Below are 115,343 nucleotides of genomic sequence, written 5' to 3' on the forward strand. Positions count from 1 at the left end.
TATCATATTGAAAATCAGATAAAACGCATTTATTTTAGTTTAAAGTTTTATAAAGTTGTATTTCATCGATAAAATACTTATTATTGCTTTAATAAACATAATCACCGTGGATAAACCCTTACTAAAATGTGCCATCGTAGATGACTCTACATTACAACGTTTGTCAATCGTTAAATTGATTGAAAACCACCCCGCTCTTAACCTCGTTGCAGAATACAATAACGCAATCGAAGCTAAGATGGGTCTTGCCACTACTGAGATTGATTTAATTTTCTTAGATATTGAAATGCCAATTTTGTCTGGTTTTGACTTACTTGACGATTTAACGAGCAAGCCACAAATTATTTTTGTGACAGGGAAAACAAAATATGCTTTTAAAGCTTTTGACTATGACGCCGTAGATTATCTTCGGAAACCAATTTCAAAAGAGCGTTTTTTGAATGCTGTCCATAAAGCGATTACCAATTACAAACTAAAAAATGACGACGGTTTTGATGAAGAAGATTTCATATTTGTAAAAAGTAATCTTAAAAAGCGAAAAGTCTTCCTTAATGAACTTCGCTATATTGAGGCACTTGGGGATTATGTAAAGTTAGTGACCGAACACGATGCGCTAGTGGTACTATCAACCATGAAAGCTTTTGAGGCATTATTACCATCAAATAGGTTTTTGAGAATTCACAAATCGTATATCGTAAACCTTGAAAAAGTAGAACGTTACAACAGTAAGGTAATAGAACTAGATAAAGAAGAACTACCATTGAGTAGAAACAGAAAGGCAGAACTCGTTGAAGCCCTCGCCTCTTCGAATAGATAACATATTATTTTCTTCGGAAATTTTAAAAACCAACACATTATAGTGTTGGTTTTTTTATTTTTCTAATATGCCGAGCGTTTGTAAAAAACGAATTGAGAGATTATTAATTTGCCCTGAGAGCTTTTAAAAATTGAGTTTCACTAATAGTTATCCACGTCAATAATGACACGAACTGAAGAAAACTCTTTTATTGCATTAAAACTTCGTTGCACTTTATTGATATACTCTTTTGTTTTTGCCAATGATTGCTCCTTCGGGATTTTGACGAGTACATTGGTAATATACTGATTTCTAATTCTCGAAACGGGAGGTGCCTCTGGACCCAAAACATTTTCTTTTAGCTGCTGTTCAAGAGCCAAATCATACCAAAGAGCAGCTTTGTTTACTTTTTGAAGATTTCGGTCTTTAAAGGTCAGTTTAATCGTACGATAAAATGGCGGATACTTATAATTATGACGCTCATCTGTTTGCATTTTATACATCGTTTTGTAATCATTGATGCTCACTTGCTGCAAAATAGTGTGATACGGATTGTAAGTCTGAATCAGCACTTTCCCTCTTTTTTTGGTGCGCCCTGCCCTACCGCTCACTTGTTGCAATAATTGAAAACTGCGCTCGTGTGCCCTAAAATCTGGAAAGTTCAATAAATTATCAGCATTCATTACTCCCACTAATCCTATATTTCTAAAATCTAAGCCTTTTGCCAGCATTTGAGTCCCCACAAGAATATCAATTTCTTGATTTTCCAATTGGTCGATTAATTTTGCGTAGGCGTGTTTTCCTTTTGTTGTGTCTTGATCCATCCTGGCAATATTGTGCTTTGGGAATAAACTTTTCAATTCGGTTTCTATTTGTTCGGTACCAAAACCTTTGCTATCCAAAGACTCACTACCGCAAGCCATGCAACTAACTAGCATTGCCGTATGATAGCCGCAATAATGACAACGAAGCTCTTTTTTATATTGATGGTATGTCAAACTCACATCGCAATTGGGGCATTGTGGCGAAGTTCCGCAGGTATTACATTCTACTATTGGTGAGAAACCTCTTCTGTTTTGGAAGAGGATAATTTGCTCATTGTTATTCAACGTTTCTTGCATTTCTTCTAACAATTGGTCGCTAAAATGACCTTTCATTAGTTTCTTTTTATGCTTTTCTTTTATGTCGACTAATTCAATATCTGGCATCAGCACATTTCCGAAGCGGGTATTCAACGTTACCAATCCGTATTTATCCGTTGCGCAATTATGGTACGTTTCCAAAGAAGGTGTCGCGCTCCCCATCAACGTTTTTGCATCGTGATAATTTGCGAGCACCACCGCACTATCCCTCGCATGGTAGCGTGGCGCAGGGTTATATTGTTTAAAGGATGGCTCGTGCTCTTCGTCGACAATAATTAGCCCAAGGTTGCTGAAAGGCAAAAACAACGACGACCGTGCTCCAATGACTATTTGTGCTTTGGGTTTAGAATTCAAAACGTTATTCCAAACCTCAACACGCTCGTTCAAAGTATATTTAGAATGATACACCGAAACTTTATCGCCAAAATAATACTGTAGCCTAGTTATCAATTGTGTTGTGAGGGCAATTTCAGGGAGCATGTACAAGATTTGTTGCCCCGTTTTTAGCATTTGCTCAATGAGCTGCACATAAATTTCGGTTTTACCGCTAGATGTTACTCCGTGCAGTAAAACGATATCTTTTTCTTTGAAAGACTTTTTAATTTCTTTTAAAGCCACTTGCTGTGGCTCGTTCAATTGTTTTACATCTTCGCCAGCTTCACCTTCATAATTGACACGGTCTTTTTTGATATAAAATTCTTCTAAGATCTGCTTATCCACGAGTGATTTTACAGTCGCACTACTCGCTTTGCTAGCTTTTAGTAACTTATCAACCCCAATGGGCTTTTTGTCTTTGGACTGCAACATAAAAAGTTGCATCAACACTTCGCGCTGTTTTGGAGCTCTCGTTAAAGAATCAAGAAGTTCGCGGAGATTTTCTTCGGAAATATAACGCGGTGCTAATTTGATGTATCGTTTTAACTTGGGGGAATACTGTTCATAAACCTCTTCAAATACCGAAATAACTCGTTGCTCAATAAGTCCCTGCAACACTTTTACAACATTGCTTTTGTCTAGAATGGACCGAACGTCATTAATATGAATGGGCGAACGGTGTTCAAGCGCTTCTAAAACCAAAAACTCTTCGTCACTCAAATTAGTTTCGTCAATTACTGCATCTTTATTCAAAGAAACCATCGTTTCACTCTCCAATAAAAAAGCACTCGGTAATGCTGCTTTAACAACTTCGCCCAGGGTACACATGTAATAATCTGCAATCCATTCCCAATGCTTAATTTGGGTGGAAGTTACAATTGGGGTTTCATCGAGAATTTGATCAATGGATTTTGTTTCATAACCCTGTGGCGCTTGGTCGTGCACTTGATACACAATTGCAGTATAGACTTTAGATTTCCCAAAAGGCACCGCAACTCTAAATCCTTGTTTTAAGAATGCGGCCTCATCTTTATTCACCGAATATGTGAATGTTTGTTTGAGGGGAATGGGCAGTATGACGTCTATGAAATACAAGTTATGAGTTATGAAAATTTATTACTTATAATTTTTAGGATTAGTATTTATCCCTATCATTTATCACAATTTCAGATAATTCCAAAAGATAATTACGGATTTTTACAAAATGTTTACTTGGAGAATTGGTAGTATGCGCTTTATAATTGTGCTCATCTTTCCTTTCAAAAGTCCATGTTGCTCCATCGGTTGTAGGTACAACATGCTGATTGTCCAAATCATAAAAGTGCATTTTTTTAAACAATCTTAAAAACTTCTTCCATTCTCTTTTAGAAAGTTCTTTCTTTCCAGAATTCATTAATCCCTCTGGGGTGTAACCCGCGGCTCCTTTGCCAACTTTCCAATAAACAAATTTATCTATGCCTTCTCTTTCAATCCTAATACTTATAGGGTTATGGAAACTTCGAAGCCAAGTAAATCTATATTTTTCTTCATTAGAATTAAGGAATATATCATAAATACAATCTTCTTTTAACCCAATTAATTGCTCTTCTATGAATCCTGAATACATATTGGATAGCTCAATTTCTGATAAATAATTTATAGTAAAATCACATTCCCAGTTACTTTTTAAATCAGCAAAATACCAAGAGGGAAAATAGCAATTATTAAAGTCATCTACTGCATTAACTGGAATTTGGGATGAAACTTTCTTATCTAAATAACATTCTAATTGTTTTATGGGAAAATAAATCAAATCCCGTTTAGAAATATCCACTTTCCATAGTTTATTAAAATAAACAAGTGCGCTATCTCCAGGAGATTTTAGAAAAGATTTAGTTATTATTGGAACTGCTTTAGGTTTAACTGGATTGTTATTTTCATCATAAAGTATTAAATCTAATTCTTCAAAATCAATTTTTTGTGATTTATAAAATGGGATTAGAAAATCTCTATAATATTCTTTGGCGATCAAGTAAAGAGTTTCTCTAGAATTAGGTTCAACTCGCAATGCAGTTTTAAACAACTCAACCTTTGCTTGAGTAAAATTTAGATTATCGTTGCCATAATTTAAATAATATTGATATTGAGCCTTTAATAAATAAGGTTCTTTCTTATTTGGAAAATCTTCGGCTAATTCATTTAAAAATATAGAAACTGAGTCGATTCTAGATTCAAAATAATATGTAAGAATGTAGTCAATTGCTCTCTCATTAAAAATATCGATTCTTTGCAATTTTCTAGCAGTATCAATTTTTTCATCAAATGAACCACTTTTTGACCATGAAATATCATATTCCATTTCCTCTATTGATTGTCCATAAATGACATTCAAAGAAAACAATAGAATTGTAAAAAATAATAATTTTATCATCAATTGATAGATTGTTTTCAAAACTAAAAAAGGCTGCTCAATAAATGAACAGCCTTTTTAATTAGTTATACACAAAGAACTACTCTACTCTATACCAGTATTGTGTTCTTCCTAATGCTGCAAAGCCAATATAGCCCCTTACTTTGAGTTTATCATTTTCTTCAAGCATGATATAGCATTTATATTCTTTTCCATTTTCTGGATCCATAATGGTACCATCATTATATTCATCACCGTCTTTTTCAAGATTTTTGATAATAACAAGACCCTCAATAGGAGTATTTTTTAACTCACCAGGGCAATCTTTACAAACATCATTCTTGTGTTCTTTGTTTAAGATTTCCAGCACTTTTCCGAAGACCTTTCCATCTTTTTTATAGATTTCAACTATAGACTTTACTTCGCCCGTATTATCATCAACCGTTTTCCATTTTCCGAAAACATCCTGTGCAAGTGCAGCATTCATTGCAAACACAATTACGAAAATTGATAAAATTATTTTTTTAAATTTCATAGTACTTTTTTTAAATTTTAAAAAACCGTTGCCGCATTGAGGTCTATTCTCAACCAGACAATGGTTCTATATTCTATTTTTTGGCTCTATCAATACATATTATTTACCGAGCATTCCTTTTTTAAGTTTGCTATCTGCCGGGTCGTTTCCTAACCAGATTCCGAAAAGCGCTTTTTTGAAAGTCATCCCTTTTACGGTTCCTACTTCTTTTCCGTTTTTGTAGCACACGCTTCCTTTCCCTTTTTGGTATGTGATATCAAAGGTATCTCCTTCGACGATTTCGTCGCTGAAAAAGCTTTTGAATTTTTTAATTTCCGAAGCAATACCACTCGTATTACCATTAGTTGCAGCTTCAAAACCTTCTTCCACTGCCTCGCTCATTGCTTCACTTGAAACAAATCCTGATGTAATCACTAATCTGATAGCTTGATTTGCATCAGCTCCAATGATGGCTTTTGCATCGCTACTTTTTGCTGGCAAGTACAATCCGCCAGAGTATAATTTTAGCACCATTGCTTTTTTACGAATTCCTGCGCCATTTAAAGCCAAAGATTCTCCATTAAATTCTAATGAGTTAGGTAATGTTACTTCGCCCACTTGAGTTTGAGCGGTTGCCATGTTGAGTGTAAAAACTGCGATGGCAAGGAGGATAAAATTTTTCATTTTGTTTATTTTAAATTAATTGGTTTAAATTATTTGCCCTTCAATCGTTGAATTGTGATATTGAGCTCAAAGCCTAAAAGTAATAAGTTACTGTTAATCCAAATATATAACAACATTATTAATAGTGCTCCTAATGAGCCATATAACTCGTTATAGGTGGAGAAATTATTAATATAAACCCCAAACAAATAAGTAGTTAGTAAAAATAATAACGTTGTAATAATTGCACCCAGAGAAAAGAATCTTGAAATCCTACCCTCCCTTGTACCAAAATAGTACAAACTTGCAATTGTGATATACAATAATACTACAAAGACCGTAAGCTGCAATGCCGATACCCAAAATACACTATCACTTAAATAAGCCCTTCCTTGAAGGTCGCTGATCATGTATTCTCCATAAAGGATTACTACAACAGTAATAACCAATAACAATGCCAAACACAACGAGACCGCTATGGCAACAGCATACTGGCGAAAAAAACCTCTATTCATCTTAACGTGAATTGAATATTCAAACGCACTAAAAATTGCGTTTACACCATTAGCGGCAAGGAAAATAGAAAGTATAAAAACAAAAGACAGTAAACCACCTCGAGGGTTTATGGCAATATCAGCGATGACTGGATAGAACAAATCTGCTGTTTGCGGTGGTAAATGTTGCTCTATAAATATAAGAAATCGTGTTTGAAAACCTTCTACAGGTACGTATGGAATAAGATTCAAAATAAATAATAAAAAAGGAAATATCGCTACAAAAAAACTATATGCAATGGAGGTCGCGCGTGGTGAAAAAGTACCTTCAACGAGACCTGCAAAATAAATTTTATTAAACTCATGCAGCGTCAATCCATCAAACCCAGGAAGCACAATTTGTTTTGCCATCCTGTTTAATTGTTTGAGCACGGGAATGTTTATCTCGCGTTTTTTGATTGAGTTTTCAGTTTCATCTATTTCATTTTCCTCTTTCATTAAACGGCTTTCAGGCTTAAATCCATATTATACACCGAATGCGTCAAAGCCCCACTCGAAATATAATCAACACCACACTCAGCATATTCTCTAATAGTATCAAGCGTAATTCCACCGCTAGACTCAGTCAGGCAAGTATCTCCAATTAACTCGACAGCCTTGCGGGTGTCTTCGTAGTTAAAGTTATCAATCAAAATTCTATAGACCACTTTTGTTTTTAAAATTTCTTTTATTTCATCAAGATTTCTGGCTTCTACAATAATCTTAATATCAAGTTGGTTTTCCTCTAAATATTCATTGGTCGTTTCAATAGCTTTCGTTACGCCACCGCAAAAATCAATATGGTTATCCTTCAGCATTATCATATCGTACAAAGCAAATCTGTGATTTTCTCCACCTCCTATTTTTACCGCCCATTTTTCCAACGCTCTAATTCCCGGTGTAGTTTTACGAGTGTCTAGAATTTTTGTTCCTGTTCCTTCCAGCAATTTTACAAAAGCATTTGTTTTTGTAGCAATCGCACTCATTCGTTGCATGGCATTCAAAACAAGTCTTTCGGCTTTTAAAATGGATTGTGAGCTCCCCGAGACATAAAAACAAACATCACCATATTTTACGGGTGTTCCATCCTTTATTTTTACGTCCACCTCTAATCCAGGATCAACATAATCAAAAACTTGTTTCGCAAATTCAACACCTGCTATAATTCCCTCATCTTTAACTAACAACTTAGCCGTACCCGTTGCGTCGTAAGGGATACAAGCCAATGAGCTGTGATCGCCATCACCCACATCTTCTCTAATTGCATTGGCAATAATGATCGCTATTTCTTTATTGAATTGTTTTTTTGAAATCATAACCCGTAATTTTCTGCTAATTTATGAAAAGTGGTGCAGTAACACTCGTGCAATAGTTTCTTTTTTAGCCGAAATGTGGAACAATCACCATTAATTGAGCTTCATTAAAATATAGTATTTTTACTTCGGAAATTTTAAATTATTGAAATTTCCGAAGCATTAAATATTTATCCGAAAATCATTTCTATGAAAATTACCCTGCTCGCTATTGGTAAAACCGACAATAAGCAACTCATCTCCTTGACCGAAACATACATCAAAAGGCTGAATCATTATGTTAATTTTTCGTTTGAGATTATCCCCGATATAAAAAAAGCAAAAAACCTCACCGAAGCGCAACAAAAAACTGCGGAAGGTGAAGAAATTTTAAAACGTCTCAACACCAGCGATACCTTAATTATCCTTGATGAAAAGGGTAAAACATATACAAGTGAAAAGTTTGCAGATTTCCTACAAAAACAAATGAACAGCGGACTAAAAAATCTAGTTTTTGTCATTGGTGGCCCCTACGGTTTTAGTGAGGAAATTTATGCGAGGGCGAATGGGAAGATTTCGTTGTCGCCGATGACATTTTCACACCAAATGGTGCGCTTGTTTTTTGTAGAGCAATTGTATCGTGGATTTACGATATTAAAGAATGAACCGTATCATCATAGATAAAGCACATCCCAACCTCCTCGGAGGGAAAGGAATAGGCTATTGACAATAAAATAATATCATGAAAATAACAGTATTAACAGGAGCGGGAGTAAGTGCCGAAAGCGGACTTAAAACCTTTAGAGACAGCAACGGATTGTGGGAAGGGCACGATATGATGGAAGTTGCCTCTCCGCAAGGTTTTGCTGCAAATCCAGAGTTGGTTTTAGATTTTTACAATCAACGAAGAAAACAGTTAATGGAAGTTTCACCTAATGCTGCCCACTTAGCATTGGCAGCTTTAGAAAAAGAACACGACGTAACCATCATCACTCAAAATGTGGATGATTTACACGAACGAGCTGGAAGCACAAAAGTAATTCACTTACACGGCGAACTTTTAAAAGCCAGAAGTACATATAAAGAAGACTCCATTATTGATTGCACTAAAGATATCCTCTTGGGCGATGTGTGCAAAAATGGGTATCAAATGCGACCGCATATTGTTTGGTTTGGCGAGGCGGTGCCGCTTATTGAAACTGCTGTTGACATCATTGAACAGACAGACGTGGTTTTAATAGTAGGAACTTCGATGCAAGTGTATCCTGCGGCGGGATTGATGCAATATGCACCCGCAAATGCGCCCGTGTTTTTTGTAGACCCCAATCCGTCGATTGACGAAAGCAAACGTGTTACAGTCATTGCTGAAAATGCTTCCACTGGCGTTGCAAAAGCCATTGAAGCTATTCAGAAACTTGGATACTAAGAACAACTCATGACTTCGGAAACGTTACTATATAAATTACAGTACACTAAGGCATATAGAGAAACAAGGCTCGAAGTGGCGCATTGGGTTTTAGACCGTCCCGAAATTTTCCCGGAGCTTTTAGATTTCTGCTTTCAAGTTGATGATGAAATTTCATATCGCGCAGCTTGGATATTGGAGTTTGTTTGTTTGGAAGACATTACATTGTTGTATCCACATTTTGAAAAGTTCTTCGGAAATTTATCAAAAATAAAATTTGAGCAAGCATTACGACCTTTTTCAAAAATTTGTTGGCTACTTACCGAACGGTTTTATAAAAATAAAGACACCTCTTTGTTGTCACTTTTCCGAAGTGAATATAGAGAAACACTCGTGGAAAGTGCTTTTGATTGGTTGATTACAGATAAAAAAGTAGCCACGCAGGCATTTGCCATAAAGAGTTTGTTTTTATTGGGAACGGAATACGACTGGATTCATCCGGAGCTGAAAACAATCTTGGAGCGCAACATGCCAACGGGAAGCGCGGGATATAAATCGATAGGTACAAAAAAGGTGGCATCAATCAACAAACGCAAGGGGTAAAAGAGATAAAATTTCTTCTAAATTCTCACAGCGCTCTTCCATCTTAAAAAGCTATATTTGTACGCTTAAAATGTTAATCTATGTCACGTCAAGCATTACAAGCAATTTCTCCAATCGATGGTAGATACGCCTCGAAAACTTCATCACTAGTTCCGTTTTTTTCTGAAGAAGCGCTCATAAAATACCGAGTGCAAGTGGAAGTGGAATATTTTATTTCACTCGTTGAATTGCCTTTGCCACAACTCAAAGATTTTGATGTAACGTTATTCTCAAAATTAAGAGATTTATATCTTGAATTTTCAACCGAAGATGCTCAAAAAATAAAGGATACAGAAAAAGTAACCAACCACGATGTAAAAGCAGTGGAATACTTTATCAAAGAACAATTTGATGCTTTGGGATTGGATACATACAAAGAGTTTATTCACTTTGGGTTGACGTCGCAGGATATTAACAATACTGCAATTCCGTTGTCTTTAAAGGACGCGATGAATGCGAGTTATGTTCCATTATTTTTAGAACTAAAAGATAAACTAGAGGCATTAGCAACCGAATGGGCAGACATCCCAATGCTAGCAAGAACACATGGTCAACCAGCGTCTCCAACACGTTTAGGAAAAGAAATTGAAGTATTTGTTGTGCGATTGAAAGAGCAATTTGATTTGCTAAATGATATAAAGAGTGCGGCGAAATTTGGTGGCGCTACCGGTAACTTTAACGCACACCACGTTGCATATCCTCAAATTGATTGGAGGTCATTTGGTCAAAATTTTGTTCAAGATAAATTAGGCTTACACCACTCCTTCCCTACTACACAGATTGAGCACTATGACCACATGGCGGCATTGTTTGATTGCTTAAAACGAATCAATAATATTATCATCGATCTTAATAGAGATATTTGGACGTATGTGTCCATGGATTATTTTAAGCAGAAAATTAAAAAAGGTGAAATTGGTTCAAGCGCAATGCCACACAAAGTGAACCCAATCGACTTTGAAAACAGTGAAGGTAATTTAGGGATTGCCAATGCTGTATTTGAACATCTTTCTTCAAAATTACCCATAAGTAGATTGCAACGCGATTTAACCGATAGTACCGTATTGAGAAACATAGGCGTTCCTATTGGGCATACGCTTATAGCATTTCAATCCACTTTAAAAGGATTGAATAAATTGCTGTTAAATGAATATAAGTTTGCTGAAGATTTAGAAAAAAACTGGGCCGTTGTTGCTGAAGCGCTACAAACAATTCTAAGAAGAGAGGCCTACCCCAATCCATACGAAGCTTTAAAGGGATTAACGCGAACTAACGAGGCAATCAATAAAAAATCAATAGCAGACTTTATAGAAACCCTAGAAATTTCAGAAGATATCAAAGCAGAAATGCGTGTGATTACACCATCAAATTACACTGGGATTTAATTAAAACGTAAGAAGCCCCAAGAACGAGTGTCTTGGAGCTGCTAGGTTTGTTACCTATCCCTTTAAAAGGGGTCTCTGGCTTCATTGCAAAGATAGGCTTCGTTTGACTAGGCCTATCATAAATTACTGTTAATTAATAATTTACATCTCTTGTTTTCGATGAAATACGAAAATAAAATGCTCTAGGAATTAATTTTTAAAAATATCTTCGACCCCTGTCATTCCGGATAAATCAAAATCTCCTTTTTGTAAAGCCATTGCCAGCCTTCCTAAATCTTCAGGTTTCATGTTATCCCCTAATAATCTAAAAACTGCCAATCCTTTGTCGTCATCTCTGCCGTAAATAATTACTTCGTCAATTGCATCATCATCCCCTAAATACTTTAAGGTAACTAATTGACCGTTTGATTTAAATTCAGTGAGCAATTGATATTTTTCTTGATTTAGAATCAAGTCTAGTTTTGCTTTTTCGGCTTGATATTCTGCTTCCGTTCCTTTTTCTTTTGGGTATGCTACAACGTTTACTTTTTTGATTGTTTTTAGAATTTCCTTATTTTTTTCATCAAGAACTTCTGTATTTTCAATCAAACTCGTAGCTAGATCCACTTTCATAAATCTATCATCTTCTTGTTTATCTACAATATATACTTGTAAAGATTTATCAGAATCACAGCTTATAAAGCTCAAGGCAATTAATGACAATCCCAATAATATTTTAACAATGCTCATGGTTTTTGGTTTTAGAGGTTAGCATTTTAAAAAAGAAAGTAGCGTCCAAAATTATTCACACACTACTCTCATTATTCGATTAGCTTTTCTTTTTTACATTTTTCAATTGGTCACTTCCTGGTACTTTTAAATCTGCGGTAAGTTTTCCAATTTGCTTCAAATCAATATTACCTGTAATCAACATAATTACAGTCATAGGCTTACCATCAACAATACCGTCCATGTGCATCATAAGTTCGCTCACAAAATTCTCGCTTTTGCCTTCTTTTGAGTAAAACTTAATGTTTTGTCCATCGTCCTTAACGCGCATCAACTCACTTAAACTTGCATTGTTCTTAAGATACTTTTCTACTGTTGCAGTCATCTTTGCAGCAACAGTTGCATTGTCTGTGGTAAAGATTTTAATATCATTCAAATTATCAACCATAGAAAGATACTCCTTTGCTTCAGGGTCGTTTGAATCTAGGTCCATTTTACTCAATAACTTGAACATATTTTTTGTTACTACTACTGAGCTCACATCCTTTTCATTCTCAAAGGCATCAAATACAGTTTGTGCATTCATTGCGAATGATGTGATACATAACACGATTACTATTGCTAACTTTTTCATTTTTTATAGATTTAATTTATTCTTACTTATTTAATTATTTTGTTTTTTGTTGTTTCAAATTTGTGCGCCAAACTCAACGTCTCGGTCCCTTTATTCAAGTTTTGAGATAAAAGCATCATCGCTGCTTTACTTTCGTTTAATGCTGCCAATGCTTGTTGCTCCTCTTGCGTTAAACTATTATTAGAATACATAAATCCTGCCACTCCCAGTACTATTGTAACCATCGCAGCGATACCGAGCCACAGTTGCCTGTTCCCTGAATTTATGGGTAGCACAATCATTCCCGTTGAAACTTCCTGAGCAGCTTGGCTCATTCCATTGAACATTGGTGCATATTGTGATAACGATGTATCAACAGAGTCGCTCTTAAAATAATCTCTGAGCAATTGCTCTTCGGCTAATGTTGTAGTGCCTTCAAAATAGGCATCTAACAATTTTTTAATGCTATTGTATTCCATAATTGTATTGTTTGACCATTTGGTCCCTTACGTTTTTACGTGCTCTAGAAAGTGTCACTCTCACGGCAGTTTCATTACTATCAGTCATTTTTGCGATTTCAGCAAACTCAAATTGCTCTACATCTCTTAATTGTAAAATCAATTTTTGTTGTTCTGGCAACGTATCCATGATTTTAAAAACCAATGCAACACCATCATTTGCTTCAATCCGTGCTTCTAGATTATCGTGGTTTTGATAATTAGAATGTACAATCTTCAAATTTGAAGCTTGCTTGGATTTCAACCTATCCAGACAATAGTTTTTCGTCATTACAATGGCAAAAGCTTCGGCACTGCGGTATTTTTTGAGTGATTTTTTACCTTTCCATAATTTCAAAAAAATCTCTTGCACTGCGTCGTTGGCCTCATCACTTGAAACAAGATATCGCTTGGCAATCCTATAGAGCCTATCTTTAAAAGGCAAAATTGTATGTACAAACTCGGCTTGTTTCATATTCATTCCCCGCATGGGCGGGAATCTTTTTTTGACTTGGTTAGTGTCTTTTAAAAAGAGCTTTTATACCCTTTCTTATCATTGTGACGAATGAGGCTAAATTTTGTTACACCGAAATGTTACAAAAATTATTATTTGCGTTTATCCCTTTAAACTTAAAGAATAATCAAAATTGAACACAAAACACCAAATCGCCCCTTACGCAATTTAATTAATCACAATAAATTTAAATCTTTAAAATTTCGGAAGAGCTCTCAATTCAATCCTTTTTAGATTTTAAACAGTTTTCTACTTCTTAAAATTTCGGAAACCGCAATAATGTAAGTAATTTTAAGGTTTTGATACTAAAGTGATTTAAATACATTGTTAACCTGTTTAAAAGATTCCCGCATTTGCGGGCAGTAGCATGAAAAAAATATATTACATCCCTATTCTCGCCGCATTTTTATTAGTTGGTAGTTGTTTTGAAGATTTGGACGACAATCTCAATCCCGCTTCAACGACCACTATAAACGATTTTATTTACCGCGGACTCAATTTTTTCTATCTCTATAAGGCAGACACGCCGCAACTTGCCAACGATGCTTTTGCAGATGAGACTGCAAAAAATGCATTTATAAGTAGTTTTGACAGTCCAGAATCTATTTTCGATTTTCTGAAATCTGACCAAGACCGTTTTAGTATTCTTGTTGATAATTATGTAGAATTAGAAAATTCGCTAAGTGGTATTTCGTTGAATAATGGAATGGAATACGGTTTGGTTTTATACCCCGATAATAGCGGAAATGTATTTGGCTATGTACGTTATGTGCTCCCTGATACAGATGCCGAGGCAAAGGGAATTCAGAGAGGCGATATTTTTAATACGATTGACGGGCAACAGATTACTGAAAATAATTTTAGAAGTTTATTGGACCCCAACAGCTACGAAATAGGACTTGCAACCTACGACGGCGAAACCATTACACCCACGGGAGAAACCGTACAACTCACTAAGACCGAATATACCGAAAACCCTATTTATGTGCAGCGTACCTATACCATTGAGGGCGTAAAGGTGGGATATATTATGTACAATCAATTTAACCGCGATTTTGACCCTGAATTGAATGCTGTCTTCGGAAATTTTAATGCCGAAGGAGTTGCCGAGCTCATTTTAGACTTGCGTTATAACGGAGGAGGCTCCGTAGAAACTGCTACCGATTTAGCATCTATGATTACAGGACAATTTAACGGCGAAGTTTTTTACACCGAAGAATGGAACGAAGACCGTCAAGAACAATATGCAGAGCCGGGACTTTTTAATAATGAAATTAGCAATGGTGAAGCTATTAACAGTCTAAATTTAACCAAAGTGTATATCATTACTTCTTCGCGTTCAGCTTCGGCCAGCGAACTTGTGATCAACGGGCTCGCTCCTTATATTGATGTGGTGCAAGTGGGCGATACCACTACGGGTAAGTTTCAAGCTTCTTTTTTATTGTACGATGCTCCTGCGCCAAACTTTAGCCGCTCCCAAGCAAACCCAAACCACACCTATGCTATGTTACCTTTAGTATTTAAAACGGCAAATGCAGCAGGCAACACAGATTATGTGGACGGTTTAGATCCAGATATTACCATTAGAGAAAATTATGCAAATCTTGGCACATTAGGAGACATGACTGAACCTCTCCTCGCCGAAGCTTTAAATGATGCCTTAACGATATTACGCCCCATTGTTCCTTTCAATGTTCTCGAGGAAGTAGGCGATAGTAATATGGGAAATCCACTTGAAGGAGTTATGGTTGTTGATCAATTGTAAAGCACTTTATTTACAAAAAAACCCTGTTATTGTGCATGGATTTATAGCGATAACAGGTTTATTTTTCTGTATATAATGCATAAATTAGATTTTATTAATTGTTGTGTGTAATTACGAAAAACCAATTCTTCAATGAAATTGAACTTAATCTATTTGACTTTTATTATCGGAATTCTAAATATTTCAATAATACATTCTCAATCTGACTTAAAACTTGTAAAGAAAAAAAACGGAAATACTGTTCATTTTACAATGGTCGATAAAACACCATTCGAAAGTGATTGCGACGGAATTTTGGACGAGAAGGAAAGAACGCAATGTTTGGAAAAATGTCTTCGTGACCAAATCTTGAATCTGATTGACAAGGATTATGAGTATTCTGGAGAAATGTATGTTTGGTTTACTGTTGACAAAAAAGGGAACGTATTAGATATTGCAACAAAAGGATATCCGAGCGTACCTGAATTTGAAAATGACATAAAAAAAGCAGTTATAGAATTAAATCTGACTAAATCCACCTACAGAAATCGGAAAGTTGATATCAGATGTTATACTCGTGTTCTGCCAAAAATTATTGAACCGAAAAAATAACTACAAACAACACCGTGTAAAAAACATTGCTTATTTTAGTTCAATCGTTTGGGCAACGTTCCTTACACATAAACGTTAGCAAACATTGTGACCCGTCCTGAATAAAGAAATATGATGAAATATCGAAGAAAACTAATTTTAATACTTAACGTAAAACGAAAAATTTAATGTCTATAAAAAAAAATTTATTCACCACAATGTTCTTAGTGTTCACATTTTTTATCATAAGCTGTGGCGCAAATGATGATGATGATATCGTAAACGACCCTTGTTTGAGATTCATTACTCCTCCTGAAATTACAATTACAAATCCGTCAATAGAAGTTGTTAATAATGACACCCTAACTGGTTATGTATTAAGAGCTCTAATTACAAACAATACATCTGAGATTATAGAAGGTGAAGCCACTATTTATACAACTTTAAATGGGATAAGCGCTGGATTTGGGAGTCTTATTTCTTGCAATAGAATAGAACCAAACGAGACTTGCGAATTTATTTCTTCTGGTAGAAGACCCGAAAATGAATTAGATTTCGGAGGAACAATTAGATGTACTTATTATAAAATATATTAGTCAATTAAAAATTAATAAAGCCCTTATAGAATTCAATATGAAAAAATTATTTTTACTAACTACAATACTTATAGTCAATATTTCATATTCGCAGAGTGATATTTCATTTGGGATAAATGGAGGAGCAACATTTTCAAGTATTCGTGGGAATGAAGCTGCTGATGAAAGTAAATCATCCTTAGATGTTTTAATCGGAATTGCAGTGGTTTATCCAACTAGTGATAAATTATCAATTAAAACAAATCTGAATTATGAAAGAAAATCTGTAAATGTAGAAAGCTTTTCAGTTGAAAATGTAACCATTAGAAGTACTTATAGCTATGTATCTCTACCAGTTATGGTTAAATATAATTTTAGCGACTCAAATAGTTTTTATATAAATGGTGGTCCATTTGTTGCGTTTTTAATAAATGCAAATTCAAAAGCTGATGAAGGACCTGACTTTGAATTTACTGATTTGAATAAGAATATCGATGCAGGAATTTCTTTTGGAATAGGAAAAAGAATTGAGTTATCAAATAATTACTTAGATATCGAAATTAGAAATAATCTTGGTCTTGTGAATATTAGTGCCGTAGAAGTGATTAATGACGATACTATTAAAACAAATTCGCTGAATTTAATATTGACTTACTATCTTTCCCTATAAGAGCAACGTTTGCTAACACCTGATATAACTCACAAAATCCTAAAACGTTTCCTACAAAAAATTTATTCAAAATAATCAATTTAACGCCTGTTATATTTCCGCATAAAATAAATATCATCTACTTTATTAACTCGTAGTTTCAATATTTAACTACTTTAAAAAATAATTCTCAAAGCAATCACGCTTGCAATAAATAAAAAGCAGGATTATTTTTGCCGCTATTTATACTATTCTTCACTGCATTCTTAGCAGCAAATAATCATTTGGGTAATTTAACTAAACTTTAACCCGCATAAAACGAGATTCATTTCCCTATCCAATAATTTTATAAGAATATTGAAATTCTTGGCTTTTTAAAAATTCCATTCTAGAATACTATCTTCTTTGTTGATTTGCAGTAGTATCCCAATTCAATTTATTAAATCTAAAAAAAAAAATTGACTATGAAAGATATTGACAATCCGCAAGGACTTGAGCAGTGCCCATTTAGAGGAACACGTATTGGTGGCGCATTAGGCACAGCTCCACAAATTGACGACTGGTGGCCCAACCGCCTTCAAGTGGAACTTTTACACCAAGAGCAAGCTGTAGCAAACCCATTAAGCGATGAAAGCTACAAAGAGGCTTTCAATAAAATTAATTTTGACCAACTGAAAAAAGATATAAAGGAATTACTCGTTACCTCGCAAGACTGGTGGCCGGCAGATTATGGCAATTATGGACCACAGATGATTCGTATGGCATGGCATTCTGCTGGTACATACCGTATAGCTGACGGTCGTGGAGGTGCAGCACAAGCGATGCAACGTTTTGCACCTATAAGTTCATGGTGGGATAATGGAAATATTGATAAATCAAGACGCCTCATTTGGCCTATCAAGAAAAAATATGGCGCGGCATTATCTTGGGCAGACCTTATTGTATTGACCGGAAATTGCGCGTTAGAAATCATGGGCTTCCCTACATTTGGCTATGGTGGTGGCCGTCGAGATTCTTGGGAACCGGACCGTAGTACGTATTGGGGACCTGAATTTTGGGACGGAAAACGAATTGACGAAGTTCCAAAAAGCACAAATCATTTGGGACATCCAGGCGAAATGGTAAATGAAAAATTACGCTGGGTTGGCGGACCTAAAGAAGAGTATCATGATTTAGAAAATCCGTTGGCAGCTACACATTCTAATTTAATCTATGTAAATCCTGAAGGCCCCGGCGGAAATATGGACCCAATGGATTCTGCCAGAAATATTAGAGAATCCTTCAAACGCATGGCAATGAATGACGAAGAAACCGTTGCACTGGTTGCCGGTGGTCACGCTTTTGGTAAAAGTCACGGTGCTGTTCCTGCTGAAAAAATTGGTGCAGCTCCCGAAGCGGCTCCCATGCATCTCCAAGGTTTTGGGTGGCACAATCCCGTGGGCTCTGGTAATGCGGAAAACACTTCTACCAATGGAATTGAAGGTTCTTGGACACCCAACCCTACACAATGGGATAACGACTATCTCATCAATCTTTTCAAATTTGAATGGGAACAAAAGAAAAGTCCGGCGGGTGCTGGACAATGGACTCCTATAGACAAAGGAGCTCCTAAGACACCAGATGCGCACATTGAAGGAAAAGATGAACCTTTGATGATGATGACATCAGACATCGCATTAAAGACGGATCCAGAATACAGAAAGGTTTGCGAAAAATTCATAAATGATTTTGATTACTTTACAGAAGCTTTTTCAAAAGCGTGGTATAAATTAACACACCGCGACATGGGTCCTAAAGACAGATATCTTGGCCCCGAAGTACCTAGCGAAGATTTAATTTGGCAAGATCCAGTTCCTTCGGTTAATTACGAATTGATTGACGCTAATGATATCACAAATTTAAAACAAACTATTTTAGATAAGGGTTTAAGCATTTCTGCTTTGGTAAATGCCGCTTGGTCTTCAGCTGCCATATATCGCCATAGTGACAAACGCGGAGGGGCAAATGGGGCGCGTATTGCCTTAGAACCACAAAACAATTGGGACCTTAACCGTCCTGATGAACTCAATAATGTGTTGAACCAGTTGAGAGAAATTAAGGATAATTTCAAAAATTCGCAAAGCGGAAATAAACAGGTTTCACTTGCAGACCTTGTAGTACTTGGTGGATGTACCGCAGTTGAAAAAGCGGCTAAAGATGCTGGTTTTAACATACAGGTGCCTTTTACAGCGGGTAGGAATGATGCAACTCCTGAACAAACTGATGTTGAAAGTTTTGATTGGTTGAAGCCAGTCTCAGACGGTTTTAAAAATTACCATAATGACAAAGTGGGTTATAAAGTACAGGCCGAGCGTATATTTTTAGACCGCGCCAACTTGTTAAGCCTATCAGCTCCAGAATGGACAGTTCTTGTTGGTGGGTTGCGCGTACTCGAACAAAATTATGACCATTCAAAGCATGGTGTGTTTACAGAACGTCCAGGTCAACTTACAAATGATTTCTTTCAAATACTAACAAGTATGGATTACGAATGGAAACCACAAAATCATGAAGAGACTCTGTTTAATATTAATGAGCGCAAAACCGGAATGACCAAATATACTGCAACCCGTTGCGATTTAATTTTTGGTTCAAATCCTCAATTGCGCAACCTCGCTGAAGTTTATGCCGCAGACGATGCACAAGAGCGCTTTGTGAATGATTTTGTTGCTGCTTGGAATAAAGTAATGATGTTAGACCGCTATGATGTGAAGGATTCTTAAGAGCTTTTTATTAATACATTTAAATTTCCCGAGATTTTTATCGGGAGTAGAAAGTTTGATCAAATATTAAAAAAGAAAAAACCATCCCGAAAATTCGGGATGGTTTTTTGATTTATTAATTTTCAGAAATTACTTACCAAGTTCATGCGCTACTAAGTAGTAAAACGCTGGACGGCTTTTCATGTGGATTCCTTTCATTTTTTCTGCCACTGCGTTCACAGCTTTCATTCCCTTGTCTTTATCCTCTACGCCCAATTTTTTTACTACAAAATTTTTACGCACCGTTTCTAATTCTGCTGGATCACCACCAGATACCAATAACGCATCCTTATTTCCTAGCATTGTTTTAAGACGGTCACAATATTCATCTAATTTACCGTGATCAATTTTTGAAACCCCGCAGTCCTTCAATTGTCCTGCTGCTGTTTCTTTTAGTTTTGCTAATTTTTCTTGTGTGTCGCTCATTGGTTTTTAAATTAAATTAATACTTATTGTAAATCCTAAAGTTAACAATTAATTCAGAAAATGAGAGTAAATCAATATTAAAATTATATTAAGAACACGGCTCACTTCGGAAACGGTACAACATCAACGCTTTTTTAACAACAATAATACGATTATAAATCAATCAAAAATTTTTTGGTGTTTTCTATTTTCCGAAGTATTAAAATTTCAAATTAAACCCAACTCGAACGTTTCGACCTAAAGTTTGAAAACGATAAATTTCCTCGTATTCCTCATTTAAAATATTGCTCACATTGATAAATACTTTCATGTTGGGAAGCAACTGTTTTGAAGCGGTAAGATTTAAAGTGCCAAAACTTTGCAAAGTCACTTCCTCCGTTTCAAACGTTTCATTATTGAAAAATGAATCTGTACGTTCACCTGTAAATTGATAGTTTACTGTAATAAAATTTTTGTCGGCTACATTATAAGAAATAGATGCATTTGCTTTGTGCTCAGGAATTCGCAACGCGAATTTCTCATCAGCCTGCGTATTTGTATAATTTCCTGTGAACATAAAACGCTTTGCAATAGGCGCAGCAACCTCTACTTCTACTCCACTTGCCGTAAATTGTTCGTCAATATTTTGATACTGAGAAATAAAATTATCTGGGTCAATGGTTACAAAATCAACAAAGTTTTTCTCATCGCGTGTAAAATAGAGTGCACTCAAACGTATGTTGCTTTCTGTGGTAAATTCAAGACCACCTTCAATGGTGGTGTTCTCTTCCGGTTGCAACTCTAAGTTCCCATACAATGGGTCGTTCAATTGAAACAATGAAGGCGTAATATACGCAGTGCTGTAAGATGCAAGCACTTTGAGGTTATTTTTTCCGAAGCCAAAATTATAACTCGGATTTACATTATACACCAAATGACTGCCGTATTCACTATGAATATTCAAACGAGCTCCCGCAGTTGCCTGGAACCCTTTTTCTGAAATATACGTCAAGTTTACATAAGGATCAAACATGGTAAACTCCGCAACACTATCCTCGAGGTCCTTCACAAATGCTGTCTCTCCAAAAGGAACCGAAAATGACGTAAAGCTACTGTTATTGTGACCTAAACCTAATAGCGCTGTAAAGCTATCTGTAAATTCATACGTCAAATAATTATCTAAATGGTAGGATTTTGTATCGTATTTCACAGGAAAGTCAGACTCAATTTCTCGCTCGATCCAAGTAAAGTTGTCATTAAAAACGTATACCCCTTTTTTATATTTCCAAATAAACTGTCCACCTGTGCGCAGTTGGTCTGTAATATTTCGGTTAGCAGCGTCTGTGTAATTGAAGTTGTCAAAATCGGATTTCAACTTTCCGAAGCTAAAAAACTGGCTCATTTTTACATTCTCGGAGAAATTATAACCCAAATTGACCCGACCTTCAAATTGATTGAAAGCATCAGCCTCAAAAGCCTCTACCACTTCTCCGTTTTCATCTTTCGGAGCAGCTACAGCAGACAATCCATCAACATACCGATTGCTAAAGTTGGCATTGTAAAACCACTTTCCTAGCGTTCCACTTACTGCAATTGCATTGTTAAATTCCTCCAAGCGATAATCAGTACCAAGGTCATCATCTTCCGCAGAACGATTTGTCCCAACAGACGATGTAATAACTGCACTAATTTTTTCTTTACTTGCTGGCAACGTAGTAATACTAATAACAGCTGTCCCTGCATTGGCGCCATAAAGTACACTTGAGGCACCTTTCATTATCTCAATACGTTCAATCGTTTCGGTAGGAACGAGTCGTAAATCGTAGTCATTTGAAATTTGTGAAGGGTCATTCACAGGTACTCCATCAATAACAATAAGCACTTGTCTATTGCGACCACCGCGCACATAATAACCAAGATTTTGCCCGTCATTACTACGGCTACCATTAATTTCGATTCCCGAAACTTCATTGATCAATTGCGCAACAGACTTTCCTTGATTTCTCAAAATTGTTTCCTCATCAATTGTTGTGACCACCTTTCCACTATTTTTTCGAGGAATATTCACTTTTGTGTCAATCATGATAGAGTCTAATTGCTCTACTTTTTGTTGTGCATTTGCAGTCAAAGCTGCAGCGGCAAAAACTGCCGATAAAAACATTTTTTTCATAAGTGTACGTTTTCCGTGCTACGGAACTATTAAATTAATACTACACCTGGAAATAAAAAAGAAGCATATAAGCGCAAAGCGCCATACAGTTCCAATCCTTTATCCCGAAGGTTTGCAATCATAAATTAAGGCAGGTCTCCTGGCTTGTCTTTGAGCGACCTTCCCATCACGCGCCAGCGGGACAGTGGTTTTGAAGTTTCGCTATTCAGTTTTTTTGATATCTGAACGACTTACAGTTGCGGGAACAGCTTTTGCTTTTAACAAAATTCCCTTTTAATGACACAAATGTGCCAACCAAAATTCGGTGCGAAAGTAATTATTTATTCTGAATTAGTCAGTAGCTTTTAGACGGAAGTATGCAGAAAAAATGGAATAACCTGATATCGTGCAACAAATCAAATCTTTAAAATGAAATGAGTAGTAATTAGAAAATTTGTAATGCATTTGTTTAGTTTTGCTGAAATAAAAAATAAGGATTCAGATTTTTTTTTCCTAATTAATTAAAGTGGAAGGTTTTTTTATTTAGTTAAGTTTTTGATTATAATCTATTTTTTATTTTTCCCCACCCGAAATTGTAAAATGACAATTTCGACCTCCCAAAAAGGGAGGTATTATATTTACATTTAATTGAACCCTATGGAATTGCGAATTATCTATTTATTAATTTCACTCAGTATTTTCGGTTGTAAGAATAATAATGAAACTAGTACTATTTCCGAAGTTGAAAACGCAGCTATTACTGGAAATGAAATTAAATATGCCAAAGGATTTGAAATTTCAGAAACTGAAATCTACAAAATAATTACCATTACAAATCCTTGGCCGGGAGCCGATAAATCGTACACGTATATTTTAAGTGATAATGAAATTTCAACATCAGAGTTACCAAATCACGACGCTTTTATAAAAACGCCAATCAAAACAATTGTGGTGACTTCAACAACGCATATTCCTTCTTTAGAAATGCTCGAAGCTGAAAATTCCATCGTTGGGTTTCCTAATCTGAATTACATTTCTTCTCAAAAAACACGAAAGCTCATTTCCGAAGAAAAAATTAAAGAAGTGGGTAAAAACGAAGATTTAAATACTGAAGTTTTAATAGATTTAAATCCCGATGCTGTGGTAAGTTTTGCTATTGATGGAAATAATACAACACTTGCAACGCTAGAAAAAACAGGCATTCCCACACTTATTAACGCAGATTGGACCGAAAAACACCCGTTGGGAAAAGCCGAGTGGATTAAATTTTTTGGAGCACTTTATAATAAGAGCAAAGAAGCAGACAGCATCTTTAAAATCATTGAAACTGAATATATTTCAGCAAAAAAAACAGCAGCTTCAGCCCAAAAAAAACCAACGGTTTTAAGTGGTGCGATGTACAAAGATATTTGGTACATGCCACAGGGCGATAGTTGGGCAGCGCAGTTTATCAAGGATGCAAATGGTGATTATTTGTGGAAAGATAGTGAAGGCACGGGAAGTATTTCACTCAATATTGAGAGCGTTTTAGAAAAAGGACAAAATGCCGACTTTTGGATTGGTCCGGGGCAATATACTTCCATTCAACAATTGGTAGATGCGAATAATGCCTATTCACAATTTGCTCCCATTAAGACAGACAAGGTGTTTAGTTTTACGAATAAGAAAGGTGAAACCGGCGGAGTACTTTATTACGAATTAGCACCCAACCGCCCAGATATTGTTTTAAAAGATATTATTAAAATCTTACACCCATCACTTTTACCCAATCACGAATTATTCTTTTTTGAACAATTAAAATGATACTCCAAAAAAGATATTCGGGTATTTTCATTGCACTACTCTTAGTGCTTTTCGTTTGCTTTTTAGTGAACATTAGTTTAGGAAGTGTCTCAATCCCATTGGGCGATGTGGTTGCGAGTATTTTTGGTGGTGATGTTGAAAAATCATCATGGAATTTTATTATTCAAGATTACAGAATCCCAAAGGCATTAACCGCAATTATGGCAGGCGGCGGCTTGGCCGTTTCAGGATTATTGATGCAAACATTATTTCGAAATCCGCTGGCAGGGCCTTTTGTACTTGGATTGAGCAGCGGTGCAAGCTTAGGTGTGGCTATTCTAATTTTAGGCGCAGGAGCCTTTGGAGGATTTATGGGAAGCGTGCTTTTGAGCAATTGGAGTTTGATAATCGCGAGTGCTTTTGGTAGTTTTTTAGTCTTGCTTGCAGTACTCGCTGTAACATTTAGAATTAAAGACACGATGGCAATTTTAATCATCGGGCTTATGTTTGGTAGCGTTACCGGTGCCGTGGTCGCTGTCCTCTCCTATTTTAGTGCAGCCCAGCAATTACAGCAATTTGTCTTTTGGTCTTTTGGGAGTTTGGGCAATCAATCGCGGGAAGGCATCTTGATTTTAGCACTCTGTTTTTTCATTGGTATTCTATTGAGTCTTGCCAGCGCAAAGGCTTTAAACGCCTTATTATTAGGAGAAAACTATGCAAAAAGCATGGGATTAAAAATAAAACGAAATACGTTTATCATCATTCTCGCAACAAGTATTCTCGCAGGAAGTATCACTGCCTTTGCAGGACCCATCGCATTTGTGGGACTCGCAGTACCGCACTTAACACGCCAATTTATAAAAACCTCAAACCATCTTATTTTAATCCCAGCAGTATTAATTTGCGGTGCGATTTTAATGCTACTTTGTGACACCATCGCACAACTGCCGTTTACAGAATATACACTCCCAATCAACGCAATCACATCGTTAGTAGGTGCTCCGGTTGTGATTTGGTTATTGGTAAAAAAACGTAAATTGTTATTCTAGATGGCTTCGGAAATTTCAAACACCGTATTAACTGCTGAAAATTTAAGCATTGGATATCCTTCAAAAAAAGGAGATACCGTCATTGCCGAAGGATTAAACTTTGCATTAAGAAAAGGAGAATTAATTGGTTTAGTAGGTAGCAATGGAATTGGGAAATCCACGCTACTAAGAACTTTATCCGCCACGCAACCCGCTTTAAAAGGTGATATTATTTTAAATGGAAGTACTATTTCAGAAACTACATCGCTACAACGCGCCACACAATTAAGCTTAGTTTTAACCGAAGCTCCAGCTTCAAAAAACTTGACTGTTTTAGAATTGATTTCGCTGGGAAGACAACCCCATACAAGTTGGATGGGGAGATTAACCTCATTGGATATTGCTAAAATCAACGAAGCAATTGAAGCGACAGATGTGGCTAAACTAAAACATAAAAATTGTTATGAACTGAGCGATGGGCAATTGCAACGTGTATATATTGCACGGGCGCTCGCGCAAGATACCCCTGTTATAATTCTTGACGAACCTACAACGCATTTAGACTTATACCATCGCGCGTATATTTTAAAATTGCTTAAAAAATTGGCTGTTGAAAAGCAAAAAACCATACTATTTTCTACGCACGAAATTGACATTGCCATCCAATTGGCAGATACGATGATGGTAATGACTAAAAAAAGTGTAGCGATTGACGAACCTTGCAAACTCATTGAACAAGGAAAATTTGACGCACTCTTCCCGCCAGAAACAATTCATTTTGATAAGAATACTGGGCGGTTCTCGGTTAAAAATTAGTTTATATAAGGCATAGTTTATGGTTTTCCTCTTTTGCTTCAAAGCAATAGTTACTATATTTACTATTAAAACATTTTTTTAATGACAGATAAAATACAATGCCCCAATTGTGCACATCAATTTGATGTTGAAGAAGCACTTGCGGGAAAGTTAGAAGCACAGTTTAAAGCTGCATACGAAAAAAAAGTTGCGGAGCAAGCACAGGTATTTAATGCTGAAAAGTTAAAGCTCGCAAAATTAATCGATGAAGAAAAGTTGAAACTTGCCAAAGAAGTAGAAGACTTTGAAGCAAAGAAAGAGCGAGAAAATGAATTATTTAAAGAAAAGTTACAGCAACGCCTCTTAAAAGAGTCTGAAAAAATTGAAAAGCAAACAAAAGAATCTTTTGAACAGCAACTTAGCGCATTACAGGCCGAGAACGAAAAGAAAAAAGAAGAAAACAGAGCCTTGAGGTCTGCGGAAATTGAACTTTTAAAAAGAGAAAACGAATTAATAGAAAAAACTGAAGAATTACAGTTAAACGTTCAGAAAGAACTATTGGAAAAGCAAAAAGAAATTGAAGACAAAGCGAGATTAAAAGAGCGCGAGTCTATGGTTTTAAAGGAACGGGAATATCAAAAACAACTGGACGACCAAAAAAAGTTGATTGATGAAATGAAGCGAAAAGCTGAGCAAGGTTCCATGCAAATGCAAGGAGAAGTACAAGAACTAGCCCTTGAAGAACTCTTAGCCTTAAGCTATCCTTTTGATGTTATAAGTGAAGTTGGAAAAGGTATTCGAGGTGCAGATTGTATGCAAACGGTTATCAATAGTTTGCAACAAGAGTGCGGTTCAATAGTTTATGAAAGTAAGCGAACTAAAAACTTTTCTAATGATTGGATTGAAAAACTAAAACAAGACCAAATAAAATGTAAAGCAGACATAGCAGTGATTGTTACTGAAACTTTTCCGAGCGATATGAATCGTTTTGGAGAAAAAGATGGCGTTTGGATTTGTGGTTTTCATGAAGTTAAAAGTGTTTCCTTAGTATTGCGTGAAATTCTTTTGAAAACACATTCTGTTAAAACTTCAGATGAAAATAAAGGGGAGAAAATGGAACTTTTATATCGATATTTAACGAGTAATGAATTTGTTAGAAATATAGAAAGAATAGGCGAAAACTATTCTGGAATGATCAACCAACTCAATAGTGAAAAAAAGGCAATGCATAAAATTTGGGCCTCAAGAGAGAAGCAAATATGGGTTGTTCAGGAAAACATTTCTGCTTTATTTGGTTCTATAAAAGGCATTGCTGGAAATGAGTTAGAAACCTTTTCAATACTTGAGCTGCCAGATACTTCTATTGAAGAATAAAAACCGACATTGCATTGAACGAAACATTAATTACAATCATTACCGCGCTCATCTGTCTGGGCATAGGTGCTTATATAGGAAATTTATTGGCAAAGCTTAAAAACAAAGGCGAGAATGCTATTTGGCAAGGAAGATTGGAACAAGCACAATTACAAGAAGAAAAATTGAATGTCCAATTTAATAGCACACTAATGGAAAGAGAGGAAATTAGAAAAGAAAAAGATTTTCTCAATCTAGAATTAACACGCCGCAATGCAGAGTTCGATAACCTCGAAGCTAAATTACGAGACCAAAGTGGCGAACTTGAAAAGCTGAACGAGAAATTCACCAAAGAGTTTGAGAATTTAGCAAACAAAATTTTAGACAGCAAGAGTGAAAAATTTACCAAACAAAACAAAGAAAATATCGATATCATTTTAAAGCCGCTTCAAGATAAAATTGAAAAATTTGAACAAAAAGTAGATTTTACCAATAAAGAAAGTATTGACCGCCACGCTATGTTGAGACAACAAATCATTGGTCTAAAAGAGTTGAACGAGCAAATGAGCAAAGAGGCTACTAATTTGACAAAGGCATTAAAAGGCGATAATAAAATTCAAGGAAATTGGGGGGAATTAGTTCTTGAAAGAGTTCTAGAAAAAAGCGGACTCGAAAAAGATAGGGAATATTTTGTGCAAAATAGCTTTACAAACGACGAAGGAAAACGTGTGCTGCCCGATGTTGTCATTCATCTTCCAGACAATAATAAAATGATTATTGACTCAAAGGTATCTTTGATTGCTTATGAGCGGTTTGTCAACGAAGAAGATGAATTGTTAAAACCCCGTTTTTTAACCGAGCATGTAAACTCTCTAAAAAAGCATATTGAGCAATTGAGTGCAAAAAATTATAACGACCTATATAAAATAGAAAGTCCAGATTTTGTTTTACTTTTTGTTCCCATTGAACCTGCCTTCGCAGTTGCTGTAAATACAGACGAAAACTTATACGCTTGGGCATTTGAGAAAAATATTGTAATCGTAACCCCTTCCACGCTATTAGCAACGCTTCGCACAATCGACACGATGTGGAACAATGAAAAACAACAACAAAATGCGCTGGAAATTGCAACCCAAGCTGGCAGATTGTACGATCAATTTGTAAATCTTACCGAAGATTTAATCAAAGTAGGAAACCAACTCAACACCGTAAAAGGAAGTTACGATGGCACGATGAAAAAACTTACAGGTCAAGGAAATCTAATTAAAAAGGTAGAAAAAATTAAAAAATTGGGGATTAAGCAGCGTAAACATTTAAATGAAAAATTGCTGAAGAAAGCAACGAGTGATGATAATGAATAATGAAACTATTAGTTAACTATTATTGTAAAGTACTTACCTTTATAAAAATAAGGGATACGAAATTTTAATATTTCAGAATAAACAGTAATTAATAAAATACCCACCTCCGTGGCAATACACATGAAAAAAATACTATTCATCATACTGGGAAGCTTGTTAGCAATCTATTTAATCTATGTTGCTTTTGTCTATTTTGTACCGTACAGCGAAGGTACTCGAGCTGGCGAATTAATAAAATTTAGCCGAAAAGGTGTATTGGTCAAAACTTATGAAGGCGAAATAAGCCAAGGAATTAGTGGCGCACAGATTTTTCCTTTTTCGGTACTTGATGAAAAGAAAGAAGTAATCAAAAAGCTAGAAGAATATCAAGGTAAATACGTAAAGTTAACCTATGTTGAAAGATTTGGCACCTTCTTTTGGTGGGGCGACACCAAGTATTTTATCAATGATGTCACATTAGAAAATTCGCCACATTTCAATAGAAATTAAAAATAACGCATAAAAAAGCCATTTCCAAAAATTGAAAATGGCTTTTTTTATTTTCTGAAATTTTAGATGAATTATTTAAAATTCATTTAAATATCAATTCCAGCCTCCACCCAGTGCTTGATACAGTTTAACATTTGCTAGCAATTGATCTCTTTTGGTCTCAATAATTTCTATTTGAGAATCTAAAGCTTCACGCTGTGTTAACAACACTTCTGTATATTCTGCTCTCGCAGATTTGAACAAACGAATTGATAGTTCGGTTGACGCATTGAGAGCTTTAACCTGCTCTTGTTTTAAAAGATAACTTTCGTTAAGGTTTTTAGCATCCGATAACTGGTTCGCTACTTCGATGTAAGCATTCAAAATAGCTTTTTCATATTCAAAAACGGCTTCTAGTTGCATGTTATTTGCTGTTGTATAAGCCGATTTGATTGCATTTCTGTTTATTAAAGGACTTACGACATCACCTACCAAAGAATATAAAAGAGACTCTGGGGTGCTGGTCAAAAACTTGGGATTAAAAGCTTCAAGACCTACACCAGCATTAACACCAATAGAAGGGTAAAAATTTGCTTTTGCTATGTTAACATTTAATTTTGCGGCAGCGAGTTCATATTCTGCTCTTCGAATATCTGGACGGTTTTCTAGTAATTGCGACGGAACACCCGTTTGTAATATTGAAACAGGTATATCAATAAAATTTGAAGAACTTCGCAAAACAGGCTGCGGAAATCTACCGATCAAAAAATTGATTGTATTTTCGGTCTCAACAATTTGTTGCTCTATCAAACACTTATTACTCTTATTTTTAAAAACTTCGGCTTCAAAACGTTTAACGGCTAATTCTGTAACTCGGGCAGCTTCTTTTTGAAGTTTTATCATTGAAAGTGCCTGTTGCTGAATTTCCAGATTTTGTTCTATGATCAACAATTGATTGTCCAGTGCCATGAGTTCGTAATACGCACTTGCTATTTCTGAAATCAACTGGGTTTTCATAAAATTCTTTCCTTCAATCGAAGCCAAATATTCAAGGACACTTGCCTTTTTTCCATTCCGAAGTTTTTTCCAAATATCCAATTCCCAAGATGCAGAAATACCAACTTGAAAGTTTGTCAATGGTTCTGGAAACTCTTCTTCCTCTCGTATGGGAAGATTTTTTTCAACAGCACCATTTCTTGTAAATTCGCCTACTTTTTCAACTTCGGCTCCCGCAAATAAACCTACAAATGGAAGGTACTCCCCTGTTCTCGTTTTAACTTCATTCTGCGCCACGTTGATTTTTTGCAACATGATATTAAGCTCTTGATTATTTACAAGAGCAGTATCAATTAAGGCAACTAGATTTTGGTCAACAAAAAACTCCTTCCATTGCAAAGTGGAAGTATTGGTAGTATCTACCTTTTGATTTTGATACTGCTCCGGAACTGTTTTGTTTTCATTTCTCACAGCTTTTGTAGGCACGCAAGAACTTATAGTGAGCAAACTTAAAAAGCCAATTAAAAAAGCTTTAAATGTTTGATTCTTAGATTTTAAATTATTCATCTCTATTTTTTTTTCGAAGTTTTTTCAACAATTTTTTAAGTTTACTTATACTATCAGAATTTAATCTTGTTTGGTTTTCAGCTTCGCTATTTCTTATAAATTCTTCTGAAAGTGGTTCGTTGGATTCGTCTTTAATCAAACTTTTTCCTTCAGCCATTTTAGCAAAAACATAATACAATCCAGGAATCAATAGTACTCCAAACAGCGTTCCTATAAGCATACCTCCCAAGGAAGAACCTCCAATAGTTCTATTACCAATGGCACCTGCTCCTGTTGCAACCACCAATGGAATCAGTCCAGCGATAAATGCAAAAGAGGTCATTAAAATAGGTCTAAAACGTGCTTTACTACCCTCAATCGCTGCTTCCAATACGGTGGCTCCTTGCCTTTGTTCCTGTACGGCGAACTCAACAATCAATACCGCATTTTTACCTAATAAACCAACAAGCATGATGATACCAATTTGTGCGTACACATCATTTGCTAATCCCATAGATTTCAACAGAATAAAGGATCCAAACACCCCAACCGGAAGTGATAATATTACTGCAAATGGAAGTAAAAAGCTTTCATACTGTGCGGCAAGTACGAAGTAAACAAACACCAATACTACAATAAACACATAGAGTGATTCATTACCTCTATTGGCTTCATCAAAAGACAATCCCTCCCAAGCAATATCATATCCTCGTGGCAGTTCTTTTGCGGCAATTTCTTTGATTGCGTTAATAGCGTCGCCACTGGTAAAGCCTTTTGCTGGTAATCCTCTAATCGAAGCCGAATTGTAAAGGTTATAACGTGTTATTTCGTTCGGCCCCAATTTCTTTTCAATAGTCATGAAAGCAGAATAAGGCACCATTTCACCAGACTCATTTTTTACATAAAGTTTTTCAAGGTCAGATGGTAATCTTCTATATTCTGGCGCAGCTTGCGTATATACTTTGAAAAATCTACCAAAGCGAACAAATCCCTGTTCATAAGTACTACCAATCAAAATATTAAGATTTTCCATTGCATTACCAATGGTCACCCCTTTTTGCATGGCAATTTTATTATTTATTTTTAATTCGTATTGAGGGTAGTTAGCTGAATAGAATGTAAATAATCCAGAGAGTTCTTCTCGCTCAGATAAAGCCTCCATAAAATCATTATTAATTTTTTCAAATTGATGATAATCTGTTGAGTTCGTTTTATCTAAAAGGCGCATTGCAAAACCTCCAGAAGAACCAAAACCAGGTACTGCTGGTGGCTCAAAATATTCTATAACTGCTCCCAAATCTTTGGTTTCCTCTTCTAATTCTTCCATTATTTCATGTACCGAATGATGACGATCAGACCAAGGTTTTAAGTTGATGAGGCAGGTACCTGCGTTCGACCCACGCCCTTCGGTCATAATTTCATAACCTGCCAAAGAAGAAACAGAAGCTACGCCTTCGGTTTCCTCACAAATTTTTTGAAGTTTTTTTGCTACTTCATTTGTTCGCTCTAAAGTGGCTCCCGGTGGTGTTTGAATAATTGCATAAATCATCCCTTGGTCTTCATTAGGGATAAATCCTGCGGGTAAAACTTCGCTTGTAAAATAAATTCCAGCACAGAAGGCGATTAAAATTCCGAAGGTCAAAACCCGTCTTGCCACTATTCTATTAAGTATTGAAACGTATTTTCCGGTCAATCTTTCAAACCCTCGGTTAAACCAACTTATAAATTTGTCAATGGGTGATTTTTTCTTTTTTCCATGGTTATTTTTTAGAAGCATAGCACATAAAACAGGTGTTAAAGTCAATGCTACAATAGCCGAAATTATTATTGATCCAGCCATCGTTATTGAAAATTGGCGATAGAAAACTCCTACGGGTCCCGTCATAAACGAAATAGGGATAAACACCGAAACCATAACCAACGTTATAGCCACAATCGCTCCTCCAATTTCGCCCAAAACTTCGTAAGAAGCTTTATAAGGTGTAAGATGCTCCTCCTCCATTTTAACGTGCACTGCCTCGACAACTACAATGGCGTTATCCACAACGATACCAATGGCAAGTACTAATGCAAAAAGTGTAATTAAGTTTATAGAAAGACCAAAGAGCTGCATGACAAAAAAAGCACCAATCAATGAAACCGGAACAGCAATAATGGGTATTAAAGTAGAACGCCAATCTCCTAAAAATAAGAATACAACAATGGCAACAAGAATAAAAGCATCTCGCAAGGTATGTAACACCTGCTCGATAGATGCATCCAAAAAGTTCGAAACGTCATAACTTATTTGAAAATCAACATTAGGAGGTAGTTCAACTTCCAATTCTTTTAATTTTTCCTTTACGGCTTTGATTACGTCACTACCGTTACTTCCAAAGGTTTGTTTTAATACGATTGATGCAGAGGGCTTACCATCTAAATTTGAATAAATATCAAAAAACTCGCTTCCTAATTTCACATCTGCGATGTCTTCTAATTTGATAATTTCCCCCTCCTCATTGGCCCTTATAATAATTTCTTTGTATTGATCAGGTTCATTGTATCTGTTTTGATAGGTCAATACGTATTCCAATGATTGGGATGTCATCCCAGAACTTCTTCCCAAACGTCCAGGTCTAGCCAAGATACTTTGATCTTCCATTGCTTCTAATACTTCTTCTGCTGAAATATTATATGCACGCATACGGTCTGGTTTTAACCAAACTCTCATCGCATATTTTCTACTACCTAAAATTTGAGCACTTGCAATCCCTTTGATACGTTGTATTTCAGGAATAACCTTTGTATAAGCATAGTTGTATAGAAACTTTTCGTCATTGTTTTTATCTGTACTTGAAAGGTTGACATACATCAACATACTGGGTTGTACAGGTGTAATGATAACGCCTTCACGTTGTACAAGTTCTGGCAATAATGGCATTACTTGGTCCACACGTGTTTTTACTCTTACTACAGCTTCGTTTGGGTCTGTACCTGGTTCAAAAATGACTCTTACGGTTGCTTCACCAGCACTTGTAGCATCAGATGCTATATACCGCATGTCTTGAACTCCGTTAATGGCTGTTTCTAAAGGTATCAATGTAGAATTCACTAACACTTCGGCACTTGATCCTGGATAGGCTATAAAAATATTTACGGTCGTTGGTGCAATCTGTGGAAACTGAGAAATAGGTAATTGCTTTATGGCAAGTCCACCTATAAATACAATCATTACCGAAATAACAATTGCCAATACAGGTCTTTTTATAAATTGTTTAAACATGTCTTTTTAGATTAAATTTGAAAATTATTCAGCGTATAGATTTAACTCAGACAATACTTTGTTGGGTTCTAAGAACTTGGTGTGGATTTCTTCATCATTTTTAACCATTCTAATTCCTTCTAACAAAATGGTATCATTTTCAGAAAGCCCTTCGCTTATAATATATAAATGAGGTAATTCTCCACCAATAGAAATTTCTCTTTGCTTTACTACATTATCTTTTGTCACAACAAAAACATAGGTTTTATCTAAAATTTCAAATGTGGCCTTTTGGGGGATGATAATGACATCTTTAAAAGGAACCGACATCAACACACTTCCTGTTTCGCCATGCCTTAAAATTCCATCTGGATTCGGGAATGTGGCTCTAAAAGCAATGTTTCCTGTTTCACTATTAAAATCTCCTTCTATGGTTTCTACAATACCTTTTTGATTGAATTGCATATTGTTAGCCATTAATAGTTCTACTTCCTTTTTAGCATCTTTATCAGCACTCATGATATAGTCTAGATATTCGGCTTCTGGCACGTTGAAGTACACCCACATTTTGCTGTTGTCTGATAATGTGGTCAATAATTCGCCTTCATCTAAAAGGCTTCCCTCTCTCGCTTCAAGATGGTCCATAATTCCATCAAATGGAGCCTTGATTTTTGTGAAACCAAGATGTGTTTCGGCAAGTAAAACCTCGGCGTTTGCTTTATCATATATGGCATTGGCCAATGCGAGTTCGTTGGGTGAGACTACATTTCCATCAGCCAATAACTTTGTGTTCTTAAGTTCTATTTCCGCAGCTTTAGATTCTGCTTTGGCTTTTTGTAATTCTGCTTGATAAATATTTGGCATAATCTGGAACATGGACTGCCCCTTTTTTACGTACTCACCTTCATCAACAGATATTTGCTTTAAATATCCTTTTTCTAGGGCACGGATTTCAATGTGCCTGAAAGCATGGATCTGGCTCACATAATCTTTTGTGATTATGGTATCTTTTTTAATAGGGTTTGTAACTAGAAATTGGGTAATTTCCTTTTTTTCTTCTTTTTTTGTTTCGCAACTTGTATGAAATAATAACACGCACAAGCCCATGAAAATCAGGGTTTTTTTCATCATTTTGAAATTAAATAAATTGAAATAATAATGTAGTTAAGGCTCGCCATTGTTTGTAAACAAAGGGAACTCTAGGTTTTTAGAAAATAATTAGAGTAGATAAGGACAAAAATATATCCTTCGGAAATGTATCAGATTATAAAAACCTGAAATTTAATTTGACGACTTACAGAAGTGTCACAAAAAGAATATCTGAAAAACCTGAATTTATCTTCTTGTAAATTTTGAAATAGCGCACTAAATACAGTAACATTCAAAAATTGAAACAAAGAATTTATGGAAACTAATTGTTGCTGTGAAAAAAGTTCATTTTCCTCTATGTCTACTGTTTCAACAATATCAAAATAATATTTTTCTTTATCATTTTCATTTTGTGAAGAACACAATGCTAATGAAGTAGTATCGCTCGATACATCTTGAGGATGTATCTGTTCAAATTGCTGAAAATCAACGGATAATTCATGATTTTCCAATGAAAATGAAAAAGCAAATACACTAAATAGCCCTGTAAAAAAAAGGCTTAATAGTAATGGCATGTATTTTTTTAGAGGTGCTTTCATTTGCGGTGCAAAATTATATCAATTCATTTAATGCGACAAGATTTAAATATTTAAATTTTAAGTAAAAAAGAAGGGATAAAATTGAGCTCAATTTTATCCCCTATAAATATTTTGAATTAGTGTAAAATTTCAGAATTAATTTTTAATTACCTTAAAAGTAGTTTTGAAATCTCCGGAAATTGCAGTAACCAAGTAGAGCCCACTATTCAAGTTACTCATATCTATTTGAGCAAAGTTTCCATCTGCTTCTTTTTGCATAATTTTTTTACCCAAAACAGAATATACTTCATAGCTGTCAAGCTCGTAAAGTGACGTTATTGTCATTTTATCATTCACCGGATTAGGAAAGTAATTCAAGTTAGTTGCAAATTTATCTTGTGTTGACAATGCATCAATTACAGTTATAGTTCCAAACATATTTCCTGAATGAGGTGTACAAATGTAGTCTATTACAGCTTCTTCTGTAAAAGTATATTCGTAAACGAAACCTTGCTGACTGATTATTCCTGTGCCAAAATCGGCAGGTGCATCTGGATCACTGCTAAAAATATCATGCCCTGCGGTATTCCCCCACGTCCATCTCACCGTGTCACCTGTTTCTATAGTCTTTGTTGCTTCCCCACTTGTGCCGGCACCGTTGGTCCAAACAATATCATGGGTAGTTTGCGCTCCCAAGATACCAATTGTAAAAAGCATCATCAATAATGTAATTTTCTTCATAATATGGTTTTAAGTTATGCTAAAGATACGTTAGTTTCCCAAGCACAGTTTTAAAAAAACACAATTACTTACTTAAATACATTTTCCTTCTAGAATACAAATCGTAAAATTGATCATCTTTTAAACTATCGATAAACAAAATACTTTCACCAGTACTTTTCATTTCTGGTCCTAGTTGTTTGTTTACATTCGGAAATTTGTTAAAACTGAAAACGGGTTGTTTGATGGCATATCCGTCAAGATGTGGTTTGAAATCGAAATCGGTCACCTTACTATGCCCTAACATTACTTTAGTTGCATAATTTACATACGGCTCGCCATACGCTTTTGCAATAAATGGCACCGTACGTGATGCTCTTGGGTTCGCTTCAATGATATATACCTTATCATCTTTAATCGCAAATTGAATATTGATCAATCCTACCGTGTTCAATGCAAGTGCAATTTTCTTAGTGTGATCTTTAATTTGTTGCATTACAAATTCGCCTAGATTGAAAGGTGGCAATGTAGCATTTGAGTCTCCAGAGTGAATTCCGCAGGGTTCAATGTGTTCCATTATTCCTATGATGTACACATCTTCTCCATCACAAATAGCATCAGCCTCTGCTTCGATGGCTCCGTCAAGATAATGGTCTAACAAGAGTTTGTTGTTGGGTATTTTCCGAAGCAAATCAACTACGTGTTCTTCCAATTCTTGCTTGTTGATTACGATTTTCATTCCTTGTCCACCCAATACATAACTAGGTCTAATCAATAGAGGAAAATCTAACTGATCTGCTAATTCTAGAGCTTGATCTGTCGTTTCGGCAACACCAAATTCTGGATACGGTATGTCGAGTTCTTTTAATATGGTTGAGAAACTTCCACGGTCTTCAGCTAAATCCAGGGCTTGGAAACTTGTTCCTAAAATTTTTACACCGTAGCGCTCTAATTTTTCTGCTAATTTTAAAGCTGTTTGCCCACCCAATTGGACAATAACACCTTCCGGTTTTTCGTGACGGATAATGTCATAAATATGTTCCCAAAAAACAGGTTCGAAATATAATTTATCCGCAACATCAAAATCCGTCGAGACTGTTTCGGGGTTACAATTTATCATGATGGTTTCGTAACCCACTTCGGCAGCTGCTAAAACACCATGTACACAGCAGTAATCAAATTCAATGCCCTGCCCAATTCGGTTGGGTCCCGAACCTAAAACAATAATTTTCTTCTTGTCTGTAACAACACTATCATTTTCTGAATATGGCTCTTTTCCGTCGAGCTGCATTTCATTTTCAAACGTACTATAATAATAAGGTGTTTGTGCTTTAAATTCGGCAGCACACGTGTCTACCAATTTATACACTCGCTGGATATTTAACTCCTCACGCTTTTTATACACTTGACTTTCAAGACATTTTAGCATGTGTGCTATCTGTCTATCGCCATATCCTTTTTGTTTAGCTTCAAGCAATAACTCCCTTGGCAACGTCTCTAGAGTGAAGGTGGAAATCTCTTTTTCTAGTAGATATAACTCCTCATATTGACGTAAGAACCACATGTCAATCTTTGTGATTTCGTGAATACGACTCAATGGAATTCCCATTTGGATAGCATCATAAATCACAAATACACGGTCCCAACTCGCGTGTTTAAGCTTGTCTAGAATTTGCTCGTAATTTGTGTAGCTTTTTCCGTCTGCACCAAGTCCGTTGCGTTTAATCTCTAAGGATTGCGTTGCTTTGTGCAATGCTTCTTGGAAACTACGCCCAATTCCCATGACTTCTCCGACTGATTTCATTTGTAACCCCAATGTTCTGTCACTTCCTTCAAATTTGTCAAAATTCCAACGCGGAATCTTTACAATTACATAATCAAGAGTAGGCTCAAATAATGCTGAAGTAGATTTTGTAATTTGATTATCAAGTTCGTCTAAGTTATACCCAATTGCCAATTTACTGGCAATTTTTGCAATAGGATACCCCGTTGCTTTTGAAGCTAACGCCGAAGAACGTGAAACTCGAGGATTGATTTCAATAGCGATAATATCCTCATTTTCATCTGGACTTACTGCAAATTGCACATTACATCCCCCGGCAAAATCGCCTATGCTTCTCATCATATGGATTGCCATATCACGCATACGTTGATACGTGCGGTCACTCAAGGTCATTGCGGGTGCAACTGTAATAGAATCTCCCGTATGGATTCCCATTGGGTCCATATTTTCTATGGCACAGATAATAACTACATTGTCATTTTTATCTCTTAGCAATTCAAGCTCATATTCTTTCCAGCCCATCATGGCTTTGTCAATCATGACTTCATGGATAGGCGAAATTTCAAGTCCATGCCTGAGCAATTCGTCAAAATCTTCTTCCTTATAAACAATAGAAGCTCCTGCCCCACCTAATGTATAAGACGCTCTAATGACGAGCGGAAAACCAAACTCTTGTGCAATTTCTTTCCCTTCTAAATAGGAAGTAGCTGTTTCTTGTGGAGCCATCGCGACACCAATTTTGCCCATAAGAACTCTAAATTGTTCACGGTCTTCCGTTACGTTGATGGCATCAATATCAACACCAATCATCTCTACTCCAAAATCTTTCCAAATCCCTTTTTCATCGGCTTCAATTGCCAAGTTTAATGCGGTTTGTCCTCCCATGGTAGGGAGCACGGCATCAATTTGAGGATGTTCTTTTAAAATTTGAACTAAGGATTTAGTAGTTAGGGGCAACAAATAAATATGATCTGCCATTGAAGGGTCAGTCATAATAGTTGCTGGGTTTGAGTTGACTAAAACTGTTTCAATTCCTTCTTCGCGAAGCGAACGCAAAGCTTGAGACCCAGAGTAGTCAAATTCGCAAGCTTGTCCAATGATTATTGGCCCAGAGCCTATGATTAAAATTGATTTTATCTCGGAGTTCTTTGGCATAATATGTTGTTTTTTTTTCGGATTGTAAAATTACGAGACGATAGGGTATAAAAAAAAGGTGTTGCTTATAAAAACAACACCTTTTATTTATGACTTATCAACATTTATTTTTTGTGACGAGTTTCAGAAGAGACAGAAATTTTCTTTCTACCTTTTGCTCTACGAGCAGCAAGTACTTTTCTACCGTTTACAGATGCCATACGCTCTCTAAAACCGTGCTTGTTTCTTCTCTTTCTTTTTGATGGCTGAAATGTTCTTTTGCTCATGGTAAACTATATTATCTTCTAAAAATTCTTTTTTAACTATACTAAAGTTGGTATTTGCTACAAATTGAAACACTTAATGGGTATCATCGCGTAGGCGGGTGCAAATATACAATCTTTTTTTACACGTCCAATATCAAAAATAAAATATTTTTGATTGTTTTCACTACCTTTGCCAATCGTAAAAAAACAGTCATGAATATTAGAATTTTATTTGTTAGTGTACTACTCCTTTTAGTTAGCATTGACACTTCTGCTCAGGAGCATTTGCGTTATAACCTTGCAGCTGGTGAAATTTACTTAATTGAACAAATTGCAAACCAGGAAATAACAATGGAGTTAGATGAAAGCGAGCATATTGTAAACAATATAATATCTGGAACTTATGAATTTGAAATACTAAAAAATACTAATGATACCATTGTGCTAACATCTACATTTAGAACACTAAGATTTAAAACTGAATCTAATCTAGCAGGTGTTTTATTAGACGTTGATACTGAAAAAGAAATTGACGAAGAAGATATAATGGCTAAGGTATTTCAAGGAATGATTAACGTTCCTGTCACTGTTTATATGTTGCCTACTGGAAAAATTGCAAAAATTATGGGAACAGATACATTGATTGACAATACAGTCGAAAAACTCGACATTGAAGACTCTTTTTCTAAACAATTGATTAAAAAATCTATGGAAAAAGAATTTGGTGACGAAAGTCTTGCAAGCAGTATTGAACAAATGACCTATCTTTTTCCTTCTGAAAAAGTAAACATAAACGACACTTGGAATAACACTTATATAGGTGACCTTGAAGCTCAAAATACATGGCGACTTATGGCATATGAAAATGAAACCTACATTGTTAAAGGCACGTCAGATATAAAAATGAATGTTTCTGATGAATCAATTTTAATGGATTTAATCGGCACCCAACAAACCGAAGCAGTCATAGAAACAAACACGGGCTTTTTTAATGAAATAAATATATCACAAAAAGGAAAGGGTATGAGTACTCTTAAAACAGTGAACGATATTGAAGTCCCTACTTCTTTGAAAGCGACAATGACCTATACAAGAAACTAAAAATAGAATATTCATGTTCAACAAAAATTTAAAAATAATCATAGCAGCACTTTTGGTAGGTGTCGCAATTTGGCAATTTACTGAAACAAACATAGGTAATGGGATAATGCTTATTCTATTGGCCCTTATTTTCGTTTTTCTCTATTTTAAAAATGAAATTATACTACTTGCATTTTTACGCCTGCGAAAACAAGATTTTCCAGGAGCAAAAAAATGGCTCGACAGAATTAGCAATCCTGAAGCATCCCTTGTAAAAAAACAACAGGGATATTATAATTACCTAAACGGGCTCATGGTTTCTCAGACAAACATGAATGAAGCCGAAAAGTACTTCAAAAAAGCTGTTTCTTTGGGCTTGAGTATGGATACAGATATGGCCATGGCAAAATTAAACCTTGCTGGTATTGCGATGACCAAAAACAGAAAACGCGAAGCCGAAATACTCCTCAGCGAAGCAGGAAAACTCGATAAACATAATATGTTGGGCGACCAAATAAAAACCATGAAACAAAACATGAAACGCGCTGGCCAACCCAAACAACAATATGGTAGCGGAAGAAGCGGTCGTGCAATGAAAGGCGGAAGACGCTAAACTCTAGTTAATTCATAGGTTTTTAGTAAGTAAAATCTTACGCGATTCGGTTATTCAACGAATATAGTAAACCATTTGTCTAAAAATTAAGGCTTTACACAATAATGTTATCTACTTTTGCAGTAACAAATTAGTACTGTATGAGTAGAAAACTACTTCTTCTATTTATTGTTATTTCATTTTCCGCACAAGCACAGCTTGAGCCTTCAGATTTATTCTCTCAGGCGATTGGAAAAAATATCAAAAAATTTCGTACGCAATCTAAAGACGCTTACGCGGCTGAAGATTTTGAACGGGCAGAATTTTTGTTTGATTCTCTTATAAAAAATGTAATCAATGGCAGTACGCTCGATAATTTTAAAGTGCGTAAACTTTCTGGACGCAAAATTGACTTATACAAATTTGAAAAACCAGTCTTTTTAATGACGTATGCATCTTGGTGCACACCTGGTATTGGAGAAATACCGGCACTTAACGAAATAGCAAAAGAGCATTACAAGGATATCGACTTTGTTGTACTTTTTTGGGACACCAAACAACAGGTGCGCAAAATAGCATCAGAATATGATAGCAAAATTAATGTGGTGTATGTCAATGAGCTTGAAAACACAAATTGCGAAACCATTAAAACGATGAAACATAGTTTAGGCTTTCCTACGTCGTTCTTTATTGATTCAGATAAAAAAATCCTTGATGTAAGACGCGGTGTATTGCATCCTTACAATGAAAAATACGAAATATCTTACGAGTTCAACTACGACTCATTTTTAAATGGCATTTCACTACTAAAAATAATCAAGGAAACAAACGATGGTGTTGCCACTGAAACACACTAACCCATTTTTCAACAATAATCCCCACTAACCAAAAGAAAATCCTTTCCGTTTAACTGGAAAGGATTTTTTGTAAAGCTTTATTTTAACTTCAGAAATAAAGTATAATCATACTAATTGTCATCAGTAAAACCAATGCCAATTAATTACTTAATTCATTAAAATTTCCGAAGAAAGAATCTTAAAAACTTTTAGATATCTATTTTGAGAAGAACATTTTAACCGCTGCTATCACTAAAATAATTGCAAAACTTTTCTTTAAAATGTTTTGAGGAATTGAAACGGCAAACTTAGAACCGATAAATCCACCAACGACAAAGAAACCAGCAATTACAAGCGCATATTTCCAATTGATGGGGCTCCCTGCGTTATGATACGTGTAAGCAGCTAACAATGTTACTGGAACCGCAAGTACCGCAAGGCTCATTCCTTGAGCTTGATGCTGATTATATCCTAACAATAAAATCATAAGTGGCACCATTACTACTCCTCCTCCTACTCCCATAAACCCACTTAAAATTCCAGCGAGTAATCCTATTGCAATTAATGATAAAATAAGCGTCATATTCATTTTTCTAGTACTAGTTTGATTCGTAATATCCCGGCAAAGGTATCTTAATTTTATATTGTTTCCCAGAAGCATTATTTAAATATGTGTCACGTAACCATGGATTATGGATTTTTAATATTTTATAGTTGATGCCATTGTCCTTTGCAAAGGCAGCAAAATCCTTCACTGGAGTCTCAATGATTAATGTTTTTGTAGCAATAGGCTGATACAAATCTTCTTTATCCAAATAGAATCCATATTTTTCTGGATTACTTAAAATTTCTTTAAAAGCAAGAATCCTAAAAACATATCTACTCGTTTCTGAATTCAGCAACAAATCATAATACCCAGTTACATCTTGACGTTCCAGTTGTTTATTGATACCAGCATTTCCAGCGTTATATGCTCCAGCCGCCGTAGTCCAACTACCAAAACGCTCTTTTGACTTTTTAAGGTATTCTGCCGCTACTTTAGTCGCCAATTCAAGATTATATCGCTCATCAACATAGTCGTTTATTTCTAACCCGTATTCTTTTCCTGTGCTACTTAAAAACTGCCAAAATCCGGCAGCACCTGCGGGAGAACGTACGTCATCGAGTCCACTTTCAGCAACGGCGAGATATTTGAAATCGTCTGGCAAGCCGTATTTTTCAAGTAATGGTTCAATTTCTGGGAAAAATCGGTTCGCCTTTTTAATCATCAAAAGCATGTTTGACTGCCAGTATGTATTTACGTGAAGTTCTCTATCCAGTCTTTCACGCACATCTGTATCATTTAATGGCACTTTTTCGCCAGCAAATTCCATGGACTTTGGAATTGGTAGCGCTCTAACTTTCATCATTTCAGATGAAGGAGATGCAACGCTAGTATTCTGTGGAGCATCGTAAGGCTTGGTCACATCCTTTCCTTGATTTTGAACCGCGCTCAATGTGAGCCAAGAAACTCCCACCAAAATTGTTGCTAGCCCTATTTTTGATAATACATTCATAACTTAAAATTTTTAGTGAATATAGCGAATATTATACCGTATTTCAAAAGAACAAAAACTAATTATCTCCAATAATTTCGATAATCTTATCTGTTACTTGCTTGCCTTTTCGGAGGAGCATAATGTGTGTTCCCCCTTCGATAATATGATTTGTTTTTAGATTTTTAATTGGGAAAACGATGTCCTCATTTCCGTGGATATGATGCACATCTTCTTGACATTCCTCTCTATCCCAACACACCATATTTTTGATTGCCCAATTGAGATAAAGTTCATCACGAACGTGCAAATACTCGTCATAAATTTTTAAACGCTTTTTAGAACGGGGACCCACCGCTAATTTTGTTAAATCGTCCGACTTTACTACGAGACGCGTGGGGACCAAACGATACGCACCTAATTTTCTTACTATTTTTAAGCGTAAAGGCAACTCGTGTTTTGACTTGACACTCGAAATAATAATCAACTTTTTTAAATCTAAAAAAGCGCTCATCTCCTGCGCCATAACACCCCCAAATGAAACACCAATCAAAACAGCATTTTCCTCATTTACATTTGCCGCCATCCGTTTTGCATAATCTGAAATACGTTCCTTTTTTTCTGGAATCAACCACTCAATAATATGAGTTTCAAATCGGTCATCGGGTAAAATTATATTTCTGAAAATTTCCTTTCCGGCAGCTAGACCGGGAACAAAATAAACGTGTATTTTAGATTTTGACATTGCTTTTAGCGTAGTATAATCAATATATAACGAAGATATTTCGTAAATTTACATAATACGAATAATTCCCAATAAATATTTCAGCTTAATTATCATATTTTAAAATGAAAACAGTACTTCACCCCAATTCCACCAGAGGTAAAGCAAACTTTGGGTGGCTAAATGCAAGGTATTCTTTTAGTTTCGCAAATTTTTATGACCCAAACAGGTTACAATTTGGTGCGCTTCGTGTTTTGAATGATGATATTGTTTCGCCAGCAATGGGATTTAGTAAACACCCCCATGATAATATGGAAATTATCACCATCCCACAGAGTGGCTCATTAAAGCATAAAGATTCTATGGGCAACGAGGGTATTGTTGAGTCTGGTGACATACAAGTAATGAGTGCTGGAAGCGGTGTTGAGCATAGTGAAGTCAATGCGAATGCAAATGAAGAACTATCCTTGTTCCAGATTTGGATTTTTAGCAATGAGCGCAACGTAACGCCACGTTATGACCAAAAGAAAATCAAACCGCTACTCACTAAAAACATGTTGACCGCCGTAGTAAAACCAAAGGACAAAGCCACTGAAGATGAAATATGGATTCATCAAGATGCATATATTTACCTCGGAAATTTCAATCAAAAAACAAATACTACCGTTTCATTAAAGAGTAAAGCACACGGAGCTTATGTTTTTGTGATAAACGGAAGTGTTGAAATCAATGACCAAAAATTGGATAAAAGAGATGCAATGGGAATTTGGGACGTTGAATCGTTTGAAATTTCAATAAACAAAGATACCGACCTAATGATAATTGAAGTACCTTTTAACTAATAGTATTGAGTTACCTAATTTAAAAACAAACCCATTATGATTGAAGATGTTGAAATTACAGATAACGAATTTTTGAGACAATTTGAACTTGAGATAGGTGATAACATGGCGCGCATTGAATATGCTTTACAAGAGCGCAAAATCTTCTTAACTAAATACGAAATGCCAGAAGACCTCGAAGAACAAGGATTTAGAGATATTTTTATAAAAGCAGTTTTTGATGAAGTACGCAAGCGCGGTATTAGCGTAATGCCCACAAGTCCTGAAATTGTTGGTTTTTTAAGAAAAAATAGACGTACCTACAGAGACTTATTACCTGTGGGAATTAATATCTAAACTTCATTCAAAACATTAATAAAATCGAAACGGACCAACCCGTCCTCATCGATTTTAGTCAAAGTTACATCATGTAACGTATTTACAAGCTCCGGATTCCACGGGGCTTTTACTTTTACATAATTTTCTGTAAATCCATGAATATAGCCTTCTTTATTTTCACCTTCAAAAAGTACCGTTAACGTATTCCCTAATTGGCTCTCATAAAAAGCACGTCTTTTCTTTGCCGAAAGTCCACGTAACATTTTACTACGTTTAGCTCTTACTCTTTTGGGCACAACACCTTCCATCTCTGCCGCAGCCGTATTTTCTCTTTCTGAATAAGTAAAAACATGCAGATAAGAAATATCCAACTCATTCAAAAAGTGATATGTCTCTAAAAATAATTCTTCAGTTTCGCCTGGAAAACCAACTATAACATCGACACCAATGCAGGCGTTTGGCATTACTTCTTTGATTTTTGAAACTCTATCCACATAAAGTTTACTCATGTAACGGCGCTTCATCAATTTGAGCAACGCATCACTCCCACTCTGCAACGGAATGTGAAAATGCGGTACAAATATTTTGGATTTTGAAACAAAATCAATCGTTTCGTTTTTCAAGAGATTTGGTTCAATCGATGAAATCCTTAAACGTTCAATACCTTTAACATTATCTAGCGCTTGGCATAATTCAAAAAAAGTGTGTTCATGTTTTTTATTTCCGAATTCACCTTTCCCATAATCCCCAATATTAACACCGGTCAAAACAATTTCTTTAATTCCTTTTGCTGAAATTTCTGCTGCATTATCCAGCACATTTTGTAAAGTATCACTCCTAGAAATACCTCTCGCAAGCGGAATTGTACAATAAGTACATTTATAATCACACCCATCTTGTACCTTCAAAAATGCTCGTGTTCTATCCCCAATAGAATAAGAACCTACGTAAAAATCTGCAGCTTCAATTTCGCAACTATGGATTTCAGCACCTTCTCGCGTTCTGTCAGGATTTGCTAGTAAATCATTGATATAACTTGTAAGATTAAACTTTTCTGTCGCTCCAAGGACTAAGTCTACACCATCCACATCTGCTAGTTCTTCAGGTTTTAATTGCGCGTAACAGCCCACTGCCGCTACAAAAGCTTCCGGATTTGTTTTTTGCGATTTCTTGACAATATTCTTAAAGCGCTTATCTGCATTTTCGGTAACACTACAGGTGTTGATTACATACAGATCTGCCTTTTCACTAAAATCTACACGGTCAAATCCTTCTTGAGAAAAACCTCTCGCAATGGTAGATGTTTCGCTAAAGTTTAGCTTGCAACCCAATGTGTAAAACGCGACTTTTTTTGGTGTAGGCATTGTTGTACTTTTGACAAATAAGTGGGCAAAAATACGAACTAAAATCGGTTATCAAAAGTACATGGCATACCCTTTAAAAAACACATTTTATACGATTGGAACGGTTTGTTTGATTATGCTATTCATTGGATGTTCAAATCACACCAAAAATAAAAATGACCACCAAGTTTTTAGGTATAACGAACATAGTAACATTGCTTCGCTTGATCCTGCATTTGCGAGAACTCCACAAACCATTTGGCCTACAAACCAACTCTTTAACGGGCTTGTTCAATTAGACGATTCGCTCAACATCAAGCCAGATATCGCTAAAAATTGGGTAATAAATGACAGCACGTTTACATACACATTTACATTGCGTGATGATGTTTTTTTTCACAAAAATGATGTCTTCGGAAATGCTAAAACCCGAAAAGTGGTTGCCAACGATTTTACATATAGTTTTGACAGACTTACTTCGCAGGAGCTTGCCTCACCAGGAAGTTGGGTACTGAAAGCCGTCGAAAGTTACCGCGCCGAAAATGATTCAACATTTGTCATCCAACTCAAAAAACCATTTCCAGCATTTTTAGGTCTATTGTCTATGCGATATTGTTCGGTAGTTCCCAAAGAGGCCATTGAATTTTACGGAAACGATTTCCGAAGTAATCCTATAGGAACTGGGCCTTTCCAATTTAAATTTTGGGAAGAAAATGTAAAACTGGTTTTGAGAAAAAACCCTATTTATTTTGAAAAAGATGAAAACGGAAAACAACTCCCCTATTTGGAAGCTGTTGCTGTTACATTTCTGCCCGACAAGCAAAGTGAGTTTCTACAATTTGCACAAGGAAAAATAGATTTTATGTCGGGATTGGATAATTCTTATAAAGATGAAATCATCACCACTACGGGAAAATTGCAACCAAAATATGAAGCAACAACAAACCTAATCTCTGCGCCCTATTTAAATACGGAATATTTGGGATTTTTCATGGGAACAAATTCCACCGAAGTACAATCTCCTCTATTGCGAAAAGCAGTCAATTATGGTTTTGACAGAGAAAAAATGGTCACTTATTTAAGAAATGGAATGGGAATTCCCGCAGTGAATGGATTTATCCCGAAAGGATTACCGGGATTCGATGAAATAAAAGGGTACGATTACAATCCAAAAAAAGCTCGAGAACTTATTGAACAATATAAAGCAGAAAGTGGAAATCAAAATCCAAAAGTAAGCATTGGCACTAACAGTCAATATTTAGATGTTTGCGAATATATTCAAAGAGAGTTAGAAAAACTCGGTGTAGAAATCGACATTAATGTGATGCCCCCCTCAACCTTACGCCAAATGAAAAGTAGCGGAGAATTGGATATTTTTAGAGCAAGTTGGGTGGCCGATTATCCTGATGCTGAAAATTATCTTTCTTTATTTTATAGCCCAAATTTTACTCCCAACGGTCCAAATTACACACATTATAAAAATGTAACATTTGATAGTCTATATGTGAAAGCGCAACAAATTTCAGAAATAGACGAACGTAAATTACTTTATACTCAAATGGACAGTATTGTGATGGCAGATGCTCCAATTGTTCCTTTATATTATGACATGGCCGTACGATTTGTGAGTAAAAAAATAAGTGGATTGGGTATCAATCCGCAAAACTTTTTAGTACTGAAACGTGTTAAAAAAAGTAAATAATCTGTATTTACCAAATATTGACATCTTCGATTTATAGGCTATTTTTTATCAAAAACGTTACTTTTTGTAACAAATAATGCAATATATGCGTATAAATAACAAATAGACACATGAAATACACCACCCACGGAACCACAGGAAATCACAAAATTCTCATTAGAAATAGAGAAACGATTTTTGATACTTCAACACAGTCTAAAAGTACGTTTGGTTCTTTCGAAAACCATACTGAAATGAAAACGTGGGAATTTGCTGCATTTCAAAAAGAGCAGTTTGCAAAGAAGAAAAAAGAACGTAAACGCTTTTGGTTGCTACTTTTAGTTTCGACTATTGCTGCTTTAATTGCTTTTTTTCTTGCGCCATTAATTATGGATAGTTTGATGAAAGCTGGAGGTGTAAAATTTCCAAAGTTTTAATCCCTCCTCCACTGTTTTGACTCTTCAAAAACGTGTTCTAAAATTGCCGCTTCCTGCGCGTCAAATTCAATTCCACGTCTTGCCATTACAATTTTTGCAACCTCAAAAGCTTTATCTGTTTTGTAGGTAACCATTCCAGCAGAACCTCCCCAAGAAAAACTGGGGACAAAATTACGTGGGAATCCAGTGCCAAAAATATTTGCACTAACACCAACCACCGTTCCAGTATTAAACATAGTATTGATACTACACTTACTATGGTCACCCATCATTAATCCACAAAACTGAAGTCCGGTTTTTGCAAATCGCTTGGTTTCGTAATCGTAAAGTTTTACTTCTGCATAGTTATTTTTAAGATTTGAAGTGTTTGTGTCTGCACCTAAATTGCACCATTCACCTAAAACAGAATTCCCTAAATACCCATCGTGCCCTTTATTTGAAAATCCAAAAATAACTGAATTTCCAACTTCTCCGCCCACTTTACTATGAGGCCCTACGGTGGTTCCACCATAAATTTTTGCTCCCATTTTAATAGTGGCTTCCTCACAAAGTGCAAAAGGTCCGCGAATCATTGCACCTTCCATAATTTCGGCATTTTTACCTATGTAGATAGGACCATCTGTAGCGTTCAATGAGCATAACGGTAACTTTGCACCTTCTTCGATAAAGATGTTTTCTTTATTAAATGCTACGGTCGTTTCAGGGATGGGCTCAGAGTCCCTTCCTTTTGTCAAGAAATCGAAATCTCTTTTTATTGCTGCTTCATTTTTTGCAAAAATATCCCACGTATGTTCAATTCGTAAAACGTCGTCGTAAGAATATTGGATGATTTCAAAGGTATCAAAATCTACTTCTTGCTCTTCGGAAGTAAAAAATGCTAGTGGCTCATCTTCAAAAAAAAGGGCTTGATTTTCTTGTAACCCTTTTATTAATTGAACTAAATTTTCCGAAGGACAAAAACTTGCGTTAATCAAAATATTGCTCTCCAATTCTACCATGGGCCATTTTTCGGCCAAGTAGTCCTCAGTTACGGTTGTCGTTGTAAAACCGAGCATTTGTTCCCATTTTTCTCTAATGGTTAAAATACCCACTCTAATTTCGGCAACGGGACGTGTAAAAGTAAATGGCAATAATTGATTACGGACGTTCCCGTCAAAAAGGATGTAGTTCATTTTATTTTGTAATTGATTGGTTATTGAGCCGTTTAATTTGTTGTTATCAAAAATATTAAACAAAACACAAAAAGCCCTCGATTTCTCGAAGGCTTTTGATATAATTTAAAACCGTGACTACTCTTTATCCTCTGCAGACTCAGCAGCTGGTTTTTTGAATTTTGCATATTTGTTTTTGAACTTGTCAATACGTCCTGCTGTATCGATAAGTTTAGACTTACCAGTATAGAATGGATGTGACGTTCTTGAAATCTCCATTTTTACAACTGGATACTCAACACCATCAACTTCAATCGTTTCTTTGGCATTCGCTGTAGATTTTGTTATAAAAACATCTTCGTTTGACATGTCTTTAAATGCAACTAATCTATAATTTTCTGGATGGATTCCTTTTTTCATCTTAAATTTTCTTTTTAATACTACACTTTCGACCGTTTCGTAAAGCGTGTGCAAAAATAATAATATTTAACAATACAACAATACTTTATTGCCTTTTTTCTGAAAGAAATTAAACATTGTAAAAATACAACATATCCAAAAATATGTTCTTCATTATATATGTAACATTTTACTACATTTGTTTACTAACAACGCGAACCAAAAAATCATCGTTATTATGGAAGCAAACAATGTTTCAGTAAAACAAACATCCACGCAATATGGTCTTGTCTTAGGAGGAATTCTATCTCTTATAACCATTACAATGTATGCTCTCAACCCAGAGTTATTTGTTAAGTGGTGGGTGGGAATTATCACTATCATTCTTGTTGTAGCTGTAGGAATAGTTTCAACCGCAAAATCAAAGTCAAACTTAGGTGGCTTTATGACTTTTAAAGAGGCTTTCTCAGCATACTTTATCACAGTAGCGATAGGCTTATTCATTGCAACAGTTGTAGGGATTTTAATTTTTAATGTAATTGATCCTGAAATGGCTACTTATATTAATGAAAGAGCTGTTGAAGTAACACGCGAGTTTATGGAAAAATTCAATACTCCTGAGGCAGATATGAATGCGGCAATAGCCGAAATGCAAAAAACCGATAACTTTTCAATTGCAAATCAAGCTAAATCTTACGTTTTTGGACTTGTATTTCAAGCCGTACTCGGTTTATTAATTGGATTAATTTTCAAAAGAAAAGACCCAAACGCGATAGACTAATTTATGAATATTTCCGTCGTAATTCCGCTTCTCAACGAAGCCGAATCTTTAAAAGAATTACACCATTGGATTGCAACAGTCATGCAATCCAATGGTTTTTTATACGAAATCATCTTTATCGACGACGGCAGTACAGATGGTTCTTGGGAGCTCATTTCGGCATTAAAGGAAACGCATCCAGAAGTAAAAGGAATTAAGTTTTTAAATAACTTCGGAAAATCGCAGGCCTTACACGCCGGGTTTGAAATGGCACAAGGAGATGTCATTATCACAATGGACGCAGATCTTCAAGACAACCCCGAAGAAATTCCCGAACTCTATAACATGATAACTGCCGAAAACTACGATTTGGTTTCTGGCTGGAAAAAAGTACGGTACGATTCAAAAATTGCAAAAAATCTTCCTTCAAAATTATTTAACTACGCCGCCAGAAGAACTTCCGGTGTACAGTTGAACGATTTTAATTGCGGCCTAAAAGCATATAAAAAACAGGTAATAAAAACCATCGAGGTAACTGGTGAAATGCACCGTTACATTCCCGTACTTGCAAAAAATGCAGGTTTTACTAAAATTGGCGAAAAAGTTGTGCAGCATCAAGCACGCAAATACGGTACGACCAAGTTTGGAGCAGAGCGTTTTGTCCGCGGATTTTTAGATTTGATTACCATCTGGTTTCTATCAAGTTTTGCGAAACGGCCTATGCATTTATTTGGTGCTTGGGGTGCAATTATGTTGTTTGTTGGTTTCGGCTTTGCCCTATATTTAGGGATAGATAAACTTTTTATCAATCCAACCGGGAGATTAATTACAGAGCGTCCACAATTTTACATTTCGCTGACGGCAATGATTTTAGGGACCCAATTATTTCTCGCTGGCTTTCTTGGTGAACTTATTTTACGTAGTAAAAAGGCCCGTAAAGATTACATCGTTGAACGTATTATTGACTAGTTGCGTTATTGGATGAGCCTTTTTCTAAAACTCCATAAACTATCAACGTGTAAATTGCTACTTTTGCACTATTAAAATTAATACAATGTATATTGATCCAAAGATATTAGAGCGTATAAACGTTTGGCTCACACCAACTTTTGACGCAGAGACCCAGCATACAGTTAAAGAAATGATTGCTAATGACACTGAAGTTCTCGAAGATAGCTTTTATAAAAGTCTAGCTTTTGGAACGGGCGGAATGCGAGGAATAATGGGCGTTGGGGATAATCGTATCAATAAATATACGTTAGGTAAAAATACCCAGGGATTGAGTAATTACATGAAGCGTTCTTTCTCTTCGGAAAATTTAAAGGTTACGATAGCGTACGACTGCAGACACAACAGTAAAACATTAGCAAAAACTGTTGCCGATGTATTTTCGGCAAATGGAATCGAGGTATTTCTTTTTAGCGACCTCCGCCCTACTCCAGAATTGTCTTTTGCTGTAAAACACCTTAATTGTCATTGTGGTATTGTACTCACAGCTTCACATAACCCACCTGAATATAACGGTTACAAAGTATATTGGCAAGATGGTGGACAGTTGGTTCCACCGCAAGATAATGATGTAATAGCCGAAATAAACAGTCTTCAATATAGTGACATCAATTTCAATGCAGATGAAAGCCTTATTAAATTCGTAGACACCGAAGTTGATAACGCATTCGTCGAAGCATCAGTTAAAAACGGAAGTTTCAATACTTCAAAAGAAGCTAAAGAAAATTTAAAAGTAGTCTTCACTTCGTTACACGGGACATCGATTACTATGATTCCCAAAGTGCTAGAAATGGCGGGATATACCAATACACAAATAGTTGCGGAACAAGCCGAGCCCAATGGCGATTTTCCTACTGTAATCTCCCCGAACCCGGAAGAACCCGAAGCCTTAAAAATGGCAATTGAGATGGCTGAAAACACAAACGCAGACATCGTGATTGGGACAGACCCAGACTGTGACCGACTCGGTATTGCCGTTAGAAAAAATGAAGGCAAGATGACTATTTTAAGTGGTAATCAAGCCATGGCAATCAAGACACATTTCCTATTAAAAAATTGGAAAGCTCAAAATAAACTCAATGGAAAACAATTTGTAGCATCCACGATTGTTTCTACGCCTATGATTGCAAAAATCGCGGAACAATTTGGAGTAGAATATAAAGAAGGTTTGACTGGATTTAAGTGGATTGCAAAAATGGTAAAAGACTTCCCAGAGTTAGATTTTATTGGTGGTGGTGAGGAAAGTTTTGGTTTTATGGTAGGCGATTTTGTACGTGATAAGGATGCAGTTACTGCTACGTTGTTGGCTTGCGAAATTGCAGCCCAGCAAAAGGCTAAAGGCAATACATTATACGATTACCTCACCGAGATTTACAACGAAGTTGGTTATTTTAAAGAACACCTCATTTCGGTTACAAAAAAAGGCAAAAAAGGTGCTGAAGAAATTTCAAAAATGATGACATCGCTTCGGGAAAATACGCTAGCAACTATTGCTGGCAGAAAGGTGGTTCGCGTAGAAGATTATGATTCGAGCAAAGCAAAAAATATTGTAAAAGGTACTTCGGAAATATTAGACATTCCAAAAAGCAACGTGCTCATTTATTATACTGAAGACGGTAGTAAAATTGCAGCTCGCCCAAGTGGTACCGAACCAAAAATAAAATTTTACATCAGCGTAAAAACTTCAGAAAAAGAAGGCGCTATGGAACTGCTTCAGCAAAAAATTGAAGCGATAATAAAAGACTTAAAATTGGGGTAATCCCACGTGAATGACACCATTTAGAAAAATACTTCGCTACGCAATACCTTATAAAACGTATGCGTGGCTAAACGTTTTATCAAATATTTTTTATGCACTATTTGGAACCCTTGCAATGGTTTCATTATTTCCAATGCTCTCAGTCCTTTTTGGCGACACCGAAAAAATACATATTGAGCCTACTTGGACTGGAATCGCAGATGCAAAAGAATATGCAGAAAACTATCTCAACTTTTTTGTAACCCAAAAAGAAGCACAGGGAGTTGAAGATGTTCTAATCTTCATGGTCGGTCTTGTGATAGTGATGTTTTTATTGAAAAACCTTTTTGGATATTTTGCGATGTATTTTATTTCGTTTTTACGTAATGGAGTCATAAAAGATTTGCGCAACGATTTATACGACAAAACCGTTGATCTTCCAGTATCTTTTTATTCTGAAAAGAGAAAAGGAGATACAATTGCAAGAATAACGAATGATGTTCTCGAAATTCAAAACTCATTTTTATCAATCCTCGAGCTTATTGTAAGAGAACCTCTTATGATTTTATTCGCGATCGGGGCTATGCTACTTATAAGTGCAAAGTTGACTTTGTTTGTTTTTATTTTTATTCCTATTTCGGGAGTAGTTATTTCAATAATTAGCAAAAGTTTAAAGAAGCATAGTGATAAAGTACAGCAGGAACAAGGTGTTTTCCTTTCAATTTTGGAAGAAACATTAGGAGGTTTGAAAATCATAAAAGGTTTCAACGCAGAACGAATTTTCAGTTCAAAATTTAGAGATTCTACAACAAGGTTATTTAGATCTTCAAATACATTATTAAACAGACAAAATTTAGCATCTCCTACGAGTGAGTTTTTAGGGATTGTAACAATAGCCATTTTATTATGGTATGGTGGACAAATGGTTTTGGTTGAAAACACATTAGAACCTGAAGCGTTTCTTGTTTATATGGCCCTCGCATACCAAATTTTAACACCTGCCAAGGCGATTAGCAAAGCAAATTCAAGCATTAAGAGAGGGAATGCCGCGGCCGAAAGAGTGTTAGAGATTTTAGAAACCGAAAGTTCAATTAAAGACAAGCCAAACGCAATTGCAAAAGAAGGATTTAATAACGATGTACATATTGATAATATATCTTTCAAATATGAAGATGAATGGGTGTTGCGAAATTTCAGTCTAAAAGTGCCTAAAGGTCACACGGTAGCACTCGTAGGACAAAGTGGTAGTGGGAAAAGTACCATTGCAAATTTGGTAACGCGTTTTTACGACGTCAACAAAGGGCAAATTTTAATTGATGGACATGACATCAAAGATATAACACAAAATTCTCTGCGGGGTTTATTAGGATTAGTGACGCAGGATTCTATTTTATTTAATGATACAATTGCTCAAAACCTTCGCATAGGAAAAGAAAATGCCACCAAAGAAGAAATCATCGAAGCCTTAAAAATCGCAAATGCTTGGGAGTTTGTAAAAGATCTACCATTGGGTATTGAAACAAATATTGGTGATAGTGGAAATAAATTAAGTGGTGGCCAAAAGCAACGTTTGAGCATTGCGAGAGCTGTTTTAAAAAATCCGCCCATTATGATTCTTGACGAAGCCACATCGGCTCTGGATACGGAGAGCGAGCGTCTTGTTCAAGTTGCCTTAGAAAATATGATGAAAAACAGAACGTCTATTGTCATCGCACACCGCCTTTCCACTATACAAAGTGCTGATGCTATTGTCGTTTTAAATAAAGGTGAAATTGTAGAGCAAGGAAAGCATCATGAATTGCTCAAAAAGCAAGGGACGTATTATAATCTCGTTGAAATGCAGTCGTTGGGGTAGATATTAGGCTTAAATTTTAAAAACATAATCATCTAATATTTCAGTAAATAACATAAAAAAAGAGCGATTTGGGGCTTCGCTCTTAGTTTATAGTAACTCACATTTAGGGCTCGCAAGTTACTTGGTTTCATAAGTATACTGTAAATATATATTTTAACTATTTAACTCGCAAGAAAAAATGCATTTAATCTTAAAAAAATGCATTTAATCGTATAAAGAGTAATTTTATCACATAGAAATAATTTTATTTCTACAATAATTCTTACAAAAACAAAAACGGGATAGCCCCCGCTTAATCCCGTTTTTAGTACGATTCTATTACATTTGAGGCATATAATAAAAAAGTACAAATCTTACTTCCACAAATATATAAAGAATTTTCCTACAAAAAAGAAATTTATGCAATTAATCGTATTTATTTTTACTTAATCGATATAACCGCCTGTTTTGCAACATTTCTGAAATAAGAATTAAACTATTTTAAATAATAATCGTCATAGTAAAAACATAACTTTGAAAGAGGAAAAAGCATTTATTAAAAAATTAATTGCTCCCGCAACAAGAAATATCGCCTTTAATGAGTTGGTTACACTTTACAAGGAGCGCATGTACTGGCACATTAGAAAAATTGTGCTTAGTCATGACGATGCAGATGATGTACTACAAAACACTTTTATCAAAGTCTACAAAAATATTGATTCATTTAAAGGTGACAGTAAATTATACACATGGATGTACCGCATTGCAACAAACGAGTCTCTCACATTTATTAAAAAGAAAGCAAAGCGAATGCATATTTCGCCAGGAGAAATACAGGAACGTGCAATTGAAAATTTAAAAACAGATGTTTATTTTGAAGGAGATACCATTCAATTATTATTGCAACAAGCAATAGCCACACTACCACAAAAGCAACAGTTAGTTTTCAATATGAAATATTTTGAATCACACACATTTGAAGAATTATCAGAAATTTTAGAAACCTCGGTGGGTGGATTAAAAAGCAGTTATCATATAGCCACAAAGAAGGTGACAGAATATCTCAAAGCCAATGAAACTTTTTAAACAAAATTGAGTCATAGAAACAATGAAAGACAATACCCAACATACACACGGTTTTAAAATGCCCGAAGGCTATCTTGAGGATTTTCAAAAGAATCTTCAAATAAAGATGGAACTTAATGATGCATCTTCAAATACGGGCTTTAAAGTTCCGAAAAACTATTTTGAATCTATAAATGGTACTGATTTTACTTCGGAAATTTCAAAAACTGAAACTAAAGTTATTAATTTAAAGAGATTCGCTTTTGTTGGAATTTCAATAGCCGCCTGCCTTGCCATCATATTTACTTTGACAAAAAATCAATCTCCCACATCACTTGACACCATCGCGATGACGAGCATTGAGGAATATATAATTTCAGATAACATTTCAATTTCACTCGACGATATTACTGCAGAAATATCTGACGATGAAATGGAAGCTCTTGAAACCGAAGACGTTCTGTTTCAAGAAACAACGCTAGAGGATTATCTTCTAGAAACCATTGACACTTACACAATTTTAAACGAATAGAAATTTCCGAAGTGGAAAAACTAAAAACAATAAATATGAAAAAAATAATGATTGTTCTATTTCTATGCACCATAGCGATGAACGCACAAGAAAAAAGATTTGAAAAAATTAAAGCATACAAAACAGCACATATTACTGAAGCATTATCGTTAACAGCTTCAGAAGCTGAAAAATTCTGGCCCATTTATAATGCTCACGAAGAGCAAATGATGCAACTACGTAAAAAAGAACGCGAAGAAGTTTTTAATAAACTGAAAGATGGTGGAGTAGATAATTTAACAGATGCCGAAGCAAATTCACTCATTGAAAAACATCAAAGCATTAAAGCCGAAGGGTTAAAAAATGAAGCGAATTTGCATAAAGCATTACGAGGTGTCATCTCACCCCAAAAAATAATCAAACTTCAAAAAGCCGAAGAAGATTTTAAGAGAAATCTATTGCGCCGTTTTAACAAAAGAGGAAACAGGGGAGAAAAAGATGATAGAAGAGAATTCCCACGAAGATAATCGTCAGAGCTGAATCTTAATAAGCTCGGTAAAATTTCTAAATCTATTTGAATTTTATCGAGTTTTCCTATTCAAAAACTAATCTCGAGATTTTATTATTTCCACTTGCGAAAGCAATAGAGTCATTTACAAACTCGATGGCATAAAATCCTTCACTTGATAACTCAACCCAATCTTCACCTTTATTATCGCTATATGAGATTCCCGGAGAACCTACTGCCACGAGCCATTGACCATTAGTGTTGGGCACAAATTTTACCGAGGAGCGATAGCCGGGACCTTTTCCATTACTCAATAATTGCCACGTTTTACCTCCATCCTTTGTGATAGCTTTATTTCCCTCATTAAAATCTTGTTGCTCCCAATCTCCACCAAAAATTACGCCTGTAGTTTCATCAAAAAAATCAATGCTGTAAATTCCTGTCATTATTTTTCCCTGCACAATAGGCGTGTTGAACACTTCCCACGTTTTGCCTTTATCGGCCGAGTGAAAAACCCTTGCACGCTTCCCTCCTGTTGCAATCCAAGCGTGGTCATCAACAATCGCAATGTTTGAATTACTCGCAGCAAATGCCGCCTCTCCCTCAATAATGGGTGGTAAAACATCGCAAGATAATTTATTCCAAGTGTTCCCGCCATCTCTTGTAATTAGAATAGAAAGACATCCATTAATAGGATCTCCCATTGCAATACCTTCCTTTTCGTTCCAGAAATTCATAGCGTCATAAAATACTCCTTCTCCATTTTCAACATATACTTCGGTCATATTTTGTGCTTCATTATTAGCAACATCCATTTTATAAAGAACTGCTGGATTTTCAATGCTCAAAACAAAAAACGCTTTTTCTGTTTTTGCAATGGCTCTAAAATTTAAAACCTTTTCTTCATATTTTACAGTGGCAATTTTTGGGATTTTCCCATCCAATAATCCAACAACTCCCCTATTTGCAGCAAACCAAACACTATTTGCATCTTGAGGCGCAAGGGCTCGCACGCTTAGACTGTCTGATAAAATTTCAGTAATAGTAACACTGATAAATGGTTGTCTCGTTTCCGAAGTACAAGAAATAAAGAGTATGATAGAAAGTAAGAAAAAAATGAAACGCATTTTAATAAATTTTAAGTAAAAGTAACCAAAACTATTCATTGTCATTATTATACCTTTGCACAAAATTATGCCTGCAGAAATGTGGTGCATTTGACTAGAATTTATGAGATTACACCGCACATTAGTATTCGCCACTATCGACTCGTTAACCCAAATTTTTAACGATGAAAAAATGGCATCCAAAGTACTTAAAGATACTTTAAAAAAAGATAAACGTTGGGGAGCAAGAGACCGCGCATTTATTGCTGAAACCACGTACGACATTGTGAGATGGAAACGTTTATATGCCGAAATTTCTGAAGTTAAAGAGCCTTTTAAAAGAGAAGATTTATTTAGAATGTTTGCTGTTTGGGCAACCATGAAAGGTATTAAATTACCAGATTGGCCACAGTTTGAAGGTACTCCAACACGCCGAATTAAAGGAAGATTTGATGAACTTTCAAAAACTCGAAAAATTAGAGAATCTGTTCCCGATTGGTTGGATGAACTCGGCGAAAAAGAACTCGGTAAAAAATGGGATAAAGAAATCGCAGCTTTAAATCAACTTGCTGATGTTGTATTACGCGTAAATCCATTAAAAGCAACAATGGAGCAAGTAGAAAACGAACTCAATGATGCCGAGATTAGAACCGACCGCATTAAGGGATATCCTCACGCATTAAAATTAGTGGAGAGAGCCAATGTATTTGTGACTGATGCCTTTAAGAATGGTTGGTTTGAAGTACAGGATGCATCTTCTCAAAAAGTAGCTGCACTGTTAGACCCAAAACCCGGCCAACGTATTATAGATGCTTGCGCTGGAGCTGGAGGGAAAAGTTTACATATTGCTGCGCTGATGGAAAATAGCGGGCAAGTTTTGTCGCTGGACATTTACCAGAACAAATTAAACGAGTTGAAGCGAAGAGCTCGACGTAACGGGATTCATAATATTGAAACTCGATTAATCGATTCGACAAAAGTGATTAAAAAATTAATTGGAAAAGCAGATAAAGTTTTATTGGACTCCCCTTGTACCGGCCTTGGCGTGTTGAAGAGAAATCCGGACACAAAATGGAAAATGAATCCAGATTTTATTTCTGAAATTACCAAAACCCAAGCAGAAATACTTGATTCATATTCGCGAATGGTAAAGCCTGGTGGCGAATTAGTTTATGCCACGTGTTCTATTTTACCAAGCGAAAACGAAAAACAAGTAAAAGCATTTTTAAAAAGAGATTCGGGTAAAGATTTTGAATTTGTAAAAGAAGAGAAAATTCTCCCCTCTAAATCAGGATTCGATGGTTTTTACATGGCTCTATTAAAGAAAAAAACACAAGACTAAATTTCTCATGAAAAAGACAACACTCTTATTTGCACTATTTTTTACAGGGATTGCAATTGCACAACAACCTTATTATAACGACGTTGATTTAACCTTAACAGGGCAAGCACTTTACCAAGAATTACAACAAAAAATTGACATAAACAACAATACGTTTACATACGGAGACATTAGAGATAGCGTAAAATTTACAGATGAAGACCCACAAAATGCAAGTAATGTTCTATTGATTTATGGTTATGATGACTCTAACTGTACCAACCAACGAAGTAGGGATAAAGATGATTTTGGAGGTACGACTTGCGAATATAACAGAGAACATACATTTGCACGTTCAAACGCAAATCCTTCGATGGGAACTGTAAATAACGCAACTACAGGAATAGGTGCAGATCCACATAACTTGCGCCCAAGCGATCAACAAATGAACAACAATAGAGGGAGTAAAAAATTTGCTGCAGGCTCAGGGAATGCAGGCAATGTTGGAAGTGGAAACTGGTATCCAGGGGATGAGTGGAAAGGTGATGTAGCACGTATAATGATGTATATGTACACACGTTTTGGAGATAGATGTTTGCCTTCCTTAAACGGTGTAGGAGCAACGCAAAGCGGAAATGATATGTTACAAATCTATTTACAGTGGAACATTGAAGATCCCGTTAGCGATTTGGAAGACCAAAGAAATCCGTATACAGAAACGAATTACGGCAACCGAAATCCATTTATTGACAATCCATATTTAGCGACACTTATTTGGGGAGGTGATGCCGCAGAAGACCGCTGGAATTTATTTTCTGTGAATGATAATTTGTTATCTCAAATATCTATTGCGCCTAACCCTGCAACAGAAAAAGTTTCTATCTACAATATAAATATCAATGAACCTGTGACCGCCATTATTTATTCAGTAAATGGTACTAAGGTAACAGAACTTGAAATCAACGATAAAAAGACTATAGACATAAGTTCACTATCAAACGGTCTATATTTATTGAAGGTATCAAGTGGAAATGCTTCAATCACTAAAAAACTAATTGTTAATTAATGCGAAATATTTTTAAGTGATAAATTAATGAAAATTAAAAAGGGCGTTCACATTTTATGAACGCCCTTTTTATTATTATGCATATTATTATCTAACTAAAATCTTCTTACTCATCGATGTATTCGCATTATCTATTTTCACTATATAAACACCTTTAGCATTAGCAGCCATGTTTACTTGAGTTTTATAACCTCCAATCGATTGAGTTAAATCTCCAGAGTTAATCTTTTTCCCTGTTATATCAAAAATGTCATACGAAACATTTCCATAATCTGAATTTGTAGCCAGATTAATTTCATATATACCGTCATTTAAAGGATAAATCAACAAATCTCTAGTTGCGAAAGAGTTTTCATTTACTCCAAGAATTTCTTCTTGTAAATAATTGTATACAAATTCATCATTCTCATTGTAAGTATCGGATGCTAATAACGTTTTCGCAGAGACCAAATATTCCGAGTCATCTTCTAACAAATTAAGAGTCACACTAAATTCGTGTGTTCCAACTTCGCCAGGATTTAAGGTTCCATCATACGTATCTGTGGCCATCAAAACACCATCTAATCGTAACTCAATCTCAAAATTAGATTGTGGATTTGTTCCAAAGTTAGCCACTCTTGCTGTAAAAACTTCAGCATCTGTAAAAGGGCCTTCATAAAGAGGGTTTAAAAAACCATAAACAGCTACATCATCTGCTTCACGATCTCCTAAAGTAAATGAAGTAATTCTAGTTTTCCAAAAGTTGTTGGAATCACCCATATATTCTCCAGTAAACCAAAATGTCCTATTATCTATATCCATAGTCATTTGAGAATAATCACCAAATCTGTTGAAAGTACCAACACCACCTTCACCTTCTATGATAGTTGTTTCAGCTATAGTCATTAATCCCATGGGATCATCTGCCATTCTTCCAGTAAATCTTAGACCTGGAAAAACAGAACTAGAAGAAACATTATATGCAAGTCCAAAGTTTCCATCTTTATCAATGCTCATACTTCCCATAAATCTATTAAGGTCATCACCAAGAGCGTATGTTCCCTCTTGAAACACAGAAAAAGGACCATTATCAACATTACGAAGTTCAATCCATCGAATTCCACCTAACTGTGAACCTATATCTGAATTGAAATTCACTAACAGAGAGTTATATCCATCAAAACTTCTAAAATTAGCCATGTAAGAAATCACACCACCTATACCATCAATTCGTTGATTTGTTCCTGGCTGAGAAAAATCTCCAGAACCAAAAGGACTAAAAAAACTATCAAACGGTTGAACTGGAATTTCGACAGGTGCTGAAATCGAACTTGTTCCGTCAAAATCAATATCTAATGTCCAAATTTTTAAATGATCATTATTTACTCCGGTCCATGCATCATCTTGTAAATAAACAATATACCCAGGAGCGTCTGTTGGAGAAACTCTTCCCAGTAAATTTGCAGGCTCAGGACTAAAAACCGTGTTTGGGTTTCTAACAACACCAGGTAATGAAAAACCAACCAATGCTGGGTCTTCACCTCCAGATAACATAATTTCTCTATCAAAAGCGTATGTTGTTTGACCACCTTTATTTGCCGTTAAAAAATAAGCATTTGGCCATACTGCATAATGTGGGTAATCAGGAAAAGTGCTTAGAGGGTATTGATACACATAATAAGACCCTGTAGGGTCTGCAGTAGTTGAAACTGCAATTAAAAGAGCATTGTTTGCTGTTCTAAATTGGCTTACAAAAAAACGATCCGCAAGTTGGTCATACATTACTATAGGATCTCCATTTCCACCAATACCAAAAACCGTATTTAAGTTAATAGGCCCAGCTAAAGAAGTACCTGCTTTATCAAAAATCCTCAACCTCAAGTTTACAGCGGTAACATAGTGATCAGGACCTACCGCTCCAGATGGATCCGGAGGAATTGAACCTCCTGCTTGAGCAATATTAATTCCATCAAAATTTTCTTCAAGATCTAAAGGACCATATAATGGAGCCTCAGTTTGAACTAGAGGATCAAAACCATCTGCCGAGCCTTCTGTAGTCATTCCTCCAGTATAAGTAAATCTTTGGTCAATTCTAAATTGGTCTGTAATATTCCCTTCAAATACAGGCGCTGTTTCAGCATCTCGCAATGGTAAAGATTCTCCAAGAAATACCCCTTTGGCCATAATAACAGGTGGGTAATTTTCCTGAGCAAAAAGTGAGCCCACTCCACATATTAAAGCAAGCCCGAGAAATATCTTTTTCATAGTATAAATTTTTAATTGGTTATAAATAATTATTTTTCTTTAAGTTTCAAAAACTTTATTGTGATCAATCAAACTTGTAATAAACAATAAAACTAAGCAAATATTAACTTTGAATTATCACAACTAAATTAACGTGTATAAAGATACGGCATATTGTTGACAACTGATTAATAAAAGCACCTAAGTGATACTTTTATTAGAAAAATATACACTGAAAAATAGCTACCTTTGCGCTGTTCTTAAAACTATCATACAATGATTCACTTTTTTGGAGATGTAAAACACAGCATTTTCGCAGTGCAGACTTCCGCAGAAATTTCGGCCAAAGATGCCAAAAAACTAGTATGGCTTTTTGGCAACCAATCTAAAATTGACAAGTCCGTTTTGACGGATTTTTTTATTGGGCCACGTGCAGCAATGATTACTCCATGGAGTACAAATGCCGTTGAGATTACCCAAAATATGGGTATCGAAGGGATTATTCGCATTGAGCAATTTTTTAATGCTGAAACGAGCCAAGAATTTGACCCTATGCTGTCCCAAAAATATCCTGAACTCAATCAAGATATTTTTAAGATTGACATTACGCCCGAACCTATTTTAGAAATAGACGATATTGGTGCCTATAATAAAGAAGAAGGTTTAGCTCTCAACGCCGAAGAAGTTATCTATTTAGAAAACCTTTCAAAAAAATTAAATAGAAAATTAACAGACTCTGAAGTTTTCGGTTTTAGCCAAGCAAATAGTGAACACTGCCGTCATAAAATTTTCAACGGCACATTCATCATCGACGGTGAAGAAATGCCTTCTTCATTATTTAAAATGATACGTAAAACTTCCGCAGAAAACCCTAACGGAATTGTTTCTGCTTACAAGGACAACGTTGCATTTGTTAAAGGGCCAAAAGCAGTACAGTTTGCACCTAACACACCGGACAAACCAGATTACTACACAAATAAAGATTTTGATAGTGTAATTTCACTCAAAGCCGAAACGCACAACTTTCCTACAACAGTAGAGCCATTTAATGGTGCTGCAACCGGCAGTGGTGGCGAAATTAGGGATCGTCTCGCAGGCGGAAAAGGTTCGTTGCCATTGGCGGGAACTGCCGTTTATATGACAAGTTATTCAAGGTTAAACGAGAATAGACCCTGGGAAAAAGCAATGGATGCGCGTGAGTGGCTGTACCAAACACCACTGGATATTTTGATAAAAGCCAGTAATGGAGCATCCGATTTTGGAAACAAGTTTGGACAACCTTTGATAACAGGTTCTGTATTAACTTTTGAACATACCGAAGCAAATGACGCCAGAAAACTTGGTTTCGACAAAGTAATAATGATGGCGGGTGGAATAGGCTACGGAAAAGCAAACCAAGCATTAAAAGACACGCCACAAAAAGGAGATAAAGTAGTAATTCTCGGTGGTGAAAATTATAGAATAGGAATGGGCGGCGCAGCAGTTTCAAGTGCTGACACAGGCGAATTCTCTAGCGGAATTGAACTAAATGCAATCCAGCGTTCCAATCCCGAAATGCAAAAAAGAGCTGCAAACGCTGTACGCGGAATGGTGGAAAGCGACCAAAACCCTATTGTTTCCATTCACGATCATGGCGCTGGTGGACACCTCAATTGTTTGAGCGAATTAGTGGAGGATACTGGTGGAAAAATTAACCTTGATGCCCTGCCTGTTGGAGACCCTACACTTTCTGCAAAAGAAATTATTGGGAATGAATCGCAAGAACGAATGGGTCTTGTCATCGCTCAAAAAGACGTAGAAACTTTAAAAAGAGTTGCAGATAGAGAACGCTCTCCCATGTACACAGTGGGCGATGTTACTGGCGACCATAAATTTGTTTTTGAAAGCAAAACCACAGGTAAAAAACCAATGGATTTCAATTTGGTTGATATGTTTGGAAGCTCTCCAAAAACAATCATGAATGACAAAACAGTTGTTCGCGATTATCACAATGCGAGCTACGACATAAAGGACTTAAAAACATATATTGAACAAGTATTGAAAATAGAGGCTGTTGCGTGTAAAGACTGGTTGACTAACAAAGTGGACCGTTGTGTAACAGGTAAAGTAGCAAAACAACAATGTGCAGGTCTATTACAATTGCCATTGAACAATTGTGGTGTAATGGCGCTTGATTATAATGGAAAAGAAGGTGTAGCTACGAGTCTTGGACACTCCCCTATTTCTGGTTTGATCGACCCGGTCGCAGGATCTAGAAATTCAATTACGGAGTCCCTTACAAATATTATTTGGGCACCACTTGAAGAGGGTTTAAAGAGTGTTTCACTCTCAGCAAACTGGATGTGGCCTTGTAATAACGAAGGCGAAGACGCACGTTTGTATAAGGCAGTTGAGGCTGTTAGCGATTTCTCCATCGAGCTCGGGATAAATGTTCCCACTGGTAAAGATTCGCTTTCTATGAAGCAGAAATACAAAAACGAAGAAGTAATTTCTCCGGGAACTGTCATCATTTCTGCTGCTGGTCATTGTAACGATATTAAAAAAGTTATCGAGCCAGTTTTACAGAAAAATAAAGGGAGTATTTATTACATCAACATCTCTCAAGACGACTTTAAACTTGGGGGCTCTTCTTTTGGACAAATCCGCAATAGCATTGGTAACGAAGCGCCTACGGTAAAAAATGCCAAATATGTAAAAACTGTTTTCAATACGATACAAGAATTGATTTCCCTCGGAAATATTAGCGCGGGACACGACGTTGCTTCAGGAGGATTAGTGACTACTTTATTAGAAATGTGCTTCGCCGATGTAAATCTTGGTGCGAATTATGACCTAACGGAAATTTCAGAAACAGATACCATTAAATTGTTATTTGCTGAAAACTGCGGAATCGTTTTACAACCTACCGAAGATTCGGTTTTAGAATCGGCACTTTCAAACGCTGGAATTACATTTCATAAAATAGGAAACGTTACAAAAAGTGATACTGTTGAAATTATAAACGGTGCTGAAAAATTTAGTTTCTCTGTTTCAGAAATGAGAGATACTTGGTACAATACTTCGTACCTTTTTGATAAAAAACAAAGTGGTAAAAATGCCGAAGCTCGTTTCAGCAATTATAAAAAACAACCGCTCGATTTTAAATTTCCAGCACATTTCAGCGGAAAAATGCCCGCGATTGATGCTAGCAAACCTAGAATTAAAGCTGCAATTATTAGAGAAAAAGGAAGTAACAGTGAGCGCGAAATGGCAAATGCAATGTACCTCGCTGGATTTGATGTAAAAGACGTACACATGACCGATTTGATTTCCGGTCGCGAGACGCTTGAAGATATAAAATTTATTGCCGCTGTGGGAGGATTTTCCAACAGTGACGTACTCGGGAGTGCGAAAGGATGGGCGGGAGCTTTTTTGTATAATGAAAAAGCGAACAGGGCTTTGAAAAACTTTTTTGCGAAAGAGGATACGCTTTCTTTGGGAGTTTGCAACGGTTGCCAACTTTTTGTCGAATTGGGCCTTTTGACTCCAAAAGATGAAGAAAGACCAAAAATGCTCCACAACGATAGCGGGAAGTTTGAATGTTCATTTACATCGGTGAAAATTGAGGAGAATAATTCGGTGATGCTCTCTAGTCTTGCCGGAAGTACGTTGGGAATTTGGGCAGCACACGGTGAGGGTAAATTCTCATTTCCGAAGGCGGAAAATCAATATGATATTGTAGCTAAATATGGATATGAAGGATTTCCAGCAAACCCAAATGGCAGTGATTTTAACACCGCAATGTTTACGGATGCTACGGGAAGACATTTAGTGATGATGCCGCATTTAGAACGCTCAACATTTCCTTGGAATTGGGGACATTACCCTAGCAATCGCAATGATGAAGTTTCGCCATGGCTCGAAGGCTTTATCAATGCTAGAAAATGGTTAGAAGCTAAATTATAGTCTCATATTCATATCATATTATAGTCCTCAACGTGTAAGGTTTCCTTAACTTTGAGGACTACTTATTTTTTTATTAATTACACCTATTTTTTATGAAGAATTTTCTCCTTATCGCCTTTTTGTTTGTCAGTTTTGTTGGGTTTTCTCAACAGGAACGAGAAAAATTCCAACGAGCGAAAATCTCTTATTCTCAAATTGAAGATTTATCACGTTTAGAATCTATAGGGCTTCCCGTTGATCATGGAATCCACAAAAAAGGATTTTATGTTATTTCTGAATTTTCACAATCTGAATTGCAAACCGCTCGTGAAAATGGATTTCAAGTAGATGTATTGGTTGATGATTTACAAGCAGATTTTGAGCGAAGAAATGCGTTGAGAGAACCCTACAGAAATGCAGATTGTCCAACTAGCGGAGAGGATTATGCAACGCCAGTTAACTTTCAACCAGGCTCAATGGGAGGCTATTTAACCTATCAAGAAGTTTTAGACAATTTGGATCAAATGCGCGCATTGTACCCTAATTTAATTTCAGCAAAACAGAATATAAGTACCTTTTTAACGGAGGGACAACCCGATAATTCGGTGACTCCATCAATTGGTGGCAACGGAATTAAATGGGTGAAAATCAGTGATAATCCAGATACTGCTGAAAATGAACCGCAAATATTATATTCAGGGATTCACCATGCGCGGGAGCCAATTTCTATGCATCAGTTAATTTTTTATATGTGGTATTTACTTGAAAATTATGATACAGATTTAGAAGTGCAGAGTATTGTAAATAATAGCGAACTGTATTTTGTTCCCGTCGTAAATCCTGACGGGTATTTGTATAATGAAAAAACAAATCCTAATGGTGGTGGTTTTTGGAGAAAGAATAGAAAAAACAATGGTGGCGGAGAATTTGGTGTAGATAACAACCGTAATTACGAGTATTTTATTGACGGAAACCCAAACAACGGAATGTGGGGTGGCGAAGGCTCTTCTGGAAATCCAAATTCAGATGTTTATAGAGGTAACGGACCCTTTAGCGAAGTTGAAAATCAAGCGATGAAATGGTTTGTAGAGCAGCATGATTTTGTGATGGCTTTTAACAATCATTCTTTTGGAAACTTATTGTTACGCCCTTTTGGGTATGCAGTTAATCAACCCTCACCGGAAGAAACATTGTTTGCTGGTTTGGGTGAAGAGCTAGTTTCTAGAAATGGATTCAATAATATTTTATCTTCTGAATTGTATGCAGCTGCTGGCGATAGTGATGATTTTATGTATGGCACCGTAGGAACCCACGATAAAATTTATGCGTACACGCCAGAAATAGGCCCAGAATTCTGGCCTCCCTCAAATCAAATCATACCACTCTCCAAGGGAATGATGTATTTTAATTTGACATCCTCAAAGATGATTAATAATTATGCCAGTGCAAAAGATACAGCTCCCTTATATACTGGTGAAGGGGCTGTTGTAAATGCAACATTCAATATTCGCAGACTTGGATTACAAGGAAATGGAAATTTTACCGTGACTTTAAATCCTTTAAGTTCAAATATTATTGCCGTTGGAAATCCTGTTGCCTTCAGTGCAATGGAACTTTTAGAAACTCAAGCTGGAAATATACAATATACCTTGGGCGGAAATGTTAACAGCGGTGACCCTATCGTTTATGAACTAAAAGTAAATAATGGAATGTTTGACACAACCGTGTTGGTTTCAAAAACATTTGGTTCCTTGACTCCTATTTTCTCTGATCCCGGCGATAGCGTTACAGATAACTTTACCAATGATGGCTGGGGTACAACAACTAGTACTTTTGTGTCCCCATCAAGTTCTATAACAGATTCTCCTAACGGAAATTACGGCAACAATAGAAATGAAATAATTACGCTAAGCAGTCCAGTGGATTTAACAGATGCCACAGGAGCGAACGTAACATTTTATACCAAGTTTGAAATTGAAAGCGGATTTGATTACGTCCAATTTGAAATTTCAACAAACAACGGGAACGACTGGATACCGCAATGCGGGAAATTTACAAAAGCTGGATCAGGAAATTTTCAACCCCAAGGACAACCGTTATACGATGGAAATCAAACCGATTGGGTTTTGGAGGAAATCGACCTTAGCGATTATATTGGCGAAACCATTATTGCACGATTTCAGTTACGAACAGACCAAGGAGCTACTGAAGACGGTTTCTATTTTGACGATTTGACATTCAATATTGTCAACGAATCGACTTTAAATACTCAAGATGTAGCGGTTTCAAATTTCGGAATTTATCCAAATCCCGTGAACGATATTTTGAATATTACAACATCGATGTCAAATTACACCATTGAAGTTTATAATGTACAAGGGCAGTTAGTGGCTTCGGAAATGAGAAACAATGGCACAAGTACTTTTGATTACAGTCAATTAGCAAGCGGACTCTACATTATGAGATTAACTTCAGAGGGTGCTTCTGAAAGTTTTAAGGTTGTTAAAAAGTAAGCTCAATAAAATTTATTTACGAAAGCCGCATTAATAACTGCGGCTTTTTTGATTATTGAAAATAACCTCTAGATTAACTATCGTAATTTATAAATGGAGGGAGGGAATAAAGAGTTTTCATTATTTGTAGTTATTTTTTTTTAATTAACTTTAATCACATGAATTATATATCTACCCTCGTCCTATTTTTTTGCATTTTTACTTTCAATATCAATGCACAGATAAACTATTATTGCGAACCCTCAGATCTGGTTTATGAAACTCCTACAAATTATCGTTCTGGAAGTCTTGCTGGTATTTACCTTACCTATCAAGAAATGTTGGACGACTTAGACCGGATGAAATCTTTATATCCAGATTTGATTACTTCAAAATCTCCAATCGGTGACTTTAGGACGGAGGGAACACCCAATGATTCTGTATCACCGAGCATAGGGAACAACCCTATCTATTGGGTCAAGATTTCTAAAAATCCCGATATTAATGAAGACGAGCCTCAAGTTTTATACGACTCACAAGTACATGGCGACGAATGGGGGTCTATGCATCAAAATATTTTCTTTATGTGGTATCTATTGGAAAATTATGGAAAGGATGAAAAAATCACTGCCATAATAAACAATGTAGAGTTATATTTTATACCCACCTTAAATGTTGATGGCTTTTTATTTTCTGAATTTACATACAATAAATATGGAACAGTTACCGGAGGAAGAAAAAATAGACACGATGCATTTGGGGATTATGAAGGTGTTGACATCAACAGGAATTTTAACCGCTTTGTTGACGGAGACCCTAATCAAAGTACTTGGGGACTTGGAGATATTGGTGGAATTCTATCAAATCCTAACTCTTACAGTTACGCTGGTACCGAAGCTTTTTCTGAAATAGAGTCTCAGGCTTATAAATGGTTTGTGGAACAACACAACTTTAGTTTTAACATAACATCACATAATAGTCACGGAGACGATTTTACTACTTCTGCTAATATTCCTTACCACGACAATCAATCAATAAATCAGGATAAAGATTATTATACAAATTCGTTATACCAACTAAGTAATTTAACCCGGGTTGGTCGAACAGTGGGTTCTAATAGAGGGGGGTTAATACCAGATTTTAACTATGGGACTGAAAACAATCACGAACCAATAATTTCAATTCTTACTGAAACCTCTTCAGCCCCTGGTTTAATCGTTGACTCAAGGCAGCGTTTGGATAGTATCAATAAAGAAATGATTACCAATAATTTAGCGATTTCACAGTTGTCACTCCCATTTACTATAGCAAAAGATAAACAAAATCCGTTTGTTGGCAATTCATTGAACACTCAAGTTGCAGCGAGTATCCAAAGATTGGGGCGTGGCGATGGAGATTATACCGTTTATGTCGAGCCTGTTTCAGAAAATGTACAGCAAAACTTAAGTAAAGTAACCGTTGAAGATTTAGATATTCTTGAAGAAAGAGATGTAATTCTAGATATTTCATTATCGAACGATGTAAATTATGGAGATGAAATTAGCTACAACATTGTGATTGACAATGGACTTTATAAAACCTGGAAAAAAATCAATAAAATATTTGGTAAGCCAATTACCACTTCAATTTATAGTGAAGGAGATTTTAATGAAGTTTTTGATATTGTTGGAGATACGATTTGGAGCGTTTCAGGAGATGAATTTACAACACCTCCCAATGCTATTATTGGTAAGACGGAAAATGATTCTATCTCCTATTTAATTAGTAAAACCCCACTAAATCTTCAAGGAGCAGCTAAAGCAGTTTTAAGATATCAAACTAAATATAATTTATTTAATTTCTTAAGTTTTATACAATTTCAAGTTTCAGAAGACCAAGAAAACTGGATAACTCTTTGCGGTAATCTTACCAAATATAATTATCACGAGGAAAATACCAATATACCCGGATACTATAATACTCTTATTGATTGGAGCCAAGAAGAAATAGACCTAAATGAATTTTTAGACAAAACAGTTTACTATCGTTTTGCATTTGACCCGAACCCCTATAATACAGAGGTCAACTTCTTAATAGATGAAATATCACTCGAAATACTAACCAATGACGCAGGAAACGATACTGATTATCTTATATTCCCGAATCCAACGTCCTCTATCTTAAACATAGAAACAGATCAAAAAAATTACAATATTTTCATTTTTGACATTTTAGGCCAACTTTTATTGGAACAGAATAATATGTCCTTTGCTCAGACACTTGATGTGGAAAGCTATTCATCTGGCATATATTTCCTTAGGATGGAAAAAGGAAATGACAGCAGGACATTCAAAATCATTAAAAATTAATTTTTGATTATCAATTTACGAAAGCCGCATTATTTACTGTGGCTTTTTTAATTTGTGGGAATTTCAGCATAAAATATTTCAACTATTTTGCCTATTTTGCATATTCAATCCTTATTAATATGACAGACCCTAAAAGACTTTTTGACTTCCCATATTACCAATTAGAAAAATATCCTCAGGAAGGAGCCCTCGTGAGTAAGGTAAATGGGCAATGGATAAAAACCTCGACACAAGAATATATTGATAAAGCAAATGCGATAAGTCGCGGCCTGATCAAAATGGGTGTACAACCAAATGATAAAATTGCAATCATTTCTATGACCAATAGAACGGAGTGGAATATTTGTGATATTGGAATTTTACAAACCGGAGCGCAAGATGTGCCTATCTACCCTACCATTAGCGAGGAAGACTACGAATATGTTTTAAACCATAGCGAGTCGAGTTACTGCTTTGTTTCGTGTAACGAGGTGCTTGAGAAAGTGAATAAAATAAAAGCCAATGTTCCTTCACTTAAAGGCGTTTATTGTTTTGAAGAAATAAAAGGATGCGACAACTGGAGTGAAGTTTTAAAACTTGGTAATGACAACAAAGATTTGCAAGCCGAAGTTCAAAAAAGAATGGACGTTGTAAAAGAGGATGATTTGGCAACGCTCATTTATACTTCGGGGACCACAGGAAGACCCAAGGGTGTTATGTTAAGTCATAAAAATATTGCGAGCAACGCAAAACACAGTGAAGGCAGATTGCCCATTGTAATGGGTAAAAGTAAAGCATTGAGTTTTTTACCCGTTTGCCATATTTATGAGCGAATGCTTTTATATATGTACCAATATTGTGGCGTTAGTATCCATTTTGCAGAAAGCCTTGAAACCATAAGTGAAAACTTAAAGGAAGTTAATCCTCAAGTTATGACTGCCGTTCCTCGCTTACTTGAAAAAGTATATGATAAAATTATTGCCAAAGGAGCAGACTTAACCGGTGTTAAAAAGAAGCTATTTTTCTGGGCTGTCGAACTCGGATTAGAATGGGAACCTTACGGACAAAACGGGTGGTTATATGAAACAAAATTGAAAATAGCACGCAAACTCATTTTCAGTAAATGGCAAGAAGCTCTCGGCGGAAATTTAAAAGCCATTGCATCTGGTAGTGCTGCATTACAACCAAGACTTGCCCGTGTTTTCAACGCAGCAGATTGCCCAGTAATGGAAGGATATGGCTTGACAGAAACATCACCAGTAGTATCTGTTAACGATATGAGAAACGGTGGTTTTAGAATAGGAACCGTTGGAAAACCGCTTCCAGAAACCGAAGTTAAAATTGCAGAGGATGGTGAAATCCTCATCAAAGGCCCACAAGTAATGTTGGGTTACTACAAAGACCCAGACCAAACTGCTGAGGTTTTAAAGAATGGATATTTTCACACAGGAGATATTGGTGAAATTGACAAAGATGGATTCCTTAAAATTACTGATCGTAAAAAATCGATGTTCAAGACAAGCGGTGGTAAATATGTAGCACCGCAATTGATTGAAAATGCAATGAAACAATCAAATTTCATAGAGCAAATTCTGGTAGTGGGTGATGGAGAAAAAATGCCGGCGGCATTAATTCAACCTAATTGGGACTGGATTGCAGATTGGTCAAAGAAAAAAGGGTTAAATATTCCTACTGACACCAAAGAAGCTTCAAAAAACGAAGAATTGATTTCGCGTATTCAACAAGAATTGGATAAGTACAATGAGCGTTTTGGAAAGTGGGAAAAAGTTAAAACCTTCGCTTTAACTCCAGATGTTTGGAGTATTGAAGGCGGTCAATTAACGCCCACGATGAAAGCAAAACGAAAGGTAATCAAAGAAATGTATAAAGACCTCTACGAAGGATTATACGGTCGTTAATTTTAACATAATTTTGAGATACAAACCGCTTCAAAACAGGAGCGGTTTTTTTTGGCTGAAATATTAATGCTTTAAAATTTCAGAAAAAAAATTATAGCTGTTAACCTTTCAGAAATTAAGAACATAAAAGGGAAAACATTTAAACCTTTTTATCATGAAAACTATTTTAAAATCCATCTTTTTAATAGCAACGTTTTTATTTTTCTCTTGCGGAGGCGATGACGACACGGTCCAACAAGAAGAGGAACAAAACTTACTACCGCCACTTACATTTACCTGCGATGAAATTAGAGATTTATTAGAGTCAGACTATGTCTTTGAGGACAGAGGTAGTATAATAGATTATATCATCCCTTGCAAAATTGACATTGATACTGATGTAAAAATTAATCCAGGCGTAACGATAGCCTTTGAAAACGAAGGGGGATTTAACGTGAGAAATCAAGGATCCCTGAATGCTGTTGGAACTGCTCAACTTCCCATTATCATTACCTCCACCGAACTTACAAAGGGTGACTGGAAAGGTATTTTATTTGACAGTGATGACAATAAAAATATACTGGAATATGTAACAATTGCAAACGCTGGAGGTGGCGCATTTAATAGTAATGGAGATTTAGGTGCCATTATTACGTGGGCTGGAGCTCAGCTAACGGTGGCAAATTGCACTATAATTGACAGTGAGTCCCTGGGAATCAACATGAATTATAGAGAAGGGAACATTTCAATCTCAAACACAAGGATTACTGGTTGCACCTTCCCTATTCAAGGATATTCTGAATATATGGATGACATTTTAGGCGGAGATTATTCAGGAAATGAAACAGACGCAATTAGAGTTATCGGTTCAGGAAGTAATTCAAGCGGAATATGGACTAAACTTAACGTACCATACCGTCTTAATGGTAAACTAAATGTAAATAACGTATCACTTACAATTGCACCCGGTGTTATATTAGAATTTGAAAACGGTGCTTGGTTTGACGTGGGTGACCAATCAACATCTACCTTTAAAGCAGTAGGAACACCGAGTGAGCGGATTCTATTTACAGGGGTTACCAAGCAGCCTGGCTCATGGAAAGGGATTCGATATGAATTTACAAATTCGCCAGAAAACGAAATCTCTTTTGCAACAATAGAATATGCAGGAGCAACGACAGATTTTAACCAAGCTGCAATATATATCTGGGCAGAAGCATCTTTAAAAATGGATAATGTTTTGTTCAAGGATATCCCCGGTTGTGGTATTTGGGATAGCTACAATCCCAATGTAAACTTTAATGGAACCAATTTGACTTTTGAAAACACAGGTGGTACTATTTGTGGGAATTAATTTAATACTAATTAGCCAAGTTGAAGCCGCCCGTATGGGCGGTTTTTTTATTTATTCACTCTAATTTTAAATAGCAATTTTGCTAGAACTATGACTAATAATGACTAATTTTAACATTGAAATGTTAACCTTACAACAAACAAAACATTAATGTTTAAAGAGCCCACTCTTGAAAATCTTCGTCAAGGTAATAATGACGCATTTGCAAGCATGTATGATGAGTATAAAAAGCCATTTATAGCCTTTGCACAGAAATACGGAATAACTACTGAAAACGCAATTGAAGTCTATCAAGAGAGTGTTATTAAGTTATATGAAAACATAGCTTCTGGAAAATTAAAAGAACTTACAAGCAGTATAAAAACATATTTGTTTTCTATCGGAAAATATAAAATCATGGAACATTTGAGAGCTACGAAAAAAACGCAAACGTTTGAAAATGTATTCCAAGCAGATGATAAAATTGAAGAATTGGAATATGAAGAAAATGTTTTGACAGAACAGCAAAGATTGCTCAAAATAAATTTTTCCAAACTGGGTAAAAGATGTCAAAACATACTTGAACAATTTTATCTCTACGGAAAAACTATCTCAGAGATTGTTGAACAAGAAAATTACGAAAATCAAAATACTGTGAAAGCACAAAAATCTAGATGTCTCAAACAACTCAAAACATTAATATCAAATTAAATGATGACTCCCCAAGAACTTGCCGCAAAGTATTTTGATACTACGATTTCACCTTCTGAAATGGTACTATTAAATGAAATGATTGAAAATGACGAAGACTTTAAAGCTGAATTCGAGCTGGAAAAAGACCTGAAGAAAGCGCTGATTTCTAAAAAGAAAGACAGTCTAAAATCGGTTTTTAAAGAAATTGAAATGAAAAGCAACGATAATAAAACAAGTTACATTTCCGAAGAAATTTCGAATAAGAAGCGTCCATTTAATTTAAAGTATCTTATTGCCGCACTTGCTGTTATTGCTATTGGCACTACTCTTTTCTTTACAATGTCAAGTAATTCATTAAGTAACGAAGAAATATTTGCTAAGAATTTTGAACCATATCGCAATATTATTGCCCCGGTTACCAGAAGTGATGATGACAAAACTCCAGAAGAATTAGCTTTTGCATTATATGAGCAAGGTAATTTTGCACAAGCAACTAAAGATTTTAATACTTTATTTCTAGCCACAGAAAAGCCCTATTATTTATTTTATCAAGCAAACGCTATGTTGAAAGAAGGCGACACAGAATCTGCGATAGCCATCTTTAAAGAACATCAAGAATTTCATGACAATTTCTATGAAAAATCTAGGTGGTACTTAGCTTTAGCATATCTAAATGATGACAATACAGAAGATGCACTACCCATATTAAAGGAACTCGTTGACAAAAAAGGATTTGAATGGAAACGAGCAAAAGTGATTATAAAAAATATAGATGAGTAACTATTTTTTCATTTTAAAAACAATAAATAGTAGTATAAAGAGAATTCCAGCCCCTAATAGTAACCAACCATAAGAAAAACCAGAATTTGTAGGAGAAACATCTCCACTTATAAAAAAGCCCGCCCAATAATAGGGATGTTTGAGAGCAACATCATCTGTAGCATTTAAGTAGGATAATTTTGCATTTTGTAGTGCCACATCTTTATCCTTACCTTCTTTTAAATTTTTGTAAAAAGACTCTAGCAATATTGCGGTTTCTTTGTCTGGAACTGCCCATAAACTCATAATAGTACTGGACACTCCAGCATAAGTAAATGCTCTGGACATACTCATAACTCCATCGCCTTTTTCATATTTTCCATTTCCAGTATTGCAAGCACTCAACACTGCAAGTTGTGCATTAATATTCAACGCGTATATTTCTTGTGTTGTTAAAGAAGACTCCTCATTTGTCGTCGCATTGTTTGAAAATAATAAACTGTTTAACATAGGATTGACTTCATCTAAGGTGCCGTGGGCGGCCAAATGCAAAAGACCAAAATCTGTAGCTGTTGAGATAAAGTTTTCTTTAGAGGCAGCATCACCAACCACAATACTTCCATTCATTATTTTATGAATATTTTCAACCTCAGAGGTATTGCTCATTAACTTGTTGTTGGTGTATTTTGGAGCATATCCGCCCCAAACACCATTATTATTCTCGTTACTTAATTTAATTTGTTCATCCAATAATTGCAAAGAACCCGCGTAGCGCACCGCATAGTTTTCTATCACAAATTCATTATCGTACATTAAAACTTCAAATGGAATTTTATTCAAAATTCCGTCTGCAATAATGGTTATCCTTTTTGTGCCATTAGGTATTTGAGGTAGTAAGGTTTCAGAAATTATTTTACTGTTTTTCACATAATCCCCGTTGCTTTTTAAGGCATCATAAAATTGGAGTAGCTTACGGTCAAAATCAAAAGGAGTATCCACCACCTCAACTCGCATTTTATCCTTTGTCAAGGTCATCCTATAAAGCGTGTTTTTCGCATAATAAAATTCAATAATAAACTCATTTTTTGTCATCACCTTTTCTTGGTAATAGGATATATTATTAGAAAGTTGAAGCGTACTTGCGTTATAATACGCTGGATAATCAATTTTTAAAACTTGCTGAATACTGTCCTGCATGTCTTGAAATTTCACTTGGCTGTCTACGAGCTCAAAACTTTTTAAATCCTCCTGATTTTCTAAGTCATTTAGAGCTTTTTGTAATTTATTTAGTGTGTCTGTTACAAAGGATTTTTTGGATAAAATTTCAGAAGAAATATCATACTTTTTAACCAGCTCATTGTCTTTAAGACCATTGAGCAACATGGAGCTTTTATTAATTTCAAAATACCTTAAAAGCGAAGTTTCTAATTCTGGAGTTGGTGATATACCTTGCAAAGCAACATGAATGGCAACAATAGGTTCTATTATTTCTGAAACGAATTCACCATAAAATAATTTTGAGTTTTGTGAACCCAACACAGCTTTATTCTGAATCAATAGTTTTATAAATTCGTCTGATTCCTTTAAAGCATCATTGAGGTATTGGGCGTCTTTTGTTTTTTCAAACATGGCTTGTTGCCAAATAAACTGAGCGTTTTTAAAGTAGATGTGTTCTTCAGTTTCAAATGAAACAAGTGCTGAAAGTTTTTCCAAATTTTGCAATTCCGTATCAGCTAGTTCTAATTTGTTTCCTTTCAATAATGCTCTTACATTCTTAATTCTATTGGCAATAAAAATGCTTGAAAGCGTATCATTATTTTCTACTAAAATCTGGTACTCATCGTCAATATATTTAAGCGCTTTTTCATAATTGTTTTGAGTAAGATAAAAATTAATAATAGTGCTCAACGCTGCTGTTTTTGAATAGGTTCTGTCTGTCGCATAAGCCATTTCCAAGGCTGATTGAAAAGCATTTTCTGCAGTCTCATAATTACCCGCAGCAGCTTCTAATTCAGCATAATCAGTAGTGAAAGCTGCTGAAAGTGAAGACGCATTACCGTATGCAGCAATTGTATTTTGAATAGCCGGTTGTATAACTTTTCTTCCTTCATCAAACTTTCCTTGTGCTGTGTAAATACGGCATAGTGAAGAAGCCACTAGACCATTGAGGTACGGATCATCCGTTTTTATGATATTCTCCGCTAGGTTTTTCGCTTTTAGTGCGTTGTTTTCTGCACGTTTTATGTCCCAATTTGCTAAATAGGCAACAGAGAGTAATGCATATCTTGACACTAAATAAGGTGTGTTACCATTTGCTTTTTCATAATAGTTGGCAGATGCCACCAAAAATGGAATAGACTTTTCATAAATTTTATTTGAATAGTAAAATACACCTAAATTCCAAGTCAAACTCGTTAACAACGTTGCATCATTTTCTGGTTCATCCTTTGCAAGTTGATAACACCTTTCAAAATCTCCCATAGCAAGTTCGCGTTTACCCATTTGATAATTTGCACCTGCCCTAAACCTATATGCTTGCACGGGTTCATAATTTGTATTCTCAAGAAGCATTAGCAATACATCGCTCCACTCTTTGGCTTCTTTATATTGCTTTTTATAATTTAACTCATTGATTACTAAAGTGTAATAAATGGCTTGCCAATTTTTACTCATCTTTTCAACATCCCGCTTTCGTGTTTCTGTAAAAAAACTTTTGAATGAATCTTCATTCTCCATCATTCTGTAAAGTGCTTCAAAATTGGAATATTCAATATCAAAATTTTTGAAAACATTTACATTTTTAATCTTTGAAAACGAATCGAGACGATGAGTGTTTTGCTTATAATCACCCATTAACGAAGCCATTAAATACAATTCTCCACTCGCCACACTACTTTTATTTTTTTCTGAAATTACTTTCGGAAATAATGAGTCAAATTTTTTCTTAGAGAATTCTTTTCCTTCAAAATGATATTCAAAAAAAGAATTTTTAACTTCTTTTTCTACATTTTCTTGAGAAATAGATATTAACGGAAATAAGAAAAGAAAAATGATAAAAAAGTGCTTTTTCATTGTGGCTTTGTTAGTTGTGTAAAGCTACAAAGTATTTCTAAAATCTTACTTATTTAAGTAAGAATCCTTTAAGCCTGTCGACTATTAAAATAAAAACTATATGAAACATTCAAATTTTTTGACCGTGTTTGTAGCAGTACTTTTAATAAATTGTACCGCTTTCGCACAAGAGCGCACCAACCCCAAAAATCAAGATGAGGAGCTCGGACAAGTTTCATGGTATCGCGATTTTGATGTCGCAACTAGCATTTCGGCTAAAGAAAAGAAACCCGTCTTTATATTGTTTCAAGAAGTTCCCGGTTGCGCTACGTGCAGAAATTATGGGCATAACGTTATGAGCAATCCCCTACTCGTTGAAGCCATTTCAAACGAATTTATACCCCTCGCCATTTTCAACAACAAAGGCGGCAAGGACAAAGAAATCCTCAATAAATATAAGGAACCCACTTGGAACAATCCAGTGGTCCGCATCGTCGCAGCCAACGGAGAGAATTTGACGCAGCGCATTTCGGGAGATTATTCTGCACTTGCGGTTTACAATGCTATCGTTGATGTGCTTGAAAAAGAAGGAAAACAAATTCCGAAATATATCACATTATTGGGTGAAGAATTAAAGGCTAAAAAATACGGTGCCGTTAAAGAAGCGCAATACAAAATGTATTGTTTTTGGACGGGTGAAAAACAACTGGGCTCTCAAGAAGGCGTGCTGGAAACCAAAGCAGGTTTTAATAGTGGCGAAGTGGTACAAGTAACTTACGACGAAACTAAGATATCAAAAAAACAACTCGATGCTTTTGCCGCTGCCAACCAAATGCGACCCGTGGCAAATAAGTCGTTCCGCTGGTCAGAAAAGGATGAGGATTATTATTTGCAGCACAGCGACTATAAAAATTTAAACCTTACCGAACTTCAAAAAACTAAAATCAATAGCGCATTGGGTAATAGAAAAGACGCTACTCAATATTTGAGCCCAAGTCAATTACTACAATTAAAGCAAATTGTAAGACGTTAAAAAGCTGATTAATAGACTAATTTTCGGATGGCCACAAATACAAAAACCATCCCGGTATATGCCAAAAAGAATGGGAGGATAAACTCTTTTAATCCTGTTACGAGCATAATTGCGATTATCAATAATTGAAATCCAAGTCCAAAGGTTGAAATGCTGGTCATCAACCATTTTGGAAACACACGACCCGTTCCTGCATTTGTGTCGAGCGCATAAATGGCATTATCAAAATTACCATAAAGCAGTTTATATAATTTATAGAGAATTGTCACGTGAGACTGCTTTTCCCCTGGTAATGCTAGAGGAATCTTCGTTTCAAAAATACGGCTGGTCGTATCGCCGTCAAATTTATTTCTTAAAATCACATAGTAATAATTATACAGTGTTCCTTGTAATTGCAACCCGATGAATGCCAAAATTGCTATAAAAATATTCACTTCGGAAATGTGCCACAACGTTAAAAATATCGCTGCGTTTAAAAGTATATCCGCTACCGAATCTAAATAACGCCCAGTATAAGAAGGCGTTTCTTTTACTCTTGCCAATTCTCCGTCTGCGGCATCGAGAATAGATTTCAGTATTAAGAAAAAAGCAGCGCCCCAATAATGCCCATAAAGAATACAATAAATTCCTAATAATCCAGAAACGATAAATGTAATGGTAACATGAACCGGCGTAAACGAGGTGTTTTTTAAGGAGTTTGCAATTACTCTTGCTACTGGTCTCCCATAGTCTGAAAGGTCAATAAATTTATGGGCGTTGGGTAATTTAGACATATTTCTTCATAGAACGAAGTGCTGGCGAATATACAAATTGATGAAATGCAAAGATACAATCAAACAGAAGCTCAAAAATTACTTTTCTAAAACAAAGTGAAATTTAAAACAGTTTCTAGAATGAAATTAAAATAACAACCTACAGCATCTCTACAAAATCTGCAAACACTTTTTTATGACGTTCTAAATCCAAATTAGGTGAGACCGAAACACGTGCAATATAATCCTTGTCGCCTTCCTTGGTAGTTCCTTGGGTAGATGTGGCGGGGATGGTCCAATAACATCCTTTTAATTGTCCGTAGCTTACGCAATATTTGCTTTCATTAGGAATTTCAGTAATCATCAAATTGATTAGTTTGTGATTCATTTCCCTTTTGTATGCTTCTTTTTCTTCAGCAGTTGTACCTTTTTTAGGAAGGTCCAATGAAAACACGGAAGGTGTAAATCCCTGCGCCGCAAGTTCTTCCGAAACAAAATTAATCTTCGCGCCCGGTAACGTTTTTTGAATGAAATTTACAAACTCACGTGTATTTACATACGCATCTTGAATCCTTTGATTCATAGACGGTAATTGCTCTGCTAAAATTTCATATTGGTATTGTGTTGCTTCATTATCGCAAAGTCCTAAATGCAATTCAATCTTTTTCATCAAGCCTTTGGCAAGGGTGTTCCCTACACAATAGCCAGCCGTACAACGACCCCCACTCGGGAATTTTGACCCACTCGCATAACTAATCGCCCTAACTTCAGAAAGCACTTTACCGTCACCCAAAAAGTGAACGTTAGGGCAAAATGTTTGGTCTAAAATAAATACGGGAGGAACAGCAATTGCACCCGATTTCGTTTTGCGTTCTTTGCTTAATTCGGCTTTTAATTGGGTAAGATTTGGAACCTCCACTCTTGGATTGGTGGGAATTTCAGCAATGATATACGGAATCGCATCCTGTTGTGCAATAGACTCTAAAACGTTGTGAATACTGCTAACCATATCGTTATCGCCATCTACGGGCAAATCCACCACTTCCACAGTATCAATACAAGCAGCAACACGCCTTGATTGGTCGTTTGTACCGCCGTAACAATTGGGCGGCACCACAAATTTTATCGCCTTTCCCGGATGATTTTCAAGCGCATCGTCAATGAGCCCCATCATAATCGCATATTGAATAGAAAGTCCGCTTGAACCCACGAGCGCGTCTGTGGGCGCGGCAGTAATTTCTTTGATAGATTTAATCACATTCACTTTATTGGTGGCAAGCGCATTGTTTGTAGCGGTTAACGAACTCTTTTCTACAAACATTTGCAAGGCCGTGAGTGTATCGCTGGGAGTCATTGCAATAGTTTCTCGACGACGCACGTGTTGTATTTCTGAAACGTAACCCGCGTTATCCTTCCCGTTCATCAATAAAATACTCCCCAAATCGCCATAAAGATTTACTTGAAAATCAACATTCGGATTCAAAGCAATCGTAGAAAAATCTTTTTCTTCGGAAATGAAAACGACACTTCCCTCCTTTTGAAAATCTTCGGAAACCGAAAAACTTTCTAAACTTTCAATCTGCTTTAATTCAAAATCGTACCCATACACATTCTTTACAATTTCAGTATTGAGAAAATCTGGCAAACCTCCTGTGTGGCAGATGAGCGTCTTTTTATTCTCAAATAAATTTTTTCTCAAAATAGCCAAAACAGGAACTGTCCTTGAAGAAAAACTAATTACATTTTCAACATTTAAAGCATGTAACTTTGCAATCCCCCACTCTAAAATGCAGGATAATGGGTGGCCCAATCGTATATAATCGTATGCCGTAGGTAGTGCAGCGAGTGCCGCAGAATTAGCATTATTATTTTTAAATAAGATTTCAAACTCATGTAAAAACTCAGTCTTCGCCTGCTCCTCATTATAAATATCAAGCCTATGAGTGGTTAAATTTACCCAATCGCTCGGCATATTTTTTAATACTTTTTCAATGTAATCTAGAATGTTACGCTCCTGCATTTGTTGTAATTTTTGTAGAGCTGCAAGGTACATTAATTACATTTTTTTCTGAAATTTTGCAGGAAGAACAATTGAAATAAAGACATTTCAATCTCTGTCACTTTTGCGAAACAATTGTTGAAAAAGTCTTTCACCTGAGATTAAGCCAACTGCCGTGGTTAGTCCTCTTTATTTTCAACCAGTAATTCTTTCAACGATTTTTTAAGATTTTTAAATTTGTCGGGCATATCCATAAAGGGTTCAATGGTAAAACTAAAAGGTTCATCCCCATCAAAAACCCAATAATTACCAGACAATGCACCGTTTTCTGTTTTCATATTGTTGCGTGGAATGTGGTTGATAGAAAATTGATTTCGCTCTTCATTATACCAAATGCCCATCGCTCGCAAATCTTGTTCGCTGTGATAAGTAAATTTTAAATGAGGTAATATATTATCATCAACAGTTTTGATTGTAAAACGTCTCGCGGCAAAACCGTCAAGTGCTTTGGCCCACACAATCTCATCTTCCTCCCAATTAGCTAGTGTATTCCACTGCTTCACTGCGAGCGAAGCATCTTCCTCACGTTCAAGTACTGTAAACAGATCTTCTTGAACAATTTCTATTTCATTTGTTTTTGGATAAACCGTCACCGTGGTTTTCTCCGCAGCAATACGCCCATCTTCAATCCCAAAGAAAGAAACCAAAGCAAAGAAGAATATTTTTATTTGTTCCATGGGTTACTAATATAGGGGTTAAAGCTTTATGGTTTTTGTAGGATTAAGAGTAGGAATTTATGATCTATATCAGGTGTTGTGAGCTGGCTTTTACTCGAACATATCGTATTGTTGATTTAAACTACTATCTAACGGAACTAATTCCAAAAATCTTATTCTTGGTCGTTTCTCAATATAAACTCCTTTTTTGTCTTGTCTGTCAATAAACCCTTTTATAGTACAATTAGTGAATAATTTTGTTTTTTCTTTACTTATGTTTCCTTGTTCTGGATAACAAGTCAAAATATGACCAGAATATTGAAATCCGATTGTATTTGAATTTTCGTTACCTCTTGTCACGTGACCATCAATCTCAACATACATTCCGTGTTCAAGTTCAGGGAATAAAATTTCTTCTTCTTCATCTTTTGTATAAAAAATATCTTTGTTTGCATAGCTTATTGTTGCTTCCGTTGTATCGTCAGCGTCATTTTTTTCGTCATCTGCAAAATCTATCGATAATTCTCTTTCAGGTTCAATTGGTTTGGCAAGTTTAGAAAATATTGAAGGCGGAAGTTGCGTGAACAATTCAAGATACATTTTAGGTACAAACAAAATTTCTCCATTTTCATTTATTACTCCAATAAATTGTATTCCATTCTCTTCTTTGAACTTTACATTATCGAAATTTTTTCTTCTCGTAGTTCCAAGATGTTTAGCAAGTTGAATACACCATTTAATTGATTTAATTATCTTTTTAAAAACAGTTTTAAATCCAGCATCTTTAAAATCGGATTTAGCCATTTCTTTAAGTGCAGCAACAGTATATGTCGTAACTCCAGTTCCAAGAATTAGTTGAAGCCATTCGCCTATATTTTCGGGAATTAATGCTTCCCAACTACCTTTTCTGACACGTGCAGGTATTTCAAAATCAATTTTTGCTAATTCTGGGTCTTGCTGTGTTAAGAAGTATCTAAATAATTCATCTATTCCATTTAAAGCGTCGGCTGACTTTCTTAAATCTAAATAGCCATTCTCGACAGCTTCACCTGAATATTTAAAATATGCTAAATAATCTTCATTCATAGGATGGCTTGATTAGCTTGCTCACAACGTTCTTATATATGGCTCGTAGCGTACAAATTAGAAAATTATTTTCGGATTAAGCACAAGCTAAATTTTACTATTTATCTTTTTTGTTGGAAATCGTTAAATTTAAAAATTTGGCGACTTTTCAAAGACGCCTAAGCCTTTGTGTTAGCAGCTGCTTTAACTAAATTTTATATACTTTGTTGGCGATAGTATGTTTTACCCATTGACATATATTCTTCGTAAAGAAATTCGATTTCTTTTTCTATAATTTGGCGCTCTTCATTAGACAATTCTTCAGAACTCAGTTTTTCACTTAATCTATCACGCTCTCTTTTTATTTGTTCCATTCGGCGACTTAAATCTCTTTTTAATTTTCGCCGCCGCCTTTTTAATACCATTATGTAATAGTAAACAAACATAGCAACAATGTAAATTGAAATAATTGCGATTAACTTTGTAGGAGATTTAAACAATGTCTGAAAAAAACTTTCTTTTTTTAAGTCGTCTCCTTGACTATCCAACACTTCATTTTCATATGATTCTATTAATAATGAAAGTGCCTTTTTTCCTTCAACATTCTCTGTGTCACTAAAAGATGAAATAATTTTAGAAATTTCTGTTTGGTAAGGGCTTTGAGAGAAATTAATCAAAGTATCTGTACTTATACTATTATAAAGAGACGAGATAATTACTGAGTATTCTTTCTTTTTTTCAAAACTTAAATGCTTACTACTTTCAATATTATATTCAGCTTGGCTAAGTAAATTATATACATTGGGTTTTCTCAATAAATTTTCTTCTTTCGAACGATTTGCAATTAATCTTTCAAATGAAATCAAATCCAAAGAGTCTTTATTTACTATATGTTCTTCGATTATAGAAACAAGATTATCTTTTACTTTAGATAATCTTTCTCTTTGGGCATTTTGAGCTTCTTCTTTGGTTGTATATATCGTATACCAAGTTGCAAGTGCAGTGAAAATAATTCCAATTATTATAGATACTATAGTTGGAGCCCATCTACTTTTTTTCTTTTTATTTTTATTGTCTTCCATATTTTTTATATTATCGCCAACGGATTTGTATAAGAACAGTAGGGCGGAAAAAACGCACGAACCATTCGGTTAAGCACAAGCCAGATTTTTAAATTTTACTAATTTATTTAGTAACAATAAAAATAAAAAAATTAATCAACCCCCACCACCCGTAAAAATCCCCTAATTTTTTACAGGAAAAACCCTTAAAATGTGAGTAAAGAATTTCGAGGTGCAGTTGGCTAGTCCAAGAGTAGCATACTTACTATTAAAGATTTCAATGCTCTTTATCCAAATCCTACAGTTAACCAAGCAAGCTGCAGAAAACGTGACCAAGAATCTCCTAAACCAAACAATGAATTACCATATGAATCATCTTTCACATGAATCATATAAGATTGGTCACCAATGTCATTATGTATATGAAGGTACAAAATTCCACCATCACCATATTTAATTGTATACTCCTCTGAAATAGTGTTTTGTCGTTCATCTTGCCGACTCTGAAAGTCTTCATTTTTTGATAAAATACACGTGCCATTTCTTAAATGGGTTATTAGTTCTCCAGAATTTTTTGCTACTGCCATGACTTTTTCATTTAGTGATTAAATAGATTCTATTAAATTATACGCTCAAAAATAATTAATTAAATAGCTGAATATCAGCGTACTTTCACCCCTTTTTAGCACATAAATCCACTATAACTACCCTACCTCGGAGTTAGTTAATTATTTTAAGAATAATTTATTATGCACGCATAGTAAATTATTGTATATTTGAATCACCTAACAATTATTGCTGGCTTTGAAAGAAAAAACAATAGATTATATATTAAGGAGTACGTGGATGGCGGTGCAAAAAATGTACAATGAAGAGGCGGGTCGTAAGGACAGTACCATGGCAACTGGGTTTGCTTTGATTAGCATTGACCCAGAAGAAGGAACACCTTCTACGGCATTGGGTCCTAAAATGGGCATGGAAGCCACTTCCCTATCGCGCACCTTAAAAAAAATGGAAGAACAAGGCTTGATTGAACGCCGCCCAAATCCGCTGGATGGTCGTGGCGTTTTAATTCATCTTACCGAGTTTGGGAGAGAAATGCGCACGTTTTCAAAAGGTGTAGTTTTAGGCTTCGATGAAGCTGTAAAAGAGCACATTAGTGAAGAAGAACTTCGTATCTTTAAAAAAGTTGCAAACACCATGCAGGAAATGATTAACGGAAAAAAAATATACAAATCGGCCGTTCGGTAATTGGAACATGTCACATTGGTTTTTAGTCTTTCTAAAAGCGCTAAGGCAAAGCCGAAACGTAACAGGGAATTAAAATTTCCGAAGAGAACATGAATAGAACATACATTTCATAATTCAGATTTCTGAATTTTAAAAATATAAATTAACACTATGTCAAAAAGAAGAATCAATAAAGTAGCCGTCATCGGTTCGGGGATTATGGGGAGCGGGATTGCTTGCCATTTTGCAAACATTGGTCTTGAAGTCCTTTTACTGGACATCGTACCAAGAGAATTGAACGACAAAGAAAAGGCAAAAGGATTAACACTAGAAGACAAAGAGGTGCGCAATCGCCTTGTCAATGATGCCTTGGCCGCATCTATAAAATCGAAACCCGCACCACTCTACCACAGCAGTTTTGCAAAGCGAATCACTACCGGAAATATGGAAGATGATATCGCAAAAGTAAGCGAAGTAGATTGGATTATCGAAGTTGTGGTGGAACGTCTCGACATCAAAAAAACAGTATTCGAAAAGCTAGAAAAGCACAGAACGCCCGGCACGTTGATTACCTCAAACACTTCGGGGATTCCCATTCACTTTATGAGTGAAGGTCGCAGTGAAGATTTCCAAAAGCATTTCTGCGGAACGCACTTTTTTAATCCGCCACGTTACTTAAAATTATTCGAAATCATCCCAGGCCCAAAAACGTCGCCTGAAGTTTTAGAATTTTTTAACAGCTACGGAGAGCAATACTTGGGTAAAACCACCGTAATTGCGAAAGACACTCCAGCGTTTATTGGAAACCGAATCGGGATTTTTGGAATTCAATCCATGTTCCATTTGGTAAAAGATATGGGATTGACGGTAGAGGAAGTTGATAAATTGACGGGACCCGTTATTGGACGCCCAAAGAGTGCTACTTTTAGAACGGTGGACGTTGTTGGTCTTGACACTTTAGTGCACGTAGCCAACGGAATCTATGAAAATGTGCCTGATGACGAAGAGCACGAATTGTTCAAATTGCCAGATTATGTAAATCATTTGATGGACAAAGAATGGCTAGGAAGCAAAAGCGGACAAGGTTTCTACAAAAAATCGAAAGACAAAGATGGTAACACCGAAATTTTAGGCCTTGACCTAGATACCATGGAATATAGACCCGGCAAAAAAGCAAAATTTGCTACGCTGGAGTTGACTAAATCTGTTGACAACGTTGCAGACCGTTTCCCTATTTTAATAAAAGGAAAAGACAAAGCAGGCGAGTTCTACCGAAAGAGTTTTGGTTCTATGTTCGCCTACGTAACAAAACGCATTCCTGAAATCACAGACGAGCTTTACAAAATAGATGATGCGATGAAAGCTGGTTTTGGCTGGCAACACGGTCCGTTTGAAATTTGGGACGCCGTAGGATTTGATAAAGGATTAGAATTAATAGAAGCAGCAGGAAAAACAGCAGACAAATGGGTTTCTGAAATGAAAGCTGCGGGTGTAGATTCGTTCTACACGGTAAAAGACGGAGCGACCTATTATTATGACATTCCGCAGAAAAAACATGTAAAAGTTCCAGGACAGGATGCCTTTATTATTTTGGATAACATTCGTAAATCGAGTGAAGTTTTCAAAAACAGCGGTGTTGTTGTTGAAGATTTAGGCGATGGAATATTGAACTGCGAATTCCGTAGTAAAATGAATTCTATTGGTGGCGATGTACTCACGGGTATCAATAAAGCCATCGACCTAGCCGAAAAGAGCTACGATGGTTTAGTAATAGGAAATCAAGGAACGAATTTCTCTGTTGGAGCGAACATCGGGATGATTTTTATGATGGCCGCAGAACAAGAATATGACGAATTAAATGCAGCGATTAAATATTTCCAAGATACGGTAATGCGTTTGCGTTACTCTTCCATCCCAACAGTAATGGCGCCTCACGGCATGACATTAGGTGGTGGATGTGAATTAACGTTGCACGCAGACAGAGTAGTTGCAGCTGCTGAAAGTTATATAGGTTTGGTTGAATTTGGTGTTGGGGTAATTCCTGGCGGTGGAGGATCAAAAGAAATGGCTCTACGTGCTAGTGATTTGTTTCAAAAAGGAGATGTAGAATTGAACATTTTGCAGGAACATTTTTTAACCATCGGGATGGCAAAAGTATCTACCTCTGCGCATGAAGCGTATGACTTAGATATTTTAAAACCTGGAAAAGATATTGTGGTGGTAAATACGGCTCGCCAAATCGCAACTGCAAAAGCCGTTGCAAAACAAATGGCAGATATGGGATACACAAAACCAGCACCTAGAAATGATGTAAAAGTATTAGGAAAGCAAGCTTTAGGAATGTTCTTAGTAGGAACAGACTCTATGCAAGACAGTAATTATATAAGTGAGCACGACCAAAAAATCGCCAACAAACTTGCCTACGTTATGGCGGGTGGAGATTTAAGTGAACCAACACTCGTTAGCGAGCAGTACCTTTTAGATTTAGAAAGAGAAGCTTTCTTGAGTTTGACGGGAGAACGTAAAACGTTGGAGCGTTTGCAGCACATGATTCAAAAAGGGAAGCCGCTTCGCAACTAATGTTGCTCTGCTATTACCCTTTTTGAGAAGTGAGATTTTAAATGTTAGACAGGAGACTCAAAAATTCTCAATACCAAATAAAAAACTCTTGTCTAAACTCTAATACTAAATATCTATTAAAAATGCACAATTTTCAAGAATTAATCGTTTGGCAAAAAGCAATGGATATAACGGTAAAAACATATGAATTATCTGCATTGTTTCCGAAGGAAGAAAGATATGGCTTAACGAGTCAAATAAGAAGAAGTGCAGTTTCAATTCCTTCTAATATTTCAGAAGGAGCAGGAAGAAATACAGATGGAGAGTTTAAAAATTTTTTAGGAATAGCAAGTGGCTCGTCAAACGAATTACTTACACAATTAATCTTATCTAATAAATTAGGATTAGTTGAAGAAAGTTTAGCTGAGCCTTTAGTTAAAGACTTGATTGAAGTACAAAAAATGAATTACTCATTAATTAAAAAATTTACGAAGTAAAGTGTAAGATAGAATATCTAATGTCTCAAATCTTACGTCTAATATCTAAATAATATGAAAACAGCATATATAGTTAAAGCATACAGAACCGCGGTAGGAAAAGCGGGTAAAGGAGTGTTTCGTTTTAAAAGAGCCGATGAATTGGCTGCGGAAACGATACAATACATGATGAAACAATTACCAGATTTAGACCCAAAGCGAATCGACGACGTTGTCGTTGGTAATGCGATGCCTGAAGGCTCACAGGGATTAAATATGGCGCGTCTTATTTCTTTAATGGGATTGGACATTGTAGATGTGCCGGGAGTTACAGTGAATAGATTTTGTTCTTCGGGACTAGAAACGATTGGGATGGCAGTAGCGAAAATACAAAGCGGAATGGCAGATTGCATACTCGCTGGTGGAGCCGAAAGTATGAGTAGCGTTCCCATGACAGGATTTAAACCAGAACTTAATTATGACCTTGTAAAATCGGGCCACGAAGATTATTACTGGGGAATGGGAAATACGGCAGAGGCAGTTGCAAAACAGTTTAATGTATCTCGTGAGGATCAAGATGAGTTTGCGTATCATTCGCATATGAAAGCGTTAGCAGCTTTGGATTCAGATAGATTTCAGGATCAAATCGTTCCCATTGATGTTGACGAAACATACATTGGCGACGATGGAAAGAAAGCTACAAAAAAATACACTGTAACTAAAGATGAAGGACCAAGAAGAGGAACTTCTATTGAAGCCCTTTCAAAATTACGTCCTGTATTTGCCGCCAACGGAAGCGTTACTGCGGGTAATTCTTCACAAACAAGTGATGGAGCTGCTTTTGTAATGGTGATGAGCGAAGACATGGTAAAAGAATTAAATCTTGAACCTATCGCAAGAATGGTGAGTTATGCTGCAGCTGGGGTTGAACCTAGAATTATGGGAATTGGACCAGTAAAGGCAGTGCCAAAAGCATTAAAACAAGGAGGACTATCATTAAAAGATATTAAGCTCATAGAGTTAAATGAAGCCTTTGCTTCTCAATCTGTAGCGGTAATTAGAGAATTGAACCTTAACAATGATATCGTAAACGTAAATGGTGGTGCCATCGCACTTGGACATCCATTAGGGTGTACTGGGGCAAAATTGAGCGTCCAACTATTTGACGAAATGCGCAAACAAAATATGCAAGGAAAGCACGGTCTCGTAACTATGTGTGTAGGTACAGGACAAGGTGCAGCGGGGATATTCGAGTTTTTGAAATAGTAAAATGGGATTAAAAGGGACTTAGGATAAAAATTGCTGAGCAATTTTGACATAGGAATCAAGAATGAATAGCTTTTTTTAGTCATATGTCTTACATCAAAAAAGCTTTAGCTTTTCAGTCCTAAATCAATAATAAAATTAAATAATAAAACATGGCAACAGATACAGAACAAAAAGACATCCTCAGAGGAGGGCAATTTTTAGTAAAAGAAACAGCTTGTGAAGACATCTTCACTCCTGAAGATTTTACCGAAGAACAAAAAATGATGAAGGAAGCGGTTATCGAATTCAACGACCGCGAAATCATTGCAAAAAGAGCTCGTTTTGAAGCAAAGGATTATGCATTGACCGAAGAGGTAATGCGCAAAGCTGGTGAACTTGGGTTTTTAAGTGTTGCAGTGCCAGAATCGTATGGCGGACTTGACATGGGGTTTGTTTCTACTGTTCTTACTTGTGACTACATTTCTAGTGGTACCGGGTCTTTCAGTACCGCTTTTGGAGCGCACACAGGAATTGGAACAATGCCAATTACGCTCTACGGAAATGAGGAGCAAAAACAAAAGTACGTACCTAAATTAGCCTCTGGAGAATGGTTTGGTGCATATTGCTTAACTGAACCGGGCGCTGGTTCTGATGCAAATTCAGGAAAGACAACAGCACAAATTTCCGAAGATGGAAAATCATACAAAATCAACGGACAAAAAATGTGGATTTCAAATGCAGGCTTCTGTAATTTGATGATTGTTTTTGCCCGTATTGAAGATGACAAAAATATTACAGGTTTCATCGTTGAAAATGACAAAAACAATGGAATTTCAATGGGTGAAGAAGAACACAAATTAGGTATTCGTGCTTCCTCTACCCGTCAAGTATTTTTTAACGATACCGTTGTTCCCGTTGAAAATATGTTGGCTGGACGTGGCGAAGGATTTAAAATTGCAATGAATGCCTTAAACGTGGGTCGTATCAAATTAGCTGCGGCTTGTTTAGATTCACAACGTCGTGTGTTGACAACCGCTGTTCAATATGCAAACGAAAGAAAACAGTTTAAAACGCCTATTTCAGACTTTGGAGCTATTAAGGTGAAATTAGCCGAAATGGCAACCTCTGCCTATGCTGGGGAATCTGCAACATACCGTGCAGCAAAAAATATTGAAGATAGAATCGCTTTGCGCCAAGCAGCAGGAAATAGTCATCAAGAAGCAGAGCTAAAAGGCGTTGAAGAATATGCCATTGAGTGTTCTATTTTAAAAGTAGCAGTTTCTGAAGATATTCAAAACTGTGCCGATGAAGGAATCCAAATTTTTGGAGGAATGGGATTCTCTGAAGATACCCCAATGGAAGCAGCTTGGAGAGATGCACGTATCGCTCGTATTTACGAAGGAACGAACGAAATCAACCGTATGCTAGCCGTAGGGATGCTCGTTAAAAAAGCAATGAAAGGTCACGTTGATTTATTAGGTCCTGCAACGGCAGTAGCCAATGAATTAATGGGAATTCCGTCGTTTGATACGCCAGATTATTCTGAGCTCTTTTCAGAAGAAAAAGAAATGATTGCTAAATTGAAAAAGACATTTTTAATGGTTGCAGGAGCTGCCGTTCAAAAATATGGTCAAGATTTAGAAAAGCACCAACAATTATTGATTGCTGCAGCAGATATATTAATTGAAATTTATATGGCTGAATCTGCAATTCTTCGTACGGAGAAAAACGCAAAACGTTTTGGCGAAGAAGCACAGTCAGTTCAAATAGCGATGGCAAAATTGTATTTATACCACGCAGTTGATATCGTTGAAGAAAAAGGAAAAGAGAGTATTATTTCTTTTGCTGAAGGTGACGAACAAAGAATGATGTTAATGGGATTAAAGCGTTTTACGAAATATGCAAACTACCCTGATATCGTTGACCTAAGAAATGAAATTGCTGAAAAAGTAAAAGCAGAAGGTAAATACGCTTTCTAAAATTTTGAAAGATTAAGTAAGTAAGTTGATAAGTAGAAAACCTCTCAAGTCTTTATGATTTGGGAGGTTTTTATAATTAAATAATATTTATTGTAAATTAAATTTTAATCCTCCTCTACTGAAATTTCAGCTTTTGGGCTTACTTTGCTTTTTACCATCTCCATCAAAATCGCTTTCTTTTTAAAGCGGTAGGTTACTGTTTCAAAATCTCTTTTTTGAATGCGTTTAATCTGTTCTTCTGTGATGTCAAACGTACATTCGGTCATGTGACGATTTACCTGTTTTGAAAATTCAGAAGCTAATTCTTTCGTGTCTGAAATTAAACTAAAATTTCCATTCGCACTTTTAAAATCTAAAGTAGCACCATCGTATGTTTTCACACTGATGGAGGACGCCAATAACGTTTCTAAAAACAAGTAGCCACTTATTTCATTAAAACCCATATACAAATGTCCATCCTTGGACTCCCCTATTTTTTGTCCATCAACAACCTGCATAGTACGCTCATCAAAGGGTGCATCTGCTTTATTACTTCCTAAATTTGATAATCCTTTTGCTATTTTTTTGAACATCTTTTAATTTTTTCTACTAAATATATCCTTGCTACTTTTAATATTTATTGACTCAAAGTAGGTTTCGACTGCTCTCAACGGGACAAATTTCTAATCTCGATAAAACTACTCAAAAAAATTGGTACAATCTTAGTACCTTTCGTTTTCAAACCCAGTTATGATTTTATCTATTTTGAAAAACTACAAACTCCACGCTTCCCACATCCTACTTCTAACCATGTTAATTCTTTTTCCTTTCTTCGGAAATGCGCAAAATGATACGGAAATTTTCTTCATGAACATTTCAACAACAGCCGATTCTTTGGAAGTTTCAAATTTCAGAAATATATCAAACAACCCAGGGTACGATAGTCAACCTTCTTTTTTCGATAATGATAAATTACTGTATGCGGGAACCAAAAATGGACAGACCGACATCTATCAATTCTCTCTTGACTTACGCACCAAAAAACGCATAAACCTTCCTACTTCTGGCGGGGAATATTCTCCACAAAAAATCCCAAATAAAAACTCAATCGCAGCGGTACGGCTAGACACCACGGGACTTCAAAGATTATATGCGTATGAATATAACTTTCCTATGTATGGTGCCTCTACCCTACTGTTACCCGAAACTGAAGTCGCTTATTTTGCGTTTCATGATGAGAAAAAAATTGTCGCATCTGTCCTTGGTGGCAATCAATTAAATTTGGTAATCGCAAATCTTGAAACCAAGGAAGTGACACCTTATATTGAGAATTCGGGTCGGTCCATCCACAACGTTCCCAATAGTAATTCGGTGAGTTATACGCTGGTTAATGAAGATAAAAACCACGAAATTTATGTATTGAATATAGACGAGGATGGCGAGAGTTATTTTGTATGTCAACTACCCATAGGCATTCAAGACCATTGCTGGTTAAGCGATACAAAACTACTGTTGGGAAGTGGATCAAAATTACATGTGTATGATCTCTTTGAGAAACCACAGGAATGGAAAGAAGTAGCAGATTTATCAAATTTTAATATTTCAGAAATTACCCGAATCACCGTAAGCCCCGATGGAAAAAAATTAGCATTAGTTGCTGAAATAAATCAATAAAAAAACCGCAAAATAATTTAGAATGAAATATTTAAAAATCGCAATATTCCTTTTTATCACCGCCACATACGCACAAACCGATGCTAGAATCTATGAAATAATAGACAATGTTTCTGCTGAAAGAATTGAGGCAGACATCACCAAACTCGCAGGTTTCGGGACACGAAACACCTTTAGCGATACTATTAGCGACACCCGTGGCATTGGCGCGGCAAGGCGATGGATCAAATCAGAGTTTGATGCTATTTCAAAAAAATGTTCAAATTGTTTGGACGTGTTCTATCAAAAAGACTTGGTAAAAGCAGAGGGCAATGACCGCGTTCTAACCGATACTTGGGTAGTGAATGTGGTGGCAATTCAAAAAAGCACATCCGGTTCCAATCGCTATATTATTATGAGCGGCGATATTGATTCCCGAAACAGTGACGGCAGCGATTTTACAAAAGATGCGCCCGGAGCGAACGACAATGCTAGCGGAATGGCAGGTGCAATTGAAGCTGCAAGGGTGTTATCTGCCTATAAATTTGATGCAAATATTGTGTATTTAGGTTTAAGTGGTGAAGAGCAGGGATTATTTGGTGGCGCTGGGTTTGCGGCCTATGTCAAAGAAAAAGATTGGGATATCATTGGAGTTCTCAATAACGATATGATCGGAAATATTAAGGGTGTAGATGGAGTGACCAGCAATGTAGATTTTAGAATATTTAGCGAACCCGTTCCACCCACTGAAACGGATCGCGAAAGAAGAATGAGACGTTTTTATGGTGGCGAAGTAGATGGTATCTCCCGCCAATTAGCGCGCTACGTGCATAAAACCACAAAAACATATATGCCAGAAATGAACCCGATGATGATTTATCGTTTGGATAGATTTGGAAGAGGAGGGCATCATCGTCCATTTAATGATTTGGGTTTTGCAGGAATTAGAATCATGGAAGCGCATGAAAATTACACACAGCAACATCAAGACATTCGTTTTGAGAATGGTATTGAATATGGCGATATGTTGAAGTTTGTAAATTTCGGCTATGCCAAAAAATTGACAGCAGTAAATGCGATTACGATGGCCAGCTTGGCTTGGGCACCAGCATCACCTTCAGAGGTGGCTATTGGCGGAATTGTAGAACCATCTGCAAAGTTTAAATGGAACAAAGTGGAAGGCGCCGTAGGATATAAAATTTATTGGAGAGACACTACTTCGCCCACTTGGGATAATAGTAGGTATGTGGGCGATGTAACCGAATTTACACTAGAGGGTATCTTGATTGATAATTATTTCTTCGGAATTGCAGCAGTAGGTAAAGATGGTCATGAAAGTGTGGTTGTTTTTCCTAATGCGGTGTTTAGATAAAGAACTGCCAAATCAAAACTTACATTGAAGACAAAATTTTTAAATTGCAGTCACTTTTTACAACCTCGATAAAAATATGATTAGAATTATAGTAACCTCACTCCTCCTTTTTAGCATTTCAATTTCGTGTGCTCAAGAGTTTACTAAAGCCGACGAATTAAAAGGTTCAATCACTCCAGAGCGCGCTTGGTGGGATTTGCAGCACTACAAACTTGAAGTAGAAGTATTTCCGAAGAAACAAGAAATAAAAGGAACAAATACAATAACCTACCTCGTTTCAGAAGCCGAAAAAGTCATGCAGATTGATTTACAATCACCCATGCAAATTGACAAAGTGACTCAAAATGGGAAGAAATTAAAATTCAAAAGTAATGGGAATGCTCATTTCATCAAACTAAAAGAGAAGCAAAAAATAGGTGAAACAAATACGCTAGTTATTGAATTTTCGGGAGCGCCAAAAGAAGCAGTTAGGGCTCCTTGGGATGGTGGATTTAGTTGGAAACAAGATAGCAATGGAAACCCTTTTATTGCCACAGCAAACCAAGGAATAGGTGCGAGCGTTTGGTGGCCCGTAAAAGACCACCCTGCAGACGAGCCAGATAAGGGTGTTGACATGTTTTACACTGTACCGAGCGATTTGGTAGCCGTTGGTAATGGCCGCTTGATTGAAGAAACCGATAATGGAAAAACCAAAACATGGCATTGGCAAGTAACACAACCCATCAATAGCTATGGTGTGAACATCAATATTGGTGATTATGCAAATTTTGGCTATGAGCATGAAGGTTTAAAAGGTATTTTGGATGTGGATTACTATGTTTTGAAAGAAAATCTTGAAAAAGCAAAAGCGCAATTTACCCAAGTGCCGATGATGTTGCAGGCGTTTGAATACTGGTTTGGACCCTATCCTTTTTATGAAGATAGTTACAAATTGGTTGAAGTTCCTTATTTAGGTATGGAGCATCAAAGTAGTGTTACCTACGGAAATAACTATCAAAATGGATATCTAGGCAATGATTTATCAGGTTCGGGATGGGGACTTCGTTTCGACTTTATCATTATTCACGAATCTGGACACGAGTGGTTTGCAAACAATATTACAAATAAAGATGTGGCAGATATGTGGATACACGAGGGATTTACAGCATACTCAGAGAATTTATATTTGAGCTATAATTTTAGTGATGAAGCAGCGAGTGAATATGTAATTGGTACTCGTAGTAGAATCCAAAATGACCGACCTATAATTGGCACCTACAATATGGACAATGAAGGTAGTAGCGACATGTACTACAAAGGTGCAAACATATTACATACAATACGCCAACTCGTTGAAGACGATAAAAAATGGCGGTCAATCTTGACTGGTTTGAATAAAGATTTCTATCACCAAACGGTAACTACAAATCAAGTTGAAGAGTATATAAGTGAAAAAGCAGGAATTGATTTAACTGAATTCTGGAATCAATATTTAAGGACCACTCAAATTCCAAAACTAGAATATAAGTATTCTTCAAACCAATTGAGCTATCGCTATGTCGATATCATTGAAGGATTTGACATGCCTGTTATCATGAACATCAATGGAAAAGAACATTGGATTCAACCCAATGCAGAGTGGCAAACTTTTGAGAACATTGGTGACATTCGCGAGGCCAGCGTGAAGGAAGACTTTTATGTAAACTCGAAAATCGTTCAATAGTGAAAGAAAGACCTTCTTTATATTTTCCGCGTGATGTTGAATGGTATGATTGGTTATTAAAAAATCACGATAAATTTCCGCAGGGAGTTTATCTTATTTTTCATAAAATTGAGAAAGAAGTACCTTCTATGCTTTGGGAAGAAGCCGTAAAAGTTGCATTGTGTTTTGGTTGGATTGATAGTACGGTTAAAAGTTTAGGCGATGGAAAACGACAACAATATTTTTGCCCTCGGAATCCTAAAAGCACCTGGAGCGCACTCAATAAAACATACATAAAGGAATTAGAAAGTGCTGGACTCATACAAGAATCTGGCTGGAAATCAATAAATATAGCAAAGAAATCTGGAAATTGGACGGCGATGGACGGTCCCGAAAAAGGAATCATTCCTCCCCTACTCCAAAAGGCATTTAAAGAAAATAAAGAAGCTTTTGATTTCTACCAATCACTAACACCCGGCTATCAAAAAAGCCATTTACGTTGGCTCGCAACCGCAAAAAGAGAAGAAACTCAACTAAAGCGCATCGCTGAAATTATCAAGTTATGTAAGAATAAGATAAAGTCTAGAAACTAAATTATTTATATGATTTAGAATTGACAAAAGAAAAAATCGATTTTAAAACCTTTTTATACCTTCGGAAATTTTACTTCTCCAAAAACGTTTCAGAAGCTTCAAACAAATTGTCTGAAACCTTTACGAACTTAACGTCTGTGATTTCAGCATTCCCTATTTGTTTTCCAAACCCCTTTTCCGAAGTCCATTCCCAAAATCTCCATTTTGTTGCGATAGGCACTCCCAAAACAGTTTCATAATTTTCATATGTAATGGCATGCGGATCAGCCTCTGCTTCTGCCTTTGTTTTACCCAGCGTGACAATATAGGCCGCCGCTTCCAACCTATTTGTTTGAGTGTCTGTATATACTACATACCAGTCATCGGGCGCGTCACCAGTGCCATCAGTAAATGTTAACTTTCTTGTGTTGTACTCTTTTTTATTGTAGTTTCTCTTTTCAATTTCGCCCCAGCGAGTTCCCTTGTCTGCAAATTTATAAGGCATTGCAAAGAAATAAGACCACGTGTACGCATTGAATCGCACGCGTTCATTTTCGGCTAAACCCGGTGCTGCGAAAACTCCATTTTCGTTTGTGATAATGGTATTTCCGTCCTCTAAATCTATCCGACCACGACCACTATTTGTGAGCAACGTCATTTTCCCTTTTAAAATTTCGGTATCGCCAAAAGTTATAGCAACGTTGAATGAAACGGCTTCTCTCAACATAAAAGCATCTCTATTTTGTGCTTTTTCAATAAGACCCACAAGGCTGTCAACATTTCGCTTTGGCGTTTCGACTTCAATGGAATTATTTGTATTCTCTTCGGAAATTTTATTGTCTTTACAAGAAAACAACAGCATTGCAAAACTGAAAATAACTATAATATGTTTCATTGTTCTATTTTTTACAAAAATGCAAATGAAAAAAGAAACAATACCACAATTAGTGAAAAATTAAGGTTTAGCCAATCCTCTGCTTTTAGTATCTTTAGCTCTTCAACAAAAATATGCTCACATGCGCACGCAACTAACTGCCTTACTTATTTTACTTTCTATTTCGCTTTTTGCTCAAAAGGATAAAGAAGAAGAAAAATGGGATGTTTCAAATCCAGGAAAATCCTTCAATTACAAACCACACAGTTTTACTACTACCGAAGGTACTTGGATGAATCTCGATGTCAGCCCTAATGGACAAACGATTGTTTTTGATTTGCTGGGCGATATTTATTCGATGCCAATTTCAGGAGGAAAAGCTAAAGTATTACGCAGTGGTATTCCATTTGAAGTGCAACCCAGATTTTCACCAGACGGAAGTAAAATCTCCTTTACAAGCGACGCTGGCGGTGGAGATAACATTTGGGTGATGGATGCAGATGGCAGCAACGCAAACCAAATAACAAAAGAAGATTTTAGATTATTGAACAACGCCGTGTGGATGCCCGACGGAAATTACCTCGTTGCCCGTAAACACTTTACCTCAGGAAGAAGTCTTGGTGCCGGCGAAATGTGGCAATATCATATTACAGGAGGCAGCGGACTTCAATTGACCGAACGTAAAAACGACCAGCAAGATGTCAATGAGCCATATATTTCGGCAGATGGAAACTATATGTATTATTCTGAAGATATGTATCCAGGCGGGAATTTTGAATACAACAAAGACCCCAATAGCCAAATCTACGTGATCAAACGCTACAATTTTAAAACGGGAAAGACAGAAACAATCACAGGAGGTCCCGGTGGGGCAGCGCGTCCCACGGTTTCACCTGACGGGAAAATGCTCGCATTTGTAAAACGTGTGCGAGAAAAAACGGTTTTGTATGTGCACAACCTAGAAACAGGCGAGGAATATCCATTGATAGATACCTTAAACAAAGACCAACAAGAGGCCTGGGCAATTTTTGGCGTTTATCCTAATTTTGATTGGATGCCCAATAACAATGAAATTGTATTTTGGAGCGGAGGTAAAATTCATAAAATTAACTTGACGTCTTTGGCAGTAACAAACATTCCTTTTGAAGCTAAAGTGAAGATTGATTTAGCCGAAACGGTACACACCTCCACCCCCATCGAGCGCGATGAATTTACAGCAAAAGTAATTAGAGACGCACAAACTTCTCCAGACGGAAAGACACTTGTTTTTAATGCCCTCGGACAAATTTATAAGAAACAACTCCCTAACGGAACACCAGTAAAATTAACACAAGGCACCGATTTTGCATTCGAACCTACCTTCTCCCCAAACGGAAACGAAATAATTTTCGTTACTTGGAACGATATCGAAAAAGGTGCCATTTTTAAAATGAATATTAATGGTGGAACACCCGTAAAATTAACTTCGGAAAAAGGGATTTATCGCACACCCCGCTTTTCATCAAATGGTACAATGATTGTCTATGTTAAAGAAGATGGCAATAGCGACCAAGGAAATTCTTTCACTAAAAATAGCGGGATTTACACCATGACTTCCGAAGGAAAAAACAACAAAAAACTAGAAGGTGCCAATGGTGAAAATCCACGATTTAATGCAGACGATTCGCGTATTTTTGTACAAACAGGCGGGACGTACTTCGGAAATTTGACAAAGAAATTAGTTTCGTACAACCTCAACGGAAACGACGAACAAGAGCATGTAATTTCAAAATATGCAAATCATATTGTTCCCAGCCCGGATAATAAATGGGTGGCATTTTCAAATCTACACAAGGTATATATTGCGCCCATGCCGCAATTGGGCAAGCCATTAACGCTTGACGGAAAAAGCGATACCGTTCCCGTTCAACAAATAGCGAAAGATGCTGGGGTAAATATTCATTGGTCACCAGATAGTAAAAAAGTAATGTGGACATTGGGTGACGAATATTTCAGTAATACTTTGCAAGAAAAATTCAGTTTTGTTCCCGGCGGAAATTCCAAACCATCACCTATGCCAGAAAGCGGAATAAAAGTAGGGTTGCAAGGCCAAGTCAATAATCCAAATGGTCGTATCGCATTTAGTAATTGCCGTATCATCACCATGAACGGTGACGAAGTGATTGAAGATGGTGTTATCATTATCAACGGAAATAAAATTGAAGCCATTGGAAAATCGGGTGAAGTACCCATTCCAAGTGATGCAAAAATATTTGCCGCTGCAGGAAAAACAATTATGCCTGGTTTTGTAGATAGTCACGCACACATTGGTGCTTTTAGAAGTGGACTTCCGGCTCAAAATAATTGGCAATTTATGGCAAATCTTGCTTTTGGTGTTACCACTGCACACGACCCATCTGCAAATACCGAAACTGTGTTTACACTGAGTGAATTGCAAAAGACAGGACAATTAACTGGTCCTCGTCTCTTTTCAACAGGATTTATATTATATGGAGCAGATGGTGATTTTAAAGCAGTCATTAATAATATTGACGATGCCCGAAGCAGCATTCGCCGCACAAAAGCCTTTGGTGCAAAAAGTGTAAAGAGTTATAATCAACCTCGCCGCGAGCAACGCCAGCAAGTATTACAAGCGGCAAGAGAGCAAGGAATAAATGTTGTACCCGAAGGTGGCTCTACATTCTTTCACAACCTAACGATGGTAATCGATGGACATACCGGTGTCGAGCATAACATTCCTGTAGCTCCTGTTTATAAAGATGTATTAGAAGTTTGGGGCAACAGTGGCTCTGGCTACACCCCTACGTTGATAGTAAACTACGGCGGACTCAACGGAGAGTTTTACTATTATCAACGCGATAATGTTTGGGAAAATGAAAAGCTTTTAACCTTTACACCGAGAGCAATTATTGACAGTCGTTCAAGACATCGCCAAATGGTTCCAGAAAAGGAATATGAAAATGGACATATCTTAGTTTCAAAAACTACAAATGATTTGGCAAAAGCTGGTGTAAAAGTAAATATGGGTGCCCATGGACAATTACAAGGATTGGGCGCACATTGGGAAACGTGGATGCTCGCAGCGGGCGGAATGAGCAACCACGAAGCGTTAAAAGCAGCAACAATCAATGGAGCAAACTATATTGGCGCAGGAAATGACATTGGCTCCCTCGAAGTGGGAAAACTAGCCGATTTAATTGTCCTTGACAGAAATCCGTTAGAGGATATCGAAAACACACAATACATAAAAAACGTAGTGCAAAACGGACGTATTTATGACGCAAACACCATGAACGAAATAGGAAACTACTCGTCAAAACGCCCTCCATTTTATTGGGAAGTGAATGGCTATAACCCATCGTTTGAGTGGCACGAGGATTCAAACGGATTTACGCATCAAGGGTGCCAGCATTGATATAAAGTAGAAAATAGAGATTTTTAAATTTCTACTAATTGGTGGCAACAATTAAGAACTATAAAACCTTAACGTTTAACCTTTCACCTATGCGTCCCTATTGGCAATTTTACAAAGACATCTTTCTATTTGTAGCGGGGTTTTCGTTTGTGGGTGTAATTGCTTTTGGGGTTTTTTGGGGGTTCTTTTTCTTTATTTCTTTGGGACTTTTGTTCGGGTTTTACGCGTTTCAATTCTTTAAGAAAAATGAATTTTATAGCTATAATAATCTAGGAATTACAAAATGGAAATTATACAGAGCCTCATTTGCAATTAATCTTTTGATTGGGCTACCCGTTTTTTCACTACTATTTATCTTAATTTCATTAATCATTGGCGACTTTAGTCTTACATCACGTTTCTAAATCTTTTGGAACAAAACAAGTCTTAAAAGATGTTTCGTTTCGGTTGGAGACGGGAGATATTTTGGGGCTTTTCGGTCGCAATGGTTCGGGGAAATCTACATTGCTCAAAGTGCTCTTCGGAAATATGAAAGCCGAAAGTTTAAAGGTGAGCATCAATAATAAAGAAATTAAAATTTCAGAAGTCATTCCAAAACAGCTTATTGGATATCTACCCCAAGACCCGTTTTTACCAAAACAAGCCAAAGTGAGAGATATTATCCCAATGTTTCATAGTGGAGAGGCCGAGCAAGACCGTATTTTTTATGACCCGAACATTGCAACGATGACCGATAATAAAATGAGCGATTTGTCGCACGGCGAGCGCAAATATTTTGAAGTGGTTTTGATGAGCTACCTCCCACATCCGTTTTTGATGCTCGATGAACCTTTTTCAATGCTGGAACCTTTGCACAAAGAACGATTGAAAACGTTTTTGACTTCGGTTTCAAAAATGAAGGGGATTATTATCACAGATCATTATTATAACGATGTGCTAGAAATCAGTTCACAAAATATTGTCATTAAAGACGGTGTAGGGCATCTAGTAAAAGCTATTGAAGATTTGAAAAGATTGAATTATATTAGTTGAAATGAAAGATTTAATCATCAGAACCCAGCAGTTAATTGGATTACTTTTTTTAGAGTTGATCCTATTTTAAGTTCACAGTATTAGGAAAGTATTTTTCTTCGTAAGGTAGGTTTCGACTGCGCTCAACCAGACAATTGATATTCTATTAAAATTATTATACCATATTTAACTTTTTCAACCACAAACCATAAACAATTATCAATCATAAACCATGAATTATCACCTAGCCCAACTTAACCTTGCAGATGCCATCGCAGATATGGACTCGCCAATTATGGCCGATTTTGTAAACAACACAGACCGCATCAATGCGCTTGCGGCAAAAAGTCCCGGGTTTGTATGGAGTTTAGAGGAAAGTAGCGAGGATGAAAAGGAAGACAGGGTAGCTATTTTTGGCAAAGAAAGTCTGTTGGTCAACATGACAGTTTGGGAGGATAAACAATCACTTTTTGACTTTGTGTATAAATCTATGCACAAGGATATAATGATTCGTAAAAAAGAATGGTTTGCAAAAATGCCTAAGATGCACATGGTTTTATGGTTTGTTCCTGTGGGACAGCAACCAACGATTTCTGAAGGAAAAGCACGTCTAGAACATTATAGAGCACATGGGGCGACAGGTTTTGCATTTAACTTTAGAGATGACTTTTCACCAAACAATAACGCATAAAAAAAGACCCCGAATTGCTTCGAGGTCTTTTATTCTATTTAGTTTGACTTAATTATGCTTTTGGCATAATCACAGTGTCGATAGCATGTATTACTCCGTTTGAAGCGTCAACATCTGCCATAACAACTGTTGCAGTTTTTCCATTAGCATCTTTAATCATTACTTTTCCGTCTTTTTCCATCAAAGTAATATTTTGACCAGCTAAGGTTGTAACATTGTATGCGTTGTTGTTATCTTTAATTGCTTTCATAACATCTGCAGCCTTAAACTCACCTTTTACAACGTGGTAAGAAAGTAAATTTTGCAATTTAGCTTTATTCTCATCTTTCAATAAGTTATCTAAAGTTGCTTTTGGCACTTTTGCAAATGCGTCATTTGTTGGAGCAAATACTGTATACTCCCCTTCATTCATAAAAGTTTCAGCTAATCCTGCTTGCTTTAAAGCTGTAACTAATGTTGAGAAATTTTCATTCCCCATAGCTACTGCTGCAATAGTATTTTTATCAAATTCCATTTTAGCCATTTTAGCTTCGTTTTCAGCTTCTTCAGCTGCAGCTTTAGCTTCCATTTCCATTTTTTCTGCTTCAGCTTTTGCTTCAGCTTCTTTCTTTTTTGTGTCGTCGCAAGAGGCAAATAACATACCTACAACCGCTAACGATAATAACATTTTTGTAATTTTCATAATCTTTGTTTGTTTAGTGTTTAACATTGTGTTGTAAATGTACTTTGAGTATTTGCCAATTTTTACTAAAAGAAATTAATTTTTCGTTAAATTAGTTGATTACCCACTCCTTTTCGACATAGGACTTTAAATAACGTTGTAGCTCACTTCGGAAATTTTAAAATTTTATATCTTTAGAATATAAATAATAAACCCAATTAATAAATCATGGTTAAAGCAAAATATCAAAACGTATTAGACTTAGGTGAAAAACTTAAAATACAAAACGGAGACGTCAAAGTTGACGGAGATAAATTACATATTTCAGGAGTAGCGAACACACAATATGATAAAGACAGACTTTGGGATGAAATCAAAGCATCTGGTGGTGAAAACCCTTCTGATATCATGGCGGACATCAATGTAGCAGACACAACAGTTTATGCAAGACATACCGTTGAAAGCGGAGAGTCTTTAAGCAAAATCGCAAAACACTATTACAAGGACCCAATGAAATACAATGCTATTTTTGAAGCTAACAAAAACATCCTCAAAAATCCGGATACGATTCACCCCGGACAAGAATTGGTTATTCCTAATATGTAATATTAGATTTTAAATCCAAAACTAATTAAAAATGTAAATGCCCATTGACTTATCAATGGGCATTTACTTTTAAAGAAATATATTAATATGATTAACTTTTAATTTTAAAACCAATCAACATCATCATTATTGAAGTCCGCTAATGTATCCTCCATAAACATCTTTAAACCTCATCCCATCAGTTAAATTATATTTGCTCAATTTTTTCATTTCAACCAATGCCCAAAGAATAAACTCTTTGAAAAATGGTTTGTCTTTTTCTGAAATCTCCGGGGCATATTCCTTCAGTAAATCATCCAAAGGTTCAATTCGGTCTAATTGCAATTGGTATTCGGTATCATCCAACGTTTCCAAAAGTTCAAAACTGCTTTGCTCAAAGAACCAAGCTACTACTTCTGCATATGGGTCAATGTCTCCAGCTTTTTGTAATTTTTCAATCTTTGGGAAATATTCTAGAAATTGGCTTTTAACAGCATCTGCAATCAGTTGATTGGCTACTACATTCGCTCCTTCTTGTTCTCCCTCGTAGACTAATTCTACTTTACCAGTAATGGCAGGAATAATTCCTAAAAAGTCACTGAGCCTTACCGAAGTTTTTTCATCTCCATTATGCAACGCTCTACGCTCTGCCGTACTTAATAGATTTTGAAAAGCACTAATACTCAAACGAGCACTTACGCCACTCTTGGCATCAATAAATTCACTCTCTCTAGCTTCAAAACTTATTTGTTCAATGATATCCTTTGCCAACTCTGGCACGTAAACATTCCCTTTTTCTTCGGAAGCTTCTGCCGTTTCTTGTTGGGTAATCGTGCGTGCTATTTTTAAATCGTGCGGATAATGTGTTAAAATTTGAGAACCGATTCTATCTTTTAAAGGAGTTACAATACTTCCTCTATTGGTATAATCTTCAGGATTTGCTGTAAATACAAATTGGATATCCAAAGGCAATCGCAACGCAAAACCTCGAATTTGAATATCCCCCTCTTGTAAAATATTGAACAGTGCTACTTGAATACGTGCCTGTAAATCTGGTAATTCATTAATTACAAAAATACAACGATTCGCTCGTGGAATCATACCAAAATGAATTACTCTATCATCTGCGTACGTTAATTTCAAATTCGCAGCTTTAATAGGGTCAACGTCACCAATTAAATCGGCAACCGTTACATCGGGTGTGGCCAATTTTTCAGCAAAACGTTTGTCTCTGTGCAACCAAGAAATGGGCGTTTTATCTCCATGCTCTTCCAGTTCATTTTGAGAATAGCGTGAAATTGGAGCAAATGGGTCGTCATTGATTTCACTACCTGCTACCACTGGTACATATTCATCCAACAATGAAACCATTTGGCGCGCCAAACGCGTTTTTGCTTGTCCCCTCAACCCTAATAAATTAATGTTATGTTTAGAAAGAATGGCGCGTTCCAATTCTGGAATTACAGTAAATTCATAACCATGAATCCCTTCAAAGACCACTTCTTTCTTCATCATCTTTTGAAGTAAGTTTCTCCTAAGTTCTTCTTTTATTGTCTTGTGAGCATATCCGGCTTTCTTTAAATCACCGAATGTTTTTATATTTTCTATATTCATTTCCATAGTATCTTTTTCTCTTAGTTTTATTCAAATTTTACTCCTGCAACTATCGCAACTTTCGTTTTCTGTTATTCTCATAATCTGTAAAAATCATTTCACCGAGTCCTTGTAAGCCGGTATAAAATGCTTTTCCTTGATTTGCTTCTGTAAAATTATCTACAAATTGTTGCAAATATGGGTCACTAGCAATCATAAATGTAGTTATGGGAATATGTAATTTTCTTGCTTGCGCCGCCATCATATAACATTTGTTTACAATATGCTCATCAAGACCATTACTATTTTTATAATAACGGCCGTCGGGTAAACGGAGGCAACTTGGTTTGCCATCGGTTATCATAAAAATTTGCTTGTTTGTATTGCGTTTTCGACGCAACATATCCATCGCTAGTTCTAATCCCGCCACCGTGTTTGTATGGTAGGGACCAACGTTCAAATAAGGTAAATCTTTAATTTTAATGGGCCAAGCATCGTTTCCGAAGACAAGAATATCAAGTGTATCTTTTGGATAGCGCGTGGTAATCAATTCGCTGAGCGCCATTGCTACTTTCTTTGCGGGCGTAATTCTATCCTCGCCGTACAAAATCATGGAGTGACTAATATCAATCATCAACACCGTACTCATTTGCGATTTGTGCATCGACTCTTCAACTACTAAATCGTTCTCCGTCAAGCGGAAATTTTCTGCGCCGTTATTAATTTGAGCATTTTTTATACTTTCGGTCATCCGGATATTATTCAACCCGTCGCCAAATTGATAATTTCTGAAATCCCCTGATTGTTCATCACCGCTCCCCACATATTTAGTTTTGTGGTTCCCTTGCCCGCTTCTTTTAATTTTTCCGAAAATTTGTTCTAAAGCACGTTTCCGAAGAGAACGTTCCAGCTTTTCGGTAATCGAAAGTCCACCTTTACCATCGCCTTTGCCATCGCCTCCTTTACCGTCGGGTTTAAACTCTTCACGGATAAAACCGCGTTCCTTTAACTCTTCAATAAAATCATCAATGGTATAATCTGCCGTAGTCAATTCGTACTCCTTATCAAGTTGGCGCAGCCAGTCAATGGCTTCATCAAAGTCGCCAGAGGTATGCGTAATGAGTTCTTGAAAAACTTCAAAAAGACGGTCAAAAATGGATTGCTCTTTAGGAGTGTGTTTTGTAAAAACAAAACCTGTACGGGGTGGGCTCTTCTTCATGTTCTAAAATTACGACATATTAGTTTAAGAAATTACTGCCAACTGTTAAACAAAAGTTAGAATATTTTATTCTACTTTTTTAAAATATGTAATTAAAAAAAGGCCAATATAATATTGGCCTTAAATTGTAAAGTTTATTTGAGATTAATTAATCCTCATAAATAACTTTTGCGTTTTTTACTCTATCGTCTAAATCGTTCATAGATTTAACGTAGGTATTAGCATTATTAAATTTTCTATTAGGACGATTTCCAACTATAATGTATTTTACATCTAAGTCTGGAGCGTTCAATTCAACTTGGTCGCTAATTCGCATTTTCTTTCCATCAAGTTTGTCATCATTTTCCTCTAGCTCAGCAATAACATAGAGTCTATTATTATCTGCTCTAATTTGTTTGATTTCAAGATCTGCTCCTTTTTCATAAACTTCGGTTTCTACTAAAAGAGTACGTTCCATTTTATCCTCTCCGGGCATATCAAAATCTATAATTGGAACTTCAACTTCTTCTTCTTCCATAACAATAACTACCTTTGGCACTTCTACCATTTTGGTTGTAGTTCTCACATCCACGTCCATCCAGTCAACTTCATATTCAGGGATGTTTCCTTCTTCAGTTGTGACATCGACATCTACTTCGGGAAGTTCTAAGTCTCCTTTTTTCTTAATATCACAACTTGTAATTGCAAGTGTTGCTGCTAATGCTCCTGTTAAAAATAATTTAGTTTTCATAATTTCAAAATTTTAATGTTAATTGGTTATTTTATTTATTGAGATATATCAATCATTCATTTATGCTTATTATTCATTCACTATAAATGCATGAATTACACCTGGTAACCAAAAAATCATTGTTAGTATTAAATTGATTAAAAAGTTTTTTCCCAAACCGTGTTTTAAAAAAACAGCTAATGGCGGAAGTAGAATATTTAAGATAATTGTTAAGATTGACATAAATTGATTTGTTTAATTTCTTACAAAGTTACATTTTGACATGGCTTTAAAAGTTAACACTCTACTAATTAGTAGAGTATTAACAGAATCTAAAATCGAAATTCAAAATAACAATATAACTCCAAACACGCTGTTTTTAAAGGATTTTAAAAACTAATTGAGATAAATACACAACCATTATTTTAGGAATAGTTTATGATTTTCGATTGTTAAAATTGATGATTTATCTGTACCAAATTATAATTTTATTAGGAAAATCTTCTATATATAATCTACCCATCTCATTTAAACGCATATTATAAGGCCATCTAAAATTTACGTATTAACTAATATAAAAATATACGAGTATTGAACTCCCCCTCTCCAAAAACGACAAGGTGGATAATGGATTGGAAAAAATTAAAAATGGAAAATAAAGACTTTGTTTTTGTTTTTTAATGAAATCTTACGGAATGGGTATTTAGTTTTTTATCTTTAAATCTGACGAATTTCCAAAATATAAAAATCGTTTATCAAGTAAATATGAAAAAACTACTCTTTCTCCTGCTCATTTCCGCAGTTAGTATTACCTCGGCACAAGAAATCAAAAACGACATTTTAAAAGAAATGCAACCCAGAAATATAGGTCCTGGCGGAATGTCTGGCCGTGTTACCTCGATTGACGTAGTAACTGAAAATCCAGACATCATGTATGTAGGTACCGCGAGTGGTGGACTTTGGAAATCAACCAGTGGCGGTATAAAATGGGCCCCCATTTTTGATAATGAAAAAACGGCATCTATTGGTGCGGTGGCTATTCAGCAATCAAATCCTTCTGTTATTTGGGTTGGAACGGGCGAAGGAAATCCGCGAAACAGTTTAAATGGTGGTTACGGAATTTACAAATCACTAGATGCAGGCCGCACTTGGACATCCATGGGGTTAGAAAAAACGAGGCACATTCATAAAGTAATTATCGACCCTACAAATCCAGACGTCGTTTATGTAGGTGCCATTGGTTCTCCTTGGGGAATTCACGAGGAACGTGGTGTTTATAAAACTACAAATGGTGGAGATACGTGGGAACGTATTTTATTTCAGAATACAAAAACAGGAGTTGCAGATATGGTAATGGATCCCACAAACCCAAACAAACTTATTGTGGCAATGTGGGAACATAAAAGAGACCCTTGGTTCTTTAAAAGTGGTGGCGAAGGCTCTGGATTGTTTATCACACATAATGGAGGAAAAACTTGGGAAGAACGCACCGATAAAGATGGATTGCCAAAAGGCGAATTGGGCCGCATTGGGCTAGCCATTGCCCCCAGTAAACCAAACATAATTTATGCATTGGTAGAAGCAAAAAAGAACGCTTTATATAAATCAACAGACGGTGGATTTACTTGGAAGAAAATAAATGACAAAAGCGATATTGGTAATCGCCCCTTTTATTACAGTGACATTTTTGTAGATCCTCAAAATGAAAACAGAGTCTATTCTGTGTTTACGTATGTAAATGTGAGTGAAGATGGCGGAAAGAATTTTGAAGAATTAATGCCAGCGTATGGCGTGGACAATGGAGTACATCCAGATCATCATGCTTGGTGGATTCATCCAAAAAACGGAAATTTAATGATGGATGGAAATGATGGTGGAATGAACATCACCAGAGACGGCGGTAAATCATGGCGTTTTATAGGAAATCTTCCCGTAGCGCAGTTTTATCACATCAACGTTGATAACGAATATCCTTACAATGTTTACGGAGGAATGCAGGATAATGGTAGCTGGAGAGGCCCTGCGTATGTTTGGAAAGCACAGGGAATTCGCAACAGCTACTGGCAGGAAATTAGTTTTGGTGATGGTTTTGATGTCGTGCCAGACCGCGACGATAGCCGCTATGGCTGGAGTATGAGCCAACAAGGTTCTGTTAGTCGCTACGACCATATTACAGGAAATAATTATACGATTAAACCAACGCACCCAGATCCAGATGTTGAGCTTCGGTTTAATTGGAACAGTGCCATAAATATTGACCCTTTTGACAATAGCACCATTTACTTCGGAAGCCAGTTTGTTCATAAATCGACCGATAAAGGACTTACTTGGAGAACGATTTCGCCAGACTTAACAACCAACGACCCGGAAAAACAAAAGCAAGGAGAAAGTGGAGGATTGACAATGGACGCGACAGGTGCCGAAAACCACACAACCATTTTAGTCATTGAACCTTCTCCAGTTGAAAAAGATGTTTTGTACGTAGGCACAGATGATGGTCGCGTGCACGTGAGCAAAAATGGCGGACAATCTTGGGACGAAATTTCTAAACTTCCGGGACTTCCCGCTGGTAGCTGGATTACCCAGATTAAAGCAAGTAACAAAACCAACGGCGAGGCATTACTGGTTGCCAATAATTACCGAAGATTTGACTACAAATCCTATGCGTACCGCACCACAAACTACGGTGCTACTTGGAATAGAATTGTGGATGAAAATGATACAGAAAGTTATACGCTGTCTATTCTAGAAGACACAAAAGAAAAAAACTTGCTCTTTTTAGGGACAGATGACGGTCTCTATTATTCTACAAATGCTGGAGATAATTGGACAAAATGGACACACGGATTTCCTACGGTTTCAGTAAAGGATTTAGTGATTCAGGAACGTGAGGATGATTTGGTGATTGGAACATTTGGTCGTGCGGCTTGGGTTTTAGATGATATTCGTCCGTTGCGAGCGATTGCAAAAGACAAAAATATTCTCAACTCAAAACTCAAAGTTTTTGAACCGCCAGTGGCATATCAAGCGGCGTTTCAACAGCCCACGGGAAGCCGATTTGGCGGTGATGCCATGTATAATGGAGAAAACAGAGACGGAGGTGCACGTATATCGTATTATTTTAAAAGCGACAGCAAAGCCGAAATGAATAACAATAAAGAAGATGAGGATGAAAAGGATGATGAAAAAGACGAAATGGACGATGAGCCAAAAATTTCAGAAGAAAAAATGGAAGGGCCCGGAAAAGACTCCATCTATATGAAAATATACGACGGCGACAGATTGATAAGAACCTTAAAAAGAAAAGTACCCGATAGTACAGGAATCTACAAATGGCGCTGGAGAATGGACGAAGCTGGAGTTTCTCGCCCCTCTCGAAGCATTCGTAATTCAACAAGGGAATCTGGTGGAACTGATGTTAAACCTGGAATATATAAAGTTGAGCTTTTGCATGATGATGTCATTACTCAAACAATGATTAAAGTAGAAAGTGACCCTCGATTAGAAGTTTCAGAAAAAGCGATTAATGATAGTTACAATGCTTCAAAAGAAATTGAAAAGATGACGGCTTCGGCAGCAGATGCAGTGCGTCAATTGGTGGAGAGTAAAGAAACTGCTTCAAATTTCAGAAAGAAAATGAAGGATGAGGCGGAGGAAAATTCCGAAGAAAAAGACCTTTATAAAGAAGAGCTAAAAGCAAGCAAAGAGATTGCTGAAAAAATTGACGATTTAATCGCCCTTTATATTGGTAAAGAAGATAAGCGCCAAGGAATTACTCGTAATCCCGAGGTCACCGTTATGAATAGAATTGGAACAGCAGGTTGGTATAGCGGCAGTCGCCCAAATGGTTTAACGACGACCGAGCGCACTTTAATAAAGCAAGCAAAAGATGAACTTAAAGAAGCCGTGACAAAAACAAATGCTTTTTTTAGTACAGACTGGCAGGAATATAAAAATAAGATGAAAGCAATTGATATTCCTGTTTTCAAGGAAACCAAACTCATAAAAATTGACTAACCAAACAAACTCTATAACGTAATAAAGAATGAGAAAAATATTTGTATTCGTATTATTAGGAATGTGCCTCCATTCAATAAACGCTCAAGAAATTACCCCAAATGATGGTCAAGATAATTTTGGTTCTTGGACCATGTTTTTTGCAAATGCGAGACTTTCAGAACGCATTAGCATCAGTCCAGAAATTCAATATAGAACGTACGAGTTTGGCTCCAACTTTAATCAATTATTAATACGCAATGGTGTTAATTGGCATATTACAGACAAAGCCGCGGCGACTTTAGGATATGGTTATATTTCAACAGACGGCACATTTGAAGAACCGGCGGGAGAGGAAAACACCATTGAGCATAGATTGTATGGCCAATTCACAATTAAGAATTCTCTTTGGAAATTTAAGTCCACCCATCGTTACCGTTTTGAACAACGTTTTATAGATACGCCCAATGGAGAAAACGACACACAATACAGAGCACGTTATCTATTGAGACTAACATATCCCTTAACCGAAAAATGGTTTTTGTCTGCTTATGATGAAATCTTTATAAATCTACAAGAGCCCATTTTTAGCCAAAATAGATTGTATGCCGCCGTAGGATATACTTTTAACAAAAACCTTTCAACACAAATAGGATATCTCAAAAATCATTTTACCGGAAGCAACTATGATCGTTTTCAATTAGGTTTTTGGTACAACATAGATTTTAGAGGAGAAGATAATAACGCCCTTGAATAATAGTATTTTAAAATTGAAAGCCTATGAAATCATCAAAAATTACATTTACAAACGCTCAAGGAACAACGCTTTCTGGCCGCATGGATTTACCGCTGGAACAAGAACCACATAATTTTGCCATTTTTGCGCACTGCTTTACCTGTACAAAAGACTTTAGCGCCGTTCGTAATGTAAGCAAAGCCTTAGCGAGTGAGGGATTTGGTGTGTTGCGTTTTGATTTTACGGGATTGGGCGACAGCGATGGTGATTTTGCGGATACTAATTTTTCAAGCAATGTAGCCGATTTGGTAGAGGCTGCAGATTTTCTTGCAAAGGAATACAAAGCTCCTTCATTAATAGTAGGACATTCTTTGGGTGGAGCGGCAGCGATTTTTGCGGCT

At 36.2% G+C, this 115,343-nt stretch carries 98 protein-coding genes and 1 riboswitch (1 of these 99 only partly in view); of the genes, 57 read left to right on the forward strand and 41 right to left on the reverse strand.

The window, feature by feature from the left end; all coding sequences use genetic code 11:
• Window positions 1-106 precede the first annotated feature (106 nt).
• Window positions 107-817, forward strand: coding sequence for a LytR/AlgR family response regulator transcription factor (locus ACSHW7_RS07760; protein WP_435678774.1), 711 nt, complete (start codon window positions 107-109; stop codon window positions 815-817).
• 140 nt (window positions 818-957) lie between these two features.
• Here the strand turns inward: ACSHW7_RS07760 and priA are convergent, their stop codons facing one another.
• From priA to nadC, 6 genes are all read right to left on the reverse strand, one after another.
• A complete protein-coding gene (gene priA / locus ACSHW7_RS07765; protein WP_435678775.1) occupies window positions 958-3,408 on the reverse strand; it encodes a replication restart helicase PriA in 2,451 nt (816 codons plus the stop codon).
• Between the two features lie 40 nt (window positions 3,409-3,448).
• Window positions 3,449-4,744 (reverse strand): tetratricopeptide repeat protein, encoded by a 1,296-nt coding sequence (locus ACSHW7_RS07770; RefSeq protein WP_435678776.1) that lies wholly within the window; start codon window positions 4,742-4,744, stop codon window positions 3,449-3,451.
• Between the two features lie 58 nt (window positions 4,745-4,802).
• Window positions 4,803-5,237, reverse strand: a complete 435-nt coding sequence (locus ACSHW7_RS07775; protein ID WP_435678777.1) for a DUF2147 domain-containing protein — start codon at window positions 5,235-5,237, stop codon at window positions 4,803-4,805.
• Between the two features lie 99 nt (window positions 5,238-5,336).
• A complete protein-coding gene (locus tag ACSHW7_RS07780) occupies window positions 5,337-5,900 on the reverse strand; it encodes a chalcone isomerase family protein (protein WP_435678778.1) in 564 nt (187 codons plus the stop codon).
• A 29-nt stretch (window positions 5,901-5,929) separates the two neighbouring features.
• Complete coding sequence (locus ACSHW7_RS07785) at window positions 5,930-6,871, reverse strand: YihY/virulence factor BrkB family protein (RefSeq protein WP_435678779.1); 942 nt, start codon at window positions 6,869-6,871, stop codon at window positions 5,930-5,932.
• Complete coding sequence (gene nadC, locus ACSHW7_RS07790) at window positions 6,871-7,728, reverse strand: carboxylating nicotinate-nucleotide diphosphorylase (RefSeq protein WP_435678780.1); 858 nt, start codon at window positions 7,726-7,728, stop codon at window positions 6,871-6,873. Before nadC ends, ACSHW7_RS07785 begins: the two co-directional genes overlap by 1 nt.
• Before the next feature lie 186 nt (window positions 7,729-7,914).
• Here nadC and rlmH point away from each other — a divergent pair, with 186 nt between their 5' ends.
• From rlmH to purB, 4 genes are all read left to right on the forward strand, one after another.
• Window positions 7,915-8,388: a 23S rRNA (pseudouridine(1915)-N(3))-methyltransferase RlmH gene (rlmH, locus tag ACSHW7_RS07795; RefSeq protein ID WP_435678781.1), complete on the forward strand. Its 474-nt coding sequence runs from the start codon at window positions 7,915-7,917 to the stop codon at window positions 8,386-8,388.
• A gap of 58 nt (window positions 8,389-8,446) precedes the next feature.
• Window positions 8,447-9,130 carry a Sir2 family NAD-dependent protein deacetylase gene (locus tag ACSHW7_RS07800; protein ID WP_435678782.1) on the forward strand — a complete coding sequence of 228 codons (684 nt, stop codon included), beginning with the start codon at window positions 8,447-8,449 and terminating at the stop codon, window positions 9,128-9,130.
• Window positions 9,131-9,139: 9 nt separating this feature from the next.
• Window positions 9,140-9,712, forward strand: a complete 573-nt coding sequence (locus tag ACSHW7_RS07805) for an adenylosuccinate lyase (protein ID WP_435678783.1) — start codon at window positions 9,140-9,142, stop codon at window positions 9,710-9,712.
• An 80-nt stretch (window positions 9,713-9,792) separates the two neighbouring features.
• Window positions 9,793-11,136 carry an adenylosuccinate lyase gene (gene purB, locus ACSHW7_RS07810; RefSeq protein ID WP_435678784.1) on the forward strand — a complete coding sequence of 448 codons (1,344 nt, stop codon included), beginning with the start codon at window positions 9,793-9,795 and terminating at the stop codon, window positions 11,134-11,136.
• Between the two features lie 189 nt (window positions 11,137-11,325).
• On the opposite strand, the gene ACSHW7_RS07815 is transcribed toward purB, so the two are convergent.
• The 4 genes from ACSHW7_RS07815 to ACSHW7_RS07830 form a co-directional block, all read right to left on the reverse strand.
• The gene (locus tag ACSHW7_RS07815) at window positions 11,326-11,865 is read right to left on the reverse strand and encodes a DUF4252 domain-containing protein (RefSeq protein WP_435678785.1); all 540 of its coding nucleotides are present in this window, start codon (window positions 11,863-11,865) and stop codon (window positions 11,326-11,328) included.
• A gap of 79 nt (window positions 11,866-11,944) precedes the next feature.
• Window positions 11,945-12,478 (reverse strand): DUF4252 domain-containing protein, encoded by a 534-nt coding sequence (locus ACSHW7_RS07820; protein WP_435678786.1) that lies wholly within the window; start codon window positions 12,476-12,478, stop codon window positions 11,945-11,947.
• 26 nt (window positions 12,479-12,504) lie between these two features.
• Window positions 12,505-12,936, reverse strand: a complete 432-nt coding sequence (locus ACSHW7_RS07825; RefSeq protein ID WP_435678787.1) for a hypothetical protein — start codon at window positions 12,934-12,936, stop codon at window positions 12,505-12,507.
• A complete protein-coding gene (locus tag ACSHW7_RS07830; protein ID WP_435679127.1) occupies window positions 12,923-13,429 on the reverse strand; it encodes an RNA polymerase sigma factor in 507 nt (168 codons plus the stop codon). Before ACSHW7_RS07830 ends, ACSHW7_RS07825 begins: the two co-directional genes overlap by 14 nt.
• 406 nt (window positions 13,430-13,835) lie before the next feature.
• Between ACSHW7_RS07830 and ACSHW7_RS07835 the strand changes: the two genes are divergently transcribed.
• The 5 genes from ACSHW7_RS07835 to katG all read left to right on the forward strand — a co-directional run bounded on the left by ACSHW7_RS07835 (window position 13,836) and on the right by katG (window position 19,789).
• Window positions 13,836-15,233 (forward strand): S41 family peptidase, encoded by a 1,398-nt coding sequence (locus ACSHW7_RS07835; RefSeq protein ID WP_435678788.1) that lies wholly within the window; start codon window positions 13,836-13,838, stop codon window positions 15,231-15,233.
• 132 nt (window positions 15,234-15,365) lie between these two features.
• Window positions 15,366-15,824, forward strand: coding sequence for a hypothetical protein (locus ACSHW7_RS07840; protein ID WP_435678789.1), 459 nt, complete (start codon window positions 15,366-15,368; stop codon window positions 15,822-15,824).
• Window positions 15,825-15,991: 167 nt separating this feature from the next.
• Entirely contained in the window at window positions 15,992-16,399 is a 408-nt protein-coding gene (locus tag ACSHW7_RS07845) for a hypothetical protein (protein ID WP_435678790.1), read from the forward strand.
• Between the two features lie 37 nt (window positions 16,400-16,436).
• Window positions 16,437-17,048 carry a porin family protein gene (locus ACSHW7_RS07850; RefSeq protein ID WP_435678791.1) on the forward strand — a complete coding sequence of 204 codons (612 nt, stop codon included), beginning with the start codon at window positions 16,437-16,439 and terminating at the stop codon, window positions 17,046-17,048.
• Between the two features lie 443 nt (window positions 17,049-17,491).
• Window positions 17,492-19,789 (forward strand): catalase/peroxidase HPI, encoded by a 2,298-nt coding sequence (gene katG, locus ACSHW7_RS07855; RefSeq protein WP_435678792.1) that lies wholly within the window; start codon window positions 17,492-17,494, stop codon window positions 19,787-19,789.
• Window positions 19,790-19,918: 129 nt separating this feature from the next.
• Here katG and ACSHW7_RS07860 read toward each other — a convergent pair whose 3' ends face one another.
• Window positions 19,919-20,254, reverse strand: coding sequence for a DUF2853 family protein (locus ACSHW7_RS07860; RefSeq protein WP_435678793.1), 336 nt, complete (start codon window positions 20,252-20,254; stop codon window positions 19,919-19,921).
• 199 nt (window positions 20,255-20,453) lie between these two features.
• Window positions 20,454-22,403, reverse strand: a complete 1,950-nt coding sequence (locus tag ACSHW7_RS07865; protein ID WP_435678794.1) for a TonB-dependent receptor plug domain-containing protein — start codon at window positions 22,401-22,403, stop codon at window positions 20,454-20,456.
• A 112-nt stretch (window positions 22,404-22,515) separates the two neighbouring features.
• A riboswitch (cobalamin riboswitch) is annotated at window positions 22,516-22,717 on the reverse strand.
• Window positions 22,718-23,039: 322 nt separating this feature from the next.
• On the opposite strand from ACSHW7_RS07865, the gene ACSHW7_RS07870 reads away from it, so the two are divergent.
• The 6 genes from ACSHW7_RS07870 to ACSHW7_RS07895 all read left to right on the forward strand — a co-directional run bounded on the left by ACSHW7_RS07870 (window position 23,040) and on the right by ACSHW7_RS07895 (window position 29,190).
• On the forward strand, window positions 23,040-24,185 hold the full coding sequence (locus ACSHW7_RS07870) for an ABC transporter substrate-binding protein (RefSeq protein ID WP_435678795.1): 1,146 nt from the start codon (window positions 23,040-23,042) through the stop codon (window positions 24,183-24,185).
• Window positions 24,182-25,213, forward strand: a complete 1,032-nt coding sequence (locus ACSHW7_RS07875) for an iron chelate uptake ABC transporter family permease subunit (RefSeq protein WP_435678796.1) — start codon at window positions 24,182-24,184, stop codon at window positions 25,211-25,213. Before ACSHW7_RS07870 ends, ACSHW7_RS07875 begins: the two co-directional genes overlap by 4 nt.
• Window positions 25,214-26,008: an ABC transporter ATP-binding protein gene (locus tag ACSHW7_RS07880; protein WP_435678797.1), complete on the forward strand. Its 795-nt coding sequence runs from the start codon at window positions 25,214-25,216 to the stop codon at window positions 26,006-26,008.
• An 81-nt stretch (window positions 26,009-26,089) separates the two neighbouring features.
• Complete coding sequence (locus ACSHW7_RS07885; RefSeq protein ID WP_435678798.1) at window positions 26,090-27,361, forward strand: DUF2130 domain-containing protein; 1,272 nt, start codon at window positions 26,090-26,092, stop codon at window positions 27,359-27,361.
• 14 nt (window positions 27,362-27,375) lie between these two features.
• A complete protein-coding gene (gene rmuC / locus ACSHW7_RS07890; RefSeq protein WP_435678799.1) occupies window positions 27,376-28,701 on the forward strand; it encodes a DNA recombination protein RmuC in 1,326 nt (441 codons plus the stop codon).
• Window positions 28,702-28,821: 120 nt separating this feature from the next.
• Window positions 28,822-29,190: a 6-phosphogluconate dehydrogenase gene (locus ACSHW7_RS07895; RefSeq protein WP_435678800.1), complete on the forward strand. Its 369-nt coding sequence runs from the start codon at window positions 28,822-28,824 to the stop codon at window positions 29,188-29,190.
• Between the two features lie 93 nt (window positions 29,191-29,283).
• Here the strand turns inward: ACSHW7_RS07895 and ACSHW7_RS07900 are convergent, their stop codons facing one another.
• The 7 genes from ACSHW7_RS07900 to rpmH all read right to left on the reverse strand — a co-directional run bounded on the left by ACSHW7_RS07900 (window position 29,284) and on the right by rpmH (window position 39,543).
• The gene (locus ACSHW7_RS07900; protein WP_435678801.1) at window positions 29,284-30,732 is read right to left on the reverse strand and encodes a TolC family protein; all 1,449 of its coding nucleotides are present in this window, start codon (window positions 30,730-30,732) and stop codon (window positions 29,284-29,286) included.
• Window positions 30,725-33,973, reverse strand: coding sequence for an efflux RND transporter permease subunit (locus tag ACSHW7_RS07905; protein WP_435678802.1), 3,249 nt, complete (start codon window positions 33,971-33,973; stop codon window positions 30,725-30,727). Before ACSHW7_RS07905 ends, ACSHW7_RS07900 begins: the two co-directional genes overlap by 8 nt.
• Window positions 33,974-33,997: 24 nt before the next feature.
• The gene (locus ACSHW7_RS07910) at window positions 33,998-35,080 is read right to left on the reverse strand and encodes an efflux RND transporter periplasmic adaptor subunit (protein ID WP_435679128.1); all 1,083 of its coding nucleotides are present in this window, start codon (window positions 35,078-35,080) and stop codon (window positions 33,998-34,000) included.
• 131 nt (window positions 35,081-35,211) lie between these two features.
• On the reverse strand, window positions 35,212-35,616 hold the full coding sequence (locus ACSHW7_RS07915) for a hypothetical protein (protein WP_435678803.1): 405 nt from the start codon (window positions 35,614-35,616) through the stop codon (window positions 35,212-35,214).
• A gap of 159 nt (window positions 35,617-35,775) precedes the next feature.
• Window positions 35,776-36,360, reverse strand: coding sequence for a T9SS type A sorting domain-containing protein (locus tag ACSHW7_RS07920; RefSeq protein WP_435678804.1), 585 nt, complete (start codon window positions 36,358-36,360; stop codon window positions 35,776-35,778).
• A gap of 64 nt (window positions 36,361-36,424) precedes the next feature.
• The gene (gene carB, locus ACSHW7_RS07925; RefSeq protein ID WP_435678805.1) at window positions 36,425-39,277 is read right to left on the reverse strand and encodes a carbamoyl-phosphate synthase large subunit; all 2,853 of its coding nucleotides are present in this window, start codon (window positions 39,275-39,277) and stop codon (window positions 36,425-36,427) included.
• Between the two features lie 104 nt (window positions 39,278-39,381).
• Window positions 39,382-39,543 (reverse strand): 50S ribosomal protein L34, encoded by a 162-nt coding sequence (gene rpmH / locus ACSHW7_RS07930; protein ID WP_082830860.1) that lies wholly within the window; start codon window positions 39,541-39,543, stop codon window positions 39,382-39,384.
• A 192-nt stretch (window positions 39,544-39,735) separates the two neighbouring features.
• On the opposite strand from rpmH, the gene ACSHW7_RS07935 reads away from it, so the two are divergent.
• From ACSHW7_RS07935 to ACSHW7_RS07945, 3 genes are all read left to right on the forward strand, one after another.
• Complete coding sequence (locus ACSHW7_RS07935) at window positions 39,736-40,623, forward strand: DUF6263 family protein (RefSeq protein WP_435678806.1); 888 nt, start codon at window positions 39,736-39,738, stop codon at window positions 40,621-40,623.
• A gap of 13 nt (window positions 40,624-40,636) precedes the next feature.
• On the forward strand, window positions 40,637-41,215 hold the full coding sequence (locus ACSHW7_RS07940) for a DUF2892 domain-containing protein (RefSeq protein ID WP_435678807.1): 579 nt from the start codon (window positions 40,637-40,639) through the stop codon (window positions 41,213-41,215).
• Window positions 41,216-41,355: 140 nt separating this feature from the next.
• Window positions 41,356-42,051 carry a TlpA family protein disulfide reductase gene (locus ACSHW7_RS07945; RefSeq protein ID WP_435678808.1) on the forward strand — a complete coding sequence of 232 codons (696 nt, stop codon included), beginning with the start codon at window positions 41,356-41,358 and terminating at the stop codon, window positions 42,049-42,051.
• A 196-nt stretch (window positions 42,052-42,247) separates the two neighbouring features.
• On the opposite strand, the gene ACSHW7_RS07950 is transcribed toward ACSHW7_RS07945, so the two are convergent.
• Genes ACSHW7_RS07950 through ACSHW7_RS07960 form a run of 3 tightly spaced genes read right to left on the reverse strand, consistent with a single transcriptional unit; the run spans window position 42,248 to window position 44,310 of the window.
• Window positions 42,248-42,619 (reverse strand): TSUP family transporter, encoded by a 372-nt coding sequence (locus tag ACSHW7_RS07950; protein WP_435678809.1) that lies wholly within the window; start codon window positions 42,617-42,619, stop codon window positions 42,248-42,250.
• Between the two features lie 10 nt (window positions 42,620-42,629).
• Complete coding sequence (locus tag ACSHW7_RS07955; protein WP_435678810.1) at window positions 42,630-43,586, reverse strand: lytic transglycosylase domain-containing protein; 957 nt, start codon at window positions 43,584-43,586, stop codon at window positions 42,630-42,632.
• Between the two features lie 58 nt (window positions 43,587-43,644).
• The gene (locus ACSHW7_RS07960; protein ID WP_435678811.1) at window positions 43,645-44,310 is read right to left on the reverse strand and encodes an alpha/beta hydrolase; all 666 of its coding nucleotides are present in this window, start codon (window positions 44,308-44,310) and stop codon (window positions 43,645-43,647) included.
• 104 nt (window positions 44,311-44,414) lie between these two features.
• Here ACSHW7_RS07960 and ACSHW7_RS07965 point away from each other — a divergent pair, with 104 nt between their 5' ends.
• Together ACSHW7_RS07965 and ACSHW7_RS07970 are read left to right on the forward strand one after the other, a co-directional pair.
• Window positions 44,415-45,131 carry a pirin family protein gene (locus ACSHW7_RS07965; RefSeq protein WP_435678812.1) on the forward strand — a complete coding sequence of 239 codons (717 nt, stop codon included), beginning with the start codon at window positions 44,415-44,417 and terminating at the stop codon, window positions 45,129-45,131.
• A gap of 36 nt (window positions 45,132-45,167) precedes the next feature.
• The gene (locus ACSHW7_RS07970) at window positions 45,168-45,467 is read left to right on the forward strand and encodes a GNAT family N-acetyltransferase (protein ID WP_435678813.1); all 300 of its coding nucleotides are present in this window, start codon (window positions 45,168-45,170) and stop codon (window positions 45,465-45,467) included.
• Here the strand turns inward: ACSHW7_RS07970 and mtaB are convergent.
• A complete protein-coding gene (gene mtaB / locus ACSHW7_RS07975) occupies window positions 45,464-46,813 on the reverse strand; it encodes a tRNA (N(6)-L-threonylcarbamoyladenosine(37)-C(2))-methylthiotransferase MtaB (RefSeq protein WP_435678814.1) in 1,350 nt (449 codons plus the stop codon). The two genes, ACSHW7_RS07970 and mtaB, sit on opposite strands and share 4 nt — an antisense overlap.
• 61 nt (window positions 46,814-46,874) lie before the next feature.
• Between mtaB and ACSHW7_RS07980 the strand changes: the two genes are divergently transcribed.
• Both ACSHW7_RS07980 and ACSHW7_RS07985 read left to right on the forward strand, forming a co-directional pair.
• Window positions 46,875-48,494, forward strand: a complete 1,620-nt coding sequence (locus tag ACSHW7_RS07980; RefSeq protein WP_435678815.1) for an ABC transporter substrate-binding protein — start codon at window positions 46,875-46,877, stop codon at window positions 48,492-48,494.
• A gap of 110 nt (window positions 48,495-48,604) precedes the next feature.
• Window positions 48,605-48,910, forward strand: coding sequence for a hypothetical protein (locus tag ACSHW7_RS07985; protein ID WP_435678816.1), 306 nt, complete (start codon window positions 48,605-48,607; stop codon window positions 48,908-48,910).
• On the opposite strand, the gene ACSHW7_RS07990 is transcribed toward ACSHW7_RS07985, so the two are convergent.
• Window positions 48,907-50,082, reverse strand: coding sequence for a GlmU family protein (locus tag ACSHW7_RS07990; RefSeq protein ID WP_435678817.1), 1,176 nt, complete (start codon window positions 50,080-50,082; stop codon window positions 48,907-48,909). The two genes, ACSHW7_RS07985 and ACSHW7_RS07990, sit on opposite strands and share 4 nt — an antisense overlap.
• A 117-nt stretch (window positions 50,083-50,199) precedes the next feature.
• Entirely contained in the window at window positions 50,200-50,481 is a 282-nt protein-coding gene (locus ACSHW7_RS07995; protein ID WP_435678818.1) for a type B 50S ribosomal protein L31, read from the reverse strand.
• A 217-nt stretch (window positions 50,482-50,698) separates the two neighbouring features.
• On the opposite strand from ACSHW7_RS07995, the gene ACSHW7_RS08000 reads away from it, so the two are divergent.
• The 7 genes from ACSHW7_RS08000 (at window position 50,699) to ACSHW7_RS08030 (ending at window position 57,903) form a co-directional block, all read left to right on the forward strand.
• The gene (locus ACSHW7_RS08000) at window positions 50,699-51,241 is read left to right on the forward strand and encodes a DUF4199 domain-containing protein (RefSeq protein ID WP_435678819.1); all 543 of its coding nucleotides are present in this window, start codon (window positions 50,699-50,701) and stop codon (window positions 51,239-51,241) included.
• 3 nt (window positions 51,242-51,244) lie between these two features.
• On the forward strand, window positions 51,245-52,189 hold the full coding sequence (locus ACSHW7_RS08005; RefSeq protein ID WP_435678820.1) for a glycosyltransferase family 2 protein: 945 nt from the start codon (window positions 51,245-51,247) through the stop codon (window positions 52,187-52,189).
• A gap of 85 nt (window positions 52,190-52,274) precedes the next feature.
• Window positions 52,275-53,987, forward strand: coding sequence for a phospho-sugar mutase (locus tag ACSHW7_RS08010; protein ID WP_435678821.1), 1,713 nt, complete (start codon window positions 52,275-52,277; stop codon window positions 53,985-53,987).
• Window positions 53,988-53,997: 10 nt separating this feature from the next.
• The gene (locus ACSHW7_RS08015) at window positions 53,998-55,821 is read left to right on the forward strand and encodes an ABC transporter ATP-binding protein (RefSeq protein ID WP_435678822.1); all 1,824 of its coding nucleotides are present in this window, start codon (window positions 53,998-54,000) and stop codon (window positions 55,819-55,821) included.
• A gap of 513 nt (window positions 55,822-56,334) precedes the next feature.
• A complete protein-coding gene (locus ACSHW7_RS08020; protein WP_435678823.1) occupies window positions 56,335-56,886 on the forward strand; it encodes an RNA polymerase sigma factor in 552 nt (183 codons plus the stop codon).
• 22 nt (window positions 56,887-56,908) lie between these two features.
• Entirely contained in the window at window positions 56,909-57,397 is a 489-nt protein-coding gene (locus tag ACSHW7_RS08025) for a hypothetical protein (RefSeq protein WP_435678824.1), read from the forward strand.
• A gap of 35 nt (window positions 57,398-57,432) precedes the next feature.
• The gene (locus ACSHW7_RS08030) at window positions 57,433-57,903 is read left to right on the forward strand and encodes a hypothetical protein (protein WP_435678825.1); all 471 of its coding nucleotides are present in this window, start codon (window positions 57,433-57,435) and stop codon (window positions 57,901-57,903) included.
• 67 nt (window positions 57,904-57,970) lie between these two features.
• Here ACSHW7_RS08030 and ACSHW7_RS08035 read toward each other — a convergent pair whose 3' ends face one another.
• Window positions 57,971-59,011 (reverse strand): WD40/YVTN/BNR-like repeat-containing protein, encoded by a 1,041-nt coding sequence (locus ACSHW7_RS08035; protein ID WP_435678826.1) that lies wholly within the window; start codon window positions 59,009-59,011, stop codon window positions 57,971-57,973.
• Window positions 59,012-59,114: 103 nt separating this feature from the next.
• Between ACSHW7_RS08035 and ACSHW7_RS08040 the strand changes: the two genes are divergently transcribed.
• Together ACSHW7_RS08040 and ACSHW7_RS08045 are read left to right on the forward strand one after the other, a co-directional pair.
• Window positions 59,115-60,332, forward strand: coding sequence for an RsmB/NOP family class I SAM-dependent RNA methyltransferase (locus ACSHW7_RS08040; RefSeq protein WP_435678827.1), 1,218 nt, complete (start codon window positions 59,115-59,117; stop codon window positions 60,330-60,332).
• A 7-nt stretch (window positions 60,333-60,339) separates the two neighbouring features.
• Complete coding sequence (locus ACSHW7_RS08045; RefSeq protein WP_435678828.1) at window positions 60,340-61,377, forward strand: endonuclease; 1,038 nt, start codon at window positions 60,340-60,342, stop codon at window positions 61,375-61,377.
• 87 nt (window positions 61,378-61,464) lie between these two features.
• Here the strand turns inward: ACSHW7_RS08045 and ACSHW7_RS08050 are convergent, their stop codons facing one another.
• The gene (locus ACSHW7_RS08050) at window positions 61,465-63,621 is read right to left on the reverse strand and encodes a T9SS type A sorting domain-containing protein (protein WP_435678829.1); all 2,157 of its coding nucleotides are present in this window, start codon (window positions 63,619-63,621) and stop codon (window positions 61,465-61,467) included.
• Window positions 63,622-63,876: 255 nt separating this feature from the next.
• Between ACSHW7_RS08050 and purL the strand changes: the two genes are divergently transcribed.
• From purL to ACSHW7_RS08085, 7 genes are all read left to right on the forward strand, one after another.
• Complete coding sequence (gene purL / locus ACSHW7_RS08055) at window positions 63,877-67,545, forward strand: phosphoribosylformylglycinamidine synthase (protein ID WP_435678830.1); 3,669 nt, start codon at window positions 63,877-63,879, stop codon at window positions 67,543-67,545.
• A gap of 92 nt (window positions 67,546-67,637) precedes the next feature.
• Window positions 67,638-70,037, forward strand: coding sequence for a M14 family zinc carboxypeptidase (locus tag ACSHW7_RS08060; protein WP_435678831.1), 2,400 nt, complete (start codon window positions 67,638-67,640; stop codon window positions 70,035-70,037).
• 158 nt (window positions 70,038-70,195) lie between these two features.
• Complete coding sequence (locus ACSHW7_RS08065; RefSeq protein ID WP_435678832.1) at window positions 70,196-72,364, forward strand: M14 family zinc carboxypeptidase; 2,169 nt, start codon at window positions 70,196-70,198, stop codon at window positions 72,362-72,364.
• A 119-nt stretch (window positions 72,365-72,483) separates the two neighbouring features.
• Window positions 72,484-74,262, forward strand: a complete 1,779-nt coding sequence (locus tag ACSHW7_RS08070) for an AMP-dependent synthetase/ligase (protein WP_435678833.1) — start codon at window positions 72,484-72,486, stop codon at window positions 74,260-74,262.
• Between the two features lie 154 nt (window positions 74,263-74,416).
• On the forward strand, window positions 74,417-75,595 hold the full coding sequence (locus ACSHW7_RS08075; protein WP_435678834.1) for a hypothetical protein: 1,179 nt from the start codon (window positions 74,417-74,419) through the stop codon (window positions 75,593-75,595).
• A gap of 150 nt (window positions 75,596-75,745) precedes the next feature.
• Window positions 75,746-76,285: an RNA polymerase sigma factor gene (locus ACSHW7_RS08080; protein ID WP_435678835.1), complete on the forward strand. Its 540-nt coding sequence runs from the start codon at window positions 75,746-75,748 to the stop codon at window positions 76,283-76,285.
• Window positions 76,286-77,047, forward strand: coding sequence for a tetratricopeptide repeat protein (locus ACSHW7_RS08085; RefSeq protein ID WP_435678836.1), 762 nt, complete (start codon window positions 76,286-76,288; stop codon window positions 77,045-77,047).
• Here ACSHW7_RS08085 and ACSHW7_RS08090 read toward each other — a convergent pair whose 3' ends face one another.
• Entirely contained in the window at window positions 77,048-80,098 is a 3,051-nt protein-coding gene (locus tag ACSHW7_RS08090; protein WP_435678837.1) for a CHAT domain-containing protein, read from the reverse strand. It abuts the gene before it with no gap.
• Between the two features lie 100 nt (window positions 80,099-80,198).
• Here ACSHW7_RS08090 and ACSHW7_RS08095 point away from each other — a divergent pair, with 100 nt between their 5' ends.
• Complete coding sequence (locus ACSHW7_RS08095; RefSeq protein WP_435678838.1) at window positions 80,199-81,110, forward strand: VPGUxxT family thioredoxin-like (seleno)protein, type 2; 912 nt, start codon at window positions 80,199-80,201, stop codon at window positions 81,108-81,110.
• Between the two features lie 8 nt (window positions 81,111-81,118).
• Here ACSHW7_RS08095 and ACSHW7_RS08100 read toward each other — a convergent pair whose 3' ends face one another.
• The 6 genes from ACSHW7_RS08100 to ACSHW7_RS08125 all read right to left on the reverse strand — a co-directional run bounded on the left by ACSHW7_RS08100 (window position 81,119) and on the right by ACSHW7_RS08125 (window position 87,290).
• Window positions 81,119-81,883 (reverse strand): CDP-alcohol phosphatidyltransferase family protein, encoded by a 765-nt coding sequence (locus tag ACSHW7_RS08100; RefSeq protein WP_435678839.1) that lies wholly within the window; start codon window positions 81,881-81,883, stop codon window positions 81,119-81,121.
• 139 nt (window positions 81,884-82,022) lie between these two features.
• Complete coding sequence (locus ACSHW7_RS08105) at window positions 82,023-83,882, reverse strand: cystathionine beta-synthase (protein WP_435679129.1); 1,860 nt, start codon at window positions 83,880-83,882, stop codon at window positions 82,023-82,025.
• A 158-nt stretch (window positions 83,883-84,040) separates the two neighbouring features.
• On the reverse strand, window positions 84,041-84,598 hold the full coding sequence (locus ACSHW7_RS08110; RefSeq protein ID WP_435678840.1) for a hypothetical protein: 558 nt from the start codon (window positions 84,596-84,598) through the stop codon (window positions 84,041-84,043).
• A 90-nt stretch (window positions 84,599-84,688) separates the two neighbouring features.
• Entirely contained in the window at window positions 84,689-85,663 is a 975-nt protein-coding gene (locus tag ACSHW7_RS08115; protein WP_435678841.1) for a hypothetical protein, read from the reverse strand.
• A 194-nt stretch (window positions 85,664-85,857) separates the two neighbouring features.
• Window positions 85,858-86,724: a hypothetical protein gene (locus ACSHW7_RS08120; RefSeq protein ID WP_435678842.1), complete on the reverse strand. Its 867-nt coding sequence runs from the start codon at window positions 86,722-86,724 to the stop codon at window positions 85,858-85,860.
• 266 nt (window positions 86,725-86,990) lie between these two features.
• Window positions 86,991-87,290: a hypothetical protein gene (locus ACSHW7_RS08125; protein ID WP_435678843.1), complete on the reverse strand. Its 300-nt coding sequence runs from the start codon at window positions 87,288-87,290 to the stop codon at window positions 86,991-86,993.
• A gap of 217 nt (window positions 87,291-87,507) precedes the next feature.
• Between ACSHW7_RS08125 and ACSHW7_RS08130 the strand changes: the two genes are divergently transcribed.
• The 5 genes from ACSHW7_RS08130 to ACSHW7_RS08150 all read left to right on the forward strand — a co-directional run bounded on the left by ACSHW7_RS08130 (window position 87,508) and on the right by ACSHW7_RS08150 (window position 94,195).
• Entirely contained in the window at window positions 87,508-87,954 is a 447-nt protein-coding gene (locus ACSHW7_RS08130) for a MarR family winged helix-turn-helix transcriptional regulator (RefSeq protein ID WP_435678844.1), read from the forward strand.
• A gap of 150 nt (window positions 87,955-88,104) precedes the next feature.
• Complete coding sequence (locus ACSHW7_RS08135; protein WP_435678845.1) at window positions 88,105-90,513, forward strand: 3-hydroxyacyl-CoA dehydrogenase/enoyl-CoA hydratase family protein; 2,409 nt, start codon at window positions 88,105-88,107, stop codon at window positions 90,511-90,513.
• Between the two features lie 122 nt (window positions 90,514-90,635).
• The gene (locus ACSHW7_RS08140; RefSeq protein WP_435678846.1) at window positions 90,636-90,989 is read left to right on the forward strand and encodes a four helix bundle protein; all 354 of its coding nucleotides are present in this window, start codon (window positions 90,636-90,638) and stop codon (window positions 90,987-90,989) included.
• Window positions 90,990-91,043: 54 nt separating this feature from the next.
• Complete coding sequence (locus ACSHW7_RS08145) at window positions 91,044-92,234, forward strand: acetyl-CoA C-acyltransferase (protein ID WP_435678847.1); 1,191 nt, start codon at window positions 91,044-91,046, stop codon at window positions 92,232-92,234.
• A 152-nt stretch (window positions 92,235-92,386) separates the two neighbouring features.
• Window positions 92,387-94,195: an acyl-CoA dehydrogenase family protein gene (locus ACSHW7_RS08150; protein ID WP_435678848.1), complete on the forward strand. Its 1,809-nt coding sequence runs from the start codon at window positions 92,387-92,389 to the stop codon at window positions 94,193-94,195.
• Window positions 94,196-94,299: 104 nt separating this feature from the next.
• Here the strand turns inward: ACSHW7_RS08150 and ACSHW7_RS08155 are convergent, their stop codons facing one another.
• Window positions 94,300-94,767 (reverse strand): hypothetical protein, encoded by a 468-nt coding sequence (locus tag ACSHW7_RS08155; RefSeq protein ID WP_435678849.1) that lies wholly within the window; start codon window positions 94,765-94,767, stop codon window positions 94,300-94,302.
• A gap of 157 nt (window positions 94,768-94,924) precedes the next feature.
• On the opposite strand from ACSHW7_RS08155, the gene ACSHW7_RS08160 reads away from it, so the two are divergent.
• The 4 genes from ACSHW7_RS08160 (at window position 94,925) to ACSHW7_RS08175 (ending at window position 99,473) form a co-directional block, all read left to right on the forward strand.
• A complete protein-coding gene (locus ACSHW7_RS08160) occupies window positions 94,925-95,848 on the forward strand; it encodes a hypothetical protein (RefSeq protein ID WP_435678850.1) in 924 nt (307 codons plus the stop codon).
• Between the two features lie 22 nt (window positions 95,849-95,870).
• Window positions 95,871-97,199, forward strand: a complete 1,329-nt coding sequence (locus tag ACSHW7_RS08165; RefSeq protein ID WP_435678851.1) for a M28 family peptidase — start codon at window positions 95,871-95,873, stop codon at window positions 97,197-97,199.
• 76 nt (window positions 97,200-97,275) lie between these two features.
• Window positions 97,276-98,901 carry a M1 family metallopeptidase gene (locus tag ACSHW7_RS08170; RefSeq protein WP_435678852.1) on the forward strand — a complete coding sequence of 542 codons (1,626 nt, stop codon included), beginning with the start codon at window positions 97,276-97,278 and terminating at the stop codon, window positions 98,899-98,901.
• Window positions 98,901-99,473: a YdeI/OmpD-associated family protein gene (locus ACSHW7_RS08175; RefSeq protein ID WP_435678853.1), complete on the forward strand. Its 573-nt coding sequence runs from the start codon at window positions 98,901-98,903 to the stop codon at window positions 99,471-99,473. The genes ACSHW7_RS08170 and ACSHW7_RS08175 overlap by 1 nt, the downstream gene beginning before the upstream one ends.
• Window positions 99,474-99,543: 70 nt before the next feature.
• Here ACSHW7_RS08175 and ACSHW7_RS08180 read toward each other — a convergent pair whose 3' ends face one another.
• A complete protein-coding gene (locus ACSHW7_RS08180; RefSeq protein ID WP_435678854.1) occupies window positions 99,544-100,347 on the reverse strand; it encodes a hypothetical protein in 804 nt (267 codons plus the stop codon).
• A 121-nt stretch (window positions 100,348-100,468) separates the two neighbouring features.
• On the opposite strand from ACSHW7_RS08180, the gene ACSHW7_RS08185 reads away from it, so the two are divergent.
• The 4 genes from ACSHW7_RS08185 (at window position 100,469) to ACSHW7_RS08200 (ending at window position 105,443) form a co-directional block, all read left to right on the forward strand.
• The gene (locus tag ACSHW7_RS08185; protein WP_435678855.1) at window positions 100,469-103,741 is read left to right on the forward strand and encodes an amidohydrolase family protein; all 3,273 of its coding nucleotides are present in this window, start codon (window positions 100,469-100,471) and stop codon (window positions 103,739-103,741) included.
• An 89-nt stretch (window positions 103,742-103,830) separates the two neighbouring features.
• Complete coding sequence (locus ACSHW7_RS08190) at window positions 103,831-104,145, forward strand: hypothetical protein (RefSeq protein WP_435678856.1); 315 nt, start codon at window positions 103,831-103,833, stop codon at window positions 104,143-104,145.
• Window positions 104,114-104,773, forward strand: a complete 660-nt coding sequence (locus ACSHW7_RS08195; RefSeq protein ID WP_435678857.1) for an ATP-binding cassette domain-containing protein — start codon at window positions 104,114-104,116, stop codon at window positions 104,771-104,773. Before ACSHW7_RS08190 ends, ACSHW7_RS08195 begins: the two co-directional genes overlap by 32 nt.
• Before the next feature lie 211 nt (window positions 104,774-104,984).
• Window positions 104,985-105,443, forward strand: a complete 459-nt coding sequence (locus tag ACSHW7_RS08200) for a DUF3291 domain-containing protein (RefSeq protein ID WP_435678858.1) — start codon at window positions 104,985-104,987, stop codon at window positions 105,441-105,443.
• Between the two features lie 52 nt (window positions 105,444-105,495).
• Here the strand turns inward: ACSHW7_RS08200 and ACSHW7_RS08205 are convergent, their stop codons facing one another.
• Complete coding sequence (locus ACSHW7_RS08205; protein ID WP_435678859.1) at window positions 105,496-106,125, reverse strand: fasciclin domain-containing protein; 630 nt, start codon at window positions 106,123-106,125, stop codon at window positions 105,496-105,498.
• A gap of 207 nt (window positions 106,126-106,332) precedes the next feature.
• On the opposite strand from ACSHW7_RS08205, the gene ACSHW7_RS08210 reads away from it, so the two are divergent.
• A complete protein-coding gene (locus tag ACSHW7_RS08210) occupies window positions 106,333-106,710 on the forward strand; it encodes a LysM peptidoglycan-binding domain-containing protein (protein WP_435678860.1) in 378 nt (125 codons plus the stop codon).
• Window positions 106,711-106,836: 126 nt separating this feature from the next.
• Here the strand turns inward: ACSHW7_RS08210 and ACSHW7_RS08215 are convergent, their stop codons facing one another.
• The 4 genes from ACSHW7_RS08215 to ACSHW7_RS08230 form a co-directional block, all read right to left on the reverse strand.
• Window positions 106,837-108,303, reverse strand: a complete 1,467-nt coding sequence (locus ACSHW7_RS08215; RefSeq protein ID WP_435679130.1) for a magnesium chelatase — start codon at window positions 108,301-108,303, stop codon at window positions 106,837-106,839.
• Between the two features lie 49 nt (window positions 108,304-108,352).
• On the reverse strand, window positions 108,353-109,501 hold the full coding sequence (locus tag ACSHW7_RS08220) for a vWA domain-containing protein (protein WP_435678861.1): 1,149 nt from the start codon (window positions 109,499-109,501) through the stop codon (window positions 108,353-108,355).
• Between the two features lie 148 nt (window positions 109,502-109,649).
• Window positions 109,650-110,231 carry a hypothetical protein gene (locus tag ACSHW7_RS08225; RefSeq protein ID WP_435678862.1) on the reverse strand — a complete coding sequence of 194 codons (582 nt, stop codon included), beginning with the start codon at window positions 110,229-110,231 and terminating at the stop codon, window positions 109,650-109,652.
• A gap of 69 nt (window positions 110,232-110,300) precedes the next feature.
• Window positions 110,301-110,453, reverse strand: coding sequence for a YqaE/Pmp3 family membrane protein (locus ACSHW7_RS08230; RefSeq protein WP_435678863.1), 153 nt, complete (start codon window positions 110,451-110,453; stop codon window positions 110,301-110,303).
• Window positions 110,454-110,975: 522 nt separating this feature from the next.
• Between ACSHW7_RS08230 and ACSHW7_RS08235 the strand changes: the two genes are divergently transcribed.
• The 3 genes in view from ACSHW7_RS08235 to ACSHW7_RS08245 are tightly spaced (at most 28 nt apart) and all read left to right on the forward strand, a layout consistent with a single transcriptional unit that may run on beyond the window.
• The gene (locus tag ACSHW7_RS08235) at window positions 110,976-114,227 is read left to right on the forward strand and encodes a VPS10 domain-containing protein (protein ID WP_435678864.1); all 3,252 of its coding nucleotides are present in this window, start codon (window positions 110,976-110,978) and stop codon (window positions 114,225-114,227) included.
• A gap of 28 nt (window positions 114,228-114,255) precedes the next feature.
• Entirely contained in the window at window positions 114,256-114,963 is a 708-nt protein-coding gene (locus tag ACSHW7_RS08240; RefSeq protein ID WP_435678865.1) for a DUF2490 domain-containing protein, read from the forward strand.
• A gap of 23 nt (window positions 114,964-114,986) precedes the next feature.
• On the forward strand, window positions 114,987-115,343 hold the beginning of the coding sequence (locus ACSHW7_RS08245) for a bifunctional alpha/beta hydrolase/OsmC family protein (RefSeq protein ID WP_435678866.1). The gene runs 861 nt beyond the window's last position; 357 of the gene's 1,218 nt are visible here — the first part of the coding sequence; the start codon lies at window positions 114,987-114,989; the stop codon falls past the right edge of the window.

It is taken from the genome of Patiriisocius sp., assembly GCF_051252435.1.
Lineage (GTDB): Bacteria > Bacteroidota > Bacteroidia > Flavobacteriales > Flavobacteriaceae > Patiriisocius.

What these genes read in the sequence shown, in the direction of transcription:
- purB (WP_435678784.1), top strand. Translation starts at nt 9,793, where the DNA reads ATGTCACGTCAAGCATTACAAGCAATTTCTCCAATCGATGGTAGATAC.
- ACSHW7_RS08220 (WP_435678861.1), bottom strand. Translation starts at nt 109,501, where the DNA reads ATGAAGAAGAGCCCACCCCGTACAGGTTTTGTTTTTACAAAACACACT.
- ACSHW7_RS07895 (WP_435678800.1), top strand. Translation starts at nt 28,822, where the DNA reads ATGAAAAAAATACTATTCATCATACTGGGAAGCTTGTTAGCAATCTAT.
- ACSHW7_RS07820 (WP_435678786.1), bottom strand. Translation starts at nt 12,478, where the DNA reads ATGAAAAAGTTAGCAATAGTAATCGTGTTATGTATCACATCATTCGCA.
- ACSHW7_RS08210 (WP_435678860.1), top strand. Translation starts at nt 106,333, where the DNA reads ATGGTTAAAGCAAAATATCAAAACGTATTAGACTTAGGTGAAAAACTT.
- mtaB (WP_435678814.1), bottom strand. Translation starts at nt 46,813, where the DNA reads ATGCCTACACCAAAAAAAGTCGCGTTTTACACATTGGGTTGCAAGCTA.
- ACSHW7_RS07850 (WP_435678791.1), top strand. Translation starts at nt 16,437, where the DNA reads ATGAAAAAATTATTTTTACTAACTACAATACTTATAGTCAATATTTCA.
- ACSHW7_RS07800 (WP_435678782.1), top strand. Translation starts at nt 8,447, where the DNA reads ATGAAAATAACAGTATTAACAGGAGCGGGAGTAAGTGCCGAAAGCGGA.
- ACSHW7_RS08010 (WP_435678821.1), top strand. Translation starts at nt 52,275, where the DNA reads ATGTATATTGATCCAAAGATATTAGAGCGTATAAACGTTTGGCTCACA.
- ACSHW7_RS07830 (WP_435679127.1), bottom strand. Translation starts at nt 13,429, where the DNA reads ATGAAACAAGCCGAGTTTGTACATACAATTTTGCCTTTTAAAGATAGG.
- ACSHW7_RS08075 (WP_435678834.1), top strand. Translation starts at nt 74,417, where the DNA reads ATGAAAACTATTTTAAAATCCATCTTTTTAATAGCAACGTTTTTATTT.
- ACSHW7_RS07985 (WP_435678816.1), top strand. Translation starts at nt 48,605, where the DNA reads ATGAAATACACCACCCACGGAACCACAGGAAATCACAAAATTCTCATT.
- ACSHW7_RS07965 (WP_435678812.1), top strand. Translation starts at nt 44,415, where the DNA reads ATGAAAACAGTACTTCACCCCAATTCCACCAGAGGTAAAGCAAACTTT.
- ACSHW7_RS07845 (WP_435678790.1), top strand. Translation starts at nt 15,992, where the DNA reads ATGTCTATAAAAAAAAATTTATTCACCACAATGTTCTTAGTGTTCACA.
- ACSHW7_RS08100 (WP_435678839.1), bottom strand. Translation starts at nt 81,883, where the DNA reads ATGTCTAAATTACCCAACGCCCATAAATTTATTGACCTTTCAGACTAT.
- ACSHW7_RS08240 (WP_435678865.1), top strand. Translation starts at nt 114,256, where the DNA reads ATGAGAAAAATATTTGTATTCGTATTATTAGGAATGTGCCTCCATTCA.
- ACSHW7_RS08095 (WP_435678838.1), top strand. Translation starts at nt 80,199, where the DNA reads ATGAAACATTCAAATTTTTTGACCGTGTTTGTAGCAGTACTTTTAATA.
- ACSHW7_RS08035 (WP_435678826.1), bottom strand. Translation starts at nt 59,011, where the DNA reads ATGCGTTTCATTTTTTTCTTACTTTCTATCATACTCTTTATTTCTTGT.
- ACSHW7_RS07900 (WP_435678801.1), bottom strand. Translation starts at nt 30,732, where the DNA reads ATGAATAATTTAAAATCTAAGAATCAAACATTTAAAGCTTTTTTAATT.
- ACSHW7_RS08140 (WP_435678846.1), top strand. Translation starts at nt 90,636, where the DNA reads ATGCACAATTTTCAAGAATTAATCGTTTGGCAAAAAGCAATGGATATA.
- ACSHW7_RS07775 (WP_435678777.1), bottom strand. Translation starts at nt 5,237, where the DNA reads ATGAAATTTAAAAAAATAATTTTATCAATTTTCGTAATTGTGTTTGCA.
- ACSHW7_RS08040 (WP_435678827.1), top strand. Translation starts at nt 59,115, where the DNA reads ATGAGATTACACCGCACATTAGTATTCGCCACTATCGACTCGTTAACC.
- ACSHW7_RS08180 (WP_435678854.1), bottom strand. Translation starts at nt 100,347, where the DNA reads ATGAAACATATTATAGTTATTTTCAGTTTTGCAATGCTGTTGTTTTCT.
- ACSHW7_RS08170 (WP_435678852.1), top strand. Translation starts at nt 97,276, where the DNA reads ATGATTAGAATTATAGTAACCTCACTCCTCCTTTTTAGCATTTCAATT.
- ACSHW7_RS07815 (WP_435678785.1), bottom strand. Translation starts at nt 11,865, where the DNA reads ATGAGCATTGTTAAAATATTATTGGGATTGTCATTAATTGCCTTGAGC.
- katG (WP_435678792.1), top strand. Translation starts at nt 17,492, where the DNA reads ATGAAAGATATTGACAATCCGCAAGGACTTGAGCAGTGCCCATTTAGA.
- ACSHW7_RS07990 (WP_435678817.1), bottom strand. Translation starts at nt 50,082, where the DNA reads ATGAACTACATCCTTTTTGACGGGAACGTCCGTAATCAATTATTGCCA.
- ACSHW7_RS08060 (WP_435678831.1), top strand. Translation starts at nt 67,638, where the DNA reads ATGAAGAATTTTCTCCTTATCGCCTTTTTGTTTGTCAGTTTTGTTGGG.
- ACSHW7_RS08110 (WP_435678840.1), bottom strand. Translation starts at nt 84,598, where the DNA reads ATGGAACAAATAAAAATATTCTTCTTTGCTTTGGTTTCTTTCTTTGGG.
- ACSHW7_RS07885 (WP_435678798.1), top strand. Translation starts at nt 26,090, where the DNA reads ATGACAGATAAAATACAATGCCCCAATTGTGCACATCAATTTGATGTT.
- ACSHW7_RS08160 (WP_435678850.1), top strand. Translation starts at nt 94,925, where the DNA reads ATGATTTTATCTATTTTGAAAAACTACAAACTCCACGCTTCCCACATC.
- carB (WP_435678805.1), bottom strand. Translation starts at nt 39,277, where the DNA reads ATGCCAAAGAACTCCGAGATAAAATCAATTTTAATCATAGGCTCTGGG.
- ACSHW7_RS08105 (WP_435679129.1), bottom strand. Translation starts at nt 83,882, where the DNA reads ATGCAGGAGCGTAACATTCTAGATTACATTGAAAAAGTATTAAAAAAT.
- ACSHW7_RS08000 (WP_435678819.1), top strand. Translation starts at nt 50,699, where the DNA reads ATGGAAGCAAACAATGTTTCAGTAAAACAAACATCCACGCAATATGGT.
- ACSHW7_RS07955 (WP_435678810.1), bottom strand. Translation starts at nt 43,586, where the DNA reads ATGAATGTATTATCAAAAATAGGGCTAGCAACAATTTTGGTGGGAGTT.
- ACSHW7_RS08150 (WP_435678848.1), top strand. Translation starts at nt 92,387, where the DNA reads ATGGCAACAGATACAGAACAAAAAGACATCCTCAGAGGAGGGCAATTT.
- rpmH (WP_082830860.1), bottom strand. Translation starts at nt 39,543, where the DNA reads ATGAGCAAAAGAACATTTCAGCCATCAAAAAGAAAGAGAAGAAACAAG.
- ACSHW7_RS07875 (WP_435678796.1), top strand. Translation starts at nt 24,182, where the DNA reads ATGATACTCCAAAAAAGATATTCGGGTATTTTCATTGCACTACTCTTA.
- ACSHW7_RS07905 (WP_435678802.1), bottom strand. Translation starts at nt 33,973, where the DNA reads ATGTTTAAACAATTTATAAAAAGACCTGTATTGGCAATTGTTATTTCG.
- ACSHW7_RS08030 (WP_435678825.1), top strand. Translation starts at nt 57,433, where the DNA reads ATGAAAAAAATAATGATTGTTCTATTTCTATGCACCATAGCGATGAAC.
- rlmH (WP_435678781.1), top strand. Translation starts at nt 7,915, where the DNA reads ATGAAAATTACCCTGCTCGCTATTGGTAAAACCGACAATAAGCAACTC.
- ACSHW7_RS08085 (WP_435678836.1), top strand. Translation starts at nt 76,286, where the DNA reads ATGATGACTCCCCAAGAACTTGCCGCAAAGTATTTTGATACTACGATT.
- ACSHW7_RS07960 (WP_435678811.1), bottom strand. Translation starts at nt 44,310, where the DNA reads ATGTCAAAATCTAAAATACACGTTTATTTTGTTCCCGGTCTAGCTGCC.
- ACSHW7_RS08125 (WP_435678843.1), bottom strand. Translation starts at nt 87,290, where the DNA reads ATGGCAGTAGCAAAAAATTCTGGAGAACTAATAACCCATTTAAGAAAT.
- ACSHW7_RS08070 (WP_435678833.1), top strand. Translation starts at nt 72,484, where the DNA reads ATGACAGACCCTAAAAGACTTTTTGACTTCCCATATTACCAATTAGAA.
- ACSHW7_RS07880 (WP_435678797.1), top strand. Translation starts at nt 25,214, where the DNA reads ATGGCTTCGGAAATTTCAAACACCGTATTAACTGCTGAAAATTTAAGC.
- ACSHW7_RS08045 (WP_435678828.1), top strand. Translation starts at nt 60,340, where the DNA reads ATGAAAAAGACAACACTCTTATTTGCACTATTTTTTACAGGGATTGCA.
- ACSHW7_RS08185 (WP_435678855.1), top strand. Translation starts at nt 100,469, where the DNA reads ATGCGCACGCAACTAACTGCCTTACTTATTTTACTTTCTATTTCGCTT.
- ACSHW7_RS07935 (WP_435678806.1), top strand. Translation starts at nt 39,736, where the DNA reads ATGAATATTAGAATTTTATTTGTTAGTGTACTACTCCTTTTAGTTAGC.
- ACSHW7_RS07980 (WP_435678815.1), top strand. Translation starts at nt 46,875, where the DNA reads ATGGCATACCCTTTAAAAAACACATTTTATACGATTGGAACGGTTTGT.
- ACSHW7_RS07785 (WP_435678779.1), bottom strand. Translation starts at nt 6,871, where the DNA reads ATGAAAGAGGAAAATGAAATAGATGAAACTGAAAACTCAATCAAAAAA.
- ACSHW7_RS08080 (WP_435678835.1), top strand. Translation starts at nt 75,746, where the DNA reads ATGTTTAAAGAGCCCACTCTTGAAAATCTTCGTCAAGGTAATAATGAC.
- purL (WP_435678830.1), top strand. Translation starts at nt 63,877, where the DNA reads ATGATTCACTTTTTTGGAGATGTAAAACACAGCATTTTCGCAGTGCAG.
- ACSHW7_RS07865 (WP_435678794.1), bottom strand. Translation starts at nt 22,403, where the DNA reads ATGAAAAAAATGTTTTTATCGGCAGTTTTTGCCGCTGCAGCTTTGACT.
- ACSHW7_RS07805 (WP_435678783.1), top strand. Translation starts at nt 9,140, where the DNA reads ATGACTTCGGAAACGTTACTATATAAATTACAGTACACTAAGGCATAT.
- ACSHW7_RS07835 (WP_435678788.1), top strand. Translation starts at nt 13,836, where the DNA reads ATGAAAAAAATATATTACATCCCTATTCTCGCCGCATTTTTATTAGTT.
- ACSHW7_RS07950 (WP_435678809.1), bottom strand. Translation starts at nt 42,619, where the DNA reads ATGAATATGACGCTTATTTTATCATTAATTGCAATAGGATTACTCGCT.
- ACSHW7_RS07940 (WP_435678807.1), top strand. Translation starts at nt 40,637, where the DNA reads ATGTTCAACAAAAATTTAAAAATAATCATAGCAGCACTTTTGGTAGGT.
- ACSHW7_RS07780 (WP_435678778.1), bottom strand. Translation starts at nt 5,900, where the DNA reads ATGAAAAATTTTATCCTCCTTGCCATCGCAGTTTTTACACTCAACATG.
- ACSHW7_RS08065 (WP_435678832.1), top strand. Translation starts at nt 70,196, where the DNA reads ATGAATTATATATCTACCCTCGTCCTATTTTTTTGCATTTTTACTTTC.
- ACSHW7_RS08225 (WP_435678862.1), bottom strand. Translation starts at nt 110,231, where the DNA reads ATGAAAACTAAATTATTTTTAACAGGAGCATTAGCAGCAACACTTGCA.
- ACSHW7_RS08230 (WP_435678863.1), bottom strand. Translation starts at nt 110,453, where the DNA reads ATGTCAATCTTAACAATTATCTTAAATATTCTACTTCCGCCATTAGCT.
- ACSHW7_RS08120 (WP_435678842.1), bottom strand. Translation starts at nt 86,724, where the DNA reads ATGGAAGACAATAAAAATAAAAAGAAAAAAAGTAGATGGGCTCCAACT.
- ACSHW7_RS08015 (WP_435678822.1), top strand. Translation starts at nt 53,998, where the DNA reads ATGACACCATTTAGAAAAATACTTCGCTACGCAATACCTTATAAAACG.
- ACSHW7_RS07995 (WP_435678818.1), bottom strand. Translation starts at nt 50,481, where the DNA reads ATGAAAAAAGGAATCCATCCAGAAAATTATAGATTAGTTGCATTTAAA.
- ACSHW7_RS08200 (WP_435678858.1), top strand. Translation starts at nt 104,985, where the DNA reads ATGAATTATCACCTAGCCCAACTTAACCTTGCAGATGCCATCGCAGAT.
- ACSHW7_RS07915 (WP_435678803.1), bottom strand. Translation starts at nt 35,616, where the DNA reads ATGCCATTACTATTAAGCCTTTTTTTTACAGGGCTATTTAGTGTATTT.
- ACSHW7_RS08215 (WP_435679130.1), bottom strand. Translation starts at nt 108,303, where the DNA reads ATGAATATAGAAAATATAAAAACATTCGGTGATTTAAAGAAAGCCGGA.
- ACSHW7_RS08155 (WP_435678849.1), bottom strand. Translation starts at nt 94,767, where the DNA reads ATGTTCAAAAAAATAGCAAAAGGATTATCAAATTTAGGAAGTAATAAA.
- ACSHW7_RS07870 (WP_435678795.1), top strand. Translation starts at nt 23,040, where the DNA reads ATGGAATTGCGAATTATCTATTTATTAATTTCACTCAGTATTTTCGGT.
- ACSHW7_RS07945 (WP_435678808.1), top strand. Translation starts at nt 41,356, where the DNA reads ATGAGTAGAAAACTACTTCTTCTATTTATTGTTATTTCATTTTCCGCA.
- ACSHW7_RS08165 (WP_435678851.1), top strand. Translation starts at nt 95,871, where the DNA reads ATGAAATATTTAAAAATCGCAATATTCCTTTTTATCACCGCCACATAC.
- ACSHW7_RS08205 (WP_435678859.1), bottom strand. Translation starts at nt 106,125, where the DNA reads ATGAAAATTACAAAAATGTTATTATCGTTAGCGGTTGTAGGTATGTTA.
- ACSHW7_RS07840 (WP_435678789.1), top strand. Translation starts at nt 15,366, where the DNA reads ATGAAATTGAACTTAATCTATTTGACTTTTATTATCGGAATTCTAAAT.
- ACSHW7_RS08190 (WP_435678856.1), top strand. Translation starts at nt 103,831, where the DNA reads ATGCGTCCCTATTGGCAATTTTACAAAGACATCTTTCTATTTGTAGCG.
- ACSHW7_RS08235 (WP_435678864.1), top strand. Translation starts at nt 110,976, where the DNA reads ATGAAAAAACTACTCTTTCTCCTGCTCATTTCCGCAGTTAGTATTACC.
- ACSHW7_RS08005 (WP_435678820.1), top strand. Translation starts at nt 51,245, where the DNA reads ATGAATATTTCCGTCGTAATTCCGCTTCTCAACGAAGCCGAATCTTTA.
- ACSHW7_RS07910 (WP_435679128.1), bottom strand. Translation starts at nt 35,080, where the DNA reads ATGAAAAAAACCCTGATTTTCATGGGCTTGTGCGTGTTATTATTTCAT.
- ACSHW7_RS07860 (WP_435678793.1), bottom strand. Translation starts at nt 20,254, where the DNA reads ATGAGCGACACACAAGAAAAATTAGCAAAACTAAAAGAAACAGCAGCA.
- ACSHW7_RS08050 (WP_435678829.1), bottom strand. Translation starts at nt 63,621, where the DNA reads ATGAAAAAGATATTTCTCGGGCTTGCTTTAATATGTGGAGTGGGCTCA.
- ACSHW7_RS08145 (WP_435678847.1), top strand. Translation starts at nt 91,044, where the DNA reads ATGAAAACAGCATATATAGTTAAAGCATACAGAACCGCGGTAGGAAAA.
- ACSHW7_RS07920 (WP_435678804.1), bottom strand. Translation starts at nt 36,360, where the DNA reads ATGAAGAAAATTACATTATTGATGATGCTTTTTACAATTGGTATCTTG.
- ACSHW7_RS08115 (WP_435678841.1), bottom strand. Translation starts at nt 85,663, where the DNA reads ATGAATGAAGATTATTTAGCATATTTTAAATATTCAGGTGAAGCTGTC.
- nadC (WP_435678780.1), bottom strand. Translation starts at nt 7,728, where the DNA reads ATGATTTCAAAAAAACAATTCAATAAAGAAATAGCGATCATTATTGCC.
- ACSHW7_RS07970 (WP_435678813.1), top strand. Translation starts at nt 45,168, where the DNA reads ATGATTGAAGATGTTGAAATTACAGATAACGAATTTTTGAGACAATTT.
- ACSHW7_RS08135 (WP_435678845.1), top strand. Translation starts at nt 88,105, where the DNA reads ATGTCAAAAAGAAGAATCAATAAAGTAGCCGTCATCGGTTCGGGGATT.
- ACSHW7_RS08025 (WP_435678824.1), top strand. Translation starts at nt 56,909, where the DNA reads ATGAAAGACAATACCCAACATACACACGGTTTTAAAATGCCCGAAGGC.
- ACSHW7_RS07825 (WP_435678787.1), bottom strand. Translation starts at nt 12,936, where the DNA reads ATGGAATACAATAGCATTAAAAAATTGTTAGATGCCTATTTTGAAGGC.
- ACSHW7_RS08090 (WP_435678837.1), bottom strand. Translation starts at nt 80,098, where the DNA reads ATGAAAAAGCACTTTTTTATCATTTTTCTTTTCTTATTTCCGTTAATA.